General features: G+C 65.0%; 113 protein-coding genes (1 of these 113 only partly in view). 63 read left to right on the top strand and 50 right to left on the bottom strand.

Translation table 11 applies throughout. The features are described from left to right. A protein-coding gene (gene pfkB, locus ABE423_RS00565; protein WP_346484593.1) for a 1-phosphofructokinase crosses the window boundary here: on the bottom strand, nucleotides 1-49 show its 5' end (the start). 908 nt of this gene lie to the left of the window's left edge; the window shows 49 of its 957 coding nt (coding positions 1-49); the start codon lies at nucleotides 47-49; its stop codon lies off the left edge, out of view. Then, complete coding sequence (gene ptsP, locus ABE423_RS00560) at nucleotides 46-2,556, bottom strand: phosphoenolpyruvate--protein phosphotransferase (RefSeq protein ID WP_346484592.1); 2,511 nt, start codon at nucleotides 2,554-2,556, stop codon at nucleotides 46-48. The genes pfkB and ptsP overlap by 4 nt, the downstream gene beginning before the upstream one ends. 156 nt (nucleotides 2,557-2,712) lie before the next feature. Between ptsP and ABE423_RS00555 the strand changes: the two genes are divergently transcribed. Next, nucleotides 2,713-3,696, top strand: coding sequence for a LacI family DNA-binding transcriptional regulator (locus tag ABE423_RS00555; protein WP_346484591.1), 984 nt, complete (start codon nucleotides 2,713-2,715; stop codon nucleotides 3,694-3,696). A gap of 145 nt (nucleotides 3,697-3,841) precedes the next feature. On the opposite strand, the gene ABE423_RS00550 is transcribed toward ABE423_RS00555, so the two are convergent. Next, complete coding sequence (locus ABE423_RS00550) at nucleotides 3,842-5,404, bottom strand: MFS transporter (RefSeq protein ID WP_346484590.1); 1,563 nt, start codon at nucleotides 5,402-5,404, stop codon at nucleotides 3,842-3,844. Between the two features lie 151 nt (nucleotides 5,405-5,555). On the opposite strand from ABE423_RS00550, the gene ABE423_RS00545 reads away from it, so the two are divergent. After that, a complete protein-coding gene (locus ABE423_RS00545) occupies nucleotides 5,556-6,437 on the top strand; it encodes a LysR family transcriptional regulator (RefSeq protein WP_180837114.1) in 882 nt (293 codons plus the stop codon). A gap of 128 nt (nucleotides 6,438-6,565) precedes the next feature. Further along, nucleotides 6,566-7,870: an NADH-quinone oxidoreductase subunit D gene (locus tag ABE423_RS00540; protein ID WP_346484644.1), complete on the top strand. Its 1,305-nt coding sequence runs from the start codon at nucleotides 6,566-6,568 to the stop codon at nucleotides 7,868-7,870. Between the two features lie 9 nt (nucleotides 7,871-7,879). Here ABE423_RS00540 and ABE423_RS00535 read toward each other — a convergent pair whose 3' ends face one another. From ABE423_RS00535 to ABE423_RS00515, 5 genes are all read right to left on the bottom strand, one after another. Next, a complete protein-coding gene (locus ABE423_RS00535) occupies nucleotides 7,880-8,536 on the bottom strand; it encodes a TetR family transcriptional regulator (protein WP_346484589.1) in 657 nt (218 codons plus the stop codon). Nucleotides 8,537-8,592: 56 nt separating this feature from the next. After that, nucleotides 8,593-9,168, bottom strand: coding sequence for a TetR/AcrR family transcriptional regulator (locus ABE423_RS00530; RefSeq protein ID WP_232053917.1), 576 nt, complete (start codon nucleotides 9,166-9,168; stop codon nucleotides 8,593-8,595). Nucleotides 9,169-9,244: 76 nt separating this feature from the next. Then, nucleotides 9,245-10,774 carry a TolC family protein gene (locus ABE423_RS00525; protein ID WP_346484588.1) on the bottom strand — a complete coding sequence of 510 codons (1,530 nt, stop codon included), beginning with the start codon at nucleotides 10,772-10,774 and terminating at the stop codon, nucleotides 9,245-9,247. A 2-nt stretch (nucleotides 10,775-10,776) separates the two neighbouring features. Further along, nucleotides 10,777-13,824 carry an efflux RND transporter permease subunit gene (locus ABE423_RS00520; protein ID WP_346484587.1) on the bottom strand — a complete coding sequence of 1,016 codons (3,048 nt, stop codon included), beginning with the start codon at nucleotides 13,822-13,824 and terminating at the stop codon, nucleotides 10,777-10,779. Next, on the bottom strand, nucleotides 13,821-14,909 hold the full coding sequence (locus ABE423_RS00515) for an efflux RND transporter periplasmic adaptor subunit (protein ID WP_253143160.1): 1,089 nt from the start codon (nucleotides 14,907-14,909) through the stop codon (nucleotides 13,821-13,823). Before ABE423_RS00515 ends, ABE423_RS00520 begins: the two co-directional genes overlap by 4 nt. Nucleotides 14,910-15,186: 277 nt before the next feature. Between ABE423_RS00515 and ABE423_RS00510 the strand changes: the two genes are divergently transcribed. From ABE423_RS00510 to ABE423_RS00480, 7 genes are all read left to right on the top strand, one after another. Further along, nucleotides 15,187-16,377 carry an AraC family transcriptional regulator gene (locus tag ABE423_RS00510; protein WP_253143159.1) on the top strand — a complete coding sequence of 397 codons (1,191 nt, stop codon included), beginning with the start codon at nucleotides 15,187-15,189 and terminating at the stop codon, nucleotides 16,375-16,377. Between the two features lie 175 nt (nucleotides 16,378-16,552). After that, complete coding sequence (locus tag ABE423_RS00505; RefSeq protein ID WP_012511082.1) at nucleotides 16,553-16,963, top strand: hypothetical protein; 411 nt, start codon at nucleotides 16,553-16,555, stop codon at nucleotides 16,961-16,963. A gap of 265 nt (nucleotides 16,964-17,228) precedes the next feature. Beyond that, nucleotides 17,229-17,909: a DUF3313 family protein gene (locus ABE423_RS00500; RefSeq protein WP_180837104.1), complete on the top strand. Its 681-nt coding sequence runs from the start codon at nucleotides 17,229-17,231 to the stop codon at nucleotides 17,907-17,909. 204 nt (nucleotides 17,910-18,113) lie between these two features. Next, entirely contained in the window at nucleotides 18,114-18,716 is a 603-nt protein-coding gene (locus ABE423_RS00495) for a sigma-70 family RNA polymerase sigma factor (RefSeq protein ID WP_346484586.1), read from the top strand. Beyond that, complete coding sequence (locus ABE423_RS00490; RefSeq protein ID WP_346484585.1) at nucleotides 18,713-19,756, top strand: FecR domain-containing protein; 1,044 nt, start codon at nucleotides 18,713-18,715, stop codon at nucleotides 19,754-19,756. The genes ABE423_RS00495 and ABE423_RS00490 overlap by 4 nt, the downstream gene beginning before the upstream one ends. Before the next feature lie 108 nt (nucleotides 19,757-19,864). Further along, nucleotides 19,865-22,321: a TonB-dependent siderophore receptor gene (locus tag ABE423_RS00485; RefSeq protein ID WP_346484584.1), complete on the top strand. Its 2,457-nt coding sequence runs from the start codon at nucleotides 19,865-19,867 to the stop codon at nucleotides 22,319-22,321. A gap of 70 nt (nucleotides 22,322-22,391) precedes the next feature. Further along, complete coding sequence (locus ABE423_RS00480; protein WP_346484583.1) at nucleotides 22,392-24,251, top strand: PepSY-associated TM helix domain-containing protein; 1,860 nt, start codon at nucleotides 22,392-22,394, stop codon at nucleotides 24,249-24,251. Between the two features lie 24 nt (nucleotides 24,252-24,275). Here ABE423_RS00480 and ABE423_RS00475 read toward each other — a convergent pair whose 3' ends face one another. The 4 genes from ABE423_RS00475 to ABE423_RS00460 are packed head-to-tail and all read right to left on the bottom strand — an operon-like array spanning nucleotide 24,276 to nucleotide 28,039. Then, entirely contained in the window at nucleotides 24,276-25,313 is a 1,038-nt protein-coding gene (locus tag ABE423_RS00475) for an alpha/beta hydrolase (RefSeq protein ID WP_346484582.1), read from the bottom strand. Then, on the bottom strand, nucleotides 25,310-25,786 hold the full coding sequence (locus tag ABE423_RS00470) for a cupin domain-containing protein (RefSeq protein WP_065723301.1): 477 nt from the start codon (nucleotides 25,784-25,786) through the stop codon (nucleotides 25,310-25,312). The genes ABE423_RS00475 and ABE423_RS00470 overlap by 4 nt, the downstream gene beginning before the upstream one ends. A gap of 25 nt (nucleotides 25,787-25,811) precedes the next feature. Next, nucleotides 25,812-26,798, bottom strand: coding sequence for an aldo/keto reductase (locus ABE423_RS00465; protein ID WP_346484581.1), 987 nt, complete (start codon nucleotides 26,796-26,798; stop codon nucleotides 25,812-25,814). A gap of 11 nt (nucleotides 26,799-26,809) precedes the next feature. Continuing rightward, nucleotides 26,810-28,039 carry an MFS transporter gene (locus ABE423_RS00460; protein ID WP_346484580.1) on the bottom strand — a complete coding sequence of 410 codons (1,230 nt, stop codon included), beginning with the start codon at nucleotides 28,037-28,039 and terminating at the stop codon, nucleotides 26,810-26,812. 168 nt (nucleotides 28,040-28,207) lie between these two features. Between ABE423_RS00460 and ABE423_RS00455 the strand changes: the two genes are divergently transcribed. Further along, nucleotides 28,208-29,095, top strand: coding sequence for a LysR family transcriptional regulator (locus tag ABE423_RS00455; protein ID WP_197615165.1), 888 nt, complete (start codon nucleotides 28,208-28,210; stop codon nucleotides 29,093-29,095). A gap of 320 nt (nucleotides 29,096-29,415) precedes the next feature. Further along, a complete protein-coding gene (locus ABE423_RS00450; RefSeq protein WP_049422290.1) occupies nucleotides 29,416-29,649 on the top strand; it encodes a hypothetical protein in 234 nt (77 codons plus the stop codon). Nucleotides 29,650-29,673: 24 nt separating this feature from the next. Here ABE423_RS00450 and ABE423_RS00445 read toward each other — a convergent pair whose 3' ends face one another. From ABE423_RS00445 to ABE423_RS00435, 3 genes are all read right to left on the bottom strand, one after another. Then, complete coding sequence (locus tag ABE423_RS00445; RefSeq protein ID WP_346484579.1) at nucleotides 29,674-30,225, bottom strand: cysteine hydrolase; 552 nt, start codon at nucleotides 30,223-30,225, stop codon at nucleotides 29,674-29,676. Between the two features lie 3 nt (nucleotides 30,226-30,228). Beyond that, on the bottom strand, nucleotides 30,229-30,867 hold the full coding sequence (locus ABE423_RS00440; RefSeq protein ID WP_197615163.1) for a DUF6766 family protein: 639 nt from the start codon (nucleotides 30,865-30,867) through the stop codon (nucleotides 30,229-30,231). A gap of 100 nt (nucleotides 30,868-30,967) precedes the next feature. Beyond that, the gene (locus ABE423_RS00435; RefSeq protein WP_080355380.1) at nucleotides 30,968-31,156 is read right to left on the bottom strand and encodes a hypothetical protein; all 189 of its coding nucleotides are present in this window, start codon (nucleotides 31,154-31,156) and stop codon (nucleotides 30,968-30,970) included. Between the two features lie 148 nt (nucleotides 31,157-31,304). Here ABE423_RS00435 and ABE423_RS00430 point away from each other — a divergent pair, with 148 nt between their 5' ends. The 7 genes from ABE423_RS00430 (at nucleotide 31,305) to ABE423_RS00400 (ending at nucleotide 36,634) form a co-directional block, all read left to right on the top strand. Next, nucleotides 31,305-32,468: a zinc-dependent alcohol dehydrogenase gene (locus ABE423_RS00430; protein ID WP_346484643.1), complete on the top strand. Its 1,164-nt coding sequence runs from the start codon at nucleotides 31,305-31,307 to the stop codon at nucleotides 32,466-32,468. Between the two features lie 10 nt (nucleotides 32,469-32,478). After that, entirely contained in the window at nucleotides 32,479-32,985 is a 507-nt protein-coding gene (locus ABE423_RS00425) for a hypothetical protein (RefSeq protein ID WP_346484578.1), read from the top strand. A gap of 102 nt (nucleotides 32,986-33,087) precedes the next feature. Next, on the top strand, nucleotides 33,088-34,029 hold the full coding sequence (locus tag ABE423_RS00420) for an acyl-CoA dehydrogenase (protein WP_197615162.1): 942 nt from the start codon (nucleotides 33,088-33,090) through the stop codon (nucleotides 34,027-34,029). Beyond that, nucleotides 34,017-34,775 (top strand): PIG-L family deacetylase, encoded by a 759-nt coding sequence (locus ABE423_RS00415; RefSeq protein ID WP_197615161.1) that lies wholly within the window; start codon nucleotides 34,017-34,019, stop codon nucleotides 34,773-34,775. Before ABE423_RS00420 ends, ABE423_RS00415 begins: the two co-directional genes overlap by 13 nt. After that, on the top strand, nucleotides 34,772-35,359 hold the full coding sequence (locus ABE423_RS00410) for an SAM-dependent methyltransferase (RefSeq protein ID WP_346484577.1): 588 nt from the start codon (nucleotides 34,772-34,774) through the stop codon (nucleotides 35,357-35,359). The genes ABE423_RS00415 and ABE423_RS00410 overlap by 4 nt, the downstream gene beginning before the upstream one ends. Next, nucleotides 35,356-36,048 (top strand): glycosyltransferase, encoded by a 693-nt coding sequence (locus ABE423_RS00405; protein ID WP_197615159.1) that lies wholly within the window; start codon nucleotides 35,356-35,358, stop codon nucleotides 36,046-36,048. Before ABE423_RS00410 ends, ABE423_RS00405 begins: the two co-directional genes overlap by 4 nt. A gap of 157 nt (nucleotides 36,049-36,205) precedes the next feature. Beyond that, nucleotides 36,206-36,634 carry a BLUF domain-containing protein gene (locus tag ABE423_RS00400; protein ID WP_125893192.1) on the top strand — a complete coding sequence of 143 codons (429 nt, stop codon included), beginning with the start codon at nucleotides 36,206-36,208 and terminating at the stop codon, nucleotides 36,632-36,634. 112 nt (nucleotides 36,635-36,746) lie between these two features. On the opposite strand, the gene ABE423_RS00395 is transcribed toward ABE423_RS00400, so the two are convergent. Beyond that, nucleotides 36,747-37,139: a response regulator gene (locus tag ABE423_RS00395; protein ID WP_125893275.1), complete on the bottom strand. Its 393-nt coding sequence runs from the start codon at nucleotides 37,137-37,139 to the stop codon at nucleotides 36,747-36,749. A 205-nt stretch (nucleotides 37,140-37,344) separates the two neighbouring features. Between ABE423_RS00395 and ABE423_RS00390 the strand changes: the two genes are divergently transcribed. From ABE423_RS00390 to ABE423_RS00375, 4 genes are all read left to right on the top strand, one after another. Beyond that, a complete protein-coding gene (locus ABE423_RS00390; protein ID WP_253143148.1) occupies nucleotides 37,345-37,683 on the top strand; it encodes a hypothetical protein in 339 nt (112 codons plus the stop codon). Nucleotides 37,684-37,920: 237 nt separating this feature from the next. Further along, complete coding sequence (locus ABE423_RS00385) at nucleotides 37,921-38,388, top strand: BLUF domain-containing protein (RefSeq protein ID WP_346484642.1); 468 nt, start codon at nucleotides 37,921-37,923, stop codon at nucleotides 38,386-38,388. Beyond that, nucleotides 38,385-39,146: a DUF72 domain-containing protein gene (locus ABE423_RS00380; RefSeq protein ID WP_317216615.1), complete on the top strand. Its 762-nt coding sequence runs from the start codon at nucleotides 38,385-38,387 to the stop codon at nucleotides 39,144-39,146. The genes ABE423_RS00385 and ABE423_RS00380 overlap by 4 nt, the downstream gene beginning before the upstream one ends. Next, complete coding sequence (locus tag ABE423_RS00375) at nucleotides 39,139-39,873, top strand: DNA-formamidopyrimidine glycosylase family protein (protein WP_346484576.1); 735 nt, start codon at nucleotides 39,139-39,141, stop codon at nucleotides 39,871-39,873. The genes ABE423_RS00380 and ABE423_RS00375 overlap by 8 nt, the downstream gene beginning before the upstream one ends. Nucleotides 39,874-39,912: 39 nt before the next feature. On the opposite strand, the gene ABE423_RS00370 is transcribed toward ABE423_RS00375, so the two are convergent. The 4 genes from ABE423_RS00370 to ABE423_RS00355 all read right to left on the bottom strand — a co-directional run bounded on the left by ABE423_RS00370 (nucleotide 39,913) and on the right by ABE423_RS00355 (nucleotide 41,802). After that, nucleotides 39,913-40,410: a ferritin-like domain-containing protein gene (locus ABE423_RS00370; RefSeq protein WP_180837072.1), complete on the bottom strand. Its 498-nt coding sequence runs from the start codon at nucleotides 40,408-40,410 to the stop codon at nucleotides 39,913-39,915. A gap of 313 nt (nucleotides 40,411-40,723) precedes the next feature. Continuing rightward, entirely contained in the window at nucleotides 40,724-41,146 is a 423-nt protein-coding gene (locus ABE423_RS00365) for a low affinity iron permease family protein (protein WP_071228246.1), read from the bottom strand. After that, nucleotides 41,143-41,397 (bottom strand): hypothetical protein, encoded by a 255-nt coding sequence (locus tag ABE423_RS00360; protein ID WP_049463392.1) that lies wholly within the window; start codon nucleotides 41,395-41,397, stop codon nucleotides 41,143-41,145. The genes ABE423_RS00365 and ABE423_RS00360 overlap by 4 nt, the downstream gene beginning before the upstream one ends. A gap of 123 nt (nucleotides 41,398-41,520) precedes the next feature. Then, nucleotides 41,521-41,802 carry a hypothetical protein gene (locus ABE423_RS00355; RefSeq protein ID WP_317216755.1) on the bottom strand — a complete coding sequence of 94 codons (282 nt, stop codon included), beginning with the start codon at nucleotides 41,800-41,802 and terminating at the stop codon, nucleotides 41,521-41,523. 177 nt (nucleotides 41,803-41,979) lie between these two features. On the opposite strand from ABE423_RS00355, the gene ABE423_RS00350 reads away from it, so the two are divergent. Then, on the top strand, nucleotides 41,980-44,628 hold the full coding sequence (locus tag ABE423_RS00350) for an excinuclease ABC subunit UvrA (RefSeq protein WP_346484575.1): 2,649 nt from the start codon (nucleotides 41,980-41,982) through the stop codon (nucleotides 44,626-44,628). Nucleotides 44,629-44,700: 72 nt separating this feature from the next. Here the strand turns inward: ABE423_RS00350 and ABE423_RS00345 are convergent, their stop codons facing one another. Next, complete coding sequence (locus ABE423_RS00345; RefSeq protein ID WP_346484574.1) at nucleotides 44,701-46,209, bottom strand: S1 family peptidase; 1,509 nt, start codon at nucleotides 46,207-46,209, stop codon at nucleotides 44,701-44,703. Between the two features lie 826 nt (nucleotides 46,210-47,035). After that, complete coding sequence (locus ABE423_RS00340; protein ID WP_346484573.1) at nucleotides 47,036-47,989, bottom strand: alpha/beta hydrolase; 954 nt, start codon at nucleotides 47,987-47,989, stop codon at nucleotides 47,036-47,038. Nucleotides 47,990-48,157: 168 nt separating this feature from the next. Here ABE423_RS00340 and ABE423_RS00335 point away from each other — a divergent pair, with 168 nt between their 5' ends. The 3 genes from ABE423_RS00335 (at nucleotide 48,158) to ABE423_RS00325 (ending at nucleotide 50,458) form a co-directional block, all read left to right on the top strand. Then, entirely contained in the window at nucleotides 48,158-48,727 is a 570-nt protein-coding gene (locus tag ABE423_RS00335; protein WP_346484641.1) for a TetR family transcriptional regulator, read from the top strand. A 61-nt stretch (nucleotides 48,728-48,788) separates the two neighbouring features. Then, entirely contained in the window at nucleotides 48,789-49,265 is a 477-nt protein-coding gene (locus ABE423_RS00330) for a nuclear transport factor 2 family protein (protein ID WP_346484572.1), read from the top strand. A gap of 272 nt (nucleotides 49,266-49,537) precedes the next feature. Further along, the gene (locus ABE423_RS00325; protein ID WP_125893217.1) at nucleotides 49,538-50,458 is read left to right on the top strand and encodes an MBL fold metallo-hydrolase; all 921 of its coding nucleotides are present in this window, start codon (nucleotides 49,538-49,540) and stop codon (nucleotides 50,456-50,458) included. A 116-nt stretch (nucleotides 50,459-50,574) separates the two neighbouring features. Here the strand turns inward: ABE423_RS00325 and ABE423_RS00320 are convergent, their stop codons facing one another. The 3 genes from ABE423_RS00320 to ABE423_RS00310 form a co-directional block, all read right to left on the bottom strand. After that, the gene (locus tag ABE423_RS00320; RefSeq protein WP_346484571.1) at nucleotides 50,575-51,456 is read right to left on the bottom strand and encodes an RNA polymerase sigma-70 factor; all 882 of its coding nucleotides are present in this window, start codon (nucleotides 51,454-51,456) and stop codon (nucleotides 50,575-50,577) included. 75 nt (nucleotides 51,457-51,531) lie between these two features. Beyond that, the gene (locus ABE423_RS00315) at nucleotides 51,532-51,936 is read right to left on the bottom strand and encodes a cupin domain-containing protein (protein WP_125893221.1); all 405 of its coding nucleotides are present in this window, start codon (nucleotides 51,934-51,936) and stop codon (nucleotides 51,532-51,534) included. A 55-nt stretch (nucleotides 51,937-51,991) separates the two neighbouring features. Next, the gene (locus ABE423_RS00310; RefSeq protein ID WP_125893223.1) at nucleotides 51,992-52,471 is read right to left on the bottom strand and encodes a carboxymuconolactone decarboxylase family protein; all 480 of its coding nucleotides are present in this window, start codon (nucleotides 52,469-52,471) and stop codon (nucleotides 51,992-51,994) included. A gap of 89 nt (nucleotides 52,472-52,560) precedes the next feature. Here ABE423_RS00310 and ABE423_RS00305 point away from each other — a divergent pair, with 89 nt between their 5' ends. The 6 genes from ABE423_RS00305 to ABE423_RS00280 all read left to right on the top strand — a co-directional run bounded on the left by ABE423_RS00305 (nucleotide 52,561) and on the right by ABE423_RS00280 (nucleotide 56,214). Continuing rightward, nucleotides 52,561-52,869 (top strand): sigma factor-like helix-turn-helix DNA-binding protein, encoded by a 309-nt coding sequence (locus ABE423_RS00305; protein WP_071228235.1) that lies wholly within the window; start codon nucleotides 52,561-52,563, stop codon nucleotides 52,867-52,869. Further along, nucleotides 52,866-53,897, top strand: coding sequence for a LysR substrate-binding domain-containing protein (locus tag ABE423_RS00300; RefSeq protein WP_346484570.1), 1,032 nt, complete (start codon nucleotides 52,866-52,868; stop codon nucleotides 53,895-53,897). The genes ABE423_RS00305 and ABE423_RS00300 overlap by 4 nt, the downstream gene beginning before the upstream one ends. 128 nt (nucleotides 53,898-54,025) lie before the next feature. Next, entirely contained in the window at nucleotides 54,026-54,793 is a 768-nt protein-coding gene (locus ABE423_RS00295) for an SDR family oxidoreductase (RefSeq protein WP_346484569.1), read from the top strand. Between the two features lie 22 nt (nucleotides 54,794-54,815). Next, complete coding sequence (locus ABE423_RS00290; protein WP_346484568.1) at nucleotides 54,816-55,370, top strand: Ohr family peroxiredoxin; 555 nt, start codon at nucleotides 54,816-54,818, stop codon at nucleotides 55,368-55,370. Continuing rightward, the gene (locus tag ABE423_RS00285; protein ID WP_180837066.1) at nucleotides 55,355-55,651 is read left to right on the top strand and encodes a hypothetical protein; all 297 of its coding nucleotides are present in this window, start codon (nucleotides 55,355-55,357) and stop codon (nucleotides 55,649-55,651) included. The genes ABE423_RS00290 and ABE423_RS00285 overlap by 16 nt, the downstream gene beginning before the upstream one ends. 113 nt (nucleotides 55,652-55,764) lie before the next feature. Beyond that, nucleotides 55,765-56,214: a BLUF domain-containing protein gene (locus ABE423_RS00280; protein ID WP_346484567.1), complete on the top strand. Its 450-nt coding sequence runs from the start codon at nucleotides 55,765-55,767 to the stop codon at nucleotides 56,212-56,214. Nucleotides 56,215-56,258: 44 nt separating this feature from the next. On the opposite strand, the gene ABE423_RS00275 is transcribed toward ABE423_RS00280, so the two are convergent. Together ABE423_RS00275 and ABE423_RS00270 are read right to left on the bottom strand one after the other, a co-directional pair. Next, on the bottom strand, nucleotides 56,259-56,612 hold the full coding sequence (locus ABE423_RS00275; protein WP_087922597.1) for a response regulator: 354 nt from the start codon (nucleotides 56,610-56,612) through the stop codon (nucleotides 56,259-56,261). Between the two features lie 3 nt (nucleotides 56,613-56,615). Continuing rightward, the gene (locus tag ABE423_RS00270; RefSeq protein WP_346484566.1) at nucleotides 56,616-57,749 is read right to left on the bottom strand and encodes an ATP-binding protein; all 1,134 of its coding nucleotides are present in this window, start codon (nucleotides 57,747-57,749) and stop codon (nucleotides 56,616-56,618) included. Between the two features lie 149 nt (nucleotides 57,750-57,898). Between ABE423_RS00270 and ABE423_RS00265 the strand changes: the two genes are divergently transcribed. From ABE423_RS00265 to ABE423_RS00240, 6 genes are all read left to right on the top strand, one after another. Continuing rightward, the gene (locus ABE423_RS00265; protein ID WP_260467280.1) at nucleotides 57,899-58,243 is read left to right on the top strand and encodes a hypothetical protein; all 345 of its coding nucleotides are present in this window, start codon (nucleotides 57,899-57,901) and stop codon (nucleotides 58,241-58,243) included. 171 nt (nucleotides 58,244-58,414) lie between these two features. After that, complete coding sequence (gene paoA, locus ABE423_RS00260; RefSeq protein ID WP_346484565.1) at nucleotides 58,415-59,062, top strand: aldehyde dehydrogenase iron-sulfur subunit PaoA; 648 nt, start codon at nucleotides 58,415-58,417, stop codon at nucleotides 59,060-59,062. Further along, nucleotides 59,059-60,009 carry a xanthine dehydrogenase family protein subunit M gene (locus ABE423_RS00255; RefSeq protein WP_346484564.1) on the top strand — a complete coding sequence of 317 codons (951 nt, stop codon included), beginning with the start codon at nucleotides 59,059-59,061 and terminating at the stop codon, nucleotides 60,007-60,009. The genes paoA and ABE423_RS00255 overlap by 4 nt, the downstream gene beginning before the upstream one ends. Continuing rightward, on the top strand, nucleotides 60,009-62,213 hold the full coding sequence (paoC, locus tag ABE423_RS00250; protein WP_346484563.1) for an aldehyde oxidoreductase molybdenum-binding subunit PaoC: 2,205 nt from the start codon (nucleotides 60,009-60,011) through the stop codon (nucleotides 62,211-62,213). The genes ABE423_RS00255 and paoC overlap by 1 nt, the downstream gene beginning before the upstream one ends. Before the next feature lie 9 nt (nucleotides 62,214-62,222). Further along, nucleotides 62,223-63,284 carry an XdhC family protein gene (locus tag ABE423_RS00245; RefSeq protein ID WP_346484562.1) on the top strand — a complete coding sequence of 354 codons (1,062 nt, stop codon included), beginning with the start codon at nucleotides 62,223-62,225 and terminating at the stop codon, nucleotides 63,282-63,284. Next, complete coding sequence (locus ABE423_RS00240) at nucleotides 63,260-63,886, top strand: nucleotidyltransferase family protein (protein WP_346484561.1); 627 nt, start codon at nucleotides 63,260-63,262, stop codon at nucleotides 63,884-63,886. The genes ABE423_RS00245 and ABE423_RS00240 overlap by 25 nt, the downstream gene beginning before the upstream one ends. Nucleotides 63,887-63,990: 104 nt before the next feature. On the opposite strand, the gene ABE423_RS00235 is transcribed toward ABE423_RS00240, so the two are convergent. The 3 genes from ABE423_RS00235 to ABE423_RS00225 all read right to left on the bottom strand — a co-directional run bounded on the left by ABE423_RS00235 (nucleotide 63,991) and on the right by ABE423_RS00225 (nucleotide 66,032). After that, a complete protein-coding gene (locus ABE423_RS00235; RefSeq protein ID WP_346484560.1) occupies nucleotides 63,991-64,461 on the bottom strand; it encodes a hypothetical protein in 471 nt (156 codons plus the stop codon). Further along, the gene (locus tag ABE423_RS00230; RefSeq protein ID WP_346484559.1) at nucleotides 64,462-64,818 is read right to left on the bottom strand and encodes a hypothetical protein; all 357 of its coding nucleotides are present in this window, start codon (nucleotides 64,816-64,818) and stop codon (nucleotides 64,462-64,464) included. A gap of 458 nt (nucleotides 64,819-65,276) precedes the next feature. Continuing rightward, nucleotides 65,277-66,032 (bottom strand): tetratricopeptide repeat protein, encoded by a 756-nt coding sequence (locus ABE423_RS00225; RefSeq protein WP_346484558.1) that lies wholly within the window; start codon nucleotides 66,030-66,032, stop codon nucleotides 65,277-65,279. Nucleotides 66,033-66,243: 211 nt separating this feature from the next. Between ABE423_RS00225 and ABE423_RS00220 the strand changes: the two genes are divergently transcribed. From ABE423_RS00220 to ABE423_RS00200, 5 genes are all read left to right on the top strand, one after another. After that, complete coding sequence (locus ABE423_RS00220) at nucleotides 66,244-66,522, top strand: hypothetical protein (protein WP_346484557.1); 279 nt, start codon at nucleotides 66,244-66,246, stop codon at nucleotides 66,520-66,522. A 39-nt stretch (nucleotides 66,523-66,561) separates the two neighbouring features. Then, complete coding sequence (locus tag ABE423_RS00215) at nucleotides 66,562-66,909, top strand: hypothetical protein (protein WP_346484556.1); 348 nt, start codon at nucleotides 66,562-66,564, stop codon at nucleotides 66,907-66,909. A gap of 279 nt (nucleotides 66,910-67,188) precedes the next feature. Continuing rightward, nucleotides 67,189-69,315 (top strand): hypothetical protein, encoded by a 2,127-nt coding sequence (locus tag ABE423_RS00210; protein ID WP_346484555.1) that lies wholly within the window; start codon nucleotides 67,189-67,191, stop codon nucleotides 69,313-69,315. Between the two features lie 363 nt (nucleotides 69,316-69,678). Next, entirely contained in the window at nucleotides 69,679-70,116 is a 438-nt protein-coding gene (locus ABE423_RS00205) for a DUF4124 domain-containing protein (protein ID WP_346484554.1), read from the top strand. A gap of 44 nt (nucleotides 70,117-70,160) precedes the next feature. After that, nucleotides 70,161-70,745 carry a hypothetical protein gene (locus ABE423_RS00200; protein WP_346484553.1) on the top strand — a complete coding sequence of 195 codons (585 nt, stop codon included), beginning with the start codon at nucleotides 70,161-70,163 and terminating at the stop codon, nucleotides 70,743-70,745. 24 nt (nucleotides 70,746-70,769) lie between these two features. Here the strand turns inward: ABE423_RS00200 and ABE423_RS00195 are convergent, their stop codons facing one another. Together ABE423_RS00195 and ABE423_RS00190 are read right to left on the bottom strand one after the other, a co-directional pair. Beyond that, complete coding sequence (locus tag ABE423_RS00195; protein ID WP_346484552.1) at nucleotides 70,770-71,141, bottom strand: DUF3653 domain-containing protein; 372 nt, start codon at nucleotides 71,139-71,141, stop codon at nucleotides 70,770-70,772. A 219-nt stretch (nucleotides 71,142-71,360) separates the two neighbouring features. Beyond that, on the bottom strand, nucleotides 71,361-71,822 hold the full coding sequence (locus ABE423_RS00190; RefSeq protein WP_125895913.1) for a DUF6265 family protein: 462 nt from the start codon (nucleotides 71,820-71,822) through the stop codon (nucleotides 71,361-71,363). 90 nt (nucleotides 71,823-71,912) lie between these two features. Here ABE423_RS00190 and ABE423_RS00185 point away from each other — a divergent pair, with 90 nt between their 5' ends. Beyond that, entirely contained in the window at nucleotides 71,913-72,761 is an 849-nt protein-coding gene (locus ABE423_RS00185; protein WP_346484551.1) for an AraC family transcriptional regulator, read from the top strand. Between the two features lie 40 nt (nucleotides 72,762-72,801). Here ABE423_RS00185 and ABE423_RS00180 read toward each other — a convergent pair whose 3' ends face one another. From ABE423_RS00180 to ABE423_RS00170, 3 genes are all read right to left on the bottom strand, one after another. Continuing rightward, complete coding sequence (locus tag ABE423_RS00180; protein ID WP_346484550.1) at nucleotides 72,802-73,749, bottom strand: pirin family protein; 948 nt, start codon at nucleotides 73,747-73,749, stop codon at nucleotides 72,802-72,804. A gap of 90 nt (nucleotides 73,750-73,839) precedes the next feature. Then, entirely contained in the window at nucleotides 73,840-74,733 is an 894-nt protein-coding gene (locus ABE423_RS00175; RefSeq protein WP_253143126.1) for a LysR family transcriptional regulator, read from the bottom strand. 89 nt (nucleotides 74,734-74,822) lie between these two features. Then, nucleotides 74,823-75,248: a DoxX family protein gene (locus ABE423_RS00170; protein WP_125894057.1), complete on the bottom strand. Its 426-nt coding sequence runs from the start codon at nucleotides 75,246-75,248 to the stop codon at nucleotides 74,823-74,825. A gap of 302 nt (nucleotides 75,249-75,550) precedes the next feature. Between ABE423_RS00170 and ABE423_RS00165 the strand changes: the two genes are divergently transcribed. Further along, a complete protein-coding gene (locus ABE423_RS00165) occupies nucleotides 75,551-76,159 on the top strand; it encodes an NAD(P)H-dependent oxidoreductase (protein WP_125894055.1) in 609 nt (202 codons plus the stop codon). Nucleotides 76,160-76,248: 89 nt separating this feature from the next. Here ABE423_RS00165 and ABE423_RS00160 read toward each other — a convergent pair whose 3' ends face one another. Next, complete coding sequence (locus ABE423_RS00160) at nucleotides 76,249-76,728, bottom strand: GNAT family N-acetyltransferase (RefSeq protein ID WP_346484549.1); 480 nt, start codon at nucleotides 76,726-76,728, stop codon at nucleotides 76,249-76,251. Nucleotides 76,729-76,861: 133 nt separating this feature from the next. Here ABE423_RS00160 and ABE423_RS00155 point away from each other — a divergent pair, with 133 nt between their 5' ends. Continuing rightward, nucleotides 76,862-79,057, top strand: a complete 2,196-nt coding sequence (locus ABE423_RS00155) for a hypothetical protein (protein WP_346484548.1) — start codon at nucleotides 76,862-76,864, stop codon at nucleotides 79,055-79,057. Between the two features lie 70 nt (nucleotides 79,058-79,127). Next, nucleotides 79,128-79,613 (top strand): TspO/MBR family protein, encoded by a 486-nt coding sequence (locus tag ABE423_RS00150; RefSeq protein ID WP_125894049.1) that lies wholly within the window; start codon nucleotides 79,128-79,130, stop codon nucleotides 79,611-79,613. Between the two features lie 16 nt (nucleotides 79,614-79,629). Here ABE423_RS00150 and ABE423_RS00145 read toward each other — a convergent pair whose 3' ends face one another. Next, on the bottom strand, nucleotides 79,630-79,923 hold the full coding sequence (locus ABE423_RS00145) for a hypothetical protein (RefSeq protein ID WP_125894047.1): 294 nt from the start codon (nucleotides 79,921-79,923) through the stop codon (nucleotides 79,630-79,632). Between the two features lie 251 nt (nucleotides 79,924-80,174). Between ABE423_RS00145 and ABE423_RS00140 the strand changes: the two genes are divergently transcribed. Genes ABE423_RS00140 through ABE423_RS00130 form a run of 3 tightly spaced genes read left to right on the top strand, consistent with a single transcriptional unit; the run spans nucleotide 80,175 to nucleotide 85,268 of the window. After that, nucleotides 80,175-82,412: an ATP-binding protein gene (locus tag ABE423_RS00140; protein WP_263009988.1), complete on the top strand. Its 2,238-nt coding sequence runs from the start codon at nucleotides 80,175-80,177 to the stop codon at nucleotides 82,410-82,412. Continuing rightward, the gene (locus ABE423_RS00135; RefSeq protein WP_125894043.1) at nucleotides 82,409-82,876 is read left to right on the top strand and encodes a response regulator; all 468 of its coding nucleotides are present in this window, start codon (nucleotides 82,409-82,411) and stop codon (nucleotides 82,874-82,876) included. The genes ABE423_RS00140 and ABE423_RS00135 overlap by 4 nt, the downstream gene beginning before the upstream one ends. Further along, a complete protein-coding gene (locus ABE423_RS00130) occupies nucleotides 82,869-85,268 on the top strand; it encodes a response regulator (protein ID WP_346484547.1) in 2,400 nt (799 codons plus the stop codon). The genes ABE423_RS00135 and ABE423_RS00130 overlap by 8 nt, the downstream gene beginning before the upstream one ends. Before the next feature lie 2 nt (nucleotides 85,269-85,270). Here the strand turns inward: ABE423_RS00130 and ABE423_RS00125 are convergent, their stop codons facing one another. The 3 genes from ABE423_RS00125 to ABE423_RS00115 are packed head-to-tail and all read right to left on the bottom strand — an operon-like array spanning nucleotide 85,271 to nucleotide 87,271. Beyond that, nucleotides 85,271-85,963 carry an oxidoreductase gene (locus tag ABE423_RS00125; protein WP_125894068.1) on the bottom strand — a complete coding sequence of 231 codons (693 nt, stop codon included), beginning with the start codon at nucleotides 85,961-85,963 and terminating at the stop codon, nucleotides 85,271-85,273. Between the two features lie 13 nt (nucleotides 85,964-85,976). Further along, nucleotides 85,977-86,651 (bottom strand): ChrR family anti-sigma-E factor, encoded by a 675-nt coding sequence (locus ABE423_RS00120; RefSeq protein ID WP_253143122.1) that lies wholly within the window; start codon nucleotides 86,649-86,651, stop codon nucleotides 85,977-85,979. Continuing rightward, nucleotides 86,648-87,271 carry a sigma-70 family RNA polymerase sigma factor gene (locus ABE423_RS00115; protein ID WP_032127329.1) on the bottom strand — a complete coding sequence of 208 codons (624 nt, stop codon included), beginning with the start codon at nucleotides 87,269-87,271 and terminating at the stop codon, nucleotides 86,648-86,650. The genes ABE423_RS00120 and ABE423_RS00115 overlap by 4 nt, the downstream gene beginning before the upstream one ends. Nucleotides 87,272-87,405: 134 nt before the next feature. Between ABE423_RS00115 and ABE423_RS00110 the strand changes: the two genes are divergently transcribed. From ABE423_RS00110 to ABE423_RS00060, 11 genes are all read left to right on the top strand, one after another. After that, entirely contained in the window at nucleotides 87,406-88,173 is a 768-nt protein-coding gene (locus ABE423_RS00110; protein ID WP_346484546.1) for a hypothetical protein, read from the top strand. A gap of 82 nt (nucleotides 88,174-88,255) precedes the next feature. After that, nucleotides 88,256-89,206 (top strand): acyl-CoA desaturase, encoded by a 951-nt coding sequence (locus ABE423_RS00105; RefSeq protein ID WP_125894033.1) that lies wholly within the window; start codon nucleotides 88,256-88,258, stop codon nucleotides 89,204-89,206. A 1-nt stretch (nucleotide 89,207) separates the two neighbouring features. Next, a complete protein-coding gene (locus ABE423_RS00100) occupies nucleotides 89,208-90,485 on the top strand; it encodes an FAD-dependent oxidoreductase (RefSeq protein ID WP_346484545.1) in 1,278 nt (425 codons plus the stop codon). Continuing rightward, nucleotides 90,482-91,249 (top strand): DUF1365 domain-containing protein, encoded by a 768-nt coding sequence (locus tag ABE423_RS00095; protein ID WP_125894029.1) that lies wholly within the window; start codon nucleotides 90,482-90,484, stop codon nucleotides 91,247-91,249. The genes ABE423_RS00100 and ABE423_RS00095 overlap by 4 nt, the downstream gene beginning before the upstream one ends. Then, complete coding sequence (locus tag ABE423_RS00090; RefSeq protein ID WP_346484544.1) at nucleotides 91,246-92,505, top strand: cyclopropane-fatty-acyl-phospholipid synthase family protein; 1,260 nt, start codon at nucleotides 91,246-91,248, stop codon at nucleotides 92,503-92,505. Before ABE423_RS00095 ends, ABE423_RS00090 begins: the two co-directional genes overlap by 4 nt. Nucleotide 92,506: 1 nt before the next feature. Further along, on the top strand, nucleotides 92,507-93,052 hold the full coding sequence (locus tag ABE423_RS00085; protein ID WP_049399330.1) for a DUF2878 domain-containing protein: 546 nt from the start codon (nucleotides 92,507-92,509) through the stop codon (nucleotides 93,050-93,052). Beyond that, entirely contained in the window at nucleotides 93,049-93,834 is a 786-nt protein-coding gene (locus tag ABE423_RS00080; RefSeq protein ID WP_253143117.1) for a DUF1295 domain-containing protein, read from the top strand. The genes ABE423_RS00085 and ABE423_RS00080 overlap by 4 nt, the downstream gene beginning before the upstream one ends. Then, nucleotides 93,831-94,904 (top strand): class I SAM-dependent methyltransferase, encoded by a 1,074-nt coding sequence (locus ABE423_RS00075; RefSeq protein ID WP_121503239.1) that lies wholly within the window; start codon nucleotides 93,831-93,833, stop codon nucleotides 94,902-94,904. The genes ABE423_RS00080 and ABE423_RS00075 overlap by 4 nt, the downstream gene beginning before the upstream one ends. 8 nt (nucleotides 94,905-94,912) lie before the next feature. Further along, entirely contained in the window at nucleotides 94,913-95,446 is a 534-nt protein-coding gene (locus ABE423_RS00070) for a lipocalin family protein (protein WP_125894019.1), read from the top strand. 150 nt (nucleotides 95,447-95,596) lie between these two features. Beyond that, the gene (locus ABE423_RS00065) at nucleotides 95,597-96,343 is read left to right on the top strand and encodes a response regulator transcription factor (RefSeq protein ID WP_346484543.1); all 747 of its coding nucleotides are present in this window, start codon (nucleotides 95,597-95,599) and stop codon (nucleotides 96,341-96,343) included. Next, nucleotides 96,343-98,664 carry an ATP-binding protein gene (locus ABE423_RS00060; RefSeq protein WP_346484542.1) on the top strand — a complete coding sequence of 774 codons (2,322 nt, stop codon included), beginning with the start codon at nucleotides 96,343-96,345 and terminating at the stop codon, nucleotides 98,662-98,664. The genes ABE423_RS00065 and ABE423_RS00060 overlap by 1 nt, the downstream gene beginning before the upstream one ends. Here ABE423_RS00060 and ABE423_RS00055 read toward each other — a convergent pair whose 3' ends face one another. From ABE423_RS00055 to ABE423_RS00010, 10 genes are all read right to left on the bottom strand, one after another. Further along, nucleotides 98,665-99,420 carry a SapC family protein gene (locus ABE423_RS00055; protein WP_032127340.1) on the bottom strand — a complete coding sequence of 252 codons (756 nt, stop codon included), beginning with the start codon at nucleotides 99,418-99,420 and terminating at the stop codon, nucleotides 98,665-98,667. Between the two features lie 110 nt (nucleotides 99,421-99,530). Next, nucleotides 99,531-99,803, bottom strand: a complete 273-nt coding sequence (locus ABE423_RS00050) for a hypothetical protein (protein ID WP_005409616.1) — start codon at nucleotides 99,801-99,803, stop codon at nucleotides 99,531-99,533. Between the two features lie 253 nt (nucleotides 99,804-100,056). Continuing rightward, a complete protein-coding gene (gene fusA / locus ABE423_RS00045) occupies nucleotides 100,057-102,093 on the bottom strand; it encodes an elongation factor G (RefSeq protein ID WP_346484541.1) in 2,037 nt (678 codons plus the stop codon). Between the two features lie 440 nt (nucleotides 102,094-102,533). Continuing rightward, nucleotides 102,534-103,292 carry a hypothetical protein gene (locus ABE423_RS00040; RefSeq protein WP_180837726.1) on the bottom strand — a complete coding sequence of 253 codons (759 nt, stop codon included), beginning with the start codon at nucleotides 103,290-103,292 and terminating at the stop codon, nucleotides 102,534-102,536. Between the two features lie 100 nt (nucleotides 103,293-103,392). Beyond that, entirely contained in the window at nucleotides 103,393-104,016 is a 624-nt protein-coding gene (locus ABE423_RS00035; protein WP_180837727.1) for a hypothetical protein, read from the bottom strand. Nucleotides 104,017-104,123: 107 nt separating this feature from the next. After that, the gene (locus tag ABE423_RS00030) at nucleotides 104,124-104,885 is read right to left on the bottom strand and encodes a heme ABC transporter ATP-binding protein (RefSeq protein WP_006366865.1); all 762 of its coding nucleotides are present in this window, start codon (nucleotides 104,883-104,885) and stop codon (nucleotides 104,124-104,126) included. Continuing rightward, on the bottom strand, nucleotides 104,882-105,925 hold the full coding sequence (locus ABE423_RS00025; RefSeq protein ID WP_012511012.1) for an iron ABC transporter permease: 1,044 nt from the start codon (nucleotides 105,923-105,925) through the stop codon (nucleotides 104,882-104,884). The genes ABE423_RS00030 and ABE423_RS00025 overlap by 4 nt, the downstream gene beginning before the upstream one ends. Beyond that, entirely contained in the window at nucleotides 105,922-106,968 is a 1,047-nt protein-coding gene (locus ABE423_RS00020) for an ABC transporter substrate-binding protein (protein WP_346484540.1), read from the bottom strand. Before ABE423_RS00020 ends, ABE423_RS00025 begins: the two co-directional genes overlap by 4 nt. Before the next feature lie 51 nt (nucleotides 106,969-107,019). Then, nucleotides 107,020-108,396: a YncE family protein gene (locus tag ABE423_RS00015; RefSeq protein ID WP_065723255.1), complete on the bottom strand. Its 1,377-nt coding sequence runs from the start codon at nucleotides 108,394-108,396 to the stop codon at nucleotides 107,020-107,022. Between the two features lie 122 nt (nucleotides 108,397-108,518). Next, nucleotides 108,519-109,547: an alpha/beta hydrolase-fold protein gene (locus ABE423_RS00010; protein WP_180837730.1), complete on the bottom strand. Its 1,029-nt coding sequence runs from the start codon at nucleotides 109,545-109,547 to the stop codon at nucleotides 108,519-108,521. A gap of 278 nt (nucleotides 109,548-109,825) precedes the next feature. Here ABE423_RS00010 and ABE423_RS00005 point away from each other — a divergent pair, with 278 nt between their 5' ends. Next, nucleotides 109,826-110,596, top strand: coding sequence for a methyltransferase domain-containing protein (locus ABE423_RS00005; RefSeq protein ID WP_253143106.1), 771 nt, complete (start codon nucleotides 109,826-109,828; stop codon nucleotides 110,594-110,596). Nucleotides 110,597-110,787: the final 191 nt, after the last annotated feature.

Raw genomic sequence — 110,787 nt, 5'->3', positions numbered from 1 at the left:
TCTGGTCGATCGCTGGATTCAGGGTAATGGTGACGGCGCGGGCGCTCATGCGCGCGCTCCATCGAGAGCGCGCACCTGCTCGGCGGTTTCGCAGTCCAGCGCGGTGTTGGCCAGTGCTTGCAGATCGATCAGCGCGTTGCCACGCAGGCGTGCCTTCACTGCCGGAATGTCGTTCGGGGTCATCGACAGTTCGTCCACGCCCAGGCCGGCCAGCAGCATTGCACCAAAGGGATCGCCGGCCAGGCCGCCGCAGACGCCAACCCAGCGCCCATGCAGGCGTGCACCTTCCACCGTGGCGCGGATCGCGCGCAGCACGGCCGGGTGCAGGCTGTCGGCCTCGGCGGCGAGTTCCGGGTTCTGGCGGTCGATCGCCAGCACGTACTGGGTCAGGTCGTTGGTGCCGATCGAGAAGAAGTCGGCATGGCGCGCCAGTACATCGCTCTGGGCTGCTGCGGCAGGGACTTCAATCATGATCCCGATCGGCACTTCGGGTGCCTCAAGCGCGGCGCGCAACCGTTCGCAGATGGCGCGCAGCGCGATCAGCTCGGGCACCGAGGTGATCATCGGAAACATGATGGACAGGCGTGCGCCGTCCTTCGCCGCGCGATACAGCGCACGCAGCTGTGGTTCCAGCAGGTCGGGGCGGCGCAGCAGCAGGCGCGCGCCACGCACGCCGAGGAACGGATTTTCCTCGCGTGGCAGCTCCAGGTGGGCGACCTGCTTGTCGCCACCGATATCGAGCGCGCGCACGATCAGCGGGCGGCCGTCGAGTGCCTTGGCCATCGCCACGTACGTGGCGTACTGCTCCTCCTCGCTGGGCGTGCTCCCGCGCTCGAGGAACAGGAATTCGGTGCGCATCAGGCCGACGCCTTCCGCGCCTTGCTCCAGTGCCAGCGGCACCTGCTCGGGCAGGTTGACGTTGGCGCCGATGTCGATGCGGTGGCCGTCAGGGGTCTGTGCCGGCTGCGCGCGTTGCGCCGCTTCACGCTCGCGGATCTGCTGCTGTTCGGCGATCCACGCACGGGCCGAGGCGAGATCGGCCTCGGACGGAGACAGGTAGAGCCGCCCGCTGCTGCCATCGATGATCGCCTCGCTCCCCGCGCTGATCGTCAGCAGCTCCGCGCCAGCGGCGACCAGCGCCGGCAGGCCCAGCGTGCGCGAGAGGATCGCGGTGTGCGAGGTCGGCCCGCCCAGCGCGGTGGCGAGGCCGAGCACGCGACCGGTGTCGAGGTTGGCCGTGTCGGACGGCGACAGATCAGCAGCGAGCAGGATGCAAGGATGTGCAGGCAGGTCGGCAATGCCGCCACCCGCCGCGGACGGATCAAGCTGTACCAGTACGCGCCGGCCCACGTCACGCAGATCGGCGGCGCGCCCGGCCAGTACCGGGTTGCCCAGGGCCGCCAGGCCCGACGCGATCTGCTCGATGGCCTGGTGCCAGGACCACGCAACGCCATGGCCTTCGACCATCAGCTGGCAGGTGCGGGTAATCAGATCGGTGTCGTCGAGCAGCGCAGCCTGCGCCTTGAAGATTGCCGCATCCGAGGCGCCGAGCCGGCGCTGGGTGTCGTCCTGCAGCGCGGCCAGTTGTTGGCGGGTGCGGCTGAGCGCGTCCTGCAGGCGCGCGCCGCCTTCGCCGAGCGGGGTGGGGCGGTCGGCGACCTCTGCCCGCGTGCTGGCCAGTACATGCACCGGGCCAATCGCCAGGCCAGGGCTGGCGCCGATGCCGACGATCGCCGCCTGTGCGTCAGGCGGATTCCAGCCCGCAACCGGCGCGGCCTTGCGCTGCGCCGCGCGCTCGGCATCGGCCTTTTCCTGTGCCACCAGCCCGTCCATGACCTTGCGCAGTGCGGCCAGCAGGGCAGGGGCATCGGCGCCCTCGGCAGACACGCTGACCGCGTCGCCATGGCGCAACCCGAGCTGCAGCAGCGCCACCAGGCTCTTGGCATCGGCAGCCTGATCGCCCGCGCGGACCTGTGCGCGGGCCGCGAAGCCGCGCGCTGTTTCAGCCCAGCGCGTGGCCGGGCGTGCGTGCAGCCCGTTGGGATAGGCGACGGTCCAGTCGAAACGCTCGGCCAGGTCAGTCACCGGCACAGTGGGGGCCGTGGTCGCAACATCGCCGGTCAGCGCGCTGATGATCTCGCTCGCATCGGCCGTGGTGAACAGGCGCTGCAGCGTTGCGTCATCCTGGATCAGTCGGGTCAGCCGGCGCAGCAGGGTGATGTGGGTATCGGACTGGGCGGCAATGCCGACCACCAGGCGGGTGACCTGGCCCGGATTCCATTCCACGCCTTGCGGGAACTGCAGCACGGCAATGCCATCGCGGCGCACCAGGTGACGGTCCTCGCCCAGCCCGTGCGGAATGGCCACGCCATGGCCGAGGAAGGTGTTCGCCAACGCCTCGCGACGCCCCATGCTGGCCTCGTAAGCCGGCGCAACGCAGCCGGCAGCGACCAGCATCTGCGCCACCTGGGCGATGGCGTCGGCCTTGTCGAGCGCCCGCGCATTCAGGCGGATCAATTCCCGGCTGACGGGGGCTGGGGAGGTCAAGGGCTGCAAGGCGGGCTCCGGGAAGGGGGTGCTGTGGCGTATTGGGAACGTTCCCACTGATCATTTCAATGTGCACTGCACAAAATGCCAATAGTCCTTTGGCGTTAGCATTGTCCTGAATGGCCATCCGGCCTCGAGCAGCGAAAGTTTCCGGGAACGGTTCCAATGAGCATCAGCATCAACGACGTCGCGCGCGTGGCGGGGGTCTCCAAGTCCACGGTGTCGCGCGTGCTCGGCGGCGGCCCGGTCAGCGAGGCCGTGCGTGGCCGGGTGGAGGCGGCGATCCGCCAGACCGGCTATCACCCCAACCTGCAGGCACGGCGCCTGCGTGCCCGGCACACCGGCATCATCGGGCTGATCGTGGCGGACATCCGCAACCCGTTCTTCACGGCGCTGATCCGAGCGGTGGAGGAGGTTGCCTATCGTGAAGGCCTGCGCGTCACCCTCTGCAACACCGACGAGGACCCCGAGCGCGAGGCGCTGTATCTGCAGTTGATGCACGAGGAGCGCATCAGTGGACTGATCTTCGCGCCCACCCGGACCACGGTGGGCCGGCTGGAGCGGCTCACACTGGACTATCCCACGGTGCTGGTGGACCGCGCCGCACCCGGCGGGTCGATCGACAGCGTGGTGCTCGACAATCCGGCCGCGATGGCGGGCCTGGTCGAGCATCTGGTCGCGCGTGGCTATCGCCGCATCGGCGGCCTGTTCGGCAGCACCAGCACCACGGCGGCCGAGCGTCGCGACGGCTATCTCGCTGCGATGCGTACGCATGGGCTGGAGCCGGATTATCGCGAGGTTGAGCCCACGGCTGAAGCGGCCATTGCAACGGTCGAACAGTGGCTGGCTGGCCCATCGCGGCCGGAGGCGCTGGTCGCCAGCAACAGCCTGCTGCTCATGGGAGCGTTGAAGGCCGCCCGCAGTGCAGGCCTGGCAATTCCGGACGCGCTGGCGCTGGCGGGCTTTGACAACGAACGCTGGACCGAACTGGTCGAGCCGGGCATCACCGTGATCGAACAGCCGGTCGAAGAGATGGGGCGCGCAGCGATGTCGCTGTTGCTTGAGCGCCTGCGCGCGCCGGAGCTGCCGGTACGCCGGCTGGTGATGACCGGCCGGTGCGTGGTGAGGGGATCAACGGCCTTGCGATGACCTCGCGGCTGTTTGCGGCCGTCCATCGATGGATACCCTCGCGTATATGTGGGTCATGGCTGCTCCTTCGCCCGGCCCCATTCCGCCGATGAACGTGGCCAGTTTTACGAACAGGCGTCGCACGCATGGGCGCAGCATGTTCAGCTCAATCCTCAGACGTCGTCTGGCAGTTTCGATTCCTGGCGGACGATGTGATCCCGGGATGACCGCCCCGGAACGTAAGCGCACTGACAACGGCCAGGGCGCAGGCACAAGCGCCCGCGTAAACCATGGCCAGTCGGTAGCCGAAAAGCAGCGACTGATGCGCTACGTCAAGGGACACTGCCTGGCCAGTGGCCGCCAGCTCATCCAGGTGCGCAGTACCTGCGGACAACCCCTCCGCAAGCGACCGCAGATGCGAAGGGTCACCGCCGGGCAGGTTCGTTTCAAGTGCGTAGTAAGTACCTTTCACCAGAATCAACCCCACCACCGCGATGTTGATGGCCAGACTGATGAATCTGGCACTGGTGTCCATGCCGGATGCCATGCCGGCGCGATCGCTGGGCACGGAACTGGTCGTCGTGTTGGTGATGGGCGTATTGATCACGCCCAGGCCCGAGCCTGCAAGAATGCAGCCTGGCAGCAGGGTCAACCAGCTCGCGTTTTCCGCGCCTGCACCGATCGCCATCATGAGCATCCCGCCGCCCATGGCAAACATCCCAGCGGGGACCACGCGCTCAGGCCCGAAGCGCACAGCGAGACGCTCGCCATAAGGCGGCAGCAGCAGCGACGGCAAAGTGTATGCCAGGACAGACAGGCCGGTCGCGATGCTTGAGTAGCCAAGTCCGTGCTGGAAGAACAGTGGCAGGTACACCATCAGTGGCCAGAAACTGAAGTTCATGCCCATCGAGCCCAGCAATGCGCCGGAGAAGCGCCGATTGCCGAAGATGGAAAAATCGAACATCGGGTCCGGCACCCTGCGCTCGACCGCGATGAATACCGCCAGGCTGATGACGGCAACCAGAGCGGCCGCCATGGAAGAGGCGCTTGCAAGGCCTGCAGGAATGCCCTGGGTGATGTACCAGGTGAAGGAAAAGACGGCCACTGACAGCGAGACGATTCCCGCAAGGTCCAGTTTCCGCTGGCTTGGCGCCCACGATTCCCGGATGCCCAGAACGGCGAGAGCCGTCGCGCCCACTGCCAGGGGCGCATGCACCAGGAACACCCAGCTCCAGCTGCTGATGACAACAACGCCAGCACCAATGACCGGCCCGAAACCCAGCCCTATGCCAAAGACCACGCCCCAGATGCCAAAGGCCTTGGCGCGCTGTGCGGAGTCACTGAACTGATGGGAAAGCACTGTAAACACGCAGACCAGCATTGCGCCTCCCGCCGCACCCTGCAGTGATCGAGCCACGATCAACGCCGTTCCGCTTCGAGCAAGGCCGCAGGCCAGGGATGTGATGCCGAACAGCAACAGGCTGATCACGAAGATGCGCTTGCGCCCGTACCGATCCGCCAGAGCGCCAGCCGCCATCAGCACCGTCGTGCAGGCGAGGGTGTAGGCATTCATGATCCACTGCAGGCCGCTGAAGCTGCTGCCAAGCTCTGTCTCCAGAATCGGCAGGATGACCGGCACGCTGGAGATTTCCAGCCCGAACATCAGGGAAGCCAAGCACGCCGCAGAAAGCGTCAGGCGGTCTCGAGCAGCAGGTGAAAGGGAAGTCATGGGTCTCCTCAGGCAGGTCCGGGATCTGGCGCACTGCCGGGGCGACTGCAGCTGCGCGTTTCAAGTGAGCGGCCATCTTGGAGGGACTTCCATGATGATAAAAATGATTTGATTTAATAGAATTGATCAATCTTCATCATGGATTGCCCCGGTGTTCTTTGACCCCGACCTGCTGCGCGCCTTTGTCGCCGTCGTAGAGACCGGCGGCTTCACCAAGGCGGGTGAGCGCATGAACCTCAGCCAGTCCGCCATCAGCCACCAGATCCGGAAGCTGGAAGAGCAGGCGGGCAGCGCCTTGCTGAAACGGACCACGAGAAGCGTGACACTCACCGAAGACGGCGAAGACTTCCTGCGACATGCCGAGCAGATTCTTGCTGCCCAGAGCCTGCTGGTTCGCCGGTTCCAGAGGGCTCCCGTTACCGGGGCAGTGCGCCTGGGTGTGCCGGAGACCTATGCCGGCGACCGGCTGACCGCAATGCTGTCGCGCTTCTCCCGCAGGTTCCCCGCGGTGCGGCTGGATGTAGCCGTGGAGTCCTATGGGGCGCTGAACGAACAGATACAGGCGGGAACACTCGACCTGGCGGTGAACCTGTTCCTGAGGGAGGACGTTGAGTGGCCGGTTCTGAGGCGGACACGTTTCGTCTGGGCCATCGGTTCGGGATTTGAGCACGAACCGGAAAAGACGCTGCCACTCGCACTCGCGCCCAGCCCGTGCATGCACCGCGACGTGTGCATCGGAGCACTTGTTGAAGCCGGCCTGGAATGGCGCGTCACCTTTACCTCGGCGAACCAGCAGGGCCTGCGATCGGCTGCAAAGTCCGGGCTCGCCATCACTGTCGTTCTTCAGGATGACATCCAGGATGGCCTGATGATTGCGGGCAGTGGACTGGGCCTTCCTGTGCTCCCCGCAGCGAGCTTCCGGCTGATGCGCAGTGCAGCCGTGCGGACGCCTGCGATCGAAACGTTGGAGGAACAATTGCTTCGCGCAGGCGATGGCGCGTGTTCGGTCCGCGCACTCGGCGCGGTGGGCTGAAGCTCAGCGCACGCACATTCCAGACCAAGCAGTCCATAACCGGCCTTCCACGTCGAAGTAGCATCGACGTTTGGAGCATTGAGCACTTCCGCTGAATGCGTTCGGTCTACGGAAGCTATTGGATGAACATGAAGCGGACGACGGCGGGCGGCCCCGCTCCCGTGCGCGGTGATCGGCGGGATACCGAGATCCGGAACTACGTGATGAACCTCGGCCCCCAACATCCTGCGGCACATGGGGTACTGCGCCTTGTGCTTGAGATGGATGGCGAGACCGTTGTGCGCGCGGATCCGCATGTGGGCCTGCTGCACCGGGGTACCGAGAAGCTGGCGGAGTCCAAGCCCTTCAACCAGTCCATCGGCTACATGGATCGGCTGGACTACGTATCCATGATGTGCAATGAACACGCCTACATACGTGCGATTGAAACCCTTCTGGGAATCGAGGCACCCATCAGGGCACAGTACATCCGCACGATGTTCGATGAGATCACCCGTATCCTCAATCACCTCATGAACATCGGAACGGGCGCGCTGGACCTGGGCGCCATGGCCGTGATGCTCTATGCATTCCGGGAACGCGAAGAGCTGATGGACTGCTACGAGGCGGTATCCGGCGCTCGAATGCATGCCACGTATTACCGGCCCGGCGGTGTGTACCGTGATCTGCCTGACCAGATGCCGAAGTACAAGGAGTCACGCTGGAAGAAGGGGAAGGAGCTGCGGCGGCTGAACGCCGCGAGAGAAGGGTCACTGCTCGATTTCATCGAGAATTTCACCCGCGAATTCCCAAACCGCATTGATGAGTACGAAACCCTGCTCACCGACAACAGAATCTGGAAGCAGCGCACGGTGGGCATTGGCGTTGTGACCCCGCAGCAGGCCATGGACTGGGGCATGACCGGGGTGATGCTGAGAGGCTCGGGCGTGGCGTGGGACCTGAGGAAGAAGCGCCCCTACGCGAAGTACGATGCCGTTGACTTCGACATTCCGGTCGGCAGCGCCGGTGACTGCTATGACCGCTACCTGTGCCGTGTCGCGGAGATGCGGCAGTCCAACCGCATCATCCGGCAATGTGTCGACTGGCTTCGCGCCAACCCCGGCCCGGTGATGGTCCAGAACTTCAAGGTAGCGCCGCCGTCCCGGCAGGAGATGAAGTCCGACATGGAAGCGCTGATCCATCACTTCAAGCTCTTCAGCGAAGGCTACCAGGTGCCGGCAGGTGAGACCTACGCAGCGGTCGAGGCGCCCAAGGGCGAGTTCGGTTGCTACCTGATCTCCGATGGCGCCAACAAGCCGTTCCGGGTGCACCTGCGTGCTCCCGGCTTCGCTCATCTCTCTTCTCTGGATGTAATCGTCAGGGGCCACATGCTGGCGGATGTCGTCGCCATGATTGGCACCTACGACATTGTGTTCGGCGAAGTGGATCGATGAGGAACCGGCTCAGCCCACGCATGGGCTGAGCCACGCTCCGGCGGCCGCGAAGGGAGCAGCCATGTGCAGCCTGAGCAGGTCTTCCACGGTGCGTGCCCCGCCCATCTCCAGGTCGAGGATGCCGGGCTCCAGGATTGATCCCAGCAGAACACCGACCGCGATCGCATGAAGGCTGCGCGCCGCAGTGGCTGTATCAACGCCCTCACGGAGCTGGCCCAGTGCTCCTGCACGCTGGTATACAAGCTCCAGCATGCGGACCTCCGGCATCGCGCACGCCGCGAGCACGTCGCCTATGCCGCCCAGCTCATGTGATGCACCAGAGCGCAGCAGAAGCTCAACCGTTCGGCGAACGCGTGGGGTGCGGCGCGTGTGATCAAATACCCTGACCAGGTCCGCAAACAGAAGCTTGAACGGGTCACTGCACTGCCGGATGGCGGCTTCCCGCAGTCCTTCGGGTGCATCTGGCCGCCCTCGCGCGGAAAGTTCACCCAGCAGGTTCTGACGGGACCCGAAGTGCCAGTAGATCGCGCCGCGCGAATAGCCGCACTCGGTGGCGATCAGCTCCAGCGTGGCGCCGGCGGGCCCATGGCGCAGCAGGCACACCATTGCGGCATCGAGGATCCTCTCACGCGTGGCGTGTGCGTCCTCCCTGGTTCTTCTAGCCATGGCACGGTTGCATCCCTGCTGTTCGATGAGCGCGCGACCGCGCGTCCTGATCGTCCTTAGACAAGGCGATGGGACGGACCGTGGCCACAGCGCTGCACCGGGATCTGCGGCGTTTGAATGTCGATCTTCGGTTCATTGGCTGGGGCAGGGCAGGACAGTGAGCCAAGCCACAGACCATCGGCGGCGAGACGCGCAGACCTCAGCGCGGGATCGTCGGCCTCGGACGGCTCGGTGGCCAGCTTCTTCTTCATCCACTCGATCCACTGCGACGCGGATACCTGGGTCAGGTCCAGGCGGATGATCAGGGCCGAGAGCATTGCAACGTCGTGCCGCCTGCAGCCCTCGACCACCGATTCCACGTAGGCGTTGGTGAATGCGCCGGGGCGGAGCCCGTTGGCACGCATTCTCCGTTCCACGTCCTGATTGAAGTTCTGCAGCCAGCACGAGAAAGTGGCGTCGATGAGATCCTGCTTGCAGTAGAAGTGATGGAACATCGCCCCACGGCTGACGCCCGAGCATTCGAGAATCTCACTGACGGTCACCGAAGACCGACCATTGCGGACGATAAGCGCTGCCGTTTCGCGGATGAGTATGCCGGGCACACGCACGGACGAACTGTGGGTAGCGTTCAAGAGAGTTTTCCTCATGTAGCGGGCGACGAACGATCCGCCAGGCCGGTACGGCCTGGCGGGTTGCCGTTCGAGCCAGTCAGTGATGCGCCGCGGATGCTTCGCTTTCGGCGCTCTTCCGGGAAGCGATGGGCCTGCCGATTTCAATCTCAGGGTCCCCCTTCTCGGGCTGCCATGCCCCCAGCGCCAGCTGCACCTGCACGTGGGCCATCAGCAGCCCGGCCTGTGCCGCCGCAAGCTCTCTGCGCGCCTTTTCGTGCAGCGCCTGCTGCTGCAGGCCGGCATCCTTCGGCTCGATTCCGGCGTCCACGCGGGAAGAGGCATAGGCCGAAGATCTGCTGTTGAGTGCCTCGGCATTTACCGCCTGCTGCATCCTGACCTGGGAACTCGTCCACGCATGCAGGGAGTCCTCACTCTCCTTCAGCGCCGTCAGCACGGTCTGCTCGAAGGCATGCCAGTTCTGATCACTGCCGGCGCGAGCGGCTTCCTCCCTGGCCTTCTTCCGGCCAAAGCTCAGCCACTCCCACTGAAGCTCCGGGCCGGCCGAGAAGCGCTTTGCACTGGAATCGCCCAGCGAACCGAACGGTGCAAGGATGCCGCCGAAAACATTCAGCGTGAGGCGCGGAAGGTGCGCGCGCTCGGCGAGTACGACGTTGCCACGGCTTGCTCGCAGTAGTGCATCGGCCTTGGCGACGTCCGGCCGCCGCGCCAGGAGGTCGGTCGGCTGCGCAAGCGATGCAAGATCCGGTGGGGCCGGCAGTGGAGCTGGGGCCAGCAACGCCTCCCAGGCGTCATCCTGCGCGGTCGGCGGGCGGCCCGCAAGAACCGCCAATGCGGCCCTGTCCGCCTGCAGCCGGGTAGCGGTTGCCGCCTCCTGCGCCACCAGCTCGGCATGTTCGGATTCGACCGCAAGTGCCTCCCTGCGATCGACCAGCCCGGCCGCATACCGGGCCTTCACACGCACAACGCGCGCCTTGCTCAGCTCAACCTCCCGCTCAAGAGAGGCCAGGTTGATCTGGTCCATCCTGAGCAGGAAGTAGTTCTTCGCAACCTCGGCCTGGAGCACTGCGGCAGCTGATCTCGCGTCAGCCGCCGCCGCATCGGCCTTGCGATCGGCCATGGCTGCGGCGGTGCCAATGCGCCCAAACAGATCCAGCTCCCAGGAGAACATCTGTCCGGCGGACAGCAGCCTCTGGGAAGGGGGGCGGGGAAGATCCTGGCGATAGGGATCCGCTTCGATCTGGGCGGACTGCATGGCTTCGGCCTTGACCTGCAGCGCACCGCTCGGCAGATAGTCCTTGCGCGCCGCGCCTGCCAGCGCCCGCGCTTCCACCACGGCGGCAAGGGCAGACTTCAGGTCATGATTCCCGCGCATGGCCAGGCTGACCAGTGCATCCAAGTTGGGGTCGGAGAAGTCCTTCCACCATTGCCTGTTGGGCGTCCCGGGCAGCACATCCGCATCCAGCGCCGCCGGCGTGGGTGCCTGGCCCACATGATGCCGGGCTGCGGCGTCAGGGATCCCGGTCCTGGGGGCCACAGAGGCGCAGCCAGAAGACAGGGCCACAAGCACAGCAATCGACAGGCAGGCAACTCGGTTTCCAATAGCCATGATCATGCCTCCTCGGCCGGGTGAATGCGGTAGAGCGCGGCATACAGCGCTGGAATGAGACCGAGCGTGATCAGCGTTCCAAGGGCGAGGCCGCCGATCATCACGATCGACATGCTGGTCCACATGGAGCCGCCAAACAGCAGCAGCGGGACAAGGCCGAGAATGCAGACCATCTTGGTCATGACGATGGGCCGCAGGCGCTTTGCCGCAGCCTCTTCAATGGCCTGGAGAGGAGGCAAGCCATCGCGCTGGCCTTCGTCGATCGCATCGATGAGAAGAATCGCGTTGTTGACGATGATGCCGGCAAGTGCGAGCAGCCCCAGTGTTCCGATGAAGGTCAGGCTGGTGCCACTCAGCTTGAGTGCCAAGGTCGCGCCGATGACCACGAACGGAATGCTCGCCAGGACGATCAGGCTCTTGCGGATGCTCTCGAACTGCCATACGAACAACAGGAACATGGCAGCAAGGCAGAGCGGGAGCAGCTTCTCGATGCCTTCGTTGGCACTCTTGCTTTCCTCGATCTCGCCACCGAGTTCAACCCGCACGCCCTGCTTGCGGAATTCGGAAAGAAGTGGCTCGACCTTGTCCGCGATCCCCTGGGCTGTCAGCTCGGAGCTCTTTGCAAGCACGGTGACCGCTCGCGCCTGATTCACTCGCTGGATTGAAGACAGCTGCGGCGCCAACCGAAGCTTGGCCACCTGGCCCAGGGGCACGCTTCCGCTGCCATCCGCCTTCTGGATCGGGAGTGCCTCAAGCTGGCCGATATCCGTGCGCAGTGCCGCCTCTCCGCGGAGGATGACCGGGAGAACGGTGTCGCCCTCACGATAACGGGAGATCGTTGCGCCGGTCAGCAGCATGTCCATGCTCTTGGCGATGTCCGCGCTGCTGATGCCTGCGGCCTGGGCCTTGGGTTGATCGACGTCCACATCAAGCTGGACAACCTGGCGTTCGGCATCGCTGGATACATCCACCATCCCCGGCGTGTCCTGCAGCGTGCGCAGCAGCTTCTCGGCGGCAATCCGATGTGCGCCGTCGCTGCTGGAGATGCGGAACGTCGCTACGCCGGCATCCGAAGACCCCATCGAGAACCGCTTGGGCTCCACCCGCACATCCGGGAAGTGTGTTGCCATCACAGAACGCAGCCGCTCAATGGCCGCTTCATGCTTGACGCCCTTCGCAAGTGACAGCACGGCATACGCGCGGTGTCCTGCAGGAGTAGGGGGATTGAGTGCCAGAATGAAGCGTGGGCCACCATCGCCCATGTACAGGGCGTGGCTGGAGATCTCCGGAACGAGCTTCTCGTCGGCCAGTACCTTGCTGATCTGGTGAGCAACCGCCATCGTATTGGCCGGACTGGAATCCGGGGACAGCTCGATGGCCATCTGCAGCTGATGGCGCTCGGACGGCGGCATCAGCTCATTGGGGACGGTGGTGAACAACCAGCCGGAGGTTGCCAGCAGTGCAACCATTACGCCGATGTAGATGGCCTTGTGTCCCAGGATCCAGCGGACCTTGCCGCGGTACCAGCCCGTCAACCGCTCGACCGCGCGTGCGGTGCGGCTGAGTTCGGCATGGTGATGGGCAAAGTACTTGCACAGCAGCGGAATCAGGGTAACGCCGATGACCAGCGACAACAGCAGCGCGATGGCCATCACGATGCCGAGGCTGCGCAGATACTCGCCGGTTTCCGTGCTGGAGATGGCCAGCGGCATGAACGCGAGAATGATCGCCAGCGAAGAAACCAGAAGCGGCACGAACATCGTGCTGCCTGCGTGAGCGGCAGCCTGGTCCGGCGACTCACCCAGCGAGAGCCGCCGCTCCATGTCCTCGGCAACCACGATCGCGTTGTCAACGAACAGGCCCAGGGCAATGATGATTGCACCCACCGAGATCATGTGCAGATCGATGTTCAGGATCTTCATGATTGCCATCGTCCCCAGCACCGTGGTCGGCACGATGGCGCTGACGATCAGGCCGGTCCTCATTCCAAGGAACAGCACGACGACCGCCATGACGATGGCCAGGGTCTCCAAGAAAACCTTGGCAACACGCAGCAGCTGGGTGGAAACAACCTCGGCCTGATCCGTGATCTGGACAAGCTGCATGCCGGCCGGCAGCGTTTCCGAAAGCCGTTCAACGTCGCCGCGCAGCAGATCGGCGAAGCTGACTACGTTGAGTCCTGGCGCCATGGAGACCGCTATCACCACGGCCGGCGTGCCATTCACGAATGCACCCGTCATCGGCGGGTCCTGGGTCACCCGTTCCACTCGCGCAAGGGCGCCCAGGGGCACCGAGCCACCCCTCGGCAGCGGAATTGGCGTGCTCTTCAGCTGGGACGGGTTGTCGGCGTCACCGCTCACGTTGAGCGCGATCTCCGAACCCCCGATCTCGACGTAACCTGCCGGCGCAATGACATTGCGCCTGGAAACCGCGTCGGCAATCACATTGGGGTTGAGCCCACGCGCAGCCAGGGAAGGCACGTCCAGGATGATCTGGACCTGCTCGTCCCTCACGCCGTGGAGCGAGACACGCTCCACCCCGGGCAGCCGGAACAGCTCATCGCGCAGGCGGCGTGCCTCTGCCCGAAGCTCGCCTGCGTTATAGCCTTCGCCGGTCAGGCCCATGGTCATCACCGCAACCCGACCGAATTCGTCGTCCACGACCGGGCCAATCGTTCCCTCGGGAAGCTGGCTCTGGATGTCCCCCATGCGCGAGCGCAAACGCTGCCACACGATGGGGATCTTTTCCGATTCCACGGTGGGATAGAGATCAACGTAGGTGAACGCAAAGCCTGGACGAACAGTCGTCCGGATGCGCTTGACCTCCGGCATGCCACGAATGCTCTCCTCGATCGGGCGAGCGACCAGCTGCTCGACCCGGTCCACGCCGGCGCCCGGCATGAAGCTGAGTACCGTCGCCGTGCGAATGGTGATGGGGGGCTCTTCAGTGGATGGGAAGTCCAGCGCCAGAATGAGGCCGGTGAGGACGATCGCTACAATCGCCAGCAAGGTCAGGCGGGGGCGCGCCAGCGAGAATGAGGAGAGGCTCATTGTTCTGATCCCATCTTCATTTCGACGGGCTTGATCAGCGTGCCCGGACGGATGGCCTTGGCACCCGCAACCACGACACGCTGACCGGCGGAAATCTGCCCGCTCACCTCGATCCAGTCACCGTGATACTGACCCAGATCTACCTCCGCCAGCTCGGTCGTCTTGCCATCCTTTGCCAGCCGAAGCACCTGGCCCTTGCCGCCAACGGCAGACGGCAGAACAGCCCGAAATGGTACTTGAAGCCTGGCTGGGCCTGTATCCGTTCCTGTGATCCGGACCGACCAAGTCGAACCCACGGTCGCCGCCTCGGGCACTGCGATGTATGCGGTACGCACGCCGCCTGCATCAACGCGGCCGTCGACACGGAGCACCTTGCTCGCCACGGTGTCCGAGCCGCTGATCAGGTTGACCACCTGCCCAACAGCCAGGGGAGCAGTGCCCGGAATCGCGACAGACAGCTCGCGGCCCGCACCATCGACCTGGATGGCAACAGCGCCGGGGCCCACGGACTGTCCAACTTCAACGTTTCGGGCAGCCACGACTCCGTCAAACGTTGCCTTCAGCGTGGCTTCGCCTTGCGACCAGCCGGCGAGCTCGTGCTGCGCGCGGGCATTGCGGACGGCCGCATTGGCAGCCGCCAGTTCGGCCTTCGCGGCGGTCATCTCCGCCGGGCTGAGCGCATCAGCCTTCTGCGCAACATCCAGTCGCTCGACGCGTCGCTGGACCTCGTCCAGTGCGGCCTGCGCGCGTGCGACGTCGCCGGCAGCGGACGCCTCCTGCGCTGCAAAGGGGACCGGATCCAGTCGAGCAAGCACCTGTCCCTTGCGTACAACGTCACCCGGTTCAACAAGTACCGCGGAGACCTTTCCGGAGACCGGGAAGGACAGCTGTCCTCGCTGCGTGGCACGCACGGTGCCGATGTAAGCGCGCTGATCGCCAGCAGCCTGTCGAACGGAGGCGACATACGCGGTGCGGGCTTCTGCCGTCCCGCTCTCTGGTGTATCGGAACATCCCGTCATCGCGGACAGGGCAATGGCCAGCGCGCTGAGACGAGGCACCAATGACCAGGTCATATGGGTTTTCACGTTCGATTCCTTGTATGGGTGGTCAGTTCCACAGACCAGCGCGGTGTGGTCAGGTCTGCAGGCGGCGTAAATTTAGGGGGACACCTGCACCCCGAACAGGACAGTTGTGGACACGCGGGGGCTCAAACAGGTCATCTGGGACAGATGGCGCGCCTGGTGATCCCTCGTCGCATGAGATGTCCCAGCCTGAATCTGGTCAGCGACGTGAGGGCATGGTTACTGTCGGTGCCCTCAAAGGGACATTGGAGGTCGGGCAGGGGACCCAAAAGGCCAGAATGTGTCCGCCACGTTGAAACAGGTCCCCTGGCGGCCCGACTATGTGGGCGTCGCACTACCTTTCGAAGACGTGATGGCCCCTATCCCCAAGAATTTGCCGGCATTCAAGGACTGGCCTGTCGCCGGCGAGGATCCCGCGCTGGATGCTGCCGGTCTCCAGGCTTCTGAAGATCCAAACGCCGCAAGCGAATCGCAGATTGCCGAGATAGTGCCTACCGGGGCGAGGGCAATCCTCGGCTTGGTCGAGGACCGGGGGTTCTCTCCGGAAGAGCTATGCCGCGGGCTCGGCTTCACTTATCGCGATCTATCAATGAGGGACGTGAGGCTGTCCTACCGCCAGATGCGCCAGTTGTTCATGCGGGCTGAGCGTTTGCTGGGCGAACCTGCGCTGGGCCTGGCACTGGGAGCCAGACAGACGCCCATTTCCTGGGGCGTACCCGGATTGGCAATGCTCACCTGCGAGACCTACGGCGATGCACTGACGTACGGCCTCACCCATCAGCAAGCCATCGGCTCGATGCTGATCCACACGGTGGAGGAGGTGGGAAGGGAAGTGAGGATGGAAGTCCGGTTCAAACGATTCGACATTCAACTGGAGTCGGTGCTGGTCGAGGACGCGTTCGCCGGATTCGTTGCGGTCAGCAGATACGTAATTGGACCATCATTCGCGCCACTCAGGGTTGATTTCTCACTCCCCAAGCCCTCTGATCCTGAAGTCTATCGACGATTCTTCCAGTGCCCTGTCCGCTTCGATGCTGGCGTCAATCGCCTGACCATAGACTCACATTGGCTGAGCGCGCGCTTGCCCGGTTTCGATCGGGTCAATTCAAGAATTGTCCGAGAGCAGTTGGATTCACTTCTTCCAACGCGAGGGGGCCGCAATGAGATTGTTGAATCCCTGTCGAGCCACCTTCGATGTGATATCGAGTCAACGACCAAGCAGAGCGAACTTGCGAGCCTGATCAATGTTAGTGAAAGAACGCTCCGCCGCCGCCTGAGCCGCCAGGATTCCAGTTATAGGGAGATTCGGGACGAAGCGAGGTATGAGCGGGCCCGCGATCTCCTGCTGAACTCAGAGTTGAGCATCGCCGAAATTGCAGACGCGGTTGGATATTCCGACGCCCGTGCATTCCGCCGCGCATTCAAGCGTTGGGCGGGTTGCCTGCCAACCGAGTTCCGGGAATCCAGGTAGACAGCATCCACCCTGGTTCCAGCACGGCGGGTAGCCATCGGTAGAGACCGGGCCACCCAATGACGTCGGGGCTGCCGCCGGGCCGTGCTGCCGGTGGTGGTTGCGCGTCTGTAGTCCATTGCACCAGTGCGTGTGCAGTCCTCTCCAGCCACCCCTCCTTCACCTGGGTAGAACCATGAAGCGCATACGGCTGTTTGAATCGAAACTCGCGGCGAGATTCCTTGAGGTCGATCGATTGGCGCGGGAAGGCGCTACGTTGAAGAACGTGGCTGAGAACATGCGCACGATCACCATTGCGGTGACGATGCTGATCGTGGTGGGGCTGCTGATGGACGTTCCGGCGTCCGTCATTCGTGTGGCGGCCATCGCATGGGGGTGCTGGGCATTGGTCTATGCGCTGCTTGCCGCAGCACAAGCAGGACTTCTCTTTGTCCTGCTGCTTGGCGAGGTGGCCCTGTTGAAGCACATCCTCATCCGAATTGGATTTCTCAGAGGCGCCATTGCCACAGGATTCGCGGTGCTTGTCGTGATCATCATGGCAGTGTCGTGCGTGCTGTTCGATCCGAAGCACATGTTGCATTGGTGATTGCCGACATCCTGCCGACACCCTGCAATCGTCGGGCCCGGCATTCCGGACCGGCCAAGGCGAGCCCCGCACATGGGGGATGTTCGACCTCGATTGATTCCGTTCCACTCAACCTGTGAAAGTCATGCACTCTGCAATTCCCTGCTGCCGTCGTCATTCATCAGGCGGCGATCGAACTGCCACTCTGGCCAGAACATCCGGTTCCGGACGCGTCGCGAAAGGCAGCTTGTGGCGGCGGGTTCCGCGGCTCCTCGCAGGAGTGGGAATGCTGTTGCTGGCCGCATGCAGTCCGGTGCATGTGGTCAGGTCAAACCAGGCCAGGACCTATGCAGGGCTCAGCATCCACGGGGAGCGTCGGATGGAGATCGTGCCAGCGGGTAGCACGCACGGGCACTTCCAGACGGTGACTCTCGCCCCCGTCCTGCTGATGCCAGAGGTGGCTGCAACGCTGAGCCCGGGCGTCGGTGATCGCCTCAAGGCTGCCGTAAGCAGTCAGCTGCAGCGGCAGATCGACAGGCGCCTGGGCCGGAGTGGGGCAGGGCGACCGGGAACGGGGCTGTTGCTGCTTGCAAGGATCACCTCGGTGAAGGAGGTGTCTGTCGGCCTGAACATTGCCACATCGGTCCTGATGGGGCCGGTGAGCAAGGGGCAGCTTTCCCTCGAGATCGAGGCGATCGACGCAGGCACTGGCAGGCAGGTAGCACTGCTGCTGCTCGCCGACGAAGCCGATATGAGGGACATCCGGAAAAGCTACACCCCGGACGGTCATGCCAAGGCGCTTGCAGGCCGGTTCGCGATTGAGGCGGTGGAGTTCATCGCGCCAATGGTGCGATCACGGCAGCTTCCCGGAGAGCGCAACTGCCGTGCGCTTCACCCCGGTTCCCAGGCCTCATCCGAACCGCGGCTGCAGGAAAGGGAGGGGGTAGGGAGTTCCAATTGCAAATGACTCTCACTACACTTGCGGCATCCCACCCCTTCCGCCGCCTATGGCGGCCAGAACTCCGGCTCCCAACGTGAATTCCCCGCCCCACCTGTGCAGACCGCAGGCATTTGCCCTGAGGGTGATGTGTCCACGCTAGGCCGGGGCACGGGCAGCAACGCAGATCGGGCCTCGTCCACGGAGGCAGGCATTCCGGAAGACGTCTCGCCAATGGGCGGCAACCTCCTTGCGAAAGCCTATGCCCGCTGGCGCGGGCCCATTCTGCGCAGCCTTGCGCGTGTCAGAGGTGCGGACGGTGAGGACGCCCTGCACGACGGTGCAGTCAAATGGCTGGCGGCAAACCCTGCACTGGCCTCGTGCGACCAGCAAGGCGCCTATTTCCGGCGAACGGTGATGAACACCGTGGCCGATGAGTATCGTGAGCACACCGCAGGTCGCCGTCTCCAGACCCTGCCACTGGCAGATGCCGAGGATGCGGGCCAAGCCATCACCAGCGATGAATCACAGTGCCCGTTGCAGCTCAGCGCCCAGCGGCAGCGCCTGGAGCGCCTGCGAGAAGCGCTGGCCGAGCTGCCGGAACGTCAACGCGAGGCCTTCGTGCTCTGCCGCTTCGATGGGCTGACCCAGGAGGACGTGGCCGCTCGCATGCAGATCTCCCGCCGCATGGTGGTCAAGCACCTGTCGCGAGCGGTTGCCTACTGCGAAGTGCGGGTACGCTATGCGTCTCTGGCACAGATGCAGGAACTGCATCGCCCGACCAAGGCGGGCGAGGCGTTGGCGCCTGCCATCGATGCTGATTTTCCCTCCCGATGACCGATCTCCCTTCTGCCGCAGGTTCCGACCCGTTTGCCCTGCATGAGGCGGCCGCCGCATGGATGGTGCGGCGGCAGGATGAGGACTGGCAACCGGAAGAAGAGGCGGCCCTGCAGCACTGGCTGGCCGGGAGCGAAGCGCACCGACAGGCGTTCGCCGATGTGACCAGAACTTGGCACGACCTGGGCCTGCTGCCACGCCCCGTACTGGCCTCGGACGCGCATGCGGTGATCACCCCAGCAGTACCTGCACCTGCCGCTCTACGGCGGGGCAGGGCGGCGCGGCGTGCACGCTCGTGGCGCCTGCCCCGCATTGCGGCGGCTGCCGCCGCGGCAATGCTGGCCTTGGGGTACGTCGGCTACGGTTGGTACACCGCGCCCAGCTACGTACAGGACGTGGCCACCGGTGCGGGCGAGATACGTGATCTTCAATTGCCGGACGGCTCACGGATTTCACTCAATGCACGCAGCACGCTGGCGGTGCATTTCTATGGGTCCCGTCGTGAAGTGGTGCTCAGCCAGGGCGAGGCGTTCTTCGAGGTCGCCCCGGCGGCCGACCGACCCTTCACCGTCGATGCCCAGCGCAGCCGGGTGACGGTGGTCGGCACGGCCTTCAATGTGCGCAATGGGCCGGGCGAAGTCGTGGTCAAGGTGCTGCATGGGCACGTGCGGGTGCAGCCGGATCGCGCCGAAGGTGCCTCGCCGGTCAGCCTGCGCGCCGAACAGGGCCTGGCCGTTACCACGCTCACCGCTGCTTATCGCCCCATCGCCGCAAGCGCAGACAGCATTGGCGGTTGGCGCAATGGACGCCTGGTGTTCCGGCGCACCCCGCTGGACGAAGTGGCGCAGGAGGTCGGGCAGTATCTGGGCCATCCCGTCACGTTGGGCCAGCCAGGGCTGAAGTTCCTGCCGGTCTCCGGCTACGCAGCCACCGATGCCCCGGCCACCTTCCTGGAAGCGCTGCCGGATCTGTTGCCCGTGCAGGTGACCCGCACTGCCCAGGGCGGCTATCGCATCGACGAACGGCCTGTCACCCGCTGACGCCGGAACGAAAATTTCTTCCGGCGCGGGTTCCCACCCCACCGCCATTTTCCGTTTACCCCAGTGAGGCCAGTAGCGGCCAAGCATGATGGAGCGGTAATGGGGTACATGAAGATCAAGCGCGCACTTGTTGCTGGCGCGTTCTCTACGGGGGTACACGCCAAGCGGCTGCCGTTGCTGGCACTGTGCATTTCCAGCGCGCTGGCAGCGCCGACCATTGCACAGGCGCAGCCGGCTGCGCGCGTGCAGTTCGATATTCCGGCGCAACCGCTGGATGCCGCACTGCGCCGCTTTTCCGAGCAGTCCCGGCAGCAGGTGCTGTTCAGCGAATCGGCGGTGGCGGGCCGTCGCGCCCCGGCCTTGACCGGCAGCTACACGCCGCAGGAGGCACTGGCGCGCCTGCTGGAGGGGAGTGGCGTGCGTGTCAATGCCACCCGTCCGGGCGTGTTCACCCTGGCCCAGGAAGCAGCAACACCTGCGCGCAGCAAGGAGGCCCAGACCACCCTGCAGACCGTGAACGTGACCGCCAATGCCCCAAGCGATGGCGCTTACACGGCACGTGAACTGAGCCTGGGCAAGCTGGGGCAGAGCATCCGCCAGACCCCGCAGTCGGTCAGCGTGATCACCCGCCAGCAGCTGGACGACCGCAACCTCACCACGCTGGACGAGGCCCTGGCGCAGACCACGGGTGTGACCAAGACCGCCCGCAACTTCGGCAACCACAAGTTCTCGATCCGCAGCTTTACCGTGGACGACAGCAACTATCTGGTCGACGGCGTGGCCGGCATCGTCTATGCGCCCGTGGGTTGGCTGCCGATCGACACCGCGGTACTGGAGCGCGTTGAAGTGCTGCGCGGTGCTGGTGGCATGATGCTGGGTGCAGCCGACCCCAGCGGAGCAATCAACATGGTGCGCAAGCGCCCGCGCGACCAGGCTCATCTGGATCTGGCCGCAACCGTGGGCTCGTGGGACAACTACCGTGTCGAAGTCGATGGCGGTGGCCCGCTCAATGCCGCCGGCAGCGTGCGCGGCCGACTGGTCGCCGCCTACCAGGACCGCGATTACTTCCAGCGGGGCACCTCATCGAAGACGCCGGTGGCCTATGGGGTGATCGATGCCGATCTGGGCACGGATACCACGCTGACCTTCGGCCTGCGCCATCAGGCCAGTGACACCGACGGCTACTGGCTGTTCGGCCTGCCGCGCTACACCGATGGCGGTGCGCTGGACATCAAGCGTTCCACCTCGCTCATCCAGGACTGGAACCGGCAGGAGGGCTCCGTCGACGAAGCCTTTGCAGAGGCGGAGCACCGCTTCAACGAACGCTGGAAGGCACGCCTGTCGGTGAACCGCACCGAGTCGGACCTGGACCAGCGTGTCGCGGTTCCGCTGGGCGGGGTGGACCGCGCCACCGGCATCGGTTCGCGCTTCTATGACATCTATTTCAACCGCTCGCGCGTGCGTAGTGATGGCATCGACCTGCACACCACCGGCAGTTTCGACGCCTTCGGCCGCAGCCATCAGCTGCTGCTGGGCGCGATGTGGTCGCGCCAGCGTACCCGCCAGAGCTCGGCGGACCTGGCCATCGACGTGCCGATTGATGTCTACGCACCCGACCACAGCGCCATTGCGCAGCCGATGCAGCCCGCGTGGGACTGGTCAGAAAACGCCCGCGCCCAGCAGAGCGGCGTGTACAGCAACCTGCGCCTGCAGCTGGCAGAACCGCTGCACCTCACGCTGGGTGGCCGGTTGAGCTGGGTGAAGTACCAGTCCAGCGATGGCTTCACCGGCGCCAAGAGCCGCGACTACGAACAGAAGCACGAATTCACCCCGTACGCCGGCCTTGTCTACGACCTGGGTCCGCAATGGTCGGTCTATGCCAGCTACGCCGATACCTTCCAGCCGCAGAGCTCGTACGTCACCGCGTCCGGCTCGGTGCTGGATCCGGCCATCGGCGCCAACTACGAGCTGGGCGTGAAGGGTGAGTTGAACGATGGCCGCCTGAATGTCTCCGCCGCAGTGTTCTCCATCCGCAAGACCGGCAACGCCGTGGTGGACGAATCCGACCCGGGCAGCTGCCGTGGCTCGCTGGCGTCGTCCGATTGCTACCGCAATGGCGGCAAGCTGCGCAGCAAGGGCTTTGAGCTGGAGGCCAGCGGCGAACTGGCGCCGGGCTGGCAGATGATGGCGGGCTATACCCACGTCACCAGCCGCGACGATGAGGGCGCGACCATCAGCGCCGAGACGCCCCGCCACCTGCTGCGCCTGTCGACGTCCTACCAGCTGCCGGGCAAGTGGAACGCGTTCTCCGTGGGCGGTGGTGTATCGGCACAGAGCAGCTACTCCTATCCGGCCTACGACGACCCGGACTGGCGCATGGGCGCAGCGGGACGTGCCGTGTGGGACCTGCGGGCCGGCTACCGGATCAATCCGCGCTGGAGCGTAGGCGTCAACGTGGCCAACCTGTTCGACACCCGCTACTACGCGATGATCAGCCAGATCCGCCGCGGCAACTTCTTTGGCGAACCCCGCAATGTGATGCTGACGCTGCGCGGCTCGCTGTGACCTTCCGTAGCCGGCGGGGCAACGGCCTGCCCGCCACGGGGCAGGCATGAAAGCGGGCTTTCGGCAGAGCATGTCGTGGCTGCACACCTGGTGCGGCCTCACCTGTGGCTGGTTGTTGTGCGCGATTTTCCTGACCGGCACGCTCAGCGTGTTCCGTGAGCCGATCACGCGATGGATGGAGGCCGGCCCCGTGCCGGTCTCCTCGCCAGCGGTGGACACCGCAACGCAGGCGGTGCGTGCGCAGCACTGGCTGGCCGCCAACGCCGCCGATGCCCGGGCATGGCAGATCCGTTGGCCTGCGCAGCACGGCTGGCCGCTGGAGCTGTCATGGGAGGATGGCGACGGCACTGCGCACGAACGCTGGGTGGATGCCCGCGCCGGCATGCCACAGCCTCCACCTCGTCTTCGGGAAACCGAAGGCGGGCGCAACTTCATGTCCTTCCATTACACCCTGCACGGCGGCATGGCCGGCTACTGGCTGGTCGGCTGGATCACCGCCTGCATGCTGCTGGCGCTGGTGTCCGGCGTGGTGGTGCATAAACGCATCTTCAAGGACTTCTTCACCTTCCGCCCGGGCAAGGGACAGCGCAGTTGGCTGGATGCGCACAACCTGAGTGCCGTGCTGACCCTGCCGTTCCTGTTCATGATCGGCTACACCGGGCTGACCTTCTTCTACAGCAGCTATCTGCCGTGGCCGGTGCATGCGGCCTATGGCGATGCCGATGACGCCTATGCGCGCTACGAAGCCGAGCTGGCGCCTGTGCAGCCGACTCCGCCAGGCATCCTGGTATCCACCGCGCAACTACCGGACCTGCAGCACCTGCTGGCACGCGCGCAGGCCATCATCGGGCAGCCGCCGGCATTGATCGTGATCCAGGCGCCCGGCACCGTGCACAGCGTGGTGGAGGTGATCGGTCGCAAGCCCGTGGGGCGCGCAGACAGGCATCTGCTGACCGAGGCCAGCCGGGTGACGTTCGATGCTGCCAGCGGCGCGCTGCTGCAACAGCATGGTGCACATCCGCATGTCATTGGCGCCGTACAGGTGCACGAAACCATCGAAGCACTGCACAAGGCCGATTTCGGCGGCTGGCCGATGAAGTGGCTGTACTTCATCAGCGGCCTGCTGGGCACGGCGATGATCGCCATCGGCACGCTGCTGTTCTCCATCAAGCGGCGCAAGCGCAGCGAGCATGAGTTCGGCGCGGCCACGGCGGGCATCTACCGCTGCGTGGAAGCCTTCAACGTGGCATCGCTGGCCGGGGTGGCGCTGGCAAGCATCGTCTACCTGTATGGCAATCGGTTGCTGCCATTGGAAATGAGCGGTCGCAGTGCGTGGGAAATACGCATTTTTCTTGCGGCCTGCGCTGCCTCGGTGCTGCACGCGCTTTGGCGCCCACCTCGCCTGGCCTGGATCGAGCAGCTGTGGCTGGCCGCAGCGCTGTGCCTGGCACTGCCGCTGGTGAACATGGCAACCACCGGTCAAGGCATGCTGATGTATCTGCAGCGCGGTGCATGGCAGCAGGCCGGCGTGGAGCTGGTCGCACTGGCATTCGGGTTGATGCTGGCAAGAATGGCCCTGATGCTGCAGCGCCGCTGGCCACGGGCGCAGGAGGCGGCGCGCCCGGCCAAGCCTCCGGCCGGGCGGGAACCGGCCTATCGCTGGCAGGTGGCGAGCCGCGTGCTGGCCGCCTCGCTGGGCGGATACCTGATCACTGCCGTTACGGCCACGGCACTGGCGTTGTTGTTGCCCGTGCTGGCAGGGGTAAGGACAGCCGTTTCGGTCCTGGCCAGTTCACTGCTGGGGTTCGTGCTGTTCATTGCCGTTGCTGCGGGCGTCTTCAGTGCCCGCAGTGTTGGGAGGGTGTGGCTGAGTCTGGCGGCGGGGAGTGCCCTGATGGGGTTGCTGGTGGCGATGCTGCGGACGGGGTGAGGCCAGGGGGGGGGCGTTGGCCTGTCACATGCTTCCGTCCAGGCTCTTCCGGAAGAACGCCCCCAGCGCTGCAAACGGAATCAGATCGGTGCGGTCGTACAGATCCACATGGCCTGCACCCTTCACCCACAGCAGTTCCTTCGGTTGTCCCGCCAGCCGGTAGGCCTCCTTACTGAATTCCTTTGAATGCGCCTGATCACCCGCAATGAACAACATCGGACGCGGGGAGATGGTCTCGATGTCGTTGAACGGATAGAAGTTCATGAACTTCACGTTGCTGGTCAGCGTCGGGTGGGTGGTGAGCTGCGGTGATGAGCCGGCCGGCGTGAATTCGCCACGCGGCGTTCGGTAGAAGTCGTAGAACTCGCGCTGGATCGGATGAGTTTCTGCCTCAAGCCTATGCACCGTGCCGGAGGTGTACTGTGCGGCGCCGCCCTCGGCTTCGACCCAACGCTGGCGCGCGGCAGCAGCAATCACGGCCTTGCGCTGCTCAACGCTCTGCGAGCGGTTGAGGGCACTGCGGTTCGCAGCGCCCATGTCGTACATGCTGACGGTAGCAATGGCTTTCATGCGCGGGTCGATCTTGGCCGCACTGATCACGAAACTGCCACTGCCGCAGATGCCAAGCAAGCCGATCCGTTCGCGATCCACCTGTGGCTGCGTGCCCAGGTAATCGACGGCTGCACTGAAGGCCTCGGCATAGATGTCCGGCGCAACTGCATTGCGGGGCTCGCCCGCACTTTCACCCCAGAATGACTGGTCGATAGCCAGGGTCACGAAACCTTGTTCAGCCAGCTTCTGTGCGTAGAGATCCGCACTCTGCTCCTTCACCGCGCCCATGGGATGGCCCACGATGATGGCGGGTAATGCTTGCCCAGGCCTGCGGTTCTTCGGCACGTAAAGATTGCCGACGATCTGCATGTGGTACTGGTTGTTGAAGCGCACCTTCTCGCTGGTGAGCTGAGTGCTGTGATAGAAGTTGTCCGCGCCGTGGGCCATGTCCTGTCCAACTGCAGTGAGGGGGATGGCCGCGAGGACCAGAGAAAGCAGCAGCGTCTTCATTCGCGCATCTCCGAATACTGTTCGTCGCTTACTTTCTCCAGCCACGTCACCGGGCTGCCATCCACCGCCTCGGCAATCGCGATGTGGGTCATCGCCACTGCGGCACTTGCGCCATGCCAGTGCTTCACGCCCGGGGCGATCCACACGGTGTCACCCGGACGGATCTGCTGGCGTGGCTGACCCCACTGCTGCACCCAGCCCACGCCCGCTGTCACGATGAGGGTCTGGCCCAGCGGGTGGGTGTGCCAGGCCGTGCGTGCGCCGGGCTCAAATGTGACCGTTGCACCGCCTACGCGTGCCGGCGCAGGGCGTTGGAAGCCGCCGTCGATGCGCACGTTGCCGGTGAAGTAGTCAGCGGGGCCCGCCACGGAAGATGCGCTGCCAGCAGGCGTTATGCTCAGATCGTCACTGGCCGGGCCGCCGCCGGTGGCAGGCGCAGCCATGGATATCAACGTGCCGAGAAGCATGGACATGGGGAGTACTCCAGGAGTTGGGGGATTACCAGGCGTAGGCATTGGGCGCCTCGCCACCGGGGCCAGGCCAGATCGCATCCAGTCGAGCCAGTGAGGCATCTGAGAGCTTCAGGGCAGGGGCCTTCAGGTTCTGCAAAAGCTGGTCCACCGTGCGCGGCCCGCTCAGCGCGGTGGTCACCACCGGGTTGTGCAGCAGCCAGGCCAGCGCCACGTCGGCGGGCACCTCGCCCAGCTCATCGCAGAACGTTTCATACGCTTCCAGCTGCGGGCGCAGCTGTTCGATACGCTGCAGGAGCTGCGGGGTAGCGCGTCGGCCATTGGCGACCTTCTTCAGCATGCCTCCCAGCAGGCCCATGCCGATCGGGCTCCAGGGGATCAGGCCCAACCCGTGGTAGCGCAGTGCCGGGATCACTTCCAGCTCCACCGTGCGCTGGGTCAGGTTGTACAGGCTCTGCTCGGCCACCAGGCCGAAGGTGTGCCGCGCGGTGGCCACGCCCTGGGCGGTGGCGATGTCCCAGCCGGCAAAGTTGCTGCTGCCCACGTAGGTGATCTTGCCTTCGCGGATCAGCTGTTCCATGGCCTGCCAGATTTCTTCCCATGGCGTGGCCCGGTCCACATGGTGCATCTGGTACAGATCGATGTGGTCGGTCTGCAGTCGGCGCAGGCTGGCCTCGCAGGCGCGGCGGATGTGGTACGCCGACAGCCGGCGATCATTCGGGCCCAGCCCCATCGGCTGGTACACCTTGGTCGCCAGTACCAGGCCATCACGCTTGCCACTGCGCTTGAGCCAGCGCCCAATGATCTCTTCGGAGAGGCCGAAGCCCTGCGCCATGCCCGGGGACTGCGGTCCGCCGTAGACGTCGGCGCTGTCGAAGAAGTTGATGCCGGCATCCACGGCGGCATCCATGATGGCGAAGCTGGTCGGCTCGTCGGCAAGCTCGCCGAAGTTCATGGTGCCAAGACCCAGCCGGCTGATCTTCAGGCCCGAGCGGCCCAGAGAGGTGTAGTGCATGGGGAACTCCTTCAGGAATGGACAGGCAGGCGATGGTGCTGCACCGAGCGCGCAGCGATGCAAGACGTCACCGCCGAGCCCATCAGCAGGACAGCGCTGAACCAGAACGTGGCGCGGTAGCCCTGGTGGTCCAGCAGCAGGCCGCCCACGGTCGCACCGATGGCGATGGCCATCTGCACCACGGCCACCATCAGGCCGCCACCGGCCTCGCCGTCATCGGGCAAAGTGCGGGCCAGCCACGACCACCAGGCCACGGGCGCCGACGTGCCAAGCAAGCCCCACAGGGCGAACAACACCGCCACCCTCGGCAGCGTGTTGCCGAGCAGGATCATGCACCCAGCCACCACGGCCATCAGTACGGGCAGCAGCACCAGTGTGCGGAAGAGTGCCTTGTGCACGAAGGGCTCGATCAACAACGTGCCGGCCAGGCCCGCAGCACCCATCAACAGCAGCAACAGTGACAACGTCGAAGGCGATACGTGCAGCGTGGCTTCCACGAATGGGCGCAGGTAGGTGAACAGCGAGAACTGGCCCATGAAGAACAGGCTCACGCCCGCCATGCCCCACGCCACCGGCGGGCGCTTCAACAGCGCGAACACATTCCACGAAGCGCGCCCGGCGGTCGCCTTCATCGATGGCAGCGCGGCGATCTTCCACAACAGGGCCACCACAGCCACCGGCACCAGCGAGAAGAACGCGCCGCGCCAACCGATGATGGCGCCGAAGTAGCTGCCCATCGGCGCTGCAATGACCGTGGCAAGCGCGTTGCCGCCGTTGACGATGGCCAGTGCACGGGGCACCTGGTGCGAAGGAACCAGGCGCATGGCGGTGGCCGCCGACATGGCCCAGAAGCCACCGATGGCCACGCCGATCAGCGCACGGCCCAGCATGAACACCGGGAAGCTGGGCGCCAGTGCCGCCAGCGTTCCCGAGAGGATCATTGCGGTAGTGAGGCCCAGCAGCAGCCATTTGCGGTCCAGCTGCCCGGCCAGTGGCGAGACCAGCAGGCTGGTGACCAGTGCAAATGCACCGGACACCGCGATCGCCTGGCCTGCCTGGCCTTCACTGACCTGCAGGTCGGTGGCGATGGGCGTCAGCAGGCTGACCGGCATGAATTCGGAAGCGACCAGCGCGAAGGCGCCGAGTGACAGGGCCAACACCGCGCCCCATTCCCTGGGGGATGCCGAGCGGACAGGCGCGGCCATGCCTGCCCCAGCCGGGGGGAGATTGAGTGAACTCATGAAGGTATCCAGGCCCAGAAGGGCGACAACGGCGGAAGGTTCCGGCGGCCGGACCTCCCGTGGTGGGGGAGGGGGCCAGTCTGGACCACACGCTGGCGTTTGATTAGATAATCAATTTCGAATGGGTCAATTAGTTGCGCTAATCAATCCCTGTGACACACTGCACGCATGGCACGACGCAACTTCAATGACCTGCTGGCTTTCGTGACCGTAGCGCGGGAGGGCAGCTTCACCCGTGCGGCGGGCGTGCTGGGGGTTACCCAGTCCGCACTGAGTCAGGCCATCAAGACCCTGGAAGAGAGTCTCGGTATTCGGCTGCTGACGCGCACGACGCGCAGCGTTTCGCCGACCACGGCAGGCGAGCGCCTGCTGCAGTCGATCGGCAACCACTTCGACGACATCGAAATGGAGCTCGAAGCTCTTACTGCATTGAGGGACACACCGGCCGGGCAGATCAGGATCACCAGTGGCGACCACGTACTGCGCACGGTGCTGCTGCCCAAGCTGATGCCGCTGCTGCACCGCTATCCGGACATCCGCATCGAGTTCGATGTCAGCTATGCACTGCGTGACATCGTTGCCGACCGCTTCGACGCCGGTGTTCGCCTTGGCGAATCCATCGACAAGGACATGGTCGCCCTGCCCATCGGCCCACGCCTGCGCATGGCCACCGCAGGGACGCCGGGCTACTTCGCTGCGCACGGAATGCCGAAGGTGCCGGGCGATCTGACTGGTCACCGGTGCATCAACATCCGTCTTCCCACCAGCGGTGGACTGTATGTGTGGGAGTACGAGAAGAAGGGTCGCGAGATCAATGTGCGCGTGGATGGCCCGCTGGTGTTCAGCACGTCACCGCACATGGTCGATGCCGCGCTTGATGGCCTGGGCCTGGTGCATCTGCCCGTTGATGAGCTGGCACCCCATCTGGAAAGCGGCCGCCTGGTGCGGGTACTGGAGGACTGGTGCCCGCTGTTCCCCGGCTATCATCTGTATTACCCGAGCAGGCGGCAGCCTTCCCCGGCGTTCAGCCTGGTGCTGGAGGCATTGCGGGTCTAGGTCGATGTTGCCTCGATGACCGTCCGGCATCACAGCCGCGATGGGCTCACTGGAACTGGATCGCCGCCCTGCAGCCGGCCCTCGCGTGCGGGTTCTTCGCTACCGATCCGGAAACGTGCCGCATCCCAACCGATGCAGAACGCGGCAAGAGTTTGACCAGGCGGAACGCACGCTTGGACAGCCCACCCGTCTACTGGGCGGGGCACGTTCTACGAGTACCTTGCAATGCGTATTCTGGACCTCCTGGACACGCTGCGTTCACGGCCACCGACACCCGCGCTCACCACACTGCACCTCCCTTACGCACAAAGAGGTGCGACATGGCCACCTGTGATGTCTGCGGCAACAACTACGACAAGAGTTTCACCCTGCAGCAGGGCGGACGCAGCGGAACCTTCGATTCGTTCGAGTGCGCCATCCATGCATTCGCACCGCGCTGTGCACATTGCGACTGCGCAGTTATCGGACATGGCGTTGAAGGAAAGGGCCAGATCTTCTGCTGTGCACATTGCGCCGGTCATGCCGGTGTACAAGGTGTAGCGGACCGGGCCTGAGCTGCCTCGGTTTGACCCTGCCGATTACGCAGAGACCAGCGACGAAAGTCGAGCGACCCGGGCTGCACCCGAGTTCACCAGCACTGCCAGTGCACGCCGTTTCTGGGAGGGCATCGCCGCCACAGCTTCCAATGCCACCACGACCTCGAACTCCCTGGCGTTGGCGTCCAGCGCCGTGGCCAGGACACACGAGTCGGCCGTCATGCCAGTGAGGCAAAGACGGCGTACTCCCAGCTTGGCCAGCAGAATCGGCAAGGGACTGGCGAGGAACGCCGAGTGCTTGGGCTTGAGCACGAAATAGTGGCCGGGCAGGGGGGAGAGGGTTGTGGCAATTCGGGCAGCCGTCCCCCCGTCCCGCTGGCACTGCTCCACTTGCTGGCGGAAGTCCCGCTTCCAATCTGAGAAGTTGTCATTGGCATAGATGACTGGCCACCCTTGGTCATCGAAGTGGTCTCTCAGGCGGCGGATCTGCCGGGCCGCCTTCTCTGCCGCTGGCGCCAGCGCATCTGCACCTGGGAAGTCGAAACGACTGAACATGTCGATGATCAGCAGGGCGGTAGAAGGGCGGCGTGCCATGCCTCAATCTCCTGTCTGGGCATGGGGCGCTTCGACCGGCTTGGACTGTGGCGAATCCTTCTGGCGCAGGAAGATGGTCAGCACAACCAGAGACAGCACGGCCAGAAACTCACTTTGCCAGTTCTGCATGGATTCGAACCAGAACGTGCTGCTGGCCAGGTGCTCGAGAAAGCCCGGCACTGGCAGGCCCTGCAGCTGCTGCTCGGCTTGTTCGGCTCGCCAGCTTCCCAATGCGTGCAGCGTAAAGCTGGTCAGGAACAACAGGCCGAAGGCGATCGCAAGCGAGTGCCCGTAGATGACTTTCCATGCGCCACCACGCCTGAAGGGCCAAGGCGTCGGCCCCGGCTCGATGCGATTCTGTTCCTGCGCAGGGTCCAAGGGCCGCGATTCGGCCGAACCGCGCTGGCGCAGGCTGACCGTCAGAAGCACGTACATCCCCATCTGCAGGAATTCGCTCTCCCAGTTCTCAAATGTGGCGCTGACGAAATGCCCGGTTGCCAGGTAGTGCCAGAGATCGATCGGCGTGCGTCCGTGCTGCACCAGCTCCTGGTTGTGCACGTGATGTCCCGCAATTGCCTGCCCACCAATGAATACGACGGTGAGCACAAGCAGCACCAGCGAGAGACCGTTGCGCTTCCACATGCAACACCTCGTTCAGGCTGTTCCAGAGACCATGCATGAAGCTTGCTCGGTCGCAGCGCCATGACTTGTGATTGCTGCGCATCCAGAATGTGATGTGGTCTCAACGTTTCCCTGTGGGATCGGGATCAGGACGCTCGTAGTCCTCGGGTACAGCCTTGGGCCCATCGCCATCGTCGGGCATGTCGTGCTCCTTCCATCTGGCTCGATCATTGCGCCGCTTGTCCGGCGTATGTGCCTTCGACTGATCATCCACGTCCGTGGTCGGATTGAAGGGGAGTTTGTCGGTCATGGGTTGCTCCTACAGCAGGAGGTTGAAGCGTGCAATCAATCCGGTTAACGCGGTGACGTCGCGAAATGAACACCATGCACACCGGGATGTCACCGCAGGGGGAGGGGGGTGTTGCGATGCTGGAACCCCCTCTTGCTGGAGAAGCGCGATGCAGGCATTGACCTACCACGGCCGCAAGGATGTACGTGTCGAGACCGTGCCGGACCCGGTACTGGCGGCTGACGACGATCTGATCCTGCGTGTTACCGCTACCGCCATCTGCGGCTCGGACCTGCATCTGTATAGGGGCAAGATTCCCGATCTGCACGACGGCGATGTGCTGGGCCACGAATTCATGGGCGTCGTGGAAGAGGTCGGCAGCGGCGTCACCCAGGTCAACCCGGGGGATCGGGTGGTGATTCCCTTCGTGATCGCCTGTGGTGAGTGCTTCCACTGTCGGCTGGCCGAGTATGCCGCCTGCGAAACCACCAATACCGGCAAGGGCGCCGCGCTGAATCAGAAGGGCCTTCTGCCGCCGGCCGCGCTGTTCGGATACAGCCATCTGTATGGCGGGGTTGCCGGTGGCCAAGCGGAGTTCGTGCGCGTGCCCAAGGCGAATATGGGCCCGCTACGTATTCCGGAAGGCGTAGCCGACGAGCAGGTCCTGTTCCTGTCTGACATCCTCCCCACCGGCTACCAGGCCGCGCTGAACGCAGGGGTGAAGCCGGGCTCAACGGTGGCCATCTTCGGTGCGGGCCCGGTAGGGCTGATGAGCGCGGCCTGCTGCCGGCTGCTGGGGGCGGAGACCATCTTCATGGTCGACCATCTTCGTTACCGCCTGGACTACGCGCGCCGTGCTTACGGTGTTACGCCCATTGACTTCAAGGCGACCGAAGACCCGGCGGACTACATCCTTACCCAGACCAGCGGGCGGGGCGTGGACGCTTGCATTGAGGCGGTAGGCTTCGAGGCCGAGGGCAGTGCGCTGGAGTCAGCATTGACCGCCGTGAAACTGGAAGGCAGCAGCGGCGTGGCGATCCGGCAGTGCATCGCGGCAGCACGCCGCGGCGGGGTGGTCAGCATCCCGGGCGTCTACGCCGGCTTCATCCATGGCTTCCTGCTGGGTGACGCGTTCGACAAGGGGCTGACGTTCAAGATGGGGCAGACCCACGTGCAGGGACTGATGCCGGAACTGCTCGACGCAATCATGGAAGGAAAGCTGGACCCGGGTGACATCATCTCGCACCGGATGCGCCTGGCCGATGCAGCGCAAGGCTATGCAATGTTTGATGCGAAGGACGACGACTGCCGCAAGATCGTATTGACACCTTGAGCATGCCGCCATGAGCGCGATCATCATGACGTGCGTCTATGCGCTCTGGTTGGCCGCCGGTTGGCTCGACTTCCATTTCCACCGGCGTACCGACCTGCCGCACACCTCTGCGTTGCGGGAAAGCGCATTGCACGGGCTGCAGCTACTGCTGATTGGTAGTGGCGTGCTGGCATGGCTCCTGCTGGAGAATACTCGGTCACTCGTCGCGCTCCTGGCGCTTCTGGTGATCGCACACGCGATCACCGGCTATTTCGACACCGTCAGCGCGGACGGTCGCCGGCGTATCAGTCCAGCGGAGCAGCACGTGCACAGCGTGCTCGATGCCGCGCCGTGGGTCCTGCTGGGCTGGGTCGGCTGGCACGCGCAGCCGCGGTGGTCGCTGAGCGTGGATCCTGCGGCGCTTGAGGCCTGGTGGCTCGTTCTTTTGCCGTCGCTGGTGCTGGTGGTGCTGCCATGGCTGTGGGAATTGCAGCAGTGCCTGCGCGTGAGGCAGCAACGGCGTGGGACAGGTGCGTGAGGATCACTGCGCAGGGCATTCATGTGCCCGCCACACCTCCAAGACAGTGATGTGACCGCCTGCCGCCTACGTTCATGACATATCTTCATTGCAGAAGCCCTCATGCAGGATGTGACGCCGCCATCATCATTGATCAACCGCGCCCGCCAGGTACTCGTCCAGCAGCCTGAACTGCCATTACCGGGATGCGGGCAGACACTGGATCGTTGGAGGGCGCTTGCGGCGTTGGGGGGCGAAGATCTCTGCCTGGCCAAGGTGCTGGAGGCACACTACGACGCGCAGGCGATCATGGCCGAGTTGAAGGCACCGTCGGCTACTGAAGGCCAACTGTGGGCGGTGTGGGCCGCAGAGGGCCCGGCGAGCACACTCCGCATCGACGCCGAGGGCAGGCTGCGCGGGGACAAGCCCTGGTGTTCGGGCAGCGCCTGGGTGGATGCCGCATTGGTCACGGTTCGCAGCGCTCAGGGGGTGTGGCTATGCCAGGTCGCGGCGGAGCACTGGACGACGCTGTCGGGTGAGCCTTGGCCCGCCGTCGGCATGGCCGGGATTCCGTCCACCACCGTGCGCTTTGATGCCGCGCCGATGGTGATACTGGGCGCGCGCGATGACTATCTGCAGCGACCGGGCTTCTGGCATGGAGGCGCGGGTATTGCGGCGGTCTGGTTTGGCGCAGCGGTCGCGCTGGCCGAGCGCATGCGATCCGCCTGCACCGAGGGAAATCGCGCACGTCTACTGGGCGAAGTGGACCTCGCGCTGGCGCCGGCCGCGGCGCTGCTTCGCGAACTGGCGGCACGCATCGATGCCGAGCCCGAATCGGCGCATCGCGAGGACGTGGTGCGGGTACGTTGCGTGATCGAGCGTGCGGCCACGCGCGTGCTGGATCTGGCGGGTCGGGCTCTGGGCCCGGCCCCCATGTGCCTGGAAGACGCCCATGCCCACCGCTGCGCGGACCTGGCCGTGTTCCTTCGCCAGAACCACGCCGACCGCGATTGGGAGTGGTTGGGTGTGCAGCGGGCGGCCCAGGAGGCGACATGGGCGCTGTAGCCAATGCACCGCTGCAAGGCGAAGGAACCCAGGAGCAGGCATGGCTGCGCTGCCATTGGCTCTGGCAGCAGCCGATCACACCGGCAAGCGGGCTGTGCACCGGGCATGACCGCCTGGTGGTGGTCGCGCCGCACCCGGATGACGAAATCCTCGGCTGTGGCGGACTGCTCCATCACGCAGTGGGGCAGGGCATGGAGGTGAGCGTCGTTGCCGTGACGGACGGCGAAGCATGCTATCCGGGCGAGCCGTGGTGGACGCCAGGGCGCTTGCGGTCGGCACGGCGGGCGGAGCTTGCCGCGGCCCTTGGCGAACTCGGCATCCCGGCCGGTTCCATATTTCACCTGGGTATCGCCGACGGCGCGGTCAGCACGCACGAACAGGGCCTGGAAGGCTGGCTGCAACAGCATCTGCAGCCGCGTGACCTGGTCCTGGCGCCATGGCGGTTTGATGGCCACCCCGACCATGAAGCGGCAGGGCGTGCTGCCTGCCGCGCCGCCCGGGCGGTGGGGTGCCGCCGTCTGGAGTACCCGGTCTGGGGATGGCACTGGTTGGATCCGGCCTGTGCACATATGGCGTGGGAGGTGCCCAGACTGGTCGACATTTCAGCAGTGGCGGCCGCGAAACGAAACGCGATCGCGCATTTCCGGACGCAGACGGGCGACGTGCCGGGCTTGAACAGCCCTCCGGTGCTGCCCGCGCATGTACTGACCCGATTCTTCCGAAACTACGAGGTATTCCTGGCATGAGCGCGCAACCGTACTTCGATGACCTGCATGAGCAGGAGGACCCGTTCGGCTACCGAAGCCGATGGTATGAAGAACGCAAGCGTGCACTGCTACTGGCAAGCCTGAGCCAGCGTCATTTCACTCGCGGGTGGGAGCTGGGTTGTTCCAATGGCGTACTGACCGAGGCCCTGGCCGCCCGTTGCGAGCGACTTCTGGCAACCGACATCAGCCCGCGTGCTGCGTTCCAGGCCCGCCGCAACCTGGCCCACCTGCCGCACGTGCAGGTCCACTGCGCCAGCCATCCCGAGCAATGGCCGCCGGGCCGCTTCGATCTGATCGTCTGCGGCGAAATGGGCTACTACCTGGGAGCCGGCGCGCTGCGCGAGCTGCGCGCCGGTATCGGGGAAGCGCTTCGCGATGACGGGCTGCTGGTGGCCTGCCATTGGCTGCCCTCGTTCCCGGGGCGCGCGAGCCGCACCGAGGTCGTGCATCGATGCTTGGGTGAAGGCCTGCAGGAGGCCTTCCACTATCGCGAGGCGGACTTCGTACTGCAGGGCTGGGCGCGCGGCGCGATGTCGTTGGCCCGACTGGAGGGCCTGCGGTGATAGGCGTGCTGGTTCCAGCCCACAACGAGGCCGCCAGCATGGAGCGGTGCCTGCAGTCGATCAGGAGGGCGGCCCTGAATCCCGGGCTGGGTGGCGAAGCGGTGGAGGTGATTGTTGCGCTGGACGATTGTTCGGACGCCACGGAATCCATCTGCGCCCAGCAACGGGTTGATACGCTGCGGTTGGATGCACGCTGCGTGGGCATCGCCCGGGCCGCCGCCGCCGCCGAGCTGCTGGGTCGGGGTGCAAGATGGCTGGCGAGCACGGACGCGGACAGCGAGGTACCTCCTGAGTGGCTGATCGCACAGCTTGAGGCACGCCCGGACGTCTTCTGCGGGCTGGTGGACATCGCAACGAACTGCAGCGCCGAGGAGCGCCTGCGCAAGGCGTTCCGGAGGCGGCAGCAATGGGGGGACGATCATGGGCGTATCCACGGTGCGAACCTGGGTGTTTCCGCCCAGGCCTATCGTGCGGCAGGCGGCTTTTCGCCGCTGCACTGCGGGGAGGACGTCCAGCTGGTGAGGACATTGCAGCGCCTCGGCGCTGATGTGCGGTGGGCGGGTGCGCCGCTCGTCATGACCAGTGCCCGCCTGGCAGGACGCGCGACAGGGGGATTTTCAGCCTATCTGGCGGAGATGGGAGCGGCGGGCGCCGCTTCGGCGGCGGGCCAGCCAATCCTGTTGACTTGAAAATCAGGCATTTCGGCGCGCCATGGCGGAATGCAACGGAAATGCTGTTAAAAACCCCGGTTCGCCGGGCAATATGTGACCAATTCACGTTTGGCGTTTACGGTCTCTCAACGACACCGGCCTTAGATTGAGCGACCGGGAGAGCAGGAGCGCCACCATGCCGAACAGAGCGATTGTCTATGTCAGCGAAGCCGTCGCTGGATTCACGTCCGCGCGCTTGGAAGCACTGATGGAAGATGCGGCCCGCTTCAACCGATCAGCGGGTGTGACCGGCGTCCTTCTATTCGACGGCCGGCACTTCCTGCAATACATGGAGGGCCCCGCCGATGGGCTGGATGTGGCCTTCTCCCGCGTCAGCGGCGCCGGCAGTCACACCGACCTGATGGAGCTTGCTCGCGGGCGTGTCGGGCAACGGCGGTTGCCGTTCTGGCCAATGCGCTGCCTGTCAGTCAGTGCGGGTGAGCTGCGGATGGTCGCCCTTGCTGACTGGACCAGTTTCATCCAACGGGCGGCGACGAACCAGGCGGGAGCTACCGCGATGGAAAAGCTCCTCTCGATCGTCGAACCCTATGCTAAAGCGGCCTGACTGGTCGATGCGCTGCTGTAGGCCGACCCTCCCGAATTTCGCAGGGCGGCGCAGGACAAGTGAAATGGGTTTTCCCTTGCTGACACCCCACTGAGTTGACTGCGACGCAGGATCAGTGCGTGGTCAAGGTCGTGCAGGCATCGCCCATCACGCGTTGGACGGCCTGCTGCAACTGGGCGATGTGGAAAGGTTTGCCCACGAAGGCCGCGCTTCGGTGGCGCTGTGGTACCAGTTGGTCATAGACCGCAGACACAAACAGGAACGGGATGCCAAGCTCGGTCAAGCGATCGGCGACCGGAAAGACCACGCCGTCACGAAGCTCCACATCCAGCACGGCGCCATCGAACGTCTGCTTCTCCAACAGCCCCATCGCATCAAACACGCTGTACGCATGGGTTACCTGGCCCCCTCCGTCTTCGAGCGCCTGCTCCATCAGTGCGGCCAGATCGAACTGATCTTCCACCAGCAGCAGGTTGCACCTGCGCTGGCTCATATCGGGTTGCATGCGCGCATGCCTGTATTGCCTCGGGAACTGCAGTGTGTGCTGTGCTGCATCAACGCTGCGCGTGTGGAATGTCAGCCCGGGGCGAAGCTGGGGCAGGTGTTGCCAATACTGTCGAAGTGGCGTGGAAAGAGCCCGATGTTTGTTGACGGCATTTTGGCAGCGGCCGTGGATTACTGCCGCCATCTTCGACACTGGAGCTCTCGCCATGCATCGACCTGTAACCGATCCTGCTTCGCCCCGCGTGCTGCGTGTCGAGAGCACGTCCCTGGACTGCGGTGGCACCGCCGTTGTTATGGAGCTTGATCGCACACCTGAGCGGGCGTGGATGAAGTCGCTGAAGCGAGCCCTTCAGGCCGACACCGCCCTGGAGGGGGCGCAGGCCAAGTTTGATGGCCGTTTTGTGTATTTCGTGGGCATGGAGGAGAGTGGGCATCGCGTCCAGCATCACGTGATGCAGGCGCTGATTTCGGCGGAACCGGGCCGGGACCCGGCCAGGCTCAAGGGTTTCCCGGGCGCGGCACTCTCCAGCTCGATGACCGTCTGAGTGCGACCTGGGCCGATACGGCATTCCGCCTTGATTGCCACCGTCAGCCCATGCCGGCCGCCCTCGCGGCTGAAGCCCGCCATGCGCTGGCACGCGTGCGCACATCCGAAGCGCACGTTGCATGTAGACGCGATGCGCAGCGGCCACGCCACAACTCAACGCAACCTCCACACCGGTATCACTGCGCGTACGAGGCGCGTCGCTAAGGTAGAGCTGTCTGCAACAACCGGTGGTGTCATGCCTCTTCGCGCAATTGCCTACGTAAGTGAAGCGTCCAACAGCCTGACTGCGGAACGGCTGCAGCAGCTTGTGATGCACGCGGTGCTGTTCAATGAATCCGCCGATGTCACCGGGACGCTGTTGTTTGATGGCACCCGTTTCCTGCAGTACCTCGAAGGCCCCGAGGCGGGGGTCAACGGCGCTTACAAGCGGATCCTGGCATCTACCAGCCACAGCGGCATGGTCGAACTCAACCGGGGGAGGGTGGGCCGGCGGCAGTTCCCGCACTGGCGGATGTGCTGCGTACGGGTGGATGAGCTGGCCCTGGGAAAGATCGCCATCTCCGACTGGACAGGCTTCGTGCGCAGCGCATCGGCGCTGGCATCAAGTAGCAGCGCGCTCGATCGCCTCCTGTCGGTGACGCAGTCAAATGTGGAAGGCGTTGCCAGCAGCGCTCTGGAACCTGTCGGCTGGGTGGCGCGATGAACACAGCTCCGTCGCCGCCCGGTCCGCTACGCATCGGTTGCGCTGGCTGGTCGCTGTCCCGGTCGGCGCAGGGAGCCTTTGGGCAGGGCAATAGCGTTCTTCAGCGCTACGCCACCCGCCTGCCCATGGTCGAGATCAACTCCTCGTTCTACCGTCCGCACCTGCCCAGCACCTATGCACGGTGGGCTGCGAGCGTGCCGGACTATTTCCGCTTCGCAGTGAAGATGCCGCGCTCGATCAGCCATGAACACCGGCTTCGCGATGCAATGCCACCGCTGCAGCGGTTCCTCGATGGCGTGCTGGCACTGGGTGACAGGTTGGGTCCGCTGCTGCTCCAGTTGCCACCCAGTCTGGCATACGAACCGGCGACGGCGGAGGGATTTCTGCATGGTCTGCGCGCACGTACCCAGGTCGATGTGGCCTGCGAGCCGCGCCATCCCAGTTGGTTCACTATGGAAGCGGACGCCCTGCTGAGCGACCATGGTGTTGCCCGGGTTGCAGCGGACCCGGCACGGGCACCCTCAGCTGCGATTCCCGGCGGGGACCGCACGTGGAGCTATTGGCGCTGGCACGGCCAGCCGCAGATCTATCGAAGCGCCTACAGCGAACAGACCTTGGCGGGCCTGGCGCGGGAGCTAGAGCTCGAATCGGATACGCAACGATCAGTCTGGTTCGTACTGGACAATACCGCGCTGGGCCACGCCACCAGCAACGCCCTGCGCCTGCAGGCCCTGCTGCAGGAGGGAGAGCATGCCTGAGGGACCATCCATCGTCCTGCTGTGCGAGGCTGCGAGGCATTTCAAAGGGCACCTCGTCCACACCGTTTCAGGGAACAGCCGGATCGATCTGTCGCCACTTCAAAGGCGCAGGGTGAAAGCGATTCGCAGCTGGGGCAAGCACTTTCTGTTGGAATTCAGCCATCAGACCCTGCGCATCCATCTGATGATGTTCGGCAGCTGGCGCATCGACGAACGGAAGCCAACCCCGGCGCGAGTGTCCCTGGGGTTCGACAATGGCGAGCTGAACTTCTATGCCTGTTCCGTAAAGCTCATTGGCGAGCCATTGGACGACGTCTACGACTGGCGCGCGGATGTGATGAACGATGCTTGGGATCCGAAGCTGGCCCGGCGCAAGCTGAAGGCAATGCCAGGCGTCCTGGTCTGTGACGCGCTTCTGGACCAGACAATCTTCGCCGGCGTCGGTAACATCATCAAGAACGAGGTGCTGTTCCGCATAGGCGTGCACCCGACCACTCGCCTGGGTAACCTGCCGCCGCGCAAGCTCACCGCCTTGATCACGCAGGCACGCACCTACAGCTTCGATTTCCTGGAGTGGAAGCGCCGCTTCGAGCTGAAGAAGCACTGGCAGGTACACACGCGCAGGATCTGCCCGGTCTGCGGTGGCCCGATCAGCAAGCTGTACATGGGTACCACCCGGCGGCGCACATTCTTCTGCCCGAACGACCAGGTGCTGTACGAACCCTGAGGCCGCCTTCCATGGCGGCCGGGCTGCATTCGACGCGGCTCAGGTAGCCTGCGCGGCCTTGGCATTGCCGCCGCCCTTGGCCAGCAGGGTCAGCTTTTCATCGGTCGCCTTCTCTTCCTCCAGCGTCTCCAGCAGCAAGGGAAGGGCATCCTTGTAGCCCAGCTGTTTGGCCAGCGCGGCGATGGTGCCGTAGGACGCAATTTCGTAATGCTCGACCTTCTGTGCGCCACCGATCAGGGCGGCATCGCGCACAGGGCCCTTGTCGATGCTGTCGATCACTTCCTTACCTTCCTCTACCAGACCTTCCATTGCCGCGCACTTGATGCGCTTCAGGCGGATCCCAAGCACCTCCACTACCTGGTCGATGCGCTCGATCTGGCCCTGGGTTTCTTCCAGATGCGTTTCGAACGCCGCCGCCAGATCCGGATTCTCGGCCGCACGGGCCAGGCGCGGGAGGGCCTTGGTCAGCTGCTTCTCGGCGCTGTAGATGTCCGAGAGTTCGTGGATGAACAGGTCTTCCGCCGTCTTGATAGCCATAGTGGGCTCCGCGTTGAGTGGAGCGCTCAGCGTAGGCGTCGCCCGGTTGCGCCAAAGCAGGGGCCAGGTGAAGGCTGCATGGGAACGTCAGCAGAAAGCCTGCGCGCCGTCTTCACGAAGCGGCGCCTGTCACTGTGTGTGGCTGCATTTCAATGCCGGCAGGCCTTCGGCATGGCTTCAGGATGGCATCGCAGCTTGGGACTGCTTGCGTCCCCGGTCGATGGCCTCCGTCGGAACAGCCCTGCAAGGCCCTGCCAGGCAGTGCCTTGCACCAGGACATCCACACGCGGGTCTGCCGTCGTCGCGGCGCCTTTCAGGCCTCGGCGGCCGCGTCCACCTCGCAGGGCATGCAACGCTCTTTCTTGAACTTGATGTCTGCCGCGGTCTTCGCCAGCGCCTCGTAACGCTGGCGAATCTCTTCAAGGTGAGCGGGCTCCATCGATTCCAGGTTCAACAGCTCCTGGTTGGCATCCTTGCTGACCCGGATCAGCTCATCCAGCTTGATGTGCAGCGCGGCCGTATCGGCGTTCTGCGTATGCTGGATCAGGAACACCATCAGGAAGGTCACGATGGTCGTTCCCGTATTCACCACCAGCTGCCACGTATCATTGAAGTGGAAGGCCGGCCCGCTGGCGGCCCAGGTGATGATCACCCCCAGCGCGGCGACGAATGCGCCCAGGCTGCCGGACAATCGTGCCGTTGCGGCCGCCACACGGGCAAAACCGCGCCGGATCACGCGTCACCTCCCGCGGCCTCCTTATCCGTGCGGCGGTCTGGCAGCGTGACCCGCTCCCCAAGGCGCTTGGCCTGCTCTTCCGGGGTTGGTGCAGCAACAAAGGGAGAGATCGGGTCACTGGCGGGGAAGGTTTCCTGCAGCGCTTCGTCATGGTTGCGGCGGTTGTGCAGCTTCGCCTGCAGTGGACTGACAGGATCGGGATTCTGCGCTTCCGGGTCCGGGTGGGGAAGGTCTTTCTGATCACGTTGCATGGTGAATCTCCAGGTTGATCACCACCAGTCAGGTGGCGGGTCCAGCATAGGAGTGCGCTGTGAGCGGCCCCATCAAGAGTGGGGCAACGTGATGTCAATCCTTCAGGCAATACGCGTTAACAATCAGCAGGGCGGGAGAGCGTTGCACCGGCCGCGACGGCGCCAGGCCATCACCTGGCCCACCACGGCCGTCAACAGCAGCATCGCATTGGTGACCACGAAGACGGTGCTGCCCAGCATCGCGCTGTACACCGTAAACAGCGCGGACGCGGTCATCTGGCCCACGAACAGCCACTTCGATACCGCTTCGGGGTTTGGCGACTGCCACTGCTTCACCATCTGCCGGATCAACGTCGCCATCAGGACCGCCGTGGCGATCCAGCCAAGTACATCGGGATGCATGATCGCCTCCTATCGTGCAGATGACTCACGCTAGCCCTTGGCCGCGCAACGGCGTAGCAAGGGGAGGTGAAAGTGGCATTCCACCTCCTGCGCCCTCACACCATTCACTCCGCAGCAGCGAGAATGGCCTACCGGGCGCGCCCATTGCGCGGCCCGCCCGCCGAATGCAGGAACGCTGAAATGTCCAACATCCCCTTTGGTGAATCGTCATGCGCTGCCGCCGCCAGCGGTTGCGTCAAGGTGCGTGGTGCCCGCGAGCACAACCTCAAGAATGTCGACGTTTCCATTCCGCGTAACGCACTGGTGGTTTTCTCCGGCGTATCAGGTTCCGGCAAGTCATCGTTGGCCTTCGGTACCGTGTTCGCCGAAGCGCAGCGGCGCTACTTCGAATCCGTCGCGCCCTATGCAAGGCGCCTGATCGACCAGGCGGGCGTGCCCGATGTGGATGCCATCGACGGGCTGCCGCCGGCAGTGGCCCTGCAGCAGCAGCGCGGCGCCAGCAATGCGCGTTCATCGGTGGGCAGCGTGACCACGCTATCCAGCCTGGTGCGCATGATGTACTCGCGTGCCGGTGCGTACCCGGCCAACCAGCCCATGCTGTACGCCGAGGACTTTTCGCCCAATACGCCACAGGGCGCCTGCAGCACCTGCCATGGCCTGGGGCATGTCTACGAAGTAACCGAAGCGCTGATGGTTCCGGACCCGTCGCTGAGCATCCGTGAGCGCGCCATCGCTTCCTGGCCGCCGGCATGGCATGGCCAGAACCTGCGCGACATCCTGGTCACGCTCGGCTACGACATCGACATACCGTGGAAGAAGCTGCCGAAGAAGGACCGGGACTGGATCCTGTTCACCGAGCAGGCCCCCACCGTGCCGGTCTATGCCGGGTTCACGCCCGCCGAGACCCGCGCCGCACTGAAGCGCAAGCAGGAGCCCAGCTACATGGGCACCTATACCGGCGCGCGCCGCTACGTGCTGCACACCTTTGCCAATACCCAGAGCGCGCTGATGCGCAAGCGCGTTTCGCGCTACATGGAAGGCAAGCTGTGCCCGGCCTGCCACGGGAAACGCCTGAGGCCGGAAGCGCTCTCGGTCACCTTTGCTGGCGTGGATATCGGCGAGTTCATGCGGCTGCCACTGAATCAGCTGGCGGCGCTGCTGGAGCCCATCGCACAAGGTGATTTCGGCGCGCACACCAAGGGCACTCGCACCAGCAGGAGCGCGACACCCCGCGATCGCGCCCGGAGGGCCGCGAGTGGCCAAGCGACCCATGAGGGCGCCCCCGACGTGCGGCTGACCTCCGCCCTGTCCGAAGAGAAGCGCCTGGCGGCACAACGATTGGCAGGTGGCGTCATGGCGCGTGTACGCCAACTGCGTGACCTGGGCCTGGGGTATCTCTCGCTGGATCGCGCCACGCCAACCCTGTCCGCCGGCGAACTGCAGCGCCTGCGGCTGGCCACCCAGCTCAGCTCGCTGCTGTTCGGTGTGTTGTACGTGCTCGACGAGCCCTCGGCCGGCCTGCACCCGGCCGACAGCCAGGCGCTGTACGACGCGCTTGAGCGCTTGCGCGACGGCGGCAACTCGGTGTTCGTTGTTGAACATGACCTGGAGCTGATGCGCCGCGCGCAGTGGCTGGTGGATGTTGGGCCAGAGGCGGGCGAGCACGGTGGCCAGGTCCTCTACAGTGGCGAGCCCGACGGCCTCCGCCACATCCGGGATTCGCGCACGGCGCAGTATCTGTTCGACCAGGCGCCCGCACCCGCGAGCCGGCAGCGCAACGCGAACAGCTGGCTGGAGCTGAAGGGCATCCACCGCCATAACCTGCAGGGCGTGGACGCACAGGTGCCGCTGGGGCTGCTGACGGCCGTGACCGGCATTTCCGGCTCAGGCAAGTCCAGCCTGATGGCGCAGGCGCTGCCCGAGCTGTTGCTGCTGCACCTTGGGCATGAGCCTGCGGACGACAGCGCCGACAGCACTCCCACCGACGGGCCGACCGTGATCGAAACGACGCGGGGCACATTGGCAGGCGACATAGACGCCATCCAGCGGGTGGTGCAGGTCGACCAGAAGCCCATCGGCCGCACGCCACGCTCCAACCTGGCCACCTATACCGGGCTGTTCGATCACGTGCGCAAGCTGTTCGCCGCGACACCCGCCGCGCGCCGCCGCCGTTTCGATGCGGGCCGCTTCTCGTTCAACGTGGCCAAGGGCCGGTGCGAGACCTGCGAGGGCGAGGGTTTCGTCAGCGTCGAACTACTGTTCATGCCCAGCGTCTATGCGCCTTGCCCCACCTGCCATGGCGCCCGTTACAACGACGCCACGCTGAAGGTGCAGTGGAATGACCGCAACATCGCCGAGGTCCTGCAGATGACGGTCGACCAGGCGCATGCGTTCTTCAGCGAGGAAGAGGCCATTGCCCGCCCGCTGCAGTTGCTGCAGGAAATCGGCCTGGGCTACCTGCGGCTGGGCCAGCCAGCCACGGAGCTTTCAGGCGGTGAGGCGCAACGCATCAAGCTGGCCACCGAGCTGCAGCGCAGCCAACGCGGGCGCACGCTGTACGTGCTGGACGAACCCACCACCGGCCTGCATGCATCGGATGCGGACAGGCTGCTGGTGCAACTGCAGCGGCTGGTGGACGCGGGCAATACCGTGGTGATGATCGAGCACGATATGCGGGCGGTTGCACAGGCGGACTGGGTGATTGACGTAGGCCCCGGAGCTGGCGGGGCAGGGGGCACCATCGTCGCGAAAGGAACGCCGCAACAGGTGGCTCGCGCCAAAGGCAGCAGGACGGCGCCGTTCCTTGCCAGGGAGCTGGCGCTTATGTAGAGCCGAGCCATGCTCGGCTGACGAAGAATCCACGCACGTGGTTCCAGCACTGCACTCATCAACAGATGCGGGCTATGGACAATCAGGGCATCCACTGCAGTGCAGGTTGTACTCAACGGGCTCGGCGGTGATTCCAGACGCATCCTTCAAGGTAATCCGCTCCCTCCAGGTCAACGGGGGAGGGGGAATGACGGGAGGCGGGTAGAGCACGATGGGGTAGAAGCAGGCCCATGTGTAGTTGAGCGGGGAGGGCATCTTGTCCGGCAACGTTTCCGTGGCGGGTTCGCAGGGCCCGCTCGGGCACACGGGGCGCTCCAGCGTCAACTCTATCGGGAACTTCGGAACTCCCTTGTACGCAACCGGAACGGAAAATGGCCTGAAATAATTTTCAGTGCGATCTGCGATGCCGGTAACTTCAAAGGCCTCCGTCAATACGGAAACACCAAGTGCTGAAACCCGCTCGATGGGCATGTAGAACAGGTCGTTCTCAAATCCCGTGTCTTCACCGCCCCGGCCGTGAATGACGCCGAGGGCCGCATTGTTCGAAAAGACCGGCCCACCGCTGTCACCTTCGACGCTGAGAGGACCTGGAGAAAGGTTGCGTGCACGAATGTACCTGCCTATGCCCCCATTATGATTGGACCTTGAATTCATATCCTCAATGGTCCCGCAAGCGTAATGGCCGTGAATTCCACTCTTGCAGATCACATCCCCCACATGCGTCGAACTGGAGGGGAGTGTGCTGGTTATTTCGAGCGTCTGCGACGGACCGTTGATCAGGGAGATTTCATTTGTCTGCGCGTGGCGCGGGCCCCTGGGCGGCTCTTTATGCCACTGGACATCGTAGTCGCCTACGTTCTGCTCGCTCTGGAAAACGAGAGGCGCGGCAATGCCCTGATAGGTCAGCGTATTGTCACAGTGACCGGCCGTGAGGACGCCAAGCTCACGATCTGCGTCGAAGACGTTGAAGCCAGTAGTGCAACTGAAGGCAGTACCGGTCAACTTATGGCCGCCGGAGATTGCGGTAGTGACAGTAAAGCCTTTCACTTGCTTGATCGCCATGAAATCGATAGCGCCCAGCAATGGTCGGAGTGCGCGTCTAGCGGCCGCTTCGTCCTTCACGTAAAAGGTCACAATGGACCGCTTGATATCGACGCCCGACTCGAACCCAACCTTCTTTGCGAGAAGCTGGGCCTCTGCCTCGGCTTGGGTCGCCAAGAGCATCTCGAGCGATTGAGCGGAAGTGCGGCCGGTAAATACAGGATCCTGCGTGTACTTTGCCAAGGTCTCTTTCGGCCTATTCGTGAACAGCACTACGATCTTGAATTCTGGCTCATGCTCAACGTACAAGCCACCAAACGTATCCGGCTCAGATGCCTGAATCCTGGCTTCCAGACCTGCCGCAGAGATCGATTTCATCGACCTGTATTTTGCTTCGGCCTCAGATACATTGAACGTTCGCGAGTAGGTGTGTGCCGTGGGGTTGCCAGTTATCGGCTGGCCGTGCAGGGAGAATGCGAACGCACCGAGGGCGGACAATGTCAGGGCACGCATGGATAGCTTCGTGCGCAGACTAATCATGGCTGCTCCTTTGCCTGACGCATCAAATGAATCGTCATGAGTGGGCCCGTACAGGCAGCCGGAATAGACGCAGCAAGACTCGAACGGAGCAGTTCACTTCCATGCCCCCCTCCGAATGATGCGGCGGTTCCGAATTCCATTATTTTCCCCGATCGGATGCTCTGCACGCCTACGGGAACGCCGCCCTTCATGGCCAGCGAGTAATCGTGAGGCCATGCTGCAAGATATGCCGTGCCACCTGGGTCCACGAAGTAGACACAGCCATTGATTGGCCTCAGTAACCCCCTGAGCAGTCCAGTTGCAAGGACCGCACTTTGCGCAGGCGAGAGCGTGACAAGTACCAGTGATCGGGCCTCCCTGGCGCTCGCCGACGGGGTCGCGGATGCGCCGCAGGTGGTCATCAGAAAAAGTAGAGCCGCAAGCGTTGCTGAAGAGCTGCCAGAGACCATGCACATCCCCACCTCCATGTCACAACCGATTGATGGTCCGCCTGGAAATCAATCGCATTATCAGCAATTAGGTTGCAGCGGACTTGAAGGTATTGACTTTCCCCGCCGTTAACTGTGACCACTTTCACGAACGCGTATTTTCAGCTTACCCGCTCCCTCCCTGTAAAGCAGAGTTATTGTGTGAAGGAGGGGGAGGATTATTGTCGGGGGCCGAGGTTCTGGCATGGCCATTTCCACGCCCTTGCAGCCGGGCCCGGATGAAATTCTGCACCGCCCGAATCCACGCGGCGACGGCTCTGACCGGGAACGGACACGCGGCAGGGCAGAAACACGCTTATGTGGGACGGGCTCCGGCGCATTGCCGGAGCCCCTGTTGCTTACTTTTCCTGCAGGAAGCTCAGCAGATCCTGGTTGACCTTGTCCTTATGGGTGTCGGTCAGGCCGTGCGGCGCGCCCGGGTAAACAATCAGCCGGGCGCCCTTGATCAGCTTTGCCGACTGGCGGCCGGAGATGTCGATCGGCACGATCTGGTCGTCATCGCCGTGAACGACCAGCGTCGGCACATCAAACTTCTTCAGGTCCGCGCGGAAATCGGTGGCCGAGAACGCGGCGATCGAATCGTAGGTGTTCTTGTGGCCGCCCTGCATGCCCTGCGCCCACCACGCATCGATCAGCCCCTGCGACACCTTCGCACCCGGGCGGTTGAAGCCATAGAACGGGCCCGACGGAATGCCCTTGTACAACTGGGCGCGGTTCTCCATCTGTGCCTTGCGGATGCCATCGAACACTTCGATCGGCAGGCCGTTCGGGTTGTCGGCGGTCTTCAGCATGAACGGCGGCACCGAGCTGATCAGCACCGCCTTTTTCACCCGGCCGGTGCCATGGCGGCCGATGTAGCGCGCCACTTCGCCGCCGCCGGTAGAGAAGCCCACCAAGGTCACGTCATGCAGGCCGAGCGTGTTGATCACCGTGGCCAGGTCATCGGCGTAGTGATCCATGTCGTTGCCGTCCCACGGCTGGCTGGAACGGCCGTGGCCACGACGGTCATGGGCGATGACGCGGTAGCCGTGGTTGGCCAGGAAGATCATCTGCGATTCCCAGCTGTCCGAGTTCAACGGCCAGCCGTGGCTGAAGGTAACAACCGGGCCGTCCTTCGGGCCCCAGTCCTTGTAGTAGAGCTGCACGCCATCGGCAGTGGTGATGTAGCTGGCGGTGCGCGCGATGCTGGTGACTGCCACCGGCTTGGCCGATTCGGCGGCCTGCGCGGACAGGCCGGCCTGGCCCGAGAGGGCGAGGGCGGCAATGGCCAGGGTGCGGGCGAAGGTGTTCATGCGGGAATTCTCATGGGTGGGTGGTGAGGCGTACTTTGCGCCAGCAATCAGGCGCCTGGGTGATGAACTGTCCGGATTTCTTGATAGATCGTCTTGCACGGTTGTGCACACACGAACCGCCAACCATTGCCCGTTGACAAGGTAGAACGCTCGTTCTACCTTGCAGCCATGCACAAGACCGGCACCGACACCGCGCAGAAGATCCTGGCCACGGCCGAGGCGCTGATCTACCAGAACGGGATCCACGCCACCGGCATGGACCTGCTGGTAAAGACCTCCGGCGTTGCCCGGAAGAGCATCTACCGCCACTTCGAAAACAAGGACCAGGTTGCTGCTGCGGCATTGAATGCGCGTGACGTGCGCTGGCTCACCTGGTTCCAGCAGGAGTGCAACAAGGCCGACACCCCGGAAGCACGCATCCTGAGCATGTTCACCGTGCTCAAGGGCTGGTTCCAGTCCGACGGCTATCGCGGCTGTGCCTTCATCAACACCGCAGGCGAGGTCGGCGACCCCGACGATCCGATTCGCCACATCGCCAAACATCACAAGCAGAAGTTGCTGGATTACACGCTGGAACTCACCACGCAACTGCATATCCAGCAGCCGGAAGCACTGGCGCGGCAGCTGCTGGTTCTCATGGAAGGCGCCATCACCGTCTCGCGCGTGATGGGCGACTACACCGCCGCAGACACTGCAAGGGATGTTGCAGAAGTTCTGTTGGAGCAGGCCAGGCGCTGACGCCTGAGTCATCAAAATCCGTCGAAGCACCCCGTTCATCCATTTGATTGGAGGCCCCACCGTGTCCACTGAAGCACCCCGCCCGCCACTTCCGCCGTTCACCCGTGAATCGGCCATCGAGAAAGTTCGCCTTGCCGAAGATGGCTGGAACACCCGCGATGCCGACAAGGTTTCGCTGGCCTATTCGCTGGACACCCAGTGGCGCAACCGTGCCGAGTTCACCCATGGCCGCGAGGAAGCCCGGCAGTTCCTGGCCCGGAAGTGGAACAAAGAACTTGAGTACCGGCTGATCAAGGAGCTATGGGCCTTCACCGACAATCGTATTGCCGTGCGCTACGCCTATGAGTGGCATGACGACTCCGGCAACTGGTTCCGCTCCTATGGAAACGAGAACTGGGAATTCGGTGCGGATGGCCTGATGCAGCGCCGCTTTTCGTGCATCAACGACATGCCGATCAAGGAAAGCGACCGCAAGTTCCACTGGCCGCTGGGGCGCCGCCCCGATGATCATCCGGGGCTGTCTGATCTGGGTATGTGATTCGCATTGCTTCCCGGAATGCAACATCACGTCCCCCTCCACGGGCCTACCGCAGCAACGGTGTGCTGCCTAGCCTGATCGCACACGGCACAAGCCGTGTTCCGGGCCCACCGCTTGCGCAGTGGCCCGTCTTCCCATGAACCCTGCAGCGTTGGCCTGCCAGGCATCCGTGCCCTGGCAACGCCACGCCCTGCGCCGTGGGAAAGCGCCCGGAATCGTTCGCGCCAGCCTTGCATCGCTGCCCGCCCAATGCCCCTACGTGGAGATCCCTCATGTTCAGTCTGGAAAACACCGCCGCGCCCATTGCCCCCGCCCTCGATGAACTGGTGCCCTCGCGCTACGCCCTCAAGGTGGGCGACGTCGAAGTGCTGGTGATCAGCGATGGCGTCCTGCCGTTGCCCACCCAGATGCTCGGCCACAACGTACCAGCCGCCGACCGTGCCGAATGGTTCGAAGAGATGTACCTGCCGCAGGATGCCTTCGACTGGGCATTGAACGTGATGGTGGTGCACAGCGGTGATCGCACCATCCTCATCGATGCCGGCCTGGGCATGGACCCGGACCTGCAGCTGCCGCGCGCCGGCCAGTTGATCCGCCGCCTCGGTGCCGCCGGCATCAACCTGGGCGAAATCACCGATGTGGTGATCACCCACATGCACATGGACCACGTCGGCGGGCTGCTGGTTGAAGGCGTGAAGAAACAGCTGCGCCCGGACCTGAAGATCCACGTGGCCGCGGCAGAGGTGGAGTTCTGGAAGTCGCCGGACTTCAGCCGCACCAACATGCCGCAGGGGTTCCCCGATGCGCTGCGCGCCACGGCCAAGCACTTCTGGGCCGAGTACAGCAGCTACGTGCACACCTTCCAGGATGAACAGCAGATCGCACCGGGCGTGACGGCCCGCCGAACCGGAGGGCATACCCCAGGCCACTGCGTGGTGCGCGTGGCGTCTGCCGGGCAGGCCCTGACCTTTGCCGGTGACGCGGTGTTCGCGGTCGGCTTCGACCAGCCGAACTGGCACAACGGCTTCGAGCATGACCCGGAGGAATCCGCGCGCGTCCGCATCGCCCTGCTGAAGGAACTGGCAGGCACCGGTGAAATGCTGGTGGCCACGCATCTTCCGTTCCCGTCAGTGGGCCGGGTGTCGCTGGAGGGCGAGACCTTCCGCTGGGTGCCGGTGTTCTGGGACTTCTGATCGGATCCTGCCGCCGCTGCGCAGGCAGACGTTCACGATCGGGGCGCATCGGCGCCCCGGTCGAATCCCGCAAGGATGAGGTCGACAATGGATGCCGTCCACGCGGGGCGCGGGATCTACTGGATGGAGGTGGGCAGTGCCAGCCGCTGCAGCTTGTACGGGTTGCGCTGCACCAGGATCTGCGTGATCCGTTCGCCATCGGTCTCGAAGGCCATCGCCGCTTCCAGCTCGCCATCGAAATAGCGCAGCAGTCCCAGCCGTCCGTTGAGCATGGCCGGCACCATCCGCAGTTGCGCGCTGCGCCGCAGGTGCGGGGCATACAGCAGTTGGGCAATGCGTGCGCCCCCGACCATCGGTTTGGGGAAGCTGGTGACGATGCCGCCGCCGTCACCCACCAGCTCGGCCGACTCGGCCATCAGCGCCTTCATCGTGCGGAAGTCGCCACTGGATGCGGCCTCGGCGAAGCGGCGCAGCAGTTTCTGGTGCACGTCCTGCGGGACGTTGTAGCGCGGGCGCTCCTGCCTGAGCTGCAGGCGTGCGCGATGCACGATCTGCCGGCAGGCGGCTTCTGTCTTGTCCAGGGTGCGCGCGACCACCGCGTAGTCCTGATCGAACACATCGTGCAGCAGGAAGGCCGCACGCGCATCCGGTGCCAACCGTTCCAGCACGCTGAGGAAGGCGAGCGACAGATCGCTGGCGGTTTCCAGTACATATTCAGGGGTGCTGGTGTCATCGGTCAGCAGCGGCTCGGGCAACCACATGCCGACATAGTGTTCGCGCGTATGCCGTGCCAGGCGCAGGCCATCAATGGCGCGACGGGTGGTGGTGGCGACCAGCCAGGCTTCGGGATTCTCGATCCGTGACTGGTCGGCGCCATGCCAGCGCAGCCAGACGTCCTGCACCACGTCCTCGGCTTCGTGCGAAGACCCGAGCATGCGGTAGGCCACGCCGAACAGGCGCGGGCGGAGGCGGGAAAACAGCGCAGTGGAATCGTCCATGCCAGCGTAGACGGGACAGGTCCCCGGATTGTGACACCCGGGGACCTGTCGTTGGTGCCAGCGCCGGACGTGCGATCAGTGCGGCGGCAGAACCGCCGGCTTGCCGATGTCCTTGATCAGGAACACCACGAACTTCGCCGGCTCGGTAGCGCTGGCGTTGCGACCTACGGTGTGCAGATCGGCCGGGCCTTCATGGAAGGCCTCGCCCGGGCCGAGGGTGACTTCCTTGCCGCCGGCCACGCCCATCACGATCCGTCCTTCCAGGACGTAGACGAAGCCATGGGCATCGTGGCGGTGCACCGGATCGGCGCCACCCGGCGGGTATTCCACGGTAAGGATCAGCGCTTCCTTGCCGGGCTGCTCCGGCAGGGCCCGGGTCATCACCTCGTGCACCAGGGGCTCGGGCGCAGCAGGGGGCGGGGTGGCGGCAGCGCTGCACAGTGGCAGCAGCGCAAGCAGGGCCAGAACAGAACGACGCATGGCAGGTCTCCAGTGCGGTAGGGGAGGGCCGCTGCATGGGGCAGCGGCGGAACGATCAGGCCAGGTCGGCCTTGTCCAGGCCAAAGGCCGCGTCCAGGGTGCCGGGCGTAGTACGGAAGGCGACGTTGGCGCGGTTCCAGGCGTTGATCGCCATCACCGCATGGGTCAGGTCGACGATCTCCTGCTCGGACAGCTGGCCGCGCACGCGCGTGTACAGTTCGTCGGGCACACCCTGCGCCGGCAGCTGGGTCAGCACCTCGGTCCAGGCCAGGCAGGCGCGCTCGCGCGGGCTGAACAGCGTCGATTCACGCCATGCCGCCAGGTGATGCAGGCGCAGTGGGCGCTCGCCGCGCAGGGTGGCCTCCTTCACGTGCATGTCCAGGCAGAAGCCGCAGCCGTTGAGCTGCGATGCACGGATGTTGACCAGATCGATGATGGCCGCTTCGATCGAGGCGGTATGGGCGGCATGCGAGTACAGGCCGAGCTTCTTGAACAGTTCGGGGGATTGCGCGGCGTAATCCAGACGTGCGGTCATGGCGTGTTCCTGTAGCGAGTGAAGGACACAGCGAGGCTAGGCCTGCGCTCGCACTACCGGTAGGCCGGGGCCGGGCCGCATGCTGTTGCATGAAAAACACCAATGGCCTGTCACAGCGGCCGATGCTCGGCCGTCTGCCGGGCATGGACACCGCATCGCACCTGCGCACCGCATTCCGCCCTGCCAGCGAACAGGTCTGGCAGACCTTCCTGGCCGCACTGCGCGAATTGCCGCCCGATGCACGTGCGGTGCTGTTGCTGCACGACGTACTGGGCGCCGGGTTCGAGGACATCGTGCCCCTGCTGGGGCTCGACCTTTCCGCGTGCAGGCAACGCCTCGCGCTGGCGCGGAACCACCTGCACGCGCACCGTGCCCGCCTGGAGCCAGGCCGCCCATGAACACCGCACAGCCCAGCCCGGCCAGCGACGGCCACGATGCGCTCAATGCATCCTTCTCCACCAGCTACGCCGGCGTGCTGGCCTTCATCGCAGTGGCGGCCGAGGGCAGTTTCGCGCGCGCGGCCGACCGCCTTGGCATCGGCCGTTCGGCCGTCAGCCGCAGCGTGCAGAAGCTGGAAAGCCAGCTGGGCGTGCGGTTGTTCCTGCGCACCACGCGCTCGACCACGCTGACCCGTGAAGGCGAGCTGTTCCTGGAGGGCTGCAACCCGGGCGTGAACTGCATCCTGCAGGCGCTGGAGGAAATGCGCGACCTGCGCGAGGGCCCGCCGCGCGGGCACCTGCGCATCAGTGCCAGCCACGGCTTCGGCCGGCGGGTGATCGCCCCCTTGCTGGCCGCCTTCCGCGCCGAGTACCCGCAGGTCTCGGTAGAACTGCTGCTGGACGAGCAGGCCCCCGACCTGGCTGGTGACCGCATCGATGTGGCGTTCCGCGACGGCCTGCTGGAAGACAGCCAGGTGATCGCCAAGCAGCTGGTGCCGATGCAGCTGGTGGTGTGCGCGTCACCGGCGTACGTGCAGGCGCATGGTCTACCGTCGTCGGTGGATGCGCTGTCCACGCATGCCTGCATCGGGCGGCGCCTGCCGGGTGGGCGCATGCAGCCCTGGGAATTCCGGGTCGACGGCACCGATGTGCACCTGCAGCCGCCGGCCGCACTGGTGTTCAACGATGCCGACCTGGCCCTGCAGGCCGTCATCGACGGGCTGGGCATCGCCCAGCTGCCCAGCTATCAGATACGTGAAGCGCTGTGGGCGGGCAGGGTGGTGACCTGCCTGGATCGGCATGCGCCGCTCGATCGCGGCCACTATCTGTGCTACCTCAGCCGCCGCCAGCTTCCCAAGCGCGTGCGGGCCTTCATCGACTTCAGCACGCAGCGGGTGCGCGCGCTCGAGCTGGATGTGATCTCGCATTGGGAAGCGCGCCAACAGGCCACGTCCATGAAGCCAGAGGCACAGCCCGCCTGGGCCTGATGCATTGGTGCGTGCCGGGCAACAGTGCGCGCCCCAGCGCGGACCTACTGCCCCGCGCCCACGCTGCCTACGATTCCAGCATGCCCGGCCACAGCCGGTCGCCCCTTCTACATTCCAGGAGACACGTCATGAAATTCCTCGTCATCGGTGGTACCGGCCGCATCGGCAGCAAGGTGGTGGAGCGCCTGCGCACCGCCGGGCATGACATCGTGGTGGCAGCGCCCTCCACCGGCGTGGATGTACTGACCGGCGAAGGCCTGGACGCCGCCATGGAAGGCGTCGACGTGGTGGTGGACCTCGCCAACTCGCCCTCGTTCGAAGATGCGGCAGTGCTTTCGTTCTTCGAGACCGCTGGCCACAACGTCCTGACCGCCGCCGCCCGTGCCGGCGTACGCCACCACGTTGCGCTTTCCGTCGTAGGCACCGACAAGCTTGCGGCCAGCGGCTACTTCCGCGGCAAGATCGCCCAGGAGCGCCTGATCCGCGATTCGGGCCTGCCGTACACCATCATCCATTCCACGCAGTTCTTCGAGTTCCTGCCGGGCATCATCCAGTCCGCCGGCGAGGGGGCGACCCTGCGGCTGCCGGCCGCCGACGTTCAGCCGATTGCCGCCGAGGATGTTGCCGAAGCGGTGGCACGCATCGCGCAGCAGCCACCCCGCAATGGCGTCGTAGAAATTGCGGGCCCCCAGCGCGTCGCGATGGCGGATCTGGCCAGGCAGTATCTGCAGCGGACCGGCGACCCGCGGCAGGTCGTGGCAGACGCCGAGGCCCTGTACTTCGGCGCGCCGCTGCAGATCGATACGCTGCTGCCGGTGGGGCAGGCGTGGCTGGGGCAGGTCGGCTTCGACGCCTGGCTGCAGCTGTCCGGCCTGTTGCAGCGGCAGCCCGCCTGAGCAGCGAATCGATTGCCTGCCAATGATCGAGCTGAAGCCACCTTCGCCCGCCATGCTGGACCGCTACCAGGGCGACGACGTGCAGCCGCTGTACACCGGCCGCGTGCGGGTGAGCGGTGGCCAGGCCCAGCACGGGCGCGCGTCCGGCGTGGTGCGATCGGACGACGGTGCACTGGCGGTGGACCTGCGCATGCCGCCGGAACTCGGTGGGCCTGGCGGCGGATCGAATCCCGAGCAGCTATTGGCCGCAAGCTACGCCGGTTGCTTCCACGGCGCCATGGTCCTGGTGGCCGCGCGTGCCGGCCTGCTGCTGCACAACCCCAGCGTCGAAGTGGCGGTCACCTTCGCCCGTGATCCGGCAGATGGGCTGTACCTGCTGTCTGCCGAGGTCGTGGTCCATCTTCCCGGCATGGATGCGAACCTGGCCTGCGAACTGGTGCGCAACACCGAACGCGTCTGCCCCTACGCCAAGATGTTCCATCGTGGCATCAGCGATGCCGTGCGTGTCCGGGTGGCCGCAGAACGTGGCGCAGCTCAGGCCTGCAGCGACGCGGGTGGCGCATGTCCCAGCACGTGATCGCATTCGACCAGGCGCGCGTTGCTGACAGCCTGCCGCTCACCACAGCCTGCGCAGGCAAGGAGCGTCCCTCCAGGCATGCCTTCCAGTTGAGGCACCTTCAGATGGGTGATGTGCCGGCACCGGTTGCATCGAATGCTGATCGCATTCACATGTTCCAGATGGCCCTGCTCGTCGCGGGCAGCGTCGAGGTCGAGAACGTAGAAGAAGCCTGTATCGGGCATTGCGGCATACCTGGAGATTTCGCGCATGGTGCACTGCGCATCGCCTCCATCTTGTGATGACGGCCCATATTCAGCGTCATGCGAAACTGAACTGTTGTGTATTTCTTCGACACCTCACATTGACACACGCCCCTTCCTGCTAGGGTCGTGTCTCATCAAGGAGGTGCACAATGCCCATCAGGGCGGTGGTATATGCAAGCGGTGCCGGCAAGGGCATCGCGGGCGACAGGCTGGGCTTGCCCAGCGGCAAGCTGGACTGGATCGTGGACGACGCAGCCCGCTTCAATCGCAATGCCGGGGTTACCGGCGTGCTCCTGTTCGATGGCGAGCGCTTCCTGCAGTATCTGGAGGGGCCGGAGGACGGACTGTCGGTAGCGTACTCACGTGTGCTGGGCGCCAGCAGCCACAATGGCATCGTTGAGCTGCAACGGGGCAGGGTGGGACAACGCCGCTTACCCTTCTGGCCGATGAGGTGGCTGCCTGTTGAGCCGCAGGAACTGCGGCGGTTGGCACACGCCGACTGGACCCGCTTCAATCGGCGAGGCGATGCCGGCAATGTCAACTCAAACGCCATGGATCTCCTGGCGGGGCTTGTAGAGCCCTACGCCATCGCCGCTTGAGTCGCCTTTTCTCTGCTCCCACCTGTACAACCGGGAGCCGCAGTTCAGAACTGGCTCTTGATCGCAGCAATCAGCTGCGTGAAGCGATAGGGCTTGGAAAGGAACTGGACGTTGTCCGGCAATACAGGCAGCTGCGAGCGGCTATAGCCCGATGCCAGCAGGATACGGGCGTCGGGTTGGACGGCGGCGGCTTCCGAGGCCACATCCAGGCCAGACACGCCTTCTGGCATGCTGTAATCAGTCACGACAATAGAGAACCGAGCGCTGCCGCGCAGGCATTGGATCGCTTCGACGCCATTGCGGGCGGTGGTCACCGCGAAGCCCTGGGCGGCAAGTGCATCCACAACGATCTCGCGAAGATCATCCTCGTCGTCGACAAATAGTACTGAAAGAGGCATTGGCTACTCGGCGACAGGGTAGTAGAGGGCGACAGAGGTTCCTGAGCCAGGCGTGCTGTCTACGCGGATGAAACCGCCCGATTGGCTGGTGAAGCCGAAGACCTGGCTGAGTCCCAACCCGCTGCCGCGTCCGACGGTTTTCGTGGTGAAAAAAGGCTCGAATATTCGTGCCTGATCGTCCGGCGCAATCCCTTCGCCGTTGTCTGCCACGGTTATGCAGAGGAACCTGCCCGGTTCCTGGTGTGGGTCATCAGGATGACGTTCTGTCTGTAAACGCACTGTAATCTTGATGCATCCGCCGCTTGGCATTGCGTCACGGCTATTGCACAGCAGATTGAGGATGGCGGAATCCAGCTGGCCACGGTCGAGGTTGACGGACGGAAGATCACCCGCAACGTCGAGCTCGACTGCAACCGCATCGCCGGCGGAACGTTGCAGCATGTCGTGCATGTCACGTATCGCCTTGCCGGCATCGAAACGTTCCGGAGCCAGTTCATGGCCACGCCCAAACGTCAGCAACTGCCGAGTCAGCAGCGCGCCTCGCTCTACCGATCTCAGGGCCGTGCGGATGTACTTGTCAGACACCTCGCCATGAGGCTGCGCGGAGATCAGATCCAGGCAGTTGGTGACGACGCTGAGCAGGTTGTTGAAGTCATGGGCAAGGCCCAGTGTCAGCTTGCCGATGGCCTCCATCTTCTGCGCCTGCAACAGCTCATGTTGTGCACTTCTCAGCTGCTCCTGGGCAAGGTAGCGCTCGGTTACATCCCGCGTGATCTTCGCGAAGCCGACGAGTACGCCATCCACCCTTACCGGGTCGATGACTACGCTGGCATGAAAGCGTGAGCCGTCCTTTCGAAGCCGCCAGCCTTCGCCCGCGTAGCGGCCTTCATTCGCGGCGATGGCCAGGTTGCGTGCGGGAACGTCGGTCGCAATATCTTCGGGCGTATAGAACCTGGCGTAGTTGGTGCCGACCACCTCATCCTTTCGATAGCCCTTGATGCGCTCTCCGCCGGGGTTCCAGGTGCGGATGACCCCGCGAGGGTCGAGCATGTAGATCGCGTAATCAGTGACGGAATTGACCAGAAGTCCAAATTGCTGCGACTCGTCGCCCAGATCGCCCGTGGGATGTGGAGTCATGGAGCGCCTTCCTTCGGGCCGATCAAGCTATGCTTCTGTTTGTTAGCTGTTTGTGAAAGTGAAGGTGGGCCTCCCATGTCGACGGATGGTCATTCAAGCCGCCTGCCACGCACCAGGGCGGCAGCGGCGGTCAGCCCCGCAGCGTCGACATGCCGTCGCACCGCATTGAAGACATTCACGGCATGGCGGATCGCGTGCGCCGCAATGGCTATGCCGACTCGCAGCTGGATACTCTCCAGCAGCGGCTGCAGCAGGCTTCACAGGCCCGTGCGCAGGAATCCGCCGGCGGCGAAGTGTTGTACTCCGGCGGTGCCAACCTCAGCGACGAGCAGATCGCCAAGCTTCCGTTCGACCTGTATCGGCAGGGCTATGAGTACTGGATGAGAATCTGGGCGCGGTGGATTTGGTGTTGGATGGAGCCGAACTGGCACGCATCAGTGAGCGGGTGGCGAAGATCAGTGTCAGTGGCGCACGTTTGCCAGAGGCGGCGTTGAAGATGACCTGCCAGTAGGCTCGGCCGACGATGCCGGCACACCCTGGACAGGCTTCACAGATCTGTACTGCCCAAGCGGGCATAGTGCCCCTTGGGTAGTCTGAGCGCGTCCATCCAGCCACGGGGTTTCCCCGAACGCCAGGAGGTCACTGTGCCAAGTTGGGACGAAGGAGTGAAGTTGACGCGTCGCCAGGTGATCGCCGGCGGCGCCACGACCATGGCGATGTCCGCCGCACCGGGGGCATCATCGTTTGCCGCCGAACTGGCGGCGTCCCCACCGCCCAGGCCGCCGGTCATCAGCACGGTGGCGTTGACCGTCAACGGCACGCATCGTGAGCTCGAGCTGGACACGCGGACCACGCTGCTCGACGCCCTGCGCGAACATCTGAAACTGACCGGCACCAAGAAGGGCTGCGACCACGGTCAATGCGGTGCCTGTACCGTGCTGGTCAACGGCGAGCGCATCAATGCCTGCCTCAGCCTGGCGGTGCAGCACCAGGGCCATACCATCACTACCATCGAAGGCCTCGGAACCCCTGATGACCTGCATCCGATGCAGGCCGCCTTCATCAAGCATGACGGCTACCAGTGCGGGTACTGCACGCCGGGGCAGATCTGTTCGGCGGTGGCGGTACTGGACGAGATCAAGCGCGGCGTCCCCAGCCATGCGCAGGCCGATGTCAGCGCACGGCCCCAGGCCACCAACATGGAGATGCGCGAACGCATGAGCGGCAACCTCTGCCGCTGCGGCGCGTATTCCAACATTGCCGAGGCGATGCAAGAGGTCGCTGGCGCTACCTCTGGAAGGGAGCGCTCATGAAAGTCTTCAGTTACGAGCGCGCGAAGTCTCCTGCCGAGGCCGCCAAGGCCGTCGCCGGCACCGAGGGCGCGAAGTTCCTGGCGGGAGGAACCAACCTGCTCGACCTGATGAAGCTGGAGGTCGAGACACCCGCGCACCTGGTCGATGTACAGGACATCGGCCTGGACAGGATCGAAACTACAGACGACGGCGGCCTGCGCATCGGCACGCTGGTCACCAATACCGCGCTGGCCTCGCATGAGCGCGTGCGCCGCGACTACGGTGTGCTGACCCGCGCGATCGTGGCAGGCGCGTCCGGTCAGCTGCGCAACAAGGCCACCACCGGCGGCAACCTGCTGCAGCGCACCCGCTGCCCGTACTTCTACGACCCCCATCTGCCCTGCAACAAGCGCCTGCCCGGATCAGGCTGCGGCGCGCTCGAAGGGTTCTCCCGGCAGATGGGCGTGATCGGCACCTCGGACAGTTGCATCGCGACCTATCCGGGCGACATGGCGGTGGCCTTGCGTGTGCTGGACGCCTCGATCCAGACCGTCAAGGGCGATGGCAGCACGCGCAGCATTCCGATTGCCGATTTCCATCGTTCCCCGGGCGACACGCCACAGCAGGACAACGTGCTGCAGCGCGGTGAGCTGATCACCCACGTCACGCTGCCGGAACCGCTGGGCGGCCGGCACGTGTACCACAAGGTACGTGACCGCGCGTCCTATGCGTTCGCACTGGTGTCGGTCGCCGCGGTCGTGCAGCGTGACGGCTCGGCGCGGTTCGCGTTTGGCGGGGTCGCACCGAAGCCGTGGCGCATCGAAGCAGCCGAACCGCTGCTGCGCGACAGCGTCAAGGCCGCGACCCGGCAGGTGTTCGCCGGTGCCCGTCCAACGCAGGAGAACGCGTTCAAGATCGCGCTTGCCGAGCGCACCCTCGCAGCCGTTCTGGCCGAAGGAGAGCGCTGATGCCCCTCGAATTCAACGCCCCCGCCGGCGACAACCTGTTCGACAAGGCCAAGGTGGTCGGCAAGTCGACGCCACGCATTGATGGCCCACGCAAGACCACCGGCACCGCCCCCTATGCCTACGAGCGTCATGACGTCGCGCCAAACCAGGTCTACGGCTACATCGTCGGCGCGGGCATCGGCAAGGGGCGCATCATTTCGATGGATGCCTCCCGCGCACGTGCCGCCCCCGGCGTACTGGCGGTGATCACCGCACCGGAGACCAAACCGGTCGGCACATCCAACTGGAACAATGCGCCACTGTTCGGCGGGCCCGAGGTCGCCCATTACCACCAGGCCATTGCCTGCGTGGTGGCCGAGACCTTCGAGCAGGCCCGCGCCGCTGCGGCGTTGATCCGCACCCGCTACGAGCGCAGCAAGGGGCGCTTCGATTTCCCAGCGCTGGCGCCGTCCGCGCCGCTGGCCAAGGGGCGCGGTGGCAAGCCCGACCGGCAGACGCTGGGTGATTTCGACACCGCCTACGCGAGCGCGGCGGTCAAGCTCGACGAGACCTACCACACAGCCGACGAAAGTCATTCCATGATGGAGCCGCACGCCACCATCGCCGCATGGGAAGGGGACACGCTCACCCTGTGGACCTCGAACCAGATGATCGACTGGGCCAGGCAGGGCATGGCGGCGATCCTCGGCATCGATCCCGACAAGGTGCGTGTGGACTCGCCCTATATCGGCGGCGGCTTCGGCGGCAAGCTGTTCATCCGCGCCGATGCAGTGCTCGCCGCACTGGCCGCTAAGCAGGTCGGGCGGCCGGTGAAGATCGCGCTGCAACGCCCGTTGATGCCCAACAACACCACGCACCGGCACGCGACCATCCAACGCGTCCGGATCGGTTGCGCGAAAGACGGCAGGATCTCCGCCATCGCCCATGAGAACTGGTCGGGCAATATCAACGGCGAGGACGGCGAGAACGGCACCCTGCAGACGCCCAAGCTCTATGCAGGCGCCAACCGCCTGGTGGCCAACTACATCGCCACGCTCGACATGCCCGAAGGCAATGCGATGCGCGCGCCGGGCGAGGCGCCGGGCCACATGGCGCTGGAAGTGGCGATGGACGAAATGGCCGAGAAGCTGGGCCTCGACCCGATCGCGTTCCGCATCCTCAACGAGCCCGAGGTCGTACCCGGCGATCCGTCCAAGAAGTTCTCCGACCGCAACTTGGTGCGCTGCCTGCGCGAGGGCGCGGAACGCTTCAACTGGAACAAGCGCAACGCCAGACCGGCGCAGGTAAGGGAAGGGCACTGGCTGGTCGGCACGGGCGTGTCCGCGGGCTATCGCGGCGCACCGACGATGAAGTCGGCGGCACGGGTTCGTCTTGACGGCCAGGGTGGGGTGATCGTGGAAACCGACATGACCGACATCGGCACCGGCTCCTACACGATCATCGCGCAGACGGCGGCCGAGACCATGGGCGTGCCGCTGGACCGGGTCCAGGTGACGCTTGGCGACTCCCGCCATCCCGCCTCCGCCGGCTCCGGTGGCCAGTGGGGCGCGGCAAGCTCCACCGCAGGCGTGTACGCGGCGTGCGTCAGCCTGCGCCGCAAGGTGGGCGAGAAACTGGGCTTCGACGGCGATACCGCAAACTTCGCCAATGGCCGTATCCAGGCGGGTGGGCGGACCATCGACCTGGTCGAAGCGGGCACACTGTCGGCAGAGGACGGCATTGCCTTCGGCAACTTCAAGCAGGGCTACGACGTCGGCACCTATGCAGCGCATTTCTGCGAGGTCGCCGTGCATGCCTACACGGGAGAGACGCGCATCCGCAGGATGCTTGCCGTATGCGATGGCGGCCGGATCCTCAACCCACTGTCCGCACGCAGCCAGGTCATCGGCGGGATGGTGATGGGCGCAGGCGCGACCCTGATGGAGGAACTGGTGGTCGACAAACGGCTTGGTTTGTTCGTCAACCACGACCTTGCGGGCTACGAGGTTCCCGTACACGCCGACATTCCGCACCAGGAAGTGGTCTTCCTCGACACGCTGGACCCGGTGATCTCGCCGATGAAGGCCAAGGGCGTCGGTGAGCTGGGCATCTGTGGTGTCGGAGCCGCGATCGCCAATGCGGTCTACAACGCCACCGGTGTGCGCGTGCGCAACTATCCCATCACCCTGGACAAGCTGTTGCCCGGCTTGCCCGAAGTGGGCTGACCCTTGCGCATGGACCGACCCGTGGCCTCACCCGCCCTGGAGACCTGTGCGGTAGAGGGAGTGGAGCCCAAGCATGCTGCGGGGCACCTGTCCGCAGCGCCGGGCTTCCTCACCGAAGGCAGCCCGCGCGGCGTGCTCGAGACGGCCTTGACGCGCGTACGCGCGGGCGAGCACGCCGTGCTCGCGCTGGTGCTGGAAACCGATGGCTCCACCTACGCCGGTGCCGGCGACATGGTGCTGTTCTGCAACGGCAGCCAGGTCGGCTGGCTCAGCGGCGGATGCCTGGAGCCCGAGCTCGCGCGCCGCGCGGAGCAGGTGAGCGCGGCAGGGCAGGTCGACTGGATCGAGATCGACACCCGCAGTGACGAGGACCTGTTGAGTGGGTCCGCACTCGGGTGCCGCGGCCGGCTTCGGATTGCGCTGCTGCCATTGCGTGCCATGACCGGCATCGACGCCGTGATTGAGGCATGGCTCCGCGAGGGGGTGTCACTCCAGCGCGACCTTCGCACGTCGGGGCAGATCGTTTTCCGCGCCGGCCATCGCGAGCAGGCATGGCAGCTGAACCCGATGGACGACACACAGCCCTTTGGAGAAGCAGCGTGGCGTTTGCCGTTGCCCCGGCTTCCGCGGGCCCTGGTGTTGGGGGGCGGTCCAGAAACGCCCTTCCTGATTCCGTTGCTGCGGGGACTGGGATGGCGGGTCAGCGTGGCCGAACGACGAGCGCGCTGGTCCTCAGCGGGGCAGGGCGCGGATGCGCAGCTCCAGGTGAGCCCAGCCGAAGCCCTCCATGCCGACCCGTGCGACGCGGTACTGGTGATGCACCACGACTTCGAGCTGGACCGCGAGGCGCTGGTGGCCTTGGCCGATACCGAGGTTGCCTTCATTGGACTTCTGGGTCCGCGGCGAAGGCGTGAGGATCTGTTCAAGCTGCTGACGCCGGATCAGCGCCACCGCCTGTCCCCGAGACTTCGATCACCGGTCGGCCTCAACATCGGCGGCCGAGGGCCGGAGGCAATTTCGCTCAGCATCGCCGCGCAGCTGCAGCAATGGCGAAGCGCCGCCGGCACGTGAAGGCCGCGCATGCGGTCGTCGTGCTTGCTGCGGGCGGCAGCACGCGGCTTGGCCAGCCCAAGCAGCTTCTGACCCGGCAGGGCGAGACCCTTGTACATCGCGTAGTGCGGTTGGCGCTGGAGCTCGCGCCATCGCAGGTGCTGGTGGTGGTGGGCGGGAACGCACAGGCCGTGACATCCAGCATTTCCGGACTGGCTGCGACCCTGGTAACCAACCGCCACTGGGAAAGCGGCCTGGCCAGCAGCCTGCAGGTGGCAGGCAAACACCTGCTGCCCACGGTGGCCGCCGTGATGGTCGTGGCATGCGACCAGCCCGCGATCGAGCACTCCCATCTGCAGGCGTTGCTTTCCGGTGCCCGCGCTTCGGCATCAGGGTGCGCTGGCACGCGTCACGGAAACGTCCTTGGCGTTCCTGCAGTGGTGCCGCGCGCATGGTTCACTCAGGTGGATGCAAGCCGTGACCGCGGCTTCGGAGCGCGCTTGAGGCAGCTTCCCATCGATGCCGTGCATGCCCTTCAGGCGCCGGAGCTGGGCCTGGATATCGACACGCCAGAAGATCTCGCGCGTGCGCACCTTGCGGGCTGGATCGATGCCGGGAGATGAGTCGCATGATCACTGGGCCAATGCCCGTCGCGCAGGTGAGTAGCGGCAGAACCGGAGCCTGAACCCTCGCAACTCGCGGCTCTGTAGAGTCGAGTCATGCTCGACTACGGCACGCCACATCGCGCCCCATCAGGCACATCACCAGCAAGAATCTGCAGCACCCGATCCAACAAAACAGGCTCAGGCACGCCAGCCAGTACCTGCTCCAGGTAACCCAACGGTTCCAACTGCCATTGGAGGAGCGCCTGCAACCGCACAACGGCGGGCGCCCGCTGCTTCGCGTCCAGTGAGACACGCAACAGCAGATGTTGCGAGCGCCTCTCCAGCCACAGCACTGGTATGCCTCGGCAATGAACCTGTAACTCGGCATCTCGATACCGCTCAACAAACTGGAAGCCCTGTCGTGGCCGAGACTCCACGAACTGCATCGCTTGGCGGCGCAGTTGTGAGAAGCGATCGTCGGTGATGCTCTGGAACGCGAGCGGCTCGGGCACAGGCGGCGCCGACCACCAAGGTTGTGCAGCGACCACTGCCGTGAAGAACAGCGCTGTGGCCGCCCAGCGGCAGCAAGCCACTCAGCCCTCCGGACGCACTCGATCGATGGCGTGCGCTGTGAGTCCCAGCCCTGCCATGATCAGGCCCTCCATGACGCGGGGGCCAACGTACTGCTCCAGTTCGCCGTTCTCGCGGGCACGCTGTGCGGCCAGCAGGATTTCCAGCACCACGCGAAGGCCCGCCAGCGAGCAGTCGGTGTCGGCCAGGGCGATGCGTCGGCCCGGCATTTGGTGGCGCTCTGGCCAGGGCTGACCATCGGAAGCGGCACCCGAACCGATGCTGTGCAGCAGGGCGACGAGCGTGTTCGGATCCAGTCCGGGGCCGTTGGCGGGCGCGTCGTAGATCGGGTGCGGGGCAGGGGAGTGGGGGTGGGTCATGGCTGGGCTCCTTGCGTGCATGCAGAAGCCGCCACCGATAAAGGTGGCGGACGGTGCGAGGTTCGAAACCCGGTGTGCAATCAGACCGGCGGGCGCAAGGCCCCCACGCACCGCCCGCCGTAGCCGGCTGACGGATTGCCAGTCGGCACCACGCGGTGGTGGTGCCGACTGGCAAGCGCTTTTTACGATTGCACAACCGGGGTTTCGAAGCCCGGCCACCTGTTCAAGGTGGCACGGCAAGAAATACGCCCGGTTGTGCGCGATGCCAATGCAGTAGGGCCGATGCCGTCACTACTTTCAACATTTTCAGAATCGTTGCATACCGCGCAATGAGACTGGAGCCTTGCGCTGCAATGCTATCGGCGATGTCGGTGGTGCAGGCCTGCGAACTGTCGGTATCCGCCCGGCGGAGCCGTGAGCGAGGCGGATGCGACAGGATTGCCAAAGCCCGACAGGCGTCAGTAGCCCTTCATCGCGGCCTTGGTCCGCTCCAGCCAGGCCGCATTGTGGCTGCGCGCATGCCGCGACCAGTGCTGGGCATCGTCGATGATGCTTGCGAACAGGCTGCGGGCCTGCTCGCGATCGTCGGGTTGCGGCTGCGCTATCAGCCATTCGGCGTAGAGGCAGCGAGCGGCCGCATCGTTTCCGCATTCCACGGCGCGCTCGAATGCGGCGCGGGTGCCGGGCGCCTGGGTAACTGCCAGTGCCTGCGCGTAAAGCAGGGTCTGTTCCGGCTTGCGGCGCACATCCGGATGGCGGGCGAACAGGCCGTCCAGCGTCTCCACCGCCAGCGCGGCGTGCCCGGACTCAAGGCGGGCTCGGGCGAGGCCGGTCAGGATGTAGGGATCGTCACCCAGCGGCGAGCTGGCCGCCTGCTCGAGCAGGGTTCTGGCTTCCTCGGCCTGGCCTGCATCCAGTAGCGTCATGCCAAGACGAACCCGATTCTGCACGGTGGGCGTTCGCGACAGATCAGCACGTGCGTTGCGCAGGTCCTGACCCGGGTCCATGAGCTGCTTGGCGGAGCGGATGGCCTGACGGGCGCCGCGCGAGTTGCGGGCTTCCGGGAAGTAGATCGCAAGGAAATAGACGACGCTGCCGAGCAGCGGGAACGAGAAGAGCAGGATCAGCCAGTAGAGGCTCTGGCCCGAGCGGATGGCGTGCACCGCGAAGTAGATGGCTGCCAGTACGTGGAGTCCGATTCCGATATAGGGCATGTGTGCCGCCTCGTCCTTGTGGGGTTGGCACTATAGTGGGCGTGGGGTGGGGCGCCAATGGGGGGGGGATGATCGGGCGTGACGCGTCACGTTAATAGGGTTGGATTCTGCGAGGTAGGGCGCTGCATGTCACTATGTGAGGGTGCTGCATTGATGGAGGGCAATACATGGAACGTACGCAAAAAGCACTAACGATGGCCAATGTCGCTGGTTGGGATCGGCGCTGGTCACGTTTGGCTTGGTTCAAGGGGGCTTTTATCTGAAGGCGTATTGGGACCACTTCGGCCTGGATCCCTTTCAGTTTGTTGCAGTAAGTGAGCTTGCGCTGGCAGGTTTAGCGGGCATCGGTTTGGTGTTGTTCTTCATGCTCGTGGCCCTGCTGCTTGGCGGCTGGGTTGAGGGCAAACTGACAACGGACACGCCCAAGGCCAGTCCGTTGATATGGCTGGTCTTGACGATCTTCCTTGTGGGCACGGCCGCGTTGATGTGATGGGCGAAGGGCTGGCCGCTTCTGATAGGCACAGCTTTGATGGCCATCTGCGCAGTGATCGTGCGCGTGTCGCCGGTGTTGCCGGCCTTCTTCAAGGACTCACCATGGCTGGTCTATGTCCTAGCGATGCTTGTCTATGTATCGTTTTCTTCGAACTGGCTTGGTTCTGAGCGCACCAAGAAGATCGCTGCCGATAGCAGCGAGCACACGGTGGCTGTGACTGTTGACGGAAAGGTGCAAGGCGGCCTGATACTGGCGGGTCGCTTTGGTGATAGTTATGTGTTTTGGGACTCAGGGCAGAAGCATGCATTACTTGTGCGTGCGGACGATGTCAGCAGATTGGAGATTGCGCGTGGTTCTTTAGCGCCTGCAAAGTCAGCCCAGTAGCGATTAGGAAGATCTACCAGGGGTATGGCTCTGGATCGACCGAGACATTGAGTACCCGTTCGCGCTTGGCGTTTTTGCCCTAGATTGCGGTATGCGGTGGCCGAGCGCTCCCTTGGATGCACTCCAGTGACGACTCCCCGCTTCGGTGAACTAGTTAGTTAGCTCCCCGTGCGAACCAGTGGAATGACGATCTCCGGATGCGGTACCGTTTGTCTTAATTAAGGCTGAGCTAACCGAGTAATGTCTGAAACGATAGCGTCAAACGCCCAAGGTAAGCCCATGCTGTGCGAGGTCCAACGCATCATCGAGGACTTCGATGCACTATACCCGTCACAAGACGTGGGTGCCGCCGTGGAGGCCATCGGCATCGCGACGCACGGCAAAGGCCTTTCGCAGTGGTCGGACCTTGTCCACAAGCGCTTGGGCGCCTTGAGCGCTCCCGACCAGTACGGGGTGCGAGAGCATCTCCGCGACCTCACAACCGAAGTCGTATATGCGCACGCGCTATTTGATCAACCGCTCGAGCCGGTATTGAAAACCTTGGGGGCGGCTAGCTCGATCTCCGCGCCGCCCGATACTCGCAAGACCGCGGCGCCGATCGACTGGACAGCCTTGATCCAGGCCGCGCGCGTGCAGTCGTTATTGACCCAGTGGTACGCTGACAACTTGGACATGCGCTACCCGCGCGAGTTTGCGGTTGCGCGCGCCGCGCGCCGCCTAGCTGACCGCGGTTTCCCGGTGGAGCACGAGCGCACGCAACTTCGCCTTTCGCAGCAAACTAACGATCGGTTGATCGCGCGCTTGGAGGAATTGATCGGCGATCTAGGTGGACTATGCTTGCTCCGAGAGTTGTTCCGAAAGGCCATTGCAACGTATGACGCCGACTCGGAGCGGTACATGATCGTCAGGGATACGAGGGTTGGGCGTCCGCGTGAACCAGACTTCCCTTGGGGTTACCTCATCGCCTTGAGCGCCAAGCACGTCTGCCGCCGCAACAGTCGCAGACCTGGCAACGAGGCTTGGGAAGAGCTTATCGGCCTAGCAACGGATTTTGCCGCCCTTCATGACGTCCAGGACTACACACCGCCGATCTTTGCGCAGATCCCGACCGACAAGCTCGTTGCGACGTTGACGAGGCGAGCGCTCTACGACTCAATTTACACCTTTCCGCAACTACGCTCGAGCGATGTGCTGCGCATGCTTCGGCCGTTGCTGGCCGAGATTCCCGCTGACAGAACTTACGGTCCTGGTTGGACGAAAAATGACGTATTCTCCGTCATCGAGCAGCTATACCGGGCCATAGGAGATTGCCGCGGTCCGGTCTCTCTTGACCTTCGGCACATCGCCAAGACCGTTCCGGGCGTGGCGCCTGTGCTAGCCAAGCACATCCTGTTTGACGTGCTCTCGCACCCTTCCACGGGCCCAAACTCGCAGTTCTTCCGTCCCACCGACCAGACCGTGCGCGGCGCAGATCCGCTAACTGGCCCAGGCAACAGCCTGTACCTGCGCCCATTGATCCGGCTGGATGGCAAGCGCGCTATCGTCATAGATCGATCCGTGGCCGGGCCGGGCATGGTGGAGGCAGTGCTCAGTGCCGTGCGCGGGTACGAAGGTGCCGACACGTTCCAGGGCAAGGTGATTGGCGCAGGGGCCGAGGCGCTCATTCGACTTGAGTTCGCACAGCACGGTATTGCGATTCATACCGGCGACTACGACACGCCAAAGGTCCATGGCGAGTGCGACATCGTTATCGACGAGGCTGGCAACCTGGCATTCATTGAGTCCAAGGCCAAGGCCCTCACTCGAAACGCCGCCAACGGCAATGATGTCGACGTACTGCTCTCGCTCGCCGGCAGCGTGGTTGCGGCGGTGGAGCAGTCTTTTGGGCATGAGATGCAGTTACGAAAGCACGGCGAGCTTGAGCTTTACGATAAGGAAACACGGAAGGTGAATCACACCTTGACCTGGAGAGGCCAGACCGTCGATCGCATCGCTTTGTCCCTGTACGACTTTGGTTTTTTCCAGGATCATACTGCGATCTCAAAGCTGATGTGGCCGATGTTGAATGCTCGCTACGGAGCGATCGACCCTGCAATCCAGAACACCTTCAAGGGTCAGTTTAAAAAGTTGAACGAGAAGGTGTTGCCAAAGCTCACCGGACACCTGCAGATTTGGGAAGAGCTTGGCTTTCAGGGGGAGGACCCCTTCGCATTCGGCAACTGGTTCCTGAGTGCCCCGCAGCTTTTTGGGCTGCTCGATGGGATCCAAGGGCCGGCCGAATTCTTCGAGCGACTCGGTTTTCTAAGAAACCTGACATATCAAAGCTACAACTTCCACCACCAACTCAAACATGCCTTATCTCTCAAGGCGGAGCGGGATGTTCGCGCCGACGGAGAAAGGCCTTGAGTAAGAGCGAGACCAGGCAACTTGGGAGAGCTTCCGCTTGGGGCCGGCAAAGCACACCTGGACGGAACAGGCTCGTAATTGTCGGGGGAACTTACAGGCAGGCAAGAGCCGAGCCAGAGCCGCAGCCATTGCCAAGCAGAGCCAACGGCGCAGCCAGAACGGATCGAGCAGAGTGGGGCGGTCATCAATGGGAACGCCATCGCGCGTGGGGATAGGGCGCTCGGCAGCTTCCCGGAAACGCCCTCATTCCAAAGCAGCAGCCACATGACCACGCCAGCGATCCCCACAAGGCTGTGACCCCGCCCGTACTCGCCAACCTGAAGGCTAAGGAGGTAAGCTTCGGCCCAGCTACAGGGGGAAGTCATGGTCACAAGGATTGCGGCAGCAGCGCTGCTGTGCGTGATGGCTGCGCCAGTAGGCGCTCAGCAGATTTACAAGTGCGTCACCAAGGGCCGCGTTGAGTACCAGTCGATGCCATGCGCCAATGGTGAGGCGGCGAAAACGTGGAATGTTGAGGTTGCCCCGCGCTCTGCCGAATCCGCAGCCAATGAGCGTCGCCTGGACATGATCAGGCAGCAGAATTCTGCCGCTGTCACGCCTCAACCGGCACCGCGCCCGGCTCCGGTCTACAGAAATGGCGGTGGTGGCGGCCAGCTACATCACGTTTCGCAGTACAAGGACGCCAACGCGTGCGAGGCAGCACGTGCCGAGCGTGAGCGCGTTTTCCGGGCCTATGGCACCAATCGCCCATTTGACGTTGGGCGACGCATGGACGACATGGTTTGGCGTGCATGCAAGTAACCAAAGCCGTGATTCTTTGGACTCACGGTGACAGGAGGGGGTAGGTGGCGGAAGATTTCTCGACCAGCAATCTGAACGAAGCCAAGTTCCATGCGAGCTTGATGATTCGCACGGTGGCTTTCTCGACGTCAGATTCAGTGGGGGCGTTAAGCTCGTATGTGACCGCCGCAGCCGGAGCTGCGTTTATTGCCGCCATCTCCACCGGCTCCTCAATAGCAGCCGCCCTTGGCGCAAACGTCCTTGCCGCATGGCTTTTCACGTGTGTTGTCACGATGGTGATCGGGTTCGCCGCTAAGGGAGCAGGTACTGGCGTCCAGGCTGCGAAGGCTGCGTATGAGATGGGAGCCAAGGAAGCGGACCGCCTTGGCGGTTCGGCTTCCTACGACATTTCCCCCTTACCAATTGACGTTCAACGGCTGGTTCTTAAGGCCGCGCCATTCGGCGAGAGGTGGATCGCGCGGCATACGCTTGCCATGGACAGATATGAAGGCGCTCTCTCCATTGCACTCATGAGCAATCTGCAGAAGCGGCTCGTTTTCCTGCAGATATCCGTCCTGCTATTTGGCGGCGGTTACATTTCACGGATGGTGTGGTGGGTGTTCGAGCACGGAAAGATCCCCGGGGTGTAGGGGCAGCGCCCCTACGGAAGCGCCTCACACGCGCTGGCGGGACCTCGGCCCACGGCTCATGTAGACCACATTGCAGGTTTCGGCGCCGGAGCCAGGATCACCGACGCCCAACCGCCGTTCTCGGCGAATTCTGAGGACTTCGGCAAGGTAGATCACGCCGGATTTCGCCGTGGCGGATCCCGTGGGGGCCGGAGCCGATCGCGCAGCCAAGTCTGCGCGAGCCTCGGCCATCATCAGTCGCCATTCCCGCGCAATGTTGCAGGTCAGGGACCACCAGGCCATATCGCAGGGTTCCAGCTGGTGACCTTCGGGAGTGAACATGTGTCCAGCTTGGAAGCCGAAACCGGCCCAAGGGCCGGTTAGGTCAGTTCGGTCATGCGGATCGATCTCGATCATGCTGCAAGCTGTTCCTTGTCGGGGGAGCCTGCAGGGAGGCAAGAGCCAAGCCAGAGCCGCAGCCATTGCCATGCGGAGCCGACAAAGCCGACCGCCGACCGCCGACCGATACAGCATTGCGCATAATGTATATTATGTTACGGGCAAGATCGCTACCCAAGAAGCCAGAGCCTCACCAGTCCTCAGATCCCTGACTTCACTCCTGGCCAGCGTTCCCACTCAATCCCCGCAGCGTTGATAGTCAAACGGAATCCGCAGGATCTTCCCGTCATCACCCGGACCGGAGATGCTCGCCTTCAGCGCAGTGCCATCACGCCGGTACTCGATGCGCTTCGGGAAGTCATTCTGCGGATTCTCGAACACCACCCAGTTCGCGCCATGGTCTGCAATGACGAACGTGGTTGGCGCCACGCCATTGGGCTGCACATGCAGGCCAGCCGCTTTGCCCGCCGGCACCAGGCGCATGTACTCGAATGACTCCATATCGCCGTGGCTCAGCGTCCGTGACATCCCAAGTAAGGCCCCGCCGGCCTCGGGCAGCCAGACCTCATCAAGCCTGCGCTCCTCGGTACCGCCGCACCAATGCCCGGCCAGCCAGTCGAACTCGGCCGGTGCGGCCATAGCCGCGCCACTTCCCAACGCCAGGCCAGCGCCCAGCACCGCCACCTTCGACTTCAACATGTCCTGACCTCCTGGTTGGGTTGGCTGCAGGCTAGCGGCACGGACACCGAGGGCGCTTGTAAAAACGCGCAGGATGGCGTCCGATGCCGCATGGACTACTGCGAGCACCCTGCCCCCGACGACCTCCGCCGTCACGTCCAGTGCATCTGGTGGCTGCAGGACGACGCACCCGGGAATGACGTGCAGGTTATCTATCCCGATGGCCGTTGCGAGCTGCTGGCCGAAGTGGGCGTGCCGCTGCAGCTGCATGGCACAGATGGCCGTATCCGTTCCGATCTACCGTTCTGTTTCGCGGCACAGCAGTCAGGGCCAATCCGTTTGCAGGCCGCTGGTGCGGTGTTCTGCATCGGTGTGCGGCTGCAGCCGGCCGCGAGCGCCTTGATCGCCGGTGCCCGCTTGCCCGGCCTTCGTGACCAGGCCCCGGACCTTTACACGCTGGATGCTTCCTTTGCCGAAACGTTCAGTGCCGCCGCACGCGCCAGTGCGGCCACCAACACGCCCGAGCCTCTCTGGCAGGTCCTGCGGGATCGTTGTTCCAGCTTCGTCCTGGACGAACGTGTCGAACAGGCGGTTGCGCAGCTGGATGCGATGCAGGGCGATCTGCGCATTGCCGAACTGACGCGGCGGCTTGGCATGTCCCTGCGCGGCCTGCAATCCCGCTTTCTGGCCGCGGTGGGCATGCCCCCGAAGGAGTACGCTCGTGTGCGCCGTCTGCAGGCGATTCTGCACACCCTGGATGGAGAAGCCACCAGCATTGCCACTGCAGCCGCACGTCACGGCTACAGCGACCAGGCCCATGCCACGCATGATCTTGTCCGCTGGACCGGGGTAACGCCCGGCCGGCTGGTGAATGCCCTGCGTGGCGATCGTGGCAGCGACGATGCACTGCGGCTGGCAGCCGCCTTCGTGCGCGGAAGCAGTAGCGGCCACTCAGGATAGCTGGGCCCCGCCCTCCTGCCCTGCTCCAGAGCCGACTCCATCAGCCAGCGCTTCCCGCCGTCCGGATCTGCTTCCCCAGCTCCCGGATCCGCGCCTCACCCGCCTTCAGCGCCTGCGGGCTGGTATGGACCGAGTAGTAGCCTGTTGCCAGCGGATACGAATGCTGTGCTGCGGTACCGAACACGAACTCGGTGTCCTCGCGGGCGAAGAACGCGACCTCGTGGCCGCCTTCCTCGAAGACCACCAGTTCACCTGCACCGATCGCTTCGGGCACACGCAGCGAGCCCACGCTCACGGCGGCCCAGGCTACGTCATGTCCCGGCGGCGGTTGGAACCGCCACGATTCTCCCGCCCGCAGTTTCACCGAAAAGTAGTTGATCGGTGCCGGGGCATCGATGGGGCTGCGGGCCGTGCCGTACGCTCCCAGCAATACGGTCACCGGGCCTTCGCTGAGGATCTGCTCGGGGCCGATGTAGCGGCTGAAAGGTGCAGCCAGCTCCAATGCAGGTGGCAACGCGAGCCACAACTGGAAACCGCGCAGGCGATCAGAATCACCGAATCCGCCACCGTGCCACGCGCCACTGCCGGCCTGCATCCACTCCATCCAGCCGGCCTCGATACTGCCCTGGCGGCCCTGGTCGTCTTCATAGTCGACGGCCCCTTCCAGCAGCCAGGTGAGCGTGGCGATGCCCGAGTGCGGATGCAGGCCAAGCGCAGGGGCTTCGGCGCGCGAAAGATCGCGCGCGTCGATGAGATCGAGGAAGACGAACGGCTTGAGACGTTCGCCCAGGTCGGAAGGACTCACCAGCCGGGTGATGGGTCCGTGGCTGCGGCCGCGGGTGCGATGCACGATGCGGCGCACGGAGGCGACCGGAGACATCGCGGTGGATTCGGAGGGGTGGACGGCAAGCATGGCGTGGTCTCCTTGGAAGCGGGTTTCGAACGTCGCGACGACGTCGTACGCCCAAGGTAGGCACTGAGTACTCATGGCAGTAGCCCGCCAGTTCGGATTTCATTCCTCCATCGTTGGAGCAATGGCTGCCACGCGAGGAGGCGGCAGCGCCTCCCGCTCAGGTGCTTACCAGTTGCCCAGCATCAGATGGGTCGTGGCGAAGTCGACAAACGCGCTGGCGGCGCGTGGCAACTGCCGCCGGCTCTGGTAGACCACGAACAACTCCAGCCCATCAATACGGTAGTCGGGCAGGACCTGGACCAGCGTCCCTTCCCGCAACGGCTGCGCCACCATCGCCTCGGTCAGCAGCGCGATGCCCATGCCGGCCACGCAGGCCTTGGTCAAGGCCAAGGCCGAGTTGGCGCTGAATCGCCCTCGCACTTCGACGTCGGCGGGGCCATCCGGCCCCATCAAGCGCCACTGCGTGCGCCCTGAGCCCGAGGGCACGGCGATACAGTCGTGCGTGGACAGCTCCTCCAATGAGCTGGGCGCTCCCCGTGCCCCCAGGTAGGCCGGGCTGGCCACCAACACTGCACGGTTGTTGCCCACCCGGCGCGCGATCAGTGTTGGCCCGGTGACTGCACCTGCGCGAATCGCAACATCGATGCCGTCAGCGACCAGGTCGGCGCGCGCGTCATTGAGCACGAACTCCAGGCGGACCCGTGGATGGGCCTGCAGGAATGACTGCACCCACTCCAGCTGGAACCAGTTGAAGAAGTCCACCGGCGCGGCGACGCGCACCTTGCCCACCGGCACTTCGCTTCCCTCGGAAAGCTCCAGGGTGGCGTCCGCCAGCGCCTCGATCTGCTCCACGCTGCGTGCGTACAGGCCCTCACCGGCATCGGTCAGGGTCAACTTGCGGGTGGAACGATGCAGCAGCCGGACACCCAGCTGCTCTTCCAGCTGCTGGATGCGCCGGCTGGCAGTATTGGAGGGCATGCCGATCCGGCGCGCGGCCTCGGCGAAGCTGCCGGCTTTGGCCACCTGTACGAACAGGGCCACATCATTGAGATCGATCACCCGTGGTCTCCATGCAGACGACCTCCGGTACGGAGGTCCCTGCATTGTGTTGCAAATGGTGTCGCGGCGCTCGGCGCAGCGCCCTGCCCTCATCGGGCCTTGCGCGCATCCAGGCTGAACCGGCCTGCGCCGTTGGCGGCCAGCATCAGGAATGCACCGGCAATGGAGACATTCTTGAGGAACATGATCATCTGCGTCTGATCAGCAACGTTGTTGTGGAACAGGAAGGCGGTAGCCAGGGTGAAGCCGGCAAGCAACATGGCGACCAGCCGGGTCTGCCAACCCGCTGCGATCGCTAGCGCTCCGCCGACCTCTGCAAGGATCACCAGCGGCAGCATCAGCGCGGGGACACCGACCGAGGCCATGTACCCCGCCGTGGCCTCGTAGGCGCTCAGCTTGCCGAATCCCGACAGCAGGAACAGTGCGACCAGCAGGAGGCGGCCGAGCAGTTCGACTGCGCCCTGCAGGCGGGTGGAGGACGAGGCACCAAAGGTGGTTGTGGAATAAGTGGACATGTCTGCATTTCCTGGAGGCGTGTTGAAACAAGAGGGACGGAGGCAGCGGCAGGAACGACGACATCATCATTGCCAGCGGGACGCACTCTAGGCGCCCCTTCCACCGCCCACTAGCCGCCCCAGGGGGAATTCACCCGTCCATTCATGGACGAATCCACCCACAGCGGGATTGCCCCCATCCGTGGACGAATGAAATCCGCTGCAATCGGCTAGTGGGGCCCAATGCCCCGAAATAGAGTGCAGCCGTGGCCCATGGCAGTGCGTTCGCCGGGCCCGTCCTACCCTCCACTACGAGAACCGCCATGAAGCTCCTGCACATTGATTCCAGCATCCTGGGCCAGCAGTCGGTCAGCCGCCAGCTCACCGCCCAGCTCATCGAAGCTGCCCGCAAGCAGCATGGCGACGTGAACGTGACCTACCGCGACCTCGCCCTGGCACCGGTCGACCACCTTGCTCCGCCCCACCTTGCCGCTGCCCAGGGCGCCCCCATCGAAGCCGATGCCTTGCAGCAGGACGTGGCGCTCGGTGCCGACGATCTGGATGCCTTCCTGCAGGCCGATGTCGTCGTCATCGGGGCACCGATGTACAACTTCAGCATTCCCAGCCAGCTCAAGGCCTGGATCGACCGCATTGCGATTGTCGACAAGACCTTCCGTTACACCGCACAGGGGCCGGAAGGCCTGGCGGGCGGCAAGCGGGTGCTTATCGCCTCCACCCGCGGCGGCATGTACGCCGGTGATGTGCCGGGTGCGGCCATGGACCATCACGAAACCTACCTGACCAGCCTGTTCGGCTTCCTCGGCGTCACCGACCTGCAGTTCATCCGGGCCGAAGGTCTGGCAATGGGCGACGATGCGCGCGCACAGGCACTGCGGCACGCCCAGCAGGACATCGAGCGCGTCTTCGCCTGATAGCTGTGCCGTCGGCGATACACATCGCCACGGCAATTCAATCCCATTCCGCCCGACGCACCGAAGCCGATGGACAGCGATATCGCTGTCTACAGAAACCGGTGCATCACATATACATCAACCAACCCCAGCGACCGATGCCGGAACGCCGCCGGTAGCGTCCCGACCACGGCAAAGCCCAGCTTCCGGTACAGCTCAACAGCTGGCGCATTGGTACTGACCACGTAATTGAACTGCATGGCCAGGAAGCCTTCCGATCTGGCTCGATCAAGACTGTGCTCCACCAGCGCCCGGCCAATGCCGCGACCTTGCACCCGGGGATCGACCACATAGGTAGCGCTGGCCACGTGCGCGCCCAGGTCTGGATAGTTGGCACCCATCTTGTACATTCCGGCCACGCGCCCTTCCAGAACGGCCACAAAGGCCGCCTGCACTCCGAACCAATGGCTCCGAAAGGTCCCGGCCTCGAAGGTGCCGGCGAACGGAAGCGCATCTTCCGTCGCAATGGCGGCCTGGAAGATCACCCACATGGTCTCGATGTCGTCCGCGCTGGCGGACCGGATTTCCATGCGGTTCCTCGCGGAGTGGCGTGATGCGCAAGGCGGACACTAGCAGAATCCAGCAAGCGCCCCGCACGCGCTTCACGCGCCACCGCCATCGGTTCCGCAATAGTTGAGTGAATTCCAGCCGTTGGAACAGTACATGCCACCTATTCCCGCGCGCATCCCGCTCCGGCTCCGCCGATGGCGCGTCGCTGGCTACATCCTGCTTGGCGTGTACGTTCTCTACCTGCTGGCCGGCAACATCTTCCTCAACACCCCGCTGTTCGGCCAGGTCACCAACCGCAAGCCGCACAAGTTCGTGATGACGACCGGCCCGGCCATCACGCTGCTGCCGGGCCACGTCATTGCTTGGAACGTGCATATGCGCGGTCACGTCAACCATACCGTCTACGTACTGCACGCCGAGCGTGCCAGCGCCCGCTTGGCAGTCCCGCCCCTGTTCCGCCGCGAAGTGCGGGTTCCGCGATTGCAGGCCACTGGCGTGTCGGCCGAGATCAGTCGCGTCGAGGACGCCATTCCGTCACCGCCGCGTAGCGACCAAGGCTGGACCCTGCGTTTCGACGCCATCCACAGCGACAGCATCCGCAGTGCCCGGCTCGGCAAGCTGCTGATCATCGGCAAGGGCCAGGGTACGGTCGGGTTCCTCAAGCAGCTGCGCGGCGGCCCGTCCGAACTGTTCGATTCCGAAGTCTCGTTCAGCAAGGGAGACACCAGCTATGACGGCGTGCAGCTGCTGGGCGACATGGATCTGACCGCGCGCTTCAGCTATCCGCGCCACTATCGCGACCAGGCGCCCGGCCTGGCCAAGTTGAAGCTGCTGCATGCGCAACTTGAAGTGGATGCGCGCAGCCAGGGCCTGCGCATGGATACGGACGCGCAGACGCCCCGCATCTCCAGTTCGCCGGTTCCCGGTCGCCTGCAACTGGCGGTCCACCTGTTGGACGGCCAGTTGCAACCTGGTGACCACGCGCTCTGGCAGGTTCCGCTCTACCTCGGCGACGGCGCACCCGATCGCGGCGTGCTGGCCCTGCAGCTCAACGTGGCCAACGACCTGCGCCTGCAGGCCCGCCTGCCGCCACGCCCGGATTCGGCCGCTGGCATCGATGCCGACCTGCACATCACCGGGCGCGAGATTCCCTTCCAGCACCCTGCTCAGCTGCTGGAACGCAGCTCCGGCACTGTGCGCGGCGAATGGACCTTCACCTCGCTCAACTGGATCCCTGCCCTGTTCGTACGCAAACCGTGGCTGCAGCTGGATGGCGGCGGCACCCTGAAAGCAGATCTGCGCCTGCGCAATGGCGAACTGATCGAAGGCAGTACCGTGGACATCCCTTCGGCTGCCGCCGTGGCCGAGGTCGCTGGCGTGCGGCTGGCCGGCACGGCCAGTGCGCATGGCGAGCTGAAGGCCGGCAGCCCCACTCAGGCACAGTTGGCGATCCGGCTGCCCCGCTTCACCGCTCGCCCAAGCGATGCGAAGGATGTACGCCTGTTCGACGGTCGCGACCTGGCCGTGGACCTCACCGGCGATGGCCGCCTGCAGGAACTGCGCAAGGGCGTTCGTGCGCGGTTGCGCTTCAGCCAAGCGACCATCCCGGACCTGGCCGCCTACAACCGCTACCTTGGCTCTCAACAGGTGCGCCTGCTGCGTGGCTCCGGCAGCCTCAGCGGCGACGCCACGCTCGACACCGATGGCCGCGTCGGCCATGGCACCGCGCGGCTGCTAGGTCGCAATGCCAGCGCCAAGGTGGCGGGCCTGGACATGGGCGGCGATGTCGACGTGAACGCGACGCTTCGCCGCGGGGACTTCAACCAGCGCCATTTCGATCTGTCCGGCACCACCGTGGAGCTGCGCAATGTGCAGGTGGCCGGCACCGATTCCAACAGCGCGTGGAAAGGCCGTGCTGTGTTCAAGCGGGGCCGCATCGACGCGCAGTCCCCGTTCCAGGTGGACGCTACCACCGATCTGACCCTGAGCGATGCACGCCCCTTGCTGGCCGTGTTCGCCAAGCGCACCGACTACCCGCGCTGGACGCTGTCCCTGCTGGATTCCGGCAAGGTCGATGCACAGGCCACGTTGCGCTGGCGCCCGGGTCATCTGCTGATCGACGGACTGCAGGCCGAGAATGATCGCCTGTCGGTTCGTGCGCGGCTGGATCTGCTGGAGCGGCGCAAGCGTGGCGATCTCTACCTCCGCTGGGGGCTGCTGGGCGCGGGCATCGAGCTTGATGGCGAACAGCGCCAGTGGCATCTGGCCAAGGCGCGTGAATGGTTCGATCAGCGCCCTTCGCTGTTGCCGGCTGCCGAAGGTGGAAGCGCCGCAGGTTCTTCAGACTGATCGCCCCGGGCTGCATCCATTTGCCGCTTCCGTTCGTATGAGCGGTAAACGCAGGATGGAGCGGTACGGAATGAAGCGGCGTTCACAGGCTCTGGGTCTTCTGGGATGGGGCGTGGCCACCTTTGCGGCGGCCGCAGTCGGCGCATGGGCATCGGCCTCCGCCGCCAGCTTCTACGCCACCCTCGCCCTGCCTGCCTGGGCACCGCCTGCCAGCGTGTTTGGCCCGGTGTGGAGCCTGCTCTACGCGATGATGGCCATTGCGGCGTGGCTGGTCTGGCGCGAACGCGGCTGGCGCAACGCGCAACCGGCCCTGGTGCTCTATCTGGTGCAGCTGGCCGTCAATGCCCTCTGGAGCTGGCTGTTCTTCGGCTGGAAGCTGGGAGCGCTGGCCTTCGTCGACATCCTGGTACTGATCACGCTGGTCTGCGCAACGATCGTTGCCTTCGCACGCATCCATCGCGGTGCGGCGGTGATGCTGCTGCCTTACCTGGCCTGGATATCGTTTGCCTCGGCGCTGAACTTCGCGGTGTGGCGCGCCAATCCCGGGGTGCTGTGAGCCAGTATCAGTGCTCTCAGGCCTGTGCGACGCGCTGCGGCTTCCATGCACGCAGCAATGCCGGCTTGAACGCCTGCTGGCCACAACCCGTGGGGCATCGCACCACCCGCGCGGCGGTGTGGCTGACCAGTCCCTGCCCCTCTTCCGCCTTGAACACCGTCTCGCAGCACAGGCAGCGCGCAACCAGCGAGTACAGGTGGAGCAGGCGCCCACTGGCCGGATCCTGCAGGGCATCCACATCCAGCAGCTCAAACTGGCAGCTGTCGGCAAGCATGCGGTATGGCGTTGAAGGCAAGGTCTGCAGGTTCACGGGCGTGGTCACTCAGGAATGTGCGTTCACCCTAGGCAAGTCGGTGTCGAGCGCGCGTGCAGCGCACATGTACCTTTCGCGAAACATGCAAGTGCTGTTGGAATGGTCAGATGAAGAATTCAGGTTTGAATGAAACGCTCTTCACGCGAACGTGCTGGTAGGCGAATGCACGATTTTGCTTCACCATCCATGCATGCCGGATGCGACGCTGGGCCTTTCCAGCCATCCACGAATCATGAGTCCCGCCCTTGATGCCTTCTGCTGAGTCCACGCACGACACCGCCCAGTCCCGTTGTGCGCGCGAACCGATTCATACGCCCGGTGCCATCCAGCCATATGGGGTGCTTCTGGTAGTGGAGCCTCAGTCACTGCGGGTGCGTGAGCGCGCCATCAGCCAGCCGGGGTTGCTGAAGCAGTTCGGCGAACCGTTGATGCAGCACGTCAGCGAGGTACTGGGCGGCGTGCTGGCCCCCTTCCAGGCGCTGTTCCAGCAGGCCACGGTGGGCAGCAGCGCCCATGTAGGCGCTGTGCACCTGGACGGCCACGGGCGGCATCAGCTGCTGGTGCATCGCTCCGCCAGCGATCTGCTGATCGAGCTGGAGGCACCGGTTCCCGGCCAACCGGGTTCGCTGGAAGAACTGTATCCGTCGATCCGCGAACTGATGACCGGCATCGAATCGGCTACCACCGTGGAAGATCTGTGCCAGCTGGCGGCCGCGCACATGCGTCGGCTGACCGGCTTCGACCGCACTCTGGTCTACCAGTTCGATGCCGGCTGGAACGGCATCGTGGTCGCCGAGGATGGCAACGGCCAGTTGCCGTCCTACCTGGACCTGCGCTTCCCCGAGTCGGACATTCCGGCCCAGGCCCGCGAGCTGTATCGGCGCAACCGGGTGCGACTGATCGCGGACAACAACTACACCCCTGCCCCGCTGATGCGCAGCGAGGAGCACCGCGACGCGCCGGCCACCGACCTGAGCCTGGCCGTGCTACGCAGCGTTTCGCCCGTGCACCTGCAGTACATGCGCAACATGGGCACCGGCGCGTCGATGTCGGTGTCGCTGGTGCATGAGGGCCAGCTGTGGGGCCTGGTGTCCTGCCACACGATGCAGCCGCGCCGCCTGCCCTATCACGTGCGCACCGCCTGTGAATTCATGGGCCAGATCCTGTCGCTGCAAATCGCGCTGAAGGAGCGTGCACGCGCCATCGAAGAACGCGTGGCGCGCCGCTCGGTGCTGGTCAAGCTGCTGGCACGCATGGCCGGCGACGAGGATTTCATGGCTGCGCTGCGCCACGATGAAGCCAGCCTGCTGTCGCTGACCGGTGCCGCAGGCGCCGCCATTGTGCACAAGGGCGACTGCATGCGTGTGGGCCAGTGCCCGCCCGCGACCGACGTGCTGGCCCTGGCCGATTGGCTGGCCGCACAGCAGGCCGGGCAGGAAACGTACTGCAGTGACCATCTGGCAGCCGACTGGGCGCCCGGCGCGCGCCTGTCCGACGTGGCGAGCGGCGTACTGGCGGTGTCCATTTCGCAGCTGCACGACAGCTATCTGATGTGGTTCCGCCCGGAAGTGGTGCACACCGTGCGCTGGGGGGGCGACCCACGCAAAGCGGCGGCGCCCGGCGTGGCACTGTCCCCGCGCAGTTCATTCGAAGCATGGAAAGAGACCGTGCAGCAGCGCAGCCTGCCGTGGAACGACGCCGACCGCGATGCCGCGCACGAGATGCGCACGGCCATCGTCGACATCGTGCTGCGCAAGGCCGAGGAAATGGCTGAGCTCAACGAGCAGCTGGTCCGCAGCAACAAGGAACTCGAAGCGTTTTCCTACTCCGTAAGCCATGACCTGCGCGCGCCATTCCGCCATATCGTCGGTTACTCGGAACTGCTGGGCAGCTCGGCCGGCGAACGCCTCAACGATACCGAGCGCCGCTTCCTGGATACGATCGTGGAGTCGGCCAAATCTGCCGGAACGTTGGTGGACGACCTGCTGAGCTTTTCGCAGATGGGCCGCTCTACGCTGGGCCGGGCGCGGCTGGATATGGCCGCGCTGGCCGAGGATGTGCGCCGGAGCCTGGTCCTGGACTACAGCGGCCGCGACGTGCAGTGGACGCTTGCGCCGTTGCCGGAGGTCGAAGCCGACCCGACGATGCTGCGCCTGGTCTGGCAGAACCTGCTGGCCAACGCGATCAAGTTCACCCGCGAGCGCGAGCAGGCGGTCATCGAGGTCGGTCACCAGCGAAACGACGACGAAGACCACTTCTTCGTGCGCGACAACGGCTGTGGCTTCGACATGCGCTACGTGGACAAGCTGTTCGGCGTATTCCAGCGCCTGCACCACGTCGAGGAATTCGAAGGCACCGGCATTGGCCTGGCCAACGTGCGCCGCATCGTCGGCCGCCACGGCGGCAGGACCTGGGCCGAGGGCGAACCTGGCAAGGGCGCCACGATCCACTTCACCCTACCCCGTTCCACAGGAGATCACCCATGAGGGACCTGCGGCCGATCCTCTTGGTAGAGGACAGCCCCAAGGATGCAGAGCTGACGCTGGCGGCGCTGTCGCGTTGCCAGTTGCTGAACGATGTCATCCATGTACGTGACGGCGCCGAAGCGCTGGATTACCTGCGCTGCGAAGGCAAGTTCGCCGGCGCCATGCACGGCGGCCCGGTGGTGGTGCTGCTGGACCTGAAGCTGCCCAAGGTGAACGGCCTGGAAGTGCTGGAACAGGTGCGTGGTGACGCACAGCTGAGCAGCACCCCGGTGGTGATGCTGACCTCTTCGCGCGAAGAACAGGATCTCGTGCGCAGTTACGAACTGGGCGTGAACGCATTCGTGGTCAAGCCAGTGGACTTCAAGGAGTTCTTCGACGCCATCCAAGGGCTGGGCATGTTCTGGGGCATCACCAACCAGCCCCCGCCGCATCGGCCCAACGGCTCGGGGCAGCACAATGCGTGATGGATCGCGCCGCAGCGAGCGCCTGCGCATCCTCATGCTGGAGGACAGCGCGCTTGATGCGGAGCTGATCAGCGCACAGCTGCAGCGTGCCGGCCTCGATTTCGAGGCCGAGCGCCTGTGGACCCGCAATGCCTTCATCGAGGCAATTGAGAATCGCGCCTTCGATGTGATCCTGGCCGATCATGTGCTGCCCGGATTCGACGGCGACGCTGCACTGGCGCTGGCGCGCGAGCGGATTCCGCAGACGCCCTTCATCTTCGTCTCCGGCACGCTTACCGAGGAGTTGGCCGTGCAGGCGCTGACCCGCGGCGCGCGCGACTACGTGGTCAAGCAGCGCCTGCAGCGCCTGCCGGATGCGATCCGTCGTGCGCGGCAGGAGGCCCATGAACGCACCCAGCTTGTGCAGGCGCAGGCCGCACTGAACGACAGCCAGGCGCAGTTGCAGCAGGTAACCAATGCCGTCCCTGCGCTGATCGCCCAGCTCGACACGGCGCATCGCTACCGCTTCGCGAACAAGGCGTTCCTGGACTGGCACGGCGTCAGCCTGGCCGAACTGCTGGGTCGCGCGGCACGGGATGTCAGCGGCATTTCCGCCTTCGAGCACGCCCTGCCCAGCCTGGAGCGGGTACTGCAGGGCGAGCGCACCAGCTTCCAGGTCGAACTGGTCCACCGCAGCGGCGAATCACGATTCGTGCAGATGGACTGCGTACCGGAACATGCGGCCGATGGCAGCGTGGTCGGCTACATCTGCATGGGCAGCGATGTTTCACTGTTGAAGCAGGCCGAACTGGCGCTGCGCGAGGACAATCAGGTTCTCGAGCGACAGGTGCAGGCACGCACCGCCGAGTTGCGGGCCAGCAAGCGGCGCCTGCAGGCGATCTTCGAATCCAGCTTCCAGCATCAGGTGCTGCTGGATCTGTCCGGACGCGTGGTTGATGCCAATGACGCGTCACTGGCCGCGGTGCTTGCAGACAAGAAGGACACTGTTGGCGCGCGCTTCGGCGAATCGCTCTGGTTTGCCACAACCGATGGCATCAGTGCGCTGATCGACCAGGCCGTCGCCGCAGCCGTACAGGGCCGCAGTTCGCTGCATGCACTGGAACTGGAACTCCCGACCGGGCGGCGCAGCTTCGACTTCTCGTTCCGCCCGCTGCTGGATACCGAAGGCGTGGTCACCGCCGTGGTCTCCGAGGCGGTGGAAACCACCGCGCGGCTACAAGCAGAACACGCGCTGCGCCAGTCACAGAAGATCGAGGCGGTCGGCCAGCTCACCGGCGGCATCGCCCATGATTTCAACAACATCCTGACGGTCATCTCCGGCAACGTCGAGCACGCCATGCTGCTCATCGAACGCGCCGGAGAACCCGGGGCAATGGTCAGCCGTGCACTGGACAATGCACTGAAAGGCGTCGGCCGTGCCGCCAGCCTGACCCAGCGCCTGCTGGCGTTTGCCCGTCGCCAGCCGCTGCACAGCCAGGCCGCCAACCTCAACGAACGCCTGCTGGACATGCACGACATGCTGCAGCGTGCACTGGGTGAGCTGGTGCAGCTGGAGATCCGCAACGCCGAGGACATCTGGTGCGTGGAGATCGACATCAGCCAGCTGGAGGCCTCCGTACTGAACCTGGCGGTCAATGCCCGCGATGCGATGCCGCATGGCGGCCGGCTGGTGATCGAAGTCGACAACAGCCACCTCGACCACGACTACGCCGCCCTGTTTCCCGATGCAACGCCAGGCGAGTACGTGATGTTGCGGGTGCGCGACAATGGCCACGGCATGGACGCAGCGACCCTGGCGCGCGTGTTCGAGCCGTTCTTCACCACCAAGCAGGTTGGCCGCGGCACCGGGCTTGGCCTGTCCATGGTGCATGGCTTCGTCAAGCAGTCCGGTGGCCACGTGCTGATCGACTCGGTGGAAGGCGGCGGTACCAGCATCACCATGATGTTCCCGCGCTCTCCGCTGTCCCTGCCCTGCGAAGCACGCACCCCACAGACCGGCCTGGCGGGTTACTCACCGCGCGAGGAAACCATTCTGGTGGCCGAGGACAATGACGATGTCCGCGCCCACACGGTGGATGCGCTGCGGCTGCTCGGCTACCGCGTGCTGGAAGCCCACGACGGACCCTCCGCACTGCGGCTGCTGGAACGCCCCGACACCAAGGTGGATCTGCTGTTCTCGGACGTGGTGATGCCCGGCATGTCGGGCTGGGAACTGGTGCACGAAGTACGTGAACGCTGGCCGGAAGTCGCCGTCCTGTTCACGTCGGGCTATCCACGCGACCACGACCAGGTGGGCAGCCAGGGACGCGCCGTTTCATTGCTGCCAAAGCCGTTTACCCGCAGTGATCTTGCAGCGGCGGTGCGCACCGCGCTGGAGGCGACGCCGCACTGAGGTCAGGACGCCGGATCGCGCATGCCAGCGGCGATCCGGTTGATGTCCGCGCACTCCACCGTGGCCGGCGGATGCTCCCTGGCGGCCAGCGCAATCATCGCCTGGCCCAGGGCCAGATTGCTGGTCATCAACGAAGGCGCAACCGCACCGGCCAGCTTCATCAACGGCGCGCCGCCCCAGTACAAGGGCTTCAACAGGGCATGACGGGTGCCGGTTCCCGCGACCGGCCTGACGCCACCCGGGCGCAGCATCACCGAGCGCACCGGCAGAGCCTGCAAAGCAACTTCGGTCTCGCCCTTGACCCTCAGCGGCATCAGCCGGCTCTGAGGGTCTGCACCCGCACCGGATACATACAGAAAGCATCCCCCGGGATTCGCGGCCGCCCAGGCACGGGCCACCGCCAGCGTGGTGTCCACGGTAACGCGTCGGTACTCGGCCTCGGCGGTGCCGACCGGTGGCGCACCGGCGCAGTAGAGGCATGCATCGAACCCGGCGAGCTCCTCCACCCGCTCCTGGATACGCAGAAAGTCCGGGACAATCAGTTCGCTGCCGGTGCCGCTCAGACTGCCGGGGTGACGGACCAGCGCGGTCAGGCGGGAGACCTGTTGTGAGCGCTGGCAGGCCAGCACCACACCCTGCCCGACCAGGCCTGCGGCACCGGTCAACAGAATGCGCAATGCACCCGTCCCGACCATCATCGCACCCGCCTCAGAGTTTCACGAAACGCTGGATCTTCCGCGCCAGCCAACCGCTGAACACCAACGGCGCATCCAACGCAGACACGCAGATGCACGGCACACCCGGCGCGGTCACCGGCTGGTGCTCCACCTCCTCGTCCAGATCCGCAACGTCACCCGGCGCGAACAGCCCCAGCGCGTCGTTGTAGGAACCGCGCAGGATCTGGGTCAGCTCGCTGCGGCCATGGCTGTGCATAGGCAGGCACTTGCCGGGGGCGATCTTCAGCATGATCAGCGAGGGCATCTGCTCGGCCCGGATGCAGTGCACCCCCGGCGCCATCCAACGCCAGCGCAGGTCACCCAGCGAGGTGCCAAAGTAGGGATGCAGTGACGCCGGCAGATGATCGGGATCAGCCTCGGGCCGATCCTTCGGCATAGGGCGCAGGGATTCCGCCATGGCCATCGGCGTTTCCGTGGCCAGCTGCATCAGCATGGCCTCGCGCAACTGTTCGCGCCGCGTGTCGGTTGCAGGCGGCTGGGTCTGCTCCAGCAGCACCGAACCGATCGCCTCAGCATCGCGCAGGCGCTGACGGCAATGCGGGCACTGCTCCAGATGGGCACCGGCCACGATGCTCAACGGCGCCGGCAGCGCACCGGCGGCATAGCTCATCAGCGTGGATTCGTGCAGGTGGTGGTGCGGATTCACAGCACACCTCCCACTTTCGCCTGCAGTTGCAGGAAGGCACGGCGCAGGTGCGATTTGACCGTCCCCAGCGGCATACCCAGCGCTTCGGCGATTTCGCTGTGGCTCTTGGCTTCGAAATAGGACATCCGCACCAGCCGTGCCTGCACCGCAGGCAGCTCGTTGATGCGCTGGCGCAGACGCGCCTGGTCGGCGAACTGCTCGGCGCTGCTGCGCTCGATCACATCCAGCGTCGCCGCGTCCTCCACTGCCGCCTGCACTTGCATCCAGCTGCGCTCACGGCGCACTCGATCGATATGCAGGTTGCGGGCGATGCGATACAGCCACGTACTCAGCGCCCCCTGTGCCGGATCGAAATCGGCGGCCCGCAGCCATAGGCGCAACAGGCATTCCTGCGCCAGCTCCTCGGCTACGGCATCGGGTGCGCCCAGGCCGCGCAGGTACACGCACAGCCGCGGCATGAAGTAGTCGTAGATCCGCATGAAACACTCGCGGTCGCGCAGCCGCGCCACGCCGTCCATGTCACCGGCCCAGTTCGTCGGCTCGCTGCTCGGCTGCTGGGAACTGGACACGGTGCGTGCGGTATCGAAGTTGAGGAGTGTGCTGGCGGCGTCAGGGTACATCTGCGTTCGCGGCGGGCAGGTGAAGGTCTTCCTCTGTACGCGCAGGGGCAGCCATTGGATGCAGTCGGCACTGCGCATCCAACCGGGCGCCCCCGCCGTATGACCTGAGAGACCTCCGCTTCCGGATGAACACCATGCGCACTGCCTGGCTGCTGTTGTGCCTGCCCCACGCCGCGCTGGCGGCACCCTGGCTGCGAAATGAGGGCGTGGCCACCTCCGCGCAGGGCGACATCCTCTACCGTGAAGTGCACTGGCGGCGCGAGGCAACGGAGGGTGCCGAACGCTGGGTGCTGTACCAGTGCCCGGATGGCCAGCCCTTCGCCCGCAAGCATCTGCCCGCCAGCGCCCGCCCGCAGGCACGGGGCTATTCGCTGCAGGACCGCCGCAGCGGCCAGACCGCCGAAGTCGACGCCACTGGCGACTCGGTGTCGATTGCCTGGAAGGAAGATGCCGCCAGCCAGCCGCATCAGCGCCGGCTTGAACTGCCGCCGGACGCGGTGATCGATGCAGGGTTCGACGCTGCGGTGCGCCTGCACTGGCCGGCGCTGCTGCGCGGCGAACGCATCAGTCTGCCCTTCCTGGTGCCTGGGCGGCAGCGCTACTTCCCGGTGCAGGTGCGGCGCATCGGTCCGGTACGTTGGCAGGGTATTGATGGGCAGTCGATCGACGTCAGTCTGGACACCTGGTACGGCGGCATCGCCCCGCGTCTGTCACTCGTCTATGCCAGCACCGACCGCCGCCTGCTGGAATTCCGCGGTACCAGCAACCTGCGCGATGCACGCGGCACTTATCCGCAGGTGACGGTGCGCTTCAGCTCGCCTGCTGCCGAGCAGACTGCCGCGGAATGGCAGCAGGCCTGGACGCATCCTCTGATCGACCGCTGCGCCGTGACGCCCAGGTGAAGTCGAGATTCTTCGCGTCGCAGCGCATCCATTGCACGCGCTGCTGCGTACAGGTAGACACGACACCCGCCGAGATCCCCCAATGGCCTCTGTAGCGCCCCTCCCCCGTCGACGCTCGCGCCTGCTGCGTACGCTGCAGCGCTGGATCGACACCGGCAACGTCGCAGAGACCACCGGCGAACAGCCCGGCCGCATCGACTGGTTGCGCGCCGTGCCATTCGCACTGATGCACCTGGCCTGCATCGCTGTGCTCTGGGTCGGAATCTCATGGACAGCGGTGATCGTCGCCGCAGTGCTCTATGCGGTGCGCATGTTTGCCATCACGGCGTTCTATCACCGCTATTTCTCGCACCGGACCTTCCAGGCATCGCGGCCGGTGCAGTTCGTGTTCGCTGTCATCGGCGCCTCCAGCGTGCAGCGTGGGCCGCTTTGGTGGGCCGCCCATCATCGCCATCACCATCGGCATGCCGACCAGCCGCTGGATCCGCACTCGCCACGCGAGGGCGGCTTCTGGCGCAGCCACATGGGTTGGTTCCTGACCCGCGAGGCGTTCGCCACCGATCTGTCACGGGTACCGGACCTGGCGCGCTTCCCCGAACTGCGCTGGCTGGACCGTTTCGATACGGCCGTACCGGTACTGCTGGCCGCAGCGCTGTATGCATTGGGCGCCGGGTTGGAGCGCTGGGCACCGGGCCTGCACACCTCCGGCCCACAGCTGCTGGTGTGGGGCTTCTTCGTCTCCACCATCGTGCTGTTCCATGCCACGGTCACCATCAATTCGCTGGCGCATCGATTCGGCCGCCGCCGCTTCGACACACGCGATGACAGCCGCAACAACCTCTGGCTGGCGCTGCTCACCTTCGGCGAAGGCTGGCACAACAACCACCACTTCTTCCCCGGCACTGTCCGCCAGGGCTTCCGCTGGTGGGAAGTGGATTTGACCTGGTACGGACTGCGCGCGATGGCGGCCCTGGGCCTGGTCAAAGGTCTCAAGCCCATCCCCGAGTGGGTCCTGGCCAAGGCGAGGTACTGACATGCGCATCGCCGTCATCGGCTCGGGTATCGCGGGGCTGGCCAGTGCCTGGTGGCTTGATGGCCAGCACGACGTCACGCTGTTCGAGGCCAACGATTACCTGGGCGGCCATACCCACACGCACGATGTGCAGGTGGATGGCGTGCGCATGGCGGTGGACACCGGCTTCATTGTGTTCAATCCCCAGCACTATCCGCTGCTGACCGCGCTCTTCGACGAGCTGGGTGTGGCTTCGCAGCCGACCACGATGAGCTTCTCAATGCACAGCGAGCGCAGCGGCGTGGAGTACAACGCCACCTCGCTGGATGGCCTGTTCTGCCAGCGCCGCAACCTGGTGTCACCTCGATTCTGGGGCATGCTGGCCGACCTGCGCCGGTTCTATCGCGATGCGCCGTTGCTGCTGGCCGAGGAAGACGGCCCCACGCTCGGCGAGTACCTGCGCAGCCAGCGCTATGGCGAGGCCTTCATCGACGAGCACCTGCTGCCGATGGCCTCGGCACTGTGGTCCTCACCGACCGCCACCGTGCAGGACTTCCCGGCGCGCTACCTGGCCCAGTTCATGGCCAATCACCAGATGCTGCAGATGACCGGGCGCCCGAGCTGGCGGGTGGTCAGCGGGGGATCGGCGCGCTACGTGGATGCGCTGCGCCGCCGCTGGCGGGTGCATGAGCGGCTGCAATGCCCGGTCAGGATGGTCGAACGCATGCCCTGGGGTGCACGCGTGCACAGCGCGGCCGGCGCGGAGGCCTTCGACGAAGTGATCCTGGCCTGCCACAGCGACCAGGCGCTGGCGTTGCTGGCCGACGCCGATGCCATCGAGCGTGAGGTCCTTGGCGCCATCCGCTATCAATCCAACGAGGCCGTACTGCATACCGATGCCTCGTTGCTGCCGCGCAACCGCAAGGCGTGGGCGGCATGGAACGCGCACGTGCCAGAGGATCGCGCCGCGCCCTGCACGGTCAGCTATTGCATGAACCTGCTGCAGGGCCTGCCCGGCGATACGCCCCTGGTGGTTACCCTCAACCGCAGCGAGGCAATCGATCCGGCCAAAGTACTGCGTACGCTGCGCTACGCCCACCCGGTGCACGACCATGCCGCAGTGCGCGCGCAACAGCGCTGGGCGGAACTGCAGGGCCGTCGCCATACGTGGTTCGCAGGCGCCTATTGGGGCTGGGGCTTCCATGAGGATGGCATCCGCAGCGCCCGCCGCGTGGTCGATGCCCTGCAGGCCTGCGCCCCACATCGGCTGGCATCCGCCGCGGATGAGGTGGCGGCATGAGTGCCAGCGCGCTCTACATCGGGCAGGTGATGCATCGCCGGCATCATCCGCACCCGCATGCCTTCCGTTACCCCATCGCCCAGCTCCTGCTCGATCTGGAAGAACTCGATACGGTGTTCGACGGGCGCTGGTTGTGGTCGGTCAATCGCCGCAACCTGGCCGAGTTCCGCCGCAGCGACTACTTCGGCGATCCCGCACGGCCCCTGGCCGATGCCATCCGCGATCACGCTGCCCACACGCTTGGCTACCGGCCGACCGGCCCTGTGCGCCTGCTCACCCATCTTCGCTTTGCCGGGCACGTGTTCAACCCGGTCAGTTTCTACTACTGCTACCAGGCCGACGGCAGCACGCTGGACTGCATTGTCGCCGAGATCACCAACACGCCCTGGAAGGAACGGCACGCCTATGTGCTGCCGGTCGCTACCGCCACGCACGAAGGCAGCTCACTGCGTTGGCAGTTCGACAAGTGCTTCCATGTCTCGCCGTTCATGCCGATGGACTGCGGCTACGACTGGCGGTTCAACCGCCCCGACCAGGACCTGCGCGTGCACATGCAGGTCTGGCGGGACGGCGTGCGCCAGTTTGATGCCACCCAGGCCATGCAGCGGCGTGCCTTGGATGGCCGCGGGCTGGCCCGGGTTCTGGCCTGCTATCCCCTGATGACCACCCAGGTGGTGGCCGCCATTCACTGGCACGCACTGCGGCTGTGGTTGAAACGCAACCCGGTGCACGACCACCCCACTCTTACCGAGAAACCGCGATGAACTCGATGACTCCCTGGGTTGCCCTGCCGCGCCCCGGCGCCTTGGACGCGTTCCTGCGCCGCCGCCTGCTGGCCCAGCTGGCCCCGATGCGCGACGGTCGGCTGTGCGTGCGCGATGCACTCGGCGAGGTCTGGCTGGGCGACACCCGTGGTGAACTGCATGTCACCGTCACCATCGATGACCCGGCGTTCTATCGCAAGGTTGCTGCGCAAGGCAGCGTGGGCGCAGGTGAAAGCTACATCCAGGGCGAGTGGCACTGCGATGATCTGGTGGCACTGATCCGGCTGCTGGTGCGCAATCGCGATCTGCTCGACGGCATGGAGCGTGGCCCGGCCCGCTTGGGTGGGGGGATGCTGCGGGTCTGGAACCGCCTGCGCCGCAACAGCCGTGAAGGCAGCCGCCGCAATATCGCCGCGCACTATGACCTGGGCAACGACTTCTTTGCCCTGTTCCTGTCGCCGGACCTGATGTACTCGTCGGCGATGTTCGACAGCGAATCCGAGTCATTGGAATCTGCTTCGCGGCGCAAGCTGGACCGCATCTGCCAGCAGCTGCAACTCAAGCCAGGCGACCGCGTGGTGGAGATCGGCACGGGCTGGGGCGGTTTCGCGGTACACGCCGCACAGTACTATGGCTGCCATGTGACCACCACCACCATCTCCGCGGAACAGCATGCGCTGGCCGCCCAGCGCGTAGAGGCGGCGGGCCTGCAGGACCAGGTCACGCTGCTGATGCAGGACTACCGCGACCTGCAGGGCCAGTTCGACAAGCTTGTCTCGATCGAGATGATCGAAGCGATCGGCGCCGAGTACCTGGACACCTACATGGCTACGCTGCAACGCCTGCTCAAGCCGGATGGCGTTGCCCTGCTGCAGGCCATCACCATCGATGACCATCGCTACGAACAGGCCCGGCGCAGCGTCGACTACATCAAGCGCTATGTATTTCCGGGCAGCTTCATCCCATCGATCAACGCGATCATGGCCGCCAAGACCCGATCCAGCGACCTGCAGCTGATCGCCCAGCAGGACTTCGGCCACTCCTACGCACTGACCTTGCGCGCCTGGCGCCAGCGCTTCCTGGCCCAGCTGCCCGCGGTGCAGGCGCAGGGCTTTGATGCGCACTTCTGCCGGTTGTGGGAGTTCTATCTGGCCTATTGCGAGGGCGGCTTCCTGGAACGTTCGATCGGCGTCTCGCATCTGCTGCTGGCCCGTCCGGACCACCGGCCCGTCCTCGCTGCGGGCGACAGCCGCTGACATGCGCCGGTTCTGGACCAATCTGCTTGGCAACCAGCTGGTCTGGCTGTGTGCCGTGGCCGGCGCAGGGCGAGGCTGGCAGTGGCCGGCGCTGCTGGCCGCAACGATCTATATCGGCAGCCAGCTGCTGACTTCACCGCACCCTCGGCTGGACCTTCGGCTGATGCTGCTGGCGCTGGCCTGCGCGTGGCTGGTCGACGCCAGTGCCGCCGCCAGCGGCGCCGTGCGCTACGCTGCTGCCCCGCTGGGCTGGACTCCGCCCCTTTGGATCATGGCGTTGTGGGCCGCGTTTGCGATGACGCTGACCAATTCGATGCGCTTCCTGCTGCGCCACCCTGCCCTGCCAGCCCTGTTTGGCCTGTTGCTGGCCCCGCTGGCGTATCTCTCCGCAGCGCGCGGTTTCGAGGCGGTCCGTTTCACTGCGCCGCTGTGGCAGGGCCTGCTGGTGCTGGGTGTGGGCTGGAGCATCGCGCTTTCGCTGCTGTGCATGGCCGCTCGTCGCGGCTCCCGCACCCTCCCGCCGCCCTTGGCAGGAGCACCGTCATGATCAATCTATTGTGGGTGCTGCTGTATGCCGTACTTGTGATGAGCTGGGGTTGGGCCTGGCAGCGCCGCCATCACAACATCGGCGTGGTCGATGTGCTCTGGGCCAAGGGCGTGGGCGCATCAGCCCTGTTGCTGGCGTGGCTCGGCGATGGTGCGGCGGCGCCACGGATGGCGCTCGGCGTGCTCGGTGGCCTGTGGGGCAGTCGACTCGCCTTGCACCTGTGGCACCGGGTCCGCCACGAACAGGAAGACGGCCGCTACCGTTATCTGCGCGAGCACTGGCAAGGGCATCAAGGCAAGATCTTCGGCTTCTTCATGGCCCAGGCGCTGCTGGTCGTGCTGTTCGCCATGCCCTTCCTCGCGGTGGCTGACAATCCGCAGACAACCACGACGTTGTGGATCGTGGCCGCCGCACTTGTCTGGCTGCTGAGCGTCGGCGGCGAGAGCCTGGCCGACCGCCAGTTGGCCCGCTTCCGCGCCGACCCGGCGAACAAGGGCCGCACCTGCCGCGAGGGGCTCTGGCGTTACTCCCGCCACCCCAACTACTTCTTCGAGTGGCTGCACTGGTTCAGCTATGTCCTGCTCGCGGTCGGCTCGCCACTGTGGTGGCTGGCCTGGGCCGGCCCGCTGCTGATGTACGTGTTCCTGCGCTATCTCAGCGGCATTCCCTTCACTGAAATGCAAGCGCTGCGCAGCCGCGGCAACGACTACCGCGCCTACCAGCGCACTACCTCGATGTTCTTTCCCTGGTTCCCCCGTTCTTCCAAGGAGCATTCCGCATGAGCGCGATCCCGTCACTGAATCCGGCCGAAGATGCGGAAACCGGGCTGATCGCCTGGGCCGAACGTGGGCTGGTGCCCGATGCGGCGCTGCGTGCGGGCATCCGCCGCTTGTGCGCGCAACGCCTGCATGAGGAAAGCGAAGGCGGCATCGAAGGCCAATCGGCACGCTTCAGCCAGCGCATCACCGAGCTGGCCGACAGCCCACTCGCGCTACATACCGAAGCGGCCAACCGCCAGCACTACGAAGTTCCCGCGGCATTCTTCCAGGCCTGCCTGGGCAAGCGGCTGAAGTACAGCAGCTGCTACTACGCCACCGGGCGCGAAACGCTGGACCAGGCCGAGGACGCCATGCTGGAACTGTACGGCCAGCGCGCCGGACTGGCCGATGGCCAGCAGATACTTGAGCTGGGCTGCGGCTGGGGCTCATTGACCCTGTGGATGGCCGAACGTTACCCGCAGGCGCATATCACCGCCGTCTCCAACTCGCACAGCCAACGCCAGTACATCATGGCGCAGTGCCAGGCGCGTGGCCTGGGCAACGTCGAGGTGATGACCCGCGACGTCAACCAGCTTGACCTGCCGACGGCCCGGTTCGACCGCTGTGTCTCGGTGGAGATGTTCGAGCACGTACGCAACTACCAGCGCCTGCTGGCAGGCATCGCACGGTGGCTGAAACCGGACGGTGCACTGTTCGTGCACATCTTCGCCCATCGCACACTGATGTATCCGTTCGAGACAGACGGCGGCGACAACTGGATGGGTCGCCACTTCTTTACCGGCGGACTGATGCCGGCGGCCGACACACTGCTGCATTTCCAGCGCGACCTGCGCCTGGAGCAACGGTGGTTGCTGGACGGCACCCATTACCAGCGCACGGCCGACCACTGGCTGGCCAACCAGGATGCAGCCCGCGAGCGGGTGATGCCGGTATTGATCGCCACCTATGGCCAGGCTGCAGCGAAGGTCTGGTGGCAGCGCTGGCGCATGTTCTGGATGGCATGCGCCGAGCTGTTCGGCTACGACGACGGCCAGCAGTGGCTGGTGGCCCACTATCTGTTCCGACCCCGCTGAGGTGCCCGATGCGCATGTTTCCGCTGCTCCCCCTGATCGCGGTCGGCCTGTTCGGTTCCGGCTGCAGCTCCAGCGACACCCGCCCGTTGCCGCGTCCGCCATCGGTGGATGTACCGCGCTTCATGGGCGACTGGTACGTAATCGCGCATATCCCGTCGCGCCCTGAGCGCGAGGCCTTCGACGCCGTGGAGAGCTATGCCCTGCGCCCCGATGGACGCATCCAGACCACCTTCACTTACCGCAAAGGCAGCTTCGACGCGCCACAGAAGTCGATGCACCCCGTCGGCCGTGTCGAGAAGGAAGGCAACGGCGCGATCTGGGGCATGCAGTTCATCTGGCCGATCCAGGCTGAGTACGTGATCGCCTGGCTCGATGAAAGCTACCATCAGACCATCGTGGCACGAAGCAAGCGCGATTACGTCTGGTACATGGCCCGCACCCCGCAGGTATCGGACAGTGACTACCAGCAAGCGGTCGAGCGGATTGCGGCCATGGGTTACGACACCCACAAGCTGAGGCGGGTGCCGCAGTCGGTGAGATGACGCGGAGCCTTCTCCCCGGGCGGATCTTCCTGAAGCATCAGTGGTTGATCAATCTCAATGTCTACATGGAACCCGGCTGCCGGCTTCGCGACCCCGAAGCGCGTAACTGGGGCCTGACGATCCACCTCATCAATCGGCGGCATTGAATTGATGGGCTTTACGCATCGATTCTTAGGAATAATCGCAAAATTCCAACAAGTTCGATGCTCGACGCGACAGCGGCGCCAGAATGATCGCCACGCCCTGCGGGCGCCGATCACCTCCCTGCGCATGAATGGATATCCTGCACCGCGCCGACTGCGGCTGGCACTCCTGGACGATCACGAAATCGTCCGCCGCGGCACCGTCCTGCACCTGTCTCGCGACGTTCGCTTCAGCATTGTCGCCAGCCACACCCGCAGCGACGAGCTCATCGGCAGCCTCCGCCAGCTGGCAGTCGATGTCGCCATCATCGATCTCACCCTGGCGCCTGGCGACCGCAGCAGTGATGAGCTGGTTCCCCTGCTGCGCAAGTGTTTTCCACATATCCCCCTGCTCGCCTTCGCCACGCTGACGCCATCCACCCGCATCGACCACCTGCTGGCGACCGGCATCTCCGGCGTAGTCAGCAAGTCCGAGCCCCTGGAGATGCTGTCTGATGCCATCGTGCGCATCTCGCAGGGGCTGTGCCGCCTCCCTGCCGATTGCCTGTTCCCGGCGTGCCGCGAGGAACTCAGCCGCAATGAACGCGAAGTACTGGACCTGCTCCTGGCCGGCCTGACTGTCTCGGAGATTGCGCTGCGCCGCCACCGCAGCGTCAAGACGGTCAGTACCCAGAAGGTCGCGGCCCTGCGCAAGCTCGGGTTGCGCAATGACGTGGAGATCTATGCACTGCGGCAGCAGCTGGAGCTCCAGTGATGGGGCGCGTTCGCCTCCGCCTACGCACGTCGTGCACGTTGTTGCTGGTCCTGATCCTGCTGCCGGCTGCATCGGCCGAGGATGCACAGTTGCGGAGATGGTCCGCCGGCCGCGAAGTGCGGGTTGCCACCGCGCCATCATTGCGACCGCTCCCCCCAACGCTGGCGGATTCAAGCGCACTGCCCACCCTCGCCCATGGCTATGCCAAGCTTGTGGCTCGGCATTCCGGCCTGCGCTTCCGCGATCTCAACTACCCCAGCACGAGCGCAGCGGTCGCTGCCGTCTGCCGGGACGAGGCCGACCTGGTGCTGGTCATGGGCAGCCCCTCGCATCACCCGCTTCCCTGTCCCGACCTGAGGGCCTCCGGCGCTTTCCATGGCGGCAAGACGGTATTGGCTGTGCGTAAAGGCGAGCACCCGCCCCGTGACATTACCGGCGTGAGGGCGCAGCTGCTGGCCGTGGTTGACGGCGGCCCCTATGCCGACTGGCTGACGATCCACCACCCCCGGATCCACCTCCTGCATCTCCCCGACCGCCATGCGGCCCTGGCCGCTGTTGAACGCGGCAACGCCGATGCTGCGATCGGCCTGGAAGCAACGCTGCACTCGATGATCCGGCAGCACTTCACGGGAAGCCTGCAATTGCACCCGTTCGACAGCGAATTCTCTACCGATCTGCACCTGCTTGTCCGCCGGGAGGACCAGCAGCTGCTGGCACGCATCGATCAGGCGCTGCGCGCCATCACCCTCGAAGAGCACGCAGGCCTGCTGGAGTTGTGGGCGCAGCAGATGCTGCCCACATCCATCGAGAGCGCACTGGATCGGGTGCGTTCCCCGCTCCTGCTCTGGCTGCTGTGTCTGGCCGCGGCACTCATCGGCCTGCCCGTGCTCTGGCAGGCGTTACGCTGGCGAATCGGCCGCGCGGAACAACGCCTCGGGCGCGCGGCGGGAATGATCAGCCATGAAGTGCGCAATTCCGCGCAGACAGTACTGGCTTCGATCGACCTGCTGAGCCAGTCACACCTGCCCAAGGGGCAGCGTGAACTGCTCGCGGCTGCCCTTGCCGCCGGCCACTCGCTGCGCAGGCTGCTCGATCGCTCGCTGGCGTTCTCGCGCCTTGCCAGCGGCAGCTTCAGGCCGCATCCCACGCCCTGCGACGTCGGCCAACTCTGTGCCCGCGCACTGGAAGCAATCCGGCCGGAGGCACTGCGGAGAGGGCTGTCACTCCAGTTGGATCGCGCGCCCGATCCAGCGCCGGTGGTTGTGCTCGATGCTGATGGACTGCGCCAGATTGTCGACAACCTGCTGGGCAATGCACTGAAATTCACCGATGTCGGCGGTATCGAGGTGCGCCTGCAACTACAACCCGTCCTGTCTCCCCGGGAGCTGTTGCTGGATGTGATCGACAGCGGCATCGGCATCGCACCCGCTCAACTGGCGCTTCTGTTCCGACCATTCCAGCAGAACGAGGATGGCCAGAGACGTGGCGGCAGCGGACTGGGCCTGACGATTGCGCACGAACTGGCCGTTGCCATGGGCGGCAACCTGACCGCACACAGCGTGCATGGGCGCGGCAGCCGCTTCACCCTGCGATTGCCGGTCCGCGCCGTTCACGGCGATCAGCCGCCCATCGAGCCGCTGCAGCAGACGCCACTGACCGGCGTCGACCTGCTCCTTGTCGAAGATCATGCACTCAGCCGGCATGTCGTCGCAGAGCAACTGCGTCGGCTGGGCGCCGACGTACGCGCGGTTGCCGATGCCGACGCCGCATTGGCCGAGCAAGCGCTACGACCGCGCGGCACGGTCGTACTGGATATCGGGCTTCGCGGCTCGGATGGCTATGCACTGGCGCAGCAGCTGCGTGCGCAGGCACAGGCACCTCTGCGAGTGATTGCCCTGTCCGCCCGCATGGGGCGCCGGCACGCGGCACGCTGCCGAAGGGCCGGCTTCGACGCCATCCTGGTCAAGCCGCTGCAGGTTGCGAGCCTGCTGCAGGCGCTGGACCTGCCGCCCTCGGCGCACGGCGCTGCGCCCGATGACACCCCTGGCGCCGAGCCGGATTACACTGCGGACATTGCCCATGAGCTGGCCAGGATTGAGCAGGCCGTGCAGGACGCCGATGCCTCGACACTGCGCCATCATGCACACCGGCTGCAGGGAACGCTGCAGATGTGCCGGGCAACGGATCAGGCCGGCACAGCGGCCGACCTGTGGGAACTGGGGCATGAGGCCGCGCCTGACTGGGTCGAGGCGCGGCGACTGCTGCGGGGATTGCAGCAGTGGCACGGCTCCCGCGAGGCGGAAGCCGCACCCTTGGCCTGATCAGGCCGCCAGGCGCTCGACCTGGCGACGGGTCAGGTCATTGAAGCGACCCAGCGACATCAGGTGCTGGTGGATCAGCGCCAGCCAGCCGCTGCGGTGCCACTCGACCACGGTCGCTTCCGGCAGCGCCACGAACTTCTCGACGTCCACCACCAGGAAGCCGTTGAGATTGAACTCGCGGCCATCCGGAGTGCGGACGGTGGCGTTGCGCTCGACCAGCAGGCCGTTGTCGATCAGCGCCTTGGAGAAGGCCTGGGTCTGTTCGTGCTCGCGGGTGTACTGGCCGCAGAACTCCAACGCCTGCTGCACCATGTCGGTGGCCTTGCCATCAACGAACAGCGGCTGGCCTTCGTCACCGCCCTTGACCACGCGCGCGCTCTCTTCGTCGATGCCCAGCAGGAAGTCGTTGTCTGCACCGGTGTCGATGAAGATGAAGGGGTGGCGACGCAGGTAGGCCGGGATATAGGCCTCGTCTTCCCACAGGCCGTCCTTGATGAACAGGTTCTGGTCGGAAACACCGACGGCGGCCATCGGCACGGCGGTCGGGCCAGCGAACAGGATCGGGAAGTGGTGCAGGGCCAGCGAGAACTCGCCCAGCACCAGCGGAATGGCGTTGTTGCCGGCGGCAAACTCGAGTCTGCCCGGCAGGATGCGCAGATCGGCATGCACATCGGCCTGCAGCGGCACCGGACGGGTGTAGAACAGGGGGGCGCTGCTCGGCGCCGCTTCGGTGGTGGTGTCGCTGGTGGTCGTCATCTTGGGAACCGTTCGATCATGCGCGCCTGCCATCCCGGGCGCGCCAGCGGGAACAACCTGAATCCCGCATTATCAACAAGCTCGATGACAACGGCCACCCCACCGACGGCCTATTTCAACTGCAGGGGGTAGCGCTGCCAGAGGACGTGGACCAGGAACCCGGCCAGCTCGGTGTCGCGCGCGCTCACAGCAGCGCGGATCTTGTCCAGCAGCACCATGTCCGAGCAGGAGCGCACATCGGCGTGGTTGGCCTGCCCCGCCCGGCGCGCGCGGTAGCGCGCTGCGCGCTGCGCGTCACTCATTGCGTACCCGAACTTGGGCGGACGACCGCGCTTTCGCGGCAGGGTCAGCTCCAGGGTTCCGGGGTCTTTGTCATCACGCATGAGAGGGGTGCGGGCGGCGGCGAGCAACGGGGGGTGCGCAATTTATCGTGAGGCATCACTTTAATCCAGCTTTTTCTGCAGTTTTGTTGCGATGCAGTGCATTATCCCGGTGTCGATGCGAATTCATCCACGCATGGCGTGGATCTACTGCAGGGCCTGCAACCCGATCACCCGGTAGATCCACGCCATGCGTGGATGGGCGTTCCCGACGACAAAAAAAGGGAGCCCGCTCACGGGCTCCCCTCGCCTTTCCTCATGCAGCGCGTACCGGCTCGTAACCATGCAGGTGCGCCTCACTGCTGGCCCGCCCCTGGCTGAGCGAACGCAGTGATGTGGTGTAACCCACCAGCTGCGCCAGCGGCGCAAAGCCGCTGACCTCGGCGCGACCGTCCTGGTCGTCGATGCGGGCAATGCGACCATGGCGGCGGTTGAGGTCGCCAACCACATCACCCACCGACGCCGACGGCGAATGCACCGTCACCGCCATCACCGGCTCCAGCAGCTGCGTACCGCCCTCCACCAGCGCCGCCTTGATCGCCTCGGCACCGGCACGGTGGAACGCCATCTCCGACGAGTCCTTGGCATGGGTCTGGCCATCGACAAGACTGACCTCGATACCGACCACCGGATGGCCCTGCGGACCTTCCGACAGCGCGGCACGCACGCCCTTCTCCACCGCCGCGATGAAGCTGCGCGGCACCACGCCACCGACGATGCGGTCGTTGAACACCACCTGGTCGTCCTCGCGCGGCAATACATCCAGCACCACATGCGCGAACTGGCCCTGGCCACCGGTCTGCTTGACCAGCCGCCCCACCACGCCGGCCATCGCACGCAGCGGTGTCTCCTGGTAGGCCACGCGCGGCGAACCTACGCCCACCTCGACCTTCCATTCGCTGCGCAGGCGCTCGACCATCACCTCCAGGTGCAGCTCGCCCATGCCCCAGACCAGGGTCTCCGCCGTGTCGCCATCGGTTTCGACGCGGAACGAGGGATCTTCCTGGGCCAGGCTGGCCAGACCCTGCGCCATCCGGATCAGGTCGGCCGCACGCGCCGGCTCCAGCCGCCAGGCCAGCACCGGCGCCTGTGCCTGGATGTTCTCCAGGCGTAGCGGCTGCGCACGGCCGCTCAGCGTTTCGCCACTGACCGCATCCTTCCAGCCCAGCACCGCGACGATGTCACCGGCCACGGCCTGTTCGATGTCGTGGGTCTGGTCGGCCTGCACCCGCACCAGGCGACTGACACGTCGACCCTGCGGATGCTGCGAACTGGCCACGGCATCACCGACCTTCAAGGTGCCCGAGTACAGCCGCACGAAGCTCAGCGCACCGTGCTGCTGGTGGGTGATCTTGAACAGCAGACCGGCCAGCGGACCGTCCGGATCCGGCGGCAGCACCACCTCGCCGCTCTCGCTTTCGGCGGTCACGGCAGGCCGATCCAGCGGTGACGGCAGGTAATCGACCACCGCATCCAGCAGCGTCTCGATGCCCTTGTCCTTGAACGCGGCACCGGCCAGCACCGGCACGCCTGCACCGGCCAGCGTCGCGCGCCGGATCGCCGCCCGCAGCAGTTCCGCATCGATTGCGCGACCTTCCAGCCAGGCATCAGCCAGCAGTTCGTCGTGGTCGGCCACGGCCTCGACCAGTGCGTCGCGCTGCGGCTGCCACAGGGTGCGCGCCGCGTCGTCCCACGGGGTCACCGTGGTTACGGCACCATCCTGCCAGTGCAGCACGCGCTCATCGACCAGGTCGACCCAGCCGTTGAAGTCGCTTTCGCTGCCCAGTGGCACACCGAGCGCCCACGGCCGCGCCTGCAGCTTGTCCTGCAGCTGCTCCAGCACGCGCTCGAACGAGCCGCCGACGCGATCCATCTTGTTGACGAAGGCGATCAGCGGCACGCGATGGCGACGCGCCTGGCGCCACACGGTTTCCGACTGCGGCTGCACGCCATCCACGGCCGAAAACACAGCCACGGCGCCGTCGAGCACACGCAGCGAACGCTCAACTTCAATGGCGAAGTCGATGTGGCCGGGAGTGTCGATCAGGGTCAGCCGATGCGGCGGCAGGTCGCGTGGCGCCCACTGCGCCTGTACGGCGGCAGCGCCGATGGTGATGCCACGTTCGCGTTCGATCGCCGAGAAATCGGTGGTTGCGTTGCCATCGTGCACTTCGCCGACGCGATGGATCTCGCCGCTTTTCCACAGCAGGCGTTCGGTCAGCGTGGTCTTGCCGGCGTCGATGTGGGCAATGATGCCGAGATTGCGACGACGGGAAAGGACTTGGGTGTTCATGAGAAAGGTTCCTGCAAAGCCAACTTCGGGGGCCGCGCGCCCCGGTTGGCGACAGGGTGCGCGGCTAGCGTTCGGTCTCGGCGATCTGGTGCATGGCACGTTCTCCTTGGGTACTGGGTAGGGTCGACTGGGTAGAGTCGACTGTTGGTCGACTTGCGGGAAATCAGAAACGAAAAGAGCGCCCCGGAGGGCGCTCTGTCGAAGGTCCAGCGATGGCCGTCTCAACGGCCTCGTGGGGCTCCAGGCAGACACGCCCGTTCCGCGCTTGCGCGGGTCAGGGTGAAAAACTTCAGGAGCGGCATCCGGTTCATGGGGCGCATTCTAGACCTGCCAATCTGGCGCGCAAGTGAATATTGCGCACATAAATAGAACGATGAGGCCGACCGGCATCGGGGTCGGATCACTTTGCGGCGGCAGAGGGCTCTGACCCCTGCCCTGCTTTACTTGCAGTCGTGCAGCTTGCGCGCCTCACCCACCGTCGCAGCCTGGTCGTCCCCCATCGAGATCCAGCCCTTCAACGACATCGCCGGATCCACATGTGGCAGCCGCGGCCCCTCATGGACAACCACCTCGGTCCAGCTGCCGACCGGCGCCAATTCGGACAGGCGTGCCGCCTGGTCGTCTTCGGTGCTGAGCATGTCGTCCGGACCGGCCGGCGGCGTGGTATTCACGGTTTCCGTCTTGCGGGTTCGTACCCGAAGCGCACCATCCGGGAGCCGCTGGGTGATGACGTCGTAGCGCTCGACGCCATACGCCCACCTGTTTTCGCCAACGCTGCGAGTCTCGCTACCGTCATCAGCCACGGCCACCACCTCGCCTGCCGGCCCGACGACGCCCGCGACAACCCCAAGGCCTGACATCAGTGCCTGATAGACGATCATCTGCCGCTGCTCGGAGGTCAACGCTCCGGCCTTGAGCTTGGCGGCAGGAATCTGCAGGTACGCCGCTTCACTGCACAGCACCAGCACCTGCTGGTCGTCCCAGCTCACCGACATTTCCTCGTTGGCGAAGTACTGCGTCTTCATCGATGTCACTGCAGCGCCGTCGCTACTGGAATGCAGGGTCTCGATCAGCGAGGCGTTCTCGGCCGCGTGGGTCAGCGAAACTGAAGATGTCGACGCCGCATTGGCGGCAAATGCAGAGAAAAAGGCCGATGCGATCAGCAACGTCCGCGAAACACCTGAAGCGGAGGGCAACATTGAATCAGTCCATTGAATGTAACTGGCGCCGAATGATACAGCGTCCGGATGGCGCGACCCATCAGTCAGCACATGCAGATCCACTTTATTGGAAACCTCCTCAGCGGATGAACAGCGGCAGGGCCAGGATGCTGTCGCACGCCGGCGTGCAGCTGCGGAACTGCTCGGCGAGCACTTCGGCGCTCGGCGCGCCCGGCGCTGGTGTCGCCAGCCGGGTGTGGAAGGGATGGCGTTCCAGCAGCCAGGGCTGCGTCTGCTGCAACAGCCGTAACGACTCCGCTTCGCGATCGCGTACCGAGATCCAGGTCGGCCTTGAGTGCAGGCGGTCGAACAGTCCAGACACCACAACCTCACCGATGTAGGTCGTTTCGCCTGCGCGCACGTCGAAAGTCAGCGCTTCGTCTTCGGGCACCGCCCCGACGTATCCATAACCATGTTCGGTCAGGTAGCCGACATAGTGGCGCCCGGCCTTGGCGCGGATGGCGGCCAGACCGGCCCTGCAGCCGAACTCGAATTCGCCGCGCAGGTCAGCCAACGGCGACGTCGACCGCGTGCCGCTGGCAAAGATCGTGATCAGCCTGATGTTGCTGGTGGCGCAGTTCACCGACATCACCACGTAGCCCTCGTCCGCGGCCAGTGGAACATCCGGTCGTGCCTTCAGCGTCGCGCACCCACCCAGCACCGTCGCGAGCGCTGCCGCGACCACCCACGAAATCCCTTTCATCGTGCTTGCCCCCTGGTTCCGGCGGAGCATACGGGATCCGCTGCCGCCGCGCCATTGAGGGGCCTGATGCCGCGGTCAGAAGCGCCCAGCGCGACGCCCTCACACAGTCACGTGACCACCACCAGCGGCACCCCACGCCTTGGGTGCTCCAACACCACCACATCCTGCTGGTAGACCCGCTGCAGATTATCTTCGGTCAGCACTTGCAACGGCGTGCCATCGGCCGCCACCCTGCCCTGCTCCAGCAGCACGATGCGGTCGGCATAGCCGGCAGCCAGATTGAGGTCGTGCAGCACCACGATCACGCACGCACCGGCCTCGGCACAGGCGCGCACACTGCGCAGCGTGCGTTCCTGGTGACGCAGATCCAGCGCTGCGGTCGGCTCATCCAGCAGCAGCAGCGGCGTGTCCTGCGCCAGCACGCGCGCGAACGTGGTCCGGGCGGACTCGCCACCGGACAGCTGCTGCACCTCACGCAGGCGCAGCGCCTGCAGTTCAGCGGCATCGATTGCCGCTTCCACCTGGGCGTCGTCCACGGCTGGATCCGGCGGATGCGGAAGCCGCCCCATCGCCACCACTTCTTCCACACTGAAGGCGAAGCGCACGCCATGCTCCTGCGGCATCACCGCGCGCTCGCGTGCCAGCGGCCCGGCCTTGTAACCGGCCAACGGCTTGCCGAGTAGGCTTACTTCGCCAGCGTCGGCACGCAGGTCACCTGCCGCCACAGCCAGCAACGTGGACTTGCCCGCGCCATTCGGGCCAACCAGTGCGGTGACCGTACCCGGTTCAAACGCCAGCGAAATGCCGTGCAGGATCTCGCGCTGCTGGCGGCGCACCACCACTTCGTGCAGCTTCAACAACACGCTCATGGTGCGGCCTTGCGGCGCTGCTGCAGCACCAGCCACAGGAAGAACGGCGCGCCCAGCGCAGCCGAGAACAGGCCCAGCGGAATCTCCGCCGGCGGATCCAATGTGCGCGCGGCGGTGTCGGCCACCACGATCAGCAGTGCACCCAGCAGGCCGGACAACGGCAGCAACCAGCGATGACCAGGGCCGACCAGCAGGCGCGCCACGTGCGGCACCACCAGGCCGACGAAACTGATCGAACCAGCAAACGCCACCGCTGCGCCCACCAGCAGCGCACTGAACGCCACCAGGCGGCGACGCGTGCGGGTGACATCCAGCCCGAGGTGCTGTGCCTGGCGTTCGCCCAGCGCCAGCATGTCCAGCGGCGTAGCCAATCGCTGCAGCGCGAACACACCGATGGCGAACAACGGCACCACGGCCGCCACATCGGCCCAGTTGGCGCGCGCCAGCGAGCCCATCTGCCAGAACACCAGCGACTGCAGCTCGCTTTCGCTGGCGATATATGTGAGGAAACCGATCAACGCCGAGCAGAACGCGGCCATCGCGATACCGACCAGCAGCAGCGTGGCGTTGCCCGTACCCTTGCCGGGCCGGGCCAATGCGTAGGTCAGGCCGATCGCCAGTGCACCACCAGCGAATGCAGCCACCGGCACCAGCCAGCCGGCTGCGCCCGCAGCGCCGAGAACAATGGCAGCGACTGCACCCAGCGCAGCACCCTGGCTGACACCGACAATGCCGGGATCGGCCAGCGGATTGCCGAACAGGCCCTGCAGGCTGGCACCGGCCATCGCCAGCGACGCACCGACCATCGCGCCCAACAGGGCACGCGGAATACGCAGCTGCCAGACCACGGCGAGGTCGCGGCTGCTGACCGCCTGTGGATCGAGCAGACCCAGCTTCACCGCCAACGCCTGCATCACCTCCATCGGCGGCAGCCGCAACGGACCCACGGCGAACGAGGCCAGCACTGCCCCCAGCAGTGCCAGCAACGCCACCAGCAACATCGTCCGCCCGCGACGGCGGCGCCGATCCGCCGGACTCATGCCTTCGGCAACGCCGCCAGGGCCTTGGCCAGCGCCAGCGCACCAGCACCGGAACCGACACTGGTGTACTTCAGCTGCACATCCGGCATCACCCAGACCCGATTGGCCTGCCCGGCCGGGGTCTGCTTCAGCGTCGGGTACGCCTTCCACAGGCCTTCGGCACCGCCGAACAGCTGCAGGTCATGCTCGGTCACCAGGATCACTTCCGGTGCCGCCGCGACCACGCCCTCATTGCTCAGCTGCGAGTAGTTCTTCACTCCCGCTTCGGTACCGATGTTGATGCCACCCGCCAGTGCGATCAGCTGCGCCGACGCACTGTCGGCACCTGCAACGGTTGGTGAGCCACCGGCGCCGGTGGCCGAGACGTGGATCACTCGTGGCGCATGGCCCAACCCCTTGCCAATCGCTGCAGCCTCATCGAGCTGGCGCTGCACCTGCGTGGCAAGTGCCTGCCCTGCCTCGGCCAGCCCTAGTGCGGCGGCGACCTTGCGCACCTTGTCCGGCGCCGGCTGCAGGTCATCGATGACCACCGCCGGTTCACCCACCTCACGCAGCTTCTTCGCCAGTTCGGTGTGGCGGCGCAGACTGTTGCCGAGGAACAGCGAGCCCTGCAGGCTCAGCACGCCCTCCACGCCCGTGGTGCGGTTGAACAGGAACTGGTGCGGGGCAGCCAGGCCAGCCTGGGTGGTGGTATTGGTCGGCGCGGCGAACACCTGCTTGTCCAGTCCCAGCGCCTCGATCACCGCGATCACGTCGTCACCACCGGCAATGATGCGGCTGGTATCGGCCACCTCGACGTCGGCGCCGTCATCGGAATGCACCTGGGCCGGCAGCACAGCCTTCTGATCGCGCACGGCCGGCATATCGGTGCCGGCCACGCGCTGCCAGCCAGCCGGCAACGCGGCTTCGCCAGCCGCGGTTGCGGCGGCGGGTTCAACCGGCTTGCCGGTGTCCGAGGGCGTCGATGAACCGCCACAGGCAGCCAGTGCCAGCGAGACAGCCAACGGAAGCGCACACAGGCGCAGACGGGACGCGATGTTCATGCTCGTTCTCCTTGCTGGTGGAGCGACGCGCACGCCGCCCCGCCGTGTGACTTACTGCTTCGGGGTGATGCGGGTGATGCGGTCACCCTTCGGGTCTTCGGCGCCGCGCGACTTGTTCACCGCGAACACGTTGCCCTTGCCATCGGCACGGACGTGGTTCGGCAGCGTGCCGCCGTCGAGGTTGGCGACCACCTTGCCGTCACCGTTCACCACGGTGACCGTGCCAGCGCCACGGTTGCTGACGTAGGCCAGGCCGGAGGCATCATCGAAGGCGACGTTCAGCGCGCCGGCGCCGACCGGCACATCGTGCAGCACCTTGCCGGCGGCCACATCGACGATCAGCAGGTTGTCGGTGCCCTGCGAGGCCACGTACAGGCGGTTGCGCGCTGCGTCGAAGGCCACGCCCGAGGCGCTGATCGAATTGCCTAGGTCGATGACCTTCTCGACCTTGCCGCTGGCCACGTCGATCACTGCCGCTTCCGGGGTGCCGATGCTGACGGTGAACAGCTTGCCGCCCTTCTCGTCCAGCACCAGGCTCATCGGGGTGAACTTGCCGTCGTCCACGCCGGACTCCAGCGTCACCGCCGGCAGCTCCTTGAGGGTCTTGGCGTCGAACACCGACAGATGGTCCTCGCCCGTGGCCGAGGCGAACACCTTGCCGTGGGTGCCATCAACCACCACGTCGCGCGCGTGCGGCACGGCATCGACCGGGAACTGGTGGACCAGCGACAGGTCCTTCTGGCGGTAGACCGCGATGGAGTTCTGGCGGGTGTTGGTGACCCATACATTGCCGTTGGTGTCATCCACGCCAACGCCGTAGACCGCGTAGACCGCGCCATTGGTGCTGCCCGGCACCTGCGCCGGGGTGATCGCCTTGGTCACCTTCAGCGACTTCGGGTCCAGCTTCAACAGCTGCGACTGGGTCACCGGCGGGCGGCCCACGGCCGAGGTCACGAACACCGCGTTGCTGGCGGCGCTGTAGGCGGACTGATACAGGCCCGGCACCAGCTTGTTGGACTGGGTGGCGAACTGCGCCTGGCCGGACAGCGGCAGCTGCGGCGAGACACGCAGCTTCAGCACGGTGGCTGCAGCCGGCTGGCTGGCGCGCACCACCACCGGGTGGGTACCCGGCACGGCGTCGGCCGGAATGCTCAGCTGGGTCTTGAAGTTGCCATCGGCATCGACCACCAGCGGCTGCGTGTTGAGTACGCTGTCGCCACGCAACAGGCTGACTTTCTGGCCCGGCACGAAACCGCGACCGACCACGTCGGCAGTGCTGCCGGGAACCACGTTCTCACCGCGCGAGACGACCTCGCCCTTGAAGGTGGCGTTGGCCGGCTGATCGAACACCGGCTGTGCGGTGGCGGTCACGGCCAGCAACAGGCCAGCGGCGAGAGATGTGAGACGGAAAGACGGACGGAACGACATGGAAGGCTCCTTGCACACGTAGGCCGCGCCACGTGACGCGGGATTCATCGGTTGCCTGGGCCGCTGCACATCGGCAGCCTCGCCTGGGTAGTGGGGTCGCACGCCTTGGCATGCGAAGGGATTCATTCGGCGGCGTTGTCACCGCTATTGGGTGCGCCGTCACCGGCACTGCGGTCGGTCACGCCGTACAGTTCATGCAACGCGGCATGGAACGACGCAGGCAGCATCGGGCCGTGACCGAGGCCGTCGAACTCGCGGTACTGCACGCGCATGCCCGGCACCTTGGCCAACCGCTCGGACAGCTGCATCGCCGCATCCGGGGTGGCACCACCGATGCGGCGCAGGTGTGCGACCACGCGCGGATTACTCATGTCGCGCTTGCCGCGATCACCGACACGCTCGGCACCGCCCAGCATCAGCCAGAGCTTTGCTGGCTGGCCATGCACGTTCTGCACGAACTGCTGTTCCGGATCACCCAGCGCCGCGCCCTGGCTCCACCACAGCGACGGACTGGCCGCCAGATAGGACTGGAAGGCGGCGGGACGGGTGTACAGCGCATTGAGCACGAACAACCCACCCAGCGAGTGGCCCCAGAGTGCTTGCTGCTGCGTATCAATGCGTGCGCGGCGCTCGACTTCCGGCTTGATGCGGCGTTCGATCACATCCAGGAACGCGGCAGCACCGCCACCGACCGCCTGGGTCGTACCGCTCTCGTCGTCGGCGCGGTCGATCCACGCGGTGTAGTCGCGGGTGCGCGCCTTGGAATCGATGCGCAGGTCGTTGTCGTAGCCGATCAGCACCAGTACCGGTGGCGCCTTGCGTGCCGCCAGCTCGGCCAGCAACGGCTGATCCAGCACCATCGCCACCGCATTGCCATCCAGCGCGTACAACACCGGCATCGGCGCCTTGCCGGCCTTGGCCGGGATCGCCACATTCACCCGCCAGCGGCGTTGCTGGTCAGGGCTGTCCACCACGAACTGCTCGAAGCGATAGCTCGCCGCCGGCTCGTCGAGCACGGTGTGGCCGATCTTCTGCAGCGGATTGCGCTGCTGGGCATGGGCGTACGGGGTGGCCAGGAGCAGACCCATCATCAAGGCGACCAGGCCGCGGGCCAGTGGACCACGGCGCGAAGGCGGGACGAAATGCTTCATCAGCGGCGGCAGAAGCGGCTCACGGCCGCCGGTTCACAAGGGACCGCAGTCTACCTTAAACGCGAATGATTATCACATCGATCGAACGTCACACTGTGTATCACGCGCGCATGAGGGCCTTCGGCACGAAACGAGACAATGGGCAGGCTGGATTCGCGCCACGGCCATACGGCAAGCTAGGCGGTATCAACAAGAACAGGGACTGTCATAGCGTGTACGCCATTTGCCGCAGCCTTGCCCGAAAAGGGCTCGACACGATTCGCCCACACGTCTTCCCCGTGAGCATACCGACCACCGAGAGGCCCGCGTGCAACATCTGCGGTTTCCGCCTGCGAGCATCCCGCGAGGCCATCGCCGAAAGGGAAACCCGCAGCTGTATTGGCTGCGGATCCACTCTGCGCTTCCGTGCCCTCATGGCAGCCCTGCAGTCGGAGATGGACCAAGCGCGGGAGATCCGCGTGCTTGAGCGGATCCCCAGGCGCGGACAGATCAAGGGAATCGGCATGACCGACGCCCATATCTACACTAATGCCCTGCGGCGCAAGTTCGATTACATCAATACCTACTTCCACAAGCGCCCCATGCTGGACATCCGTCACCCAGCCGCACACTACCTGGGAAAATATGACTTTGTTGTCAGCTCAGATGTACTGGAACACGTGGATGGGCCCTGCGAGCGCACGCTCGAAAACCTGCGGGCATTGTTGAAGCCGGGCGGGCTGCTTGTGCTCACCGTTCCCTATGGATTTCACGAGGTCACGATTGAGCACTTCCCTGAGCTCAACGACTACCGGATCGAGGGCAAAGGTGCGGATCGGGTTCTTGTCAACATCACCAGCGATGGCAGGGAGCAACGATTCTCTGACCTGTCCTTCCATGGTGGTGACGGCTCAACTTTGGAACTGAGGATCTATTCGTATCCTCACCTGGTGCGATTGCTGGGGGAAGCCGGCTTTGTTGACGTCAAGCTGCACGATAGCCAATACCCGCAATGGGGCATCATCCACGACAGCCCGCTGGGCTTGCCTATAACGGCACGCGCTGCATAGGCCGTCAGCCCCCTCCGGTATCCTGCCTCGCGCAACCGACACCACCTTGCAAATGACGAAGCCGGCATCACGCCGGCGTCGCCCCCCCCCCCCGCGGGGGGGGGGGGGGGGGGCGGGGGGGGGGGGGGGGGGGGGGGGGGGCGGGGGGGGCGGGGGGGGGGGGGGGGGGGGGGGGGGGGGGGGCGGGGGGG

Origin of the sequence: Stenotrophomonas sp. TWI1409 (assembly GCF_039673015.1) — a bacterium.
Lineage (GTDB): Bacteria > Pseudomonadota > Gammaproteobacteria > Xanthomonadales > Xanthomonadaceae > Stenotrophomonas > Stenotrophomonas maltophilia_A.
The sequence above is the reverse complement of the archived record's forward strand: the minus strand, read 5'-3'. Positions and strand labels throughout refer to the sequence as shown.

What these genes read in the sequence shown, in the direction of transcription:
- ABE423_RS00555 (WP_346484591.1), top strand. Translation starts at nt 2,713, where the DNA reads ATGAGCATCAGCATCAACGACGTCGCGCGCGTGGCGGGGGTCTCCAAG.
- ABE423_RS00550 (WP_346484590.1), bottom strand. Translation starts at nt 5,404, where the DNA reads ATGACTTCCCTTTCACCTGCTGCTCGAGACCGCCTGACGCTTTCTGCG.
- ABE423_RS00540 (WP_346484644.1), top strand. Translation starts at nt 6,566, where the DNA reads ATGAAGCGGACGACGGCGGGCGGCCCCGCTCCCGTGCGCGGTGATCGG.
- ABE423_RS00535 (WP_346484589.1), bottom strand. Translation starts at nt 8,536, where the DNA reads ATGGCTAGAAGAACCAGGGAGGACGCACACGCCACGCGTGAGAGGATC.
- ABE423_RS00525 (WP_346484588.1), bottom strand. Translation starts at nt 10,774, where the DNA reads ATGGCTATTGGAAACCGAGTTGCCTGCCTGTCGATTGCTGTGCTTGTG.
- ABE423_RS00520 (WP_346484587.1), bottom strand. Translation starts at nt 13,824, where the DNA reads ATGAGCCTCTCCTCATTCTCGCTGGCGCGCCCCCGCCTGACCTTGCTG.
- ABE423_RS00505 (WP_012511082.1), top strand. Translation starts at nt 16,553, where the DNA reads ATGAAGCGCATACGGCTGTTTGAATCGAAACTCGCGGCGAGATTCCTT.
- ABE423_RS00500 (WP_180837104.1), top strand. Translation starts at nt 17,229, where the DNA reads ATGCTGTTGCTGGCCGCATGCAGTCCGGTGCATGTGGTCAGGTCAAAC.
- ABE423_RS00495 (WP_346484586.1), top strand. Translation starts at nt 18,114, where the DNA reads ATGGGCGGCAACCTCCTTGCGAAAGCCTATGCCCGCTGGCGCGGGCCC.
- ABE423_RS00490 (WP_346484585.1), top strand. Translation starts at nt 18,713, where the DNA reads ATGACCGATCTCCCTTCTGCCGCAGGTTCCGACCCGTTTGCCCTGCAT.
- ABE423_RS00485 (WP_346484584.1), top strand. Translation starts at nt 19,865, where the DNA reads ATGAAGATCAAGCGCGCACTTGTTGCTGGCGCGTTCTCTACGGGGGTA.
- ABE423_RS00480 (WP_346484583.1), top strand. Translation starts at nt 22,392, where the DNA reads ATGTCGTGGCTGCACACCTGGTGCGGCCTCACCTGTGGCTGGTTGTTG.
- ABE423_RS00475 (WP_346484582.1), bottom strand. Translation starts at nt 25,313, where the DNA reads ATGAAGACGCTGCTGCTTTCTCTGGTCCTCGCGGCCATCCCCCTCACT.
- ABE423_RS00470 (WP_065723301.1), bottom strand. Translation starts at nt 25,786, where the DNA reads ATGTCCATGCTTCTCGGCACGTTGATATCCATGGCTGCGCCTGCCACC.
- ABE423_RS00465 (WP_346484581.1), bottom strand. Translation starts at nt 26,798, where the DNA reads ATGCACTACACCTCTCTGGGCCGCTCGGGCCTGAAGATCAGCCGGCTG.
- ABE423_RS00460 (WP_346484580.1), bottom strand. Translation starts at nt 28,039, where the DNA reads ATGAGTTCACTCAATCTCCCCCCGGCTGGGGCAGGCATGGCCGCGCCT.
- ABE423_RS00455 (WP_197615165.1), top strand. Translation starts at nt 28,208, where the DNA reads ATGGCACGACGCAACTTCAATGACCTGCTGGCTTTCGTGACCGTAGCG.
- ABE423_RS00450 (WP_049422290.1), top strand. Translation starts at nt 29,416, where the DNA reads ATGGCCACCTGTGATGTCTGCGGCAACAACTACGACAAGAGTTTCACC.
- ABE423_RS00445 (WP_346484579.1), bottom strand. Translation starts at nt 30,225, where the DNA reads ATGGCACGCCGCCCTTCTACCGCCCTGCTGATCATCGACATGTTCAGT.
- ABE423_RS00440 (WP_197615163.1), bottom strand. Translation starts at nt 30,867, where the DNA reads ATGTGGAAGCGCAACGGTCTCTCGCTGGTGCTGCTTGTGCTCACCGTC.
- ABE423_RS00435 (WP_080355380.1), bottom strand. Translation starts at nt 31,156, where the DNA reads ATGACCGACAAACTCCCCTTCAATCCGACCACGGACGTGGATGATCAG.
- ABE423_RS00430 (WP_346484643.1), top strand. Translation starts at nt 31,305, where the DNA reads ATGCAGGCATTGACCTACCACGGCCGCAAGGATGTACGTGTCGAGACC.
- ABE423_RS00425 (WP_346484578.1), top strand. Translation starts at nt 32,479, where the DNA reads ATGAGCGCGATCATCATGACGTGCGTCTATGCGCTCTGGTTGGCCGCC.
- ABE423_RS00420 (WP_197615162.1), top strand. Translation starts at nt 33,088, where the DNA reads ATGCAGGATGTGACGCCGCCATCATCATTGATCAACCGCGCCCGCCAG.
- ABE423_RS00415 (WP_197615161.1), top strand. Translation starts at nt 34,017, where the DNA reads ATGGGCGCTGTAGCCAATGCACCGCTGCAAGGCGAAGGAACCCAGGAG.
- ABE423_RS00410 (WP_346484577.1), top strand. Translation starts at nt 34,772, where the DNA reads ATGAGCGCGCAACCGTACTTCGATGACCTGCATGAGCAGGAGGACCCG.
- ABE423_RS00400 (WP_125893192.1), top strand. Translation starts at nt 36,206, where the DNA reads ATGCCGAACAGAGCGATTGTCTATGTCAGCGAAGCCGTCGCTGGATTC.
- ABE423_RS00395 (WP_125893275.1), bottom strand. Translation starts at nt 37,139, where the DNA reads ATGCAACCCGATATGAGCCAGCGCAGGTGCAACCTGCTGCTGGTGGAA.
- ABE423_RS00390 (WP_253143148.1), top strand. Translation starts at nt 37,345, where the DNA reads ATGCATCGACCTGTAACCGATCCTGCTTCGCCCCGCGTGCTGCGTGTC.
- ABE423_RS00385 (WP_346484642.1), top strand. Translation starts at nt 37,921, where the DNA reads ATGCCTCTTCGCGCAATTGCCTACGTAAGTGAAGCGTCCAACAGCCTG.
- ABE423_RS00380 (WP_317216615.1), top strand. Translation starts at nt 38,385, where the DNA reads ATGAACACAGCTCCGTCGCCGCCCGGTCCGCTACGCATCGGTTGCGCT.
- ABE423_RS00375 (WP_346484576.1), top strand. Translation starts at nt 39,139, where the DNA reads ATGCCTGAGGGACCATCCATCGTCCTGCTGTGCGAGGCTGCGAGGCAT.
- ABE423_RS00370 (WP_180837072.1), bottom strand. Translation starts at nt 40,410, where the DNA reads ATGGCTATCAAGACGGCGGAAGACCTGTTCATCCACGAACTCTCGGAC.
- ABE423_RS00360 (WP_049463392.1), bottom strand. Translation starts at nt 41,397, where the DNA reads ATGCAACGTGATCAGAAAGACCTTCCCCACCCGGACCCGGAAGCGCAG.
- ABE423_RS00350 (WP_346484575.1), top strand. Translation starts at nt 41,980, where the DNA reads ATGTCCAACATCCCCTTTGGTGAATCGTCATGCGCTGCCGCCGCCAGC.
- ABE423_RS00345 (WP_346484574.1), bottom strand. Translation starts at nt 46,209, where the DNA reads ATGATTAGTCTGCGCACGAAGCTATCCATGCGTGCCCTGACATTGTCC.
- ABE423_RS00340 (WP_346484573.1), bottom strand. Translation starts at nt 47,989, where the DNA reads ATGAACACCTTCGCCCGCACCCTGGCCATTGCCGCCCTCGCCCTCTCG.
- ABE423_RS00335 (WP_346484641.1), top strand. Translation starts at nt 48,158, where the DNA reads ATGCACAAGACCGGCACCGACACCGCGCAGAAGATCCTGGCCACGGCC.
- ABE423_RS00325 (WP_125893217.1), top strand. Translation starts at nt 49,538, where the DNA reads ATGTTCAGTCTGGAAAACACCGCCGCGCCCATTGCCCCCGCCCTCGAT.
- ABE423_RS00320 (WP_346484571.1), bottom strand. Translation starts at nt 51,456, where the DNA reads ATGGACGATTCCACTGCGCTGTTTTCCCGCCTCCGCCCGCGCCTGTTC.
- ABE423_RS00315 (WP_125893221.1), bottom strand. Translation starts at nt 51,936, where the DNA reads ATGCGTCGTTCTGTTCTGGCCCTGCTTGCGCTGCTGCCACTGTGCAGC.
- ABE423_RS00310 (WP_125893223.1), bottom strand. Translation starts at nt 52,471, where the DNA reads ATGACCGCACGTCTGGATTACGCCGCGCAATCCCCCGAACTGTTCAAG.
- ABE423_RS00305 (WP_071228235.1), top strand. Translation starts at nt 52,561, where the DNA reads ATGAAAAACACCAATGGCCTGTCACAGCGGCCGATGCTCGGCCGTCTG.
- ABE423_RS00300 (WP_346484570.1), top strand. Translation starts at nt 52,866, where the DNA reads ATGAACACCGCACAGCCCAGCCCGGCCAGCGACGGCCACGATGCGCTC.
- ABE423_RS00295 (WP_346484569.1), top strand. Translation starts at nt 54,026, where the DNA reads ATGAAATTCCTCGTCATCGGTGGTACCGGCCGCATCGGCAGCAAGGTG.
- ABE423_RS00290 (WP_346484568.1), top strand. Translation starts at nt 54,816, where the DNA reads ATGATCGAGCTGAAGCCACCTTCGCCCGCCATGCTGGACCGCTACCAG.
- ABE423_RS00285 (WP_180837066.1), top strand. Translation starts at nt 55,355, where the DNA reads ATGTCCCAGCACGTGATCGCATTCGACCAGGCGCGCGTTGCTGACAGC.
- ABE423_RS00280 (WP_346484567.1), top strand. Translation starts at nt 55,765, where the DNA reads ATGCCCATCAGGGCGGTGGTATATGCAAGCGGTGCCGGCAAGGGCATC.
- ABE423_RS00275 (WP_087922597.1), bottom strand. Translation starts at nt 56,612, where the DNA reads ATGCCTCTTTCAGTACTATTTGTCGACGACGAGGATGATCTTCGCGAG.
- ABE423_RS00270 (WP_346484566.1), bottom strand. Translation starts at nt 57,749, where the DNA reads ATGACTCCACATCCCACGGGCGATCTGGGCGACGAGTCGCAGCAATTT.
- ABE423_RS00265 (WP_260467280.1), top strand. Translation starts at nt 57,899, where the DNA reads ATGCCGTCGCACCGCATTGAAGACATTCACGGCATGGCGGATCGCGTG.
- ABE423_RS00255 (WP_346484564.1), top strand. Translation starts at nt 59,059, where the DNA reads ATGAAAGTCTTCAGTTACGAGCGCGCGAAGTCTCCTGCCGAGGCCGCC.
- paoC (WP_346484563.1), top strand. Translation starts at nt 60,009, where the DNA reads ATGCCCCTCGAATTCAACGCCCCCGCCGGCGACAACCTGTTCGACAAG.
- ABE423_RS00245 (WP_346484562.1), top strand. Translation starts at nt 62,223, where the DNA reads ATGGACCGACCCGTGGCCTCACCCGCCCTGGAGACCTGTGCGGTAGAG.
- ABE423_RS00240 (WP_346484561.1), top strand. Translation starts at nt 63,260, where the DNA reads ATGGCGAAGCGCCGCCGGCACGTGAAGGCCGCGCATGCGGTCGTCGTG.
- ABE423_RS00230 (WP_346484559.1), bottom strand. Translation starts at nt 64,818, where the DNA reads ATGACCCACCCCCACTCCCCTGCCCCGCACCCGATCTACGACGCGCCC.
- ABE423_RS00225 (WP_346484558.1), bottom strand. Translation starts at nt 66,032, where the DNA reads ATGCCCTATATCGGAATCGGACTCCACGTACTGGCAGCCATCTACTTC.
- ABE423_RS00215 (WP_346484556.1), top strand. Translation starts at nt 66,562, where the DNA reads ATGGCCATCTGCGCAGTGATCGTGCGCGTGTCGCCGGTGTTGCCGGCC.
- ABE423_RS00210 (WP_346484555.1), top strand. Translation starts at nt 67,189, where the DNA reads ATGCTGTGCGAGGTCCAACGCATCATCGAGGACTTCGATGCACTATAC.
- ABE423_RS00205 (WP_346484554.1), top strand. Translation starts at nt 69,679, where the DNA reads ATGGTCACAAGGATTGCGGCAGCAGCGCTGCTGTGCGTGATGGCTGCG.
- ABE423_RS00195 (WP_346484552.1), bottom strand. Translation starts at nt 71,141, where the DNA reads ATGATCGAGATCGATCCGCATGACCGAACTGACCTAACCGGCCCTTGG.
- ABE423_RS00190 (WP_125895913.1), bottom strand. Translation starts at nt 71,822, where the DNA reads ATGTTGAAGTCGAAGGTGGCGGTGCTGGGCGCTGGCCTGGCGTTGGGA.
- ABE423_RS00185 (WP_346484551.1), top strand. Translation starts at nt 71,913, where the DNA reads ATGGACTACTGCGAGCACCCTGCCCCCGACGACCTCCGCCGTCACGTC.
- ABE423_RS00180 (WP_346484550.1), bottom strand. Translation starts at nt 73,749, where the DNA reads ATGAGTACTCAGTGCCTACCTTGGGCGTACGACGTCGTCGCGACGTTC.
- ABE423_RS00170 (WP_125894057.1), bottom strand. Translation starts at nt 75,248, where the DNA reads ATGTCCACTTATTCCACAACCACCTTTGGTGCCTCGTCCTCCACCCGC.
- ABE423_RS00165 (WP_125894055.1), top strand. Translation starts at nt 75,551, where the DNA reads ATGAAGCTCCTGCACATTGATTCCAGCATCCTGGGCCAGCAGTCGGTC.
- ABE423_RS00160 (WP_346484549.1), bottom strand. Translation starts at nt 76,728, where the DNA reads ATGGAAATCCGGTCCGCCAGCGCGGACGACATCGAGACCATGTGGGTG.
- ABE423_RS00155 (WP_346484548.1), top strand. Translation starts at nt 76,862, where the DNA reads ATGCCACCTATTCCCGCGCGCATCCCGCTCCGGCTCCGCCGATGGCGC.
- ABE423_RS00150 (WP_125894049.1), top strand. Translation starts at nt 79,128, where the DNA reads ATGAAGCGGCGTTCACAGGCTCTGGGTCTTCTGGGATGGGGCGTGGCC.
- ABE423_RS00140 (WP_263009988.1), top strand. Translation starts at nt 80,175, where the DNA reads ATGCCTTCTGCTGAGTCCACGCACGACACCGCCCAGTCCCGTTGTGCG.
- ABE423_RS00135 (WP_125894043.1), top strand. Translation starts at nt 82,409, where the DNA reads ATGAGGGACCTGCGGCCGATCCTCTTGGTAGAGGACAGCCCCAAGGAT.
- ABE423_RS00130 (WP_346484547.1), top strand. Translation starts at nt 82,869, where the DNA reads ATGCGTGATGGATCGCGCCGCAGCGAGCGCCTGCGCATCCTCATGCTG.
- ABE423_RS00125 (WP_125894068.1), bottom strand. Translation starts at nt 85,963, where the DNA reads ATGGTCGGGACGGGTGCATTGCGCATTCTGTTGACCGGTGCCGCAGGC.
- ABE423_RS00115 (WP_032127329.1), bottom strand. Translation starts at nt 87,271, where the DNA reads ATGTACCCTGACGCCGCCAGCACACTCCTCAACTTCGATACCGCACGC.
- ABE423_RS00110 (WP_346484546.1), top strand. Translation starts at nt 87,406, where the DNA reads ATGCGCACTGCCTGGCTGCTGTTGTGCCTGCCCCACGCCGCGCTGGCG.
- ABE423_RS00105 (WP_125894033.1), top strand. Translation starts at nt 88,256, where the DNA reads ATGGCCTCTGTAGCGCCCCTCCCCCGTCGACGCTCGCGCCTGCTGCGT.
- ABE423_RS00100 (WP_346484545.1), top strand. Translation starts at nt 89,208, where the DNA reads ATGCGCATCGCCGTCATCGGCTCGGGTATCGCGGGGCTGGCCAGTGCC.
- ABE423_RS00095 (WP_125894029.1), top strand. Translation starts at nt 90,482, where the DNA reads ATGAGTGCCAGCGCGCTCTACATCGGGCAGGTGATGCATCGCCGGCAT.
- ABE423_RS00090 (WP_346484544.1), top strand. Translation starts at nt 91,246, where the DNA reads ATGAACTCGATGACTCCCTGGGTTGCCCTGCCGCGCCCCGGCGCCTTG.
- ABE423_RS00085 (WP_049399330.1), top strand. Translation starts at nt 92,507, where the DNA reads ATGCGCCGGTTCTGGACCAATCTGCTTGGCAACCAGCTGGTCTGGCTG.
- ABE423_RS00080 (WP_253143117.1), top strand. Translation starts at nt 93,049, where the DNA reads ATGATCAATCTATTGTGGGTGCTGCTGTATGCCGTACTTGTGATGAGC.
- ABE423_RS00075 (WP_121503239.1), top strand. Translation starts at nt 93,831, where the DNA reads ATGAGCGCGATCCCGTCACTGAATCCGGCCGAAGATGCGGAAACCGGG.
- ABE423_RS00070 (WP_125894019.1), top strand. Translation starts at nt 94,913, where the DNA reads ATGCGCATGTTTCCGCTGCTCCCCCTGATCGCGGTCGGCCTGTTCGGT.
- ABE423_RS00065 (WP_346484543.1), top strand. Translation starts at nt 95,597, where the DNA reads ATGGGCTTTACGCATCGATTCTTAGGAATAATCGCAAAATTCCAACAA.
- ABE423_RS00060 (WP_346484542.1), top strand. Translation starts at nt 96,343, where the DNA reads ATGGGGCGCGTTCGCCTCCGCCTACGCACGTCGTGCACGTTGTTGCTG.
- ABE423_RS00055 (WP_032127340.1), bottom strand. Translation starts at nt 99,420, where the DNA reads ATGACGACCACCAGCGACACCACCACCGAAGCGGCGCCGAGCAGCGCC.
- ABE423_RS00050 (WP_005409616.1), bottom strand. Translation starts at nt 99,803, where the DNA reads ATGCGTGATGACAAAGACCCCGGAACCCTGGAGCTGACCCTGCCGCGA.
- fusA (WP_346484541.1), bottom strand. Translation starts at nt 102,093, where the DNA reads ATGAACACCCAAGTCCTTTCCCGTCGTCGCAATCTCGGCATCATTGCC.
- ABE423_RS00040 (WP_180837726.1), bottom strand. Translation starts at nt 103,292, where the DNA reads ATGTTGCCCTCCGCTTCAGGTGTTTCGCGGACGTTGCTGATCGCATCG.
- ABE423_RS00035 (WP_180837727.1), bottom strand. Translation starts at nt 104,016, where the DNA reads ATGAAAGGGATTTCGTGGGTGGTCGCGGCAGCGCTCGCGACGGTGCTG.
- ABE423_RS00030 (WP_006366865.1), bottom strand. Translation starts at nt 104,885, where the DNA reads ATGAGCGTGTTGTTGAAGCTGCACGAAGTGGTGGTGCGCCGCCAGCAG.
- ABE423_RS00025 (WP_012511012.1), bottom strand. Translation starts at nt 105,925, where the DNA reads ATGAGTCCGGCGGATCGGCGCCGCCGTCGCGGGCGGACGATGTTGCTG.
- ABE423_RS00020 (WP_346484540.1), bottom strand. Translation starts at nt 106,968, where the DNA reads ATGAACATCGCGTCCCGTCTGCGCCTGTGTGCGCTTCCGTTGGCTGTC.
- ABE423_RS00015 (WP_065723255.1), bottom strand. Translation starts at nt 108,396, where the DNA reads ATGTCGTTCCGTCCGTCTTTCCGTCTCACATCTCTCGCCGCTGGCCTG.
- ABE423_RS00010 (WP_180837730.1), bottom strand. Translation starts at nt 109,547, where the DNA reads ATGAAGCATTTCGTCCCGCCTTCGCGCCGTGGTCCACTGGCCCGCGGC.